Here is an 84,613-nt window from a genome sequence, read left to right as displayed (position 1 = left end):
GAAGGTTACATGATCAAGGGCGTTGAACTTCCGCCTTGTCCCACTCTCGGGGAAGCCCGACCCGTGACGACCGAGCCGGCCGTACGATGTCTCAGCACCCTCCCGAGGAGGACCGCCCCGTCTCCGGGGCAACCATTCCAACTTACATTCTCGGTCGCAAGATGTCAAAACCCTAGAGTTCGGACAGACCACGACCAACCGGATGAAGTGTGAACACCGCATCTGGATGTTTGTCTGAGTGGCTTTGCCTTCCGGAGTCCGGCCGCCTTGTCGGCGTCCCGCGTCTCCGGGGCGAAGGAAACATTAGGCAACTCTCACGCTCTCGTCAAATCAGAGCACCCTGCAAGAAACCGCAGGTCAGGGCACTGATCGCGACCTAATCGTGCCCATCGCCACAAGACTGTTACCCCGCTCACAAGGATTCTTGACCACAACGAAGCCGCCCCGGGTCCGAAGACACCGGGGCGGCTGCCGTACGGATCGGATCAGACCAGCTCCACGCCGCCGATGGTCTTCTTGCCGCGCCGCAGCACGAGGAACCGGTCACGCAGCAGGTCATCGACCGAGGGCACATACTCCTCGTCGGCGATCTTCACGTTGTTGAGGTATGCCCCGCCCTCCTTGATGGCCCGCCGAGCGGCCGATCTCGACTCGACCAGACCGCTGTCGACGAGCAGGTCCACGAAGGAGGCACCGAGCGAGGAGAGCGTGGCCTTGGGCACCTCGGCGAGGGCGGATTCGAGAGTCCTGGCGTCCAGGTCGGCGAGTGATCCCTGGCCGAACAACGCCCGTGACGCGGCGATCACCCGCGCGAGCTCATCGGCGCCGTGGACGAGCGTCGTCAGATCCTCCGCGAGCGCCCGCTGCGCCTCTCTCGCGGCCGGCCGTTCCTTCACCGACCGCTCCAGCTCGTCGATCTCCTCGCGGGTCTTGAACGTGAAGACCTTCAGGAAGCGCACGACATCGCGGTCGTCGGAGTTGAGCCAGTACTGGTAGAACGCGTACGGCGAGGTCAACGCGGGATCCAGCCAGACGGCGCCGCCCGCGGTCTTGCCGAACTTCGTGCCGTCGGCCTTGGTGATCAGCTTCCCGGTCAGTGCGTGCACGTGTGCGCCCTCGACCCGGCGGATCAGGTCGACACCCGCGGTGATGTTGCCCCATTGGTCGCTGCCGCCGATCTGGAGCGAGCAGCCGTGCCGGCGGTAGAGCTCCAGGTAGTCGTTGGCCTGGAGGATCTGGTAGCTGAACTCGGTGTAACTGAGCCCTTCTCCGCTGAGCCTCGCGGACACCGACTCCCTGGCCAGCATGCGGTTGACCGGGAAGTGCTTGCCGATGTCGCGGAGGAAGTCGATCGCCGACAGGTTCCCGGTCCAGTCGAGGTTGCTGACCAGCGTCGCCGCCGCCGGACCCTCGTCGAAGGACAGGAATTTCTCGACCTGCACCCTGATCCGCGCCAGCCACTCCTCGACGATCTCCTCGGAGTTCAGCGCGCGTTCGGTGCTGCGGCCACTCGGATCGCCGATGAGGCCGGTGGCCCCGCCGACCAGGCCGATCGGCCGGTGGCCCGCCCGCTGGAACCTCGTCAGGATCAGCAGCGTGGCGAGGTTTCCGACGTGGAGCGACGGAGCCGTCGGGTCGAAGCCCGCATAGACCGTGATCGGGCCCTCGGCCAGGGAGGCGCGCAGCGCGTCGGCGTCGGTGGTCTGCGCGAGGATGTCGCGCCATTCCAGATCGTCGAGGATGTCGGCGCCCTCAGATGTCGGGACGAGGTTGCCCGAAGAAGCGGTCACGGTCCTGGCTCTCACTCATCGATGGATGTGCGGCCTCCTGCCGCACATGCTGTTTTGTCATGTACGGCACTGCCTCCCGTACAAGCCTGCCCGAGGCCAAACCCTACCGCCACTCGATATCCGGCCCACGGGTCACTTCAGGCCTGTGCCCGCCTGCGCGGCGCGTGGGGACGGTAGGGCGAGACCGTGGGATCTCCGTCGATCCAGAACCGCCACGGAGTCTCGGCTCCGGTGGAGACTCCGGTCCGCGGGCCCGCCTTGACCAGGTCAAGATCCACCGGCTCCCCCACGAGCACCGTCAGCGCCCCTCCCGTGCAGCAGTCCAGCCCGTTGTGCTCCCGGCCCAGCCCGAGCGCGGTGGCGAGCCTCGCCGGCCCCCTGGCAAGATCACGGCTCGCGATGGTCTTCGACGATCCACTCGGGAGGCGCCGTGATCTCGCCACGTCCACCCCGGCGATCACCTCGCCTGCCCGTAAGAGCACGGCCGAGCCGGCGCCCTCCGGCATGCAGACGAGGTTCGCGCAGAAGTGCATGCCGTACGTGAAGTAGACGTAGACGTGCCCGGGCGGGCCGAACATGACGGAATTGCGCGGTGTGCGCCCCCGGTAGGTGTGCGACGGCGGGTCCTGCCCGGGCCCGCCGTACGCCTCGACCTCGGTCAGCCGCACGGCCACGGGGCCGTGCACGACCACCCGGCCGAGCAGGTCGGGCGCGACCTGCTCGGAAGGCCGGTCGAAGAAGTCGCGGCCGAGCGCGGGCCCCGCGGCGAGGTCGCGTGACCCCGTCAGTTGCCGCTCGCCCATGCCGCCTGGCCGTCCACGGTCTCGCGCAGCATGGCGAGTTGGTCGCGCACGCGGTCGGGCGCGGTGCCGCCGAAGGCGCTGCGGGCCGCCAGGGCGCCCTGCACGTTCAGGACGTCGCGCACGCCGGGTGTCCCGTCGGACGCGGCGGACGGCTCCGCGGCGAAGTGCGGGGAGACCTTCGCGAGCTCCTCATCGGTGAGATCGCCCAGATCCTTGTCGTTGACCTGGCACCACACCACCAGGTGGCCGACCGCCTCGTGCGCGTCCCGGAAGGGGACGCCGCGCCGTACGAGCAGCTCGGCGAGGTCGGTCGCGAGCGCGAAGCCCTCAGGGGCACTGGCCGCGAGCTTGGCCGTGTTCACCCGCATCGTGGACACCATGCCGGATACGGCGGGGAGCACGAGGAGCAGCGTATCGACGGCGTCGAAGACCGGCTCCTTGTCCTCCTGGAGGTCGCGGTTGTAGGTGAGCGGAAGGCCCTTCAGGGTCGTGAGCAGGGACATCAGCGACCCGATCAGACGGCCGCTCTTGCCCCTGGCCAGCTCGGCGACGTCGGGGTTCTTCTTCTGCGGCATGATCGACGAGCCGGTGGAATAGGCGTCGTCCACCTCGATCCACCGGAACTCCTGCGAGGCCCACAGCACGATCTCTTCGCCGAGCCTCGACAGGTGCACCCCGATCATCGCCGCGCAGAAGAGGAACTCGGCGGCGAAGTCGCGGTCGGCGACCGCGTCCATCGAGTTGGGCGCGGCGGCGTCGAAGCCGAGCTCGGCAGCGACCGCGGCCGGGTCGAGCGGCAGCGAGGAGCCGGCGAGCGCCCCGGAGCCGAGCGGCGAGACGGCCGCGCGCCGGTCCCAGTCCTTCAGCCGGTCCACGTCGCGGGTGATGGCGTGCACGTGGGCGAGCAGCTGGTGGCCGAACGACACCGGCTGGGCGTGCTGCAGGTGCGTCATGCCGGGCGCGGCGGTCGCCGCGTGTTCCTCGGCCTGGCTCATCAGCGCCGTCTCCAGCTCGACCAGCCGGGAGACGACGGTCCGTACGTGATCGCGGAGGTAGAGCCGCAAGTCGGTGGCGACCTGGTCGTTGCGGCTGCGGCCGGCGCGCAGCTTGCCGCCGAGCGAGCCGAGGCGCTCCAGCAGGCCCCGCTCCAGCGCGGTGTGCACGTCCTCGTCGGCCACGGTCGGGCGGAAGTCGCCCCTCTTGCAGGCGCTTTCCAGGTCGTCGAGCGCGCCCAGCATGCGCTCGAGCTCCTCCTGCGTCAGCAGCCCGGCACGGTGCAACACGCGGGCGTGCGCGCGCGAGGCCAGCAGATCGTACGGCGCGAGCCGCCAGTCGAACTGCACGCTCACCGACAGGCGTGTGAGCGCGTCCGCGGGTCCCCCCTCGAACCTGCCGCCCCAAAGCCGCATCGGCTTGTTGTCCGCCACCGTCTTTCCTCCTCCGATTCCAACTTTGCCGGCGAGGAGAGTCCCGCCTGCCCTGCCGCGGTCCTCGCCCTGGTTCTCTTCCGCCGCGTGCCCCGGCGGACGGAACGGCCCCGCGTGTCGCCGGCCTGTCGTGCCGGCGTGTTTTCCGTTCCTGACATGACACGTCGTACGGCATCGTGCCGCACCGGACTCATCCGCGACCTTAGCCGACCTGTGCCCCGGTCCCGTAGGAGAACCGGACGGCGGCCGGAAGTGTCAGCTCTGGCGTCCGCCCCGGGCGGACGGCGCCGGATCAGGCGTTCGGGCGGCGGGCGGTCAGGGTGAGCAGGCTGCTCGCCAGAGCCGCACCACCTAACGGATCCCGGCTGATCACGAGGATCGTGTCGTCGCCCGCCACCGTGCCGAGGATCGACTCCCAGCCCGCGTGGTCGATCGCCGAGGCCAGAAACTGGGCCGCCCCTGGAGGCGTACGGAGGATCACCAGGTTGGCCGACGCCTCCGCCGACACCAGGAGTTCCTCGGCGATCCTCCTCAGCCGGGCGTCCGGATTCTCCAGCGAGCCGTTGACGTTCCCCGCCCGATAGCGCGGAATGCGGCTGCCACCCTCCCCCGGCAAGGCGTAGACCAGCGTGCCGTCGTCGGCCCGCAGCTTCAGCGCCCCCAGCTCGTCGAGGTCGCGTGACAACGTCGCCTGGGTCACCTCCACCCCGCTTTCGCCCAGCAGCTTGGCCAGCTCGGGTTGCGAGCGGACCTTGTGCCGGGTGAGCAGGTCCACAATGCGAGCGTGGCGCGCGGCCTTGGTCAGCGGAATGGTCACGGGACTCCCTCACTTCGCGACACCAGCCACTGCAGCAGCGCCTTCTGCGCGTGCAGCCGGTTCTCGGCCTGGTCCCACACCACGCTACGCGGGCCGTCGATCACTTCCTCCGTGATCTCCAGCCCCCGGTAGGCCGGCAGGCAGTGCAGCACGATGGCGTCGGGGGCCGCCTTCGCAAGCAGCTCCGCGTTCACCTGGAAGGGACCGAACGCCGCGATCCGCTCCTCCTTTCCATCCTGGCCCATCGACACCCACGTGTCGGTGGCCACCACGTGCGCCCCGGAGACCGCCGCCGCCGGATCGCTCACGGCCGACACCGAGCCGCCCGTCGAGGCCGCGATCTCGGCCGCCTGGTCGAGGATCAGCGCGTCGGGCATGTATCCCGCGGGAGCCCCGATCCGCACGTGCATCCCGGCCGTCGCACCGCCGAGCAGGTAGGAGTGCGCCATGTTGTTGGCGCCGTCGCCCACGTAGGTCAGGGTCAGCCCGCGCAGCGCGCCCCTGTGCTCCCTGACGGTCTGCAGGTCGGCGAGGATCTGGCACGGATGGAACTCGTCGGTCAGCGCGTTGACCACCGGCACCGCCGAGGCCGAGGCCATCGCCTCGATGCGCTCCTGCCCTGAGGTGCGCCACACGATGGCCGCCGTCTGCCGCGACAACACGCGGGCGGTGTCCTCGATCGGCTCGCCCCTGCCCATCTGCGACGCGCCGCCGTCGATGATCAACGGGAGGCCGCCGAGCTCGCCGATGCCGACCGCGAAGGAAAGGCGGGTGCGGGTCGACGGCTTGTCGAACAGCACCGCCACGGTCGCCGGGCCCTCGAAGGGGCGGTATCCGTACCTGTCCTTCTTCATCGCCTCGGCGAGGTCGAGCACCTGGGCCTGTTCGGCCGGCGACAGGTCGTCATCCCGCAGGAAGTGTCTGATCTGCGCCGAGTCCGCGCGGTGTCCAATTCGCGCCGAGTCCGCGCGGGGCCTGATCTGCGCTGGATCGTGGTCATTCATTCGCGGCCTCCAGGATGCCGGGCAATGCGGCGAGGAAGGACTCGATCTCCGCATCGGTGATCACGAGGGGTGGGGCCAGCCGTACGGCGTCGGGCTGCAGGGCGTTGACCAGGAAGCCGGCCTCCTGGGCCGCGGCCTGCACCTGGGCCGAGCGTTCGGCGGTGAGCACGATCGCCAGCCACAACCCCCGCCCGCGCACTCCGGCGAGCAGCGGGTGGTCGACGGCGGCGATCCCGTCGCCGAGCATGCGCCCGGCGCGCTTCACGTGCTCCAGCAGCCCGTCGCGCTCGATCGTGCCGAGCACGGCCAGGGCGGCGGCGCACGAGACCGGGTTGCCGCCGAAGGTCGACCCGTGGTCTCCCTTCTCGAATACCGTTCCCGCTTCACCGAATCCGATGCAGGCACCGATCGGCAGGCCGCCCCCGAGTCCCTTGGCCAGGGTCAGGACGTCGGGCACGACCCCTTCCGCCTGGTGGGCGAACCAGTGGCCGGTGCGCCCGATCGCCGACTGGATCTCGTCGGCCACCAGCAGCGCGCCCGTCGCCGAGCAGATCTCGCGGGCGGCGCGGAAGTAGCCGTCGGGCGGCGGCACGACCCCCGCCTCGCCCTGCGTGGGCTCCAGGAACACGGCCGCGCAGTCCTGCGTCACCGCGTTCTTCAGCGCGTCGGCGTCGCCGTACGGGACGAACCTGACGTCGATCGGGAAGGGGCCGAACTGGTCGCGGATCGAGGGTTTGCCCGTCAGCGACAGCGCGCCGAGCGTGCGCCCGTGGAAGCCCATCTCGGCGGCGACGAAATAGGTCTTTCCGTGGGTCTTGCCGTACTTGATGGCGAGTTTGAGCGCCGCCTCGTTGGCCTCGGTGCCGGAGTTGGCCAGGAAGACCCGGGCCGGCTGCCCCAGCAGGCCGAGGAGCCGCTCGGCGAGCAATACCTCGGGCTCGTGTAGGAACAGGTTCGAGGTGTGGGCGAGCGTCGCCACCTGGTGGGACACGGCCTCGACGAGCGCGGGGTGGGCGTGGCCGAGCGAGCTCACCGCGATGCCGCCGATCAGGTCGAGATATCGCCTGCCGTCGGCGTCCCAGACCACGCAGCCGGCGCCCCGTGCGATCGCCACGGGAGGCACGCCGTAGTTGGGCATGAAGGCCGATTCGAAGCGTTCGCGCAGCGCAGCGGACTGGCTCATGGCGCGACCCCCGTTTCCTTGGCGAAGTCGTCGGTGTCGGGCAGGACCATGGTGCCGATGCCCTCGTCGGTGAAGATCTCCAACAGCAGTGCGTGGGGTGCCCGCCCGTCGAGCACGTGCGCCTGCGGGACGCCGCCCTCGACGGCCGTCAGGCACGCCTCCATCTTGGGCACCATGCCGCTGGACAGGCCGGGGAGGAGGCCCGCCAGCTCGGACGCCCTGATCCGGCTGATCACCTCCAGACCTGGGTCGTCGGGCCGCCAGTCGGCGTACAGGCCTTCGACGTCGGTGAGGACGATCAGCTTGGAGGCCCTGAGCGCGACGGCAAGGGCTGCGGCGGCCGTGTCGGCGTTCACGTTGTAGATCTCGCCGTCCGCACCGCGGGCGATCGACGACACCACAGGGATGCGCCCGTCGTCGAGCAGTGCCTGTACGGCTCCCGCCTCGACATTGACTATCTCCCCCACCTGGCCGATGTCGATCTTGACTCCGTCGACGACGGCGTATTTGCGCTCGGCGGTGAACAGGTGGGCGTCCTCGCCCGACATGCCGACCGCGAACGGCCCATGCCGGTTGATCAGCCCGACCACGTCGCGGTTGACCTGGCCGACGAGGACCATCCTGACCACCTGCATCGCCTCGGGCGTGGTGACCCGCAGCCCGGACACGAAGTGGCTGTCGATGCCCTGCAGGTCGAGCTGCGCCTGGATCTGCGGCCCGCCGCCGTGCACGATGACCGGCTTCAGCCCGGCGTACCTGAGGAACACCACGTCGTCGGCGAACTTCGCCCGAAGGTGCTCCTCGGTCATCGCGTTCCCGCCGTACTTGATGACGACGGTGGCGCCGTGGAAGCGCGCCAGCCAGGGCAGCGCCTCGATCAGCGTGTGGGCCTTGTCCATGGCTCCGTTCGCCCTGCTGCTCATGACGAGTACGCCGAGTTCTCGTGCACGTAGGCCGCGCTGAGGTCGGTGGTGTGGACGGTCGCCGAGTGTGGCCCCGCGGACAGGTCGATGGTCACGGTCACGTCGCGGGGGCGCAGGTCGACCTTGGACCGGTCGTCGCCGGCCGCGCCGCCGCGGCAGATCCAGATGCCGTTGATCGCCACGTTGAGCCGGTCGGGGTCGAACTCCGCGTCCGTGGTGCCGACCGCGCTGACCACCCGGCCCCAGTTGGGGTCTTCGCCGTAGATGGCGCACTTGAACAGGTTCGACCGGGAGACAGCGCGGCCGACGGTCACCGCGTCCTCCTCGGACGCGGCGCCCACCACCTCGATCGCGATGGCCTTGGTGGCCCCCTCGGCGTCGACCAGGAGCTGGCGGGCGAGGTCGGCGCACACGCCGGTGACGACCTTCTCGAACTCGGCCAGGTCGGGCCGCACGCCGGAGGCACCGCTGGCGAGCAGCAGCACGGTGTCGTTGGTGGACATGCAGCCGTCGGCGTCGAGGCGGTCGAACGTCACCGCGGTCGCGGCCCGCAGCACCTTGTCGAGGTCCTCGGGGGCGATCTCGGCGTCGGTCGTGAGCACGCACAACATGGTGGCGAGGGCCGGGGCGAGCATGCCAGCGCCCTTGGCCATGCCGCCGACCATGTATCCGCCCTCACCGCGCCGGAAGGAGATCTTGCTGACCGTGTCGGTCGTCCGGATGGCGTCGGCCGCGGCCAGCCCGCCGTCCCTGGACAGCTGGGCGGCGGCCACGTCGATCCCGGCGAGGAGCGGATCCATGGGCAGTCGCTCGCCTATCAGGCCGGTGGAGCACACGGCGACCTCGGCGGCGGAGTCACCCAGGACGCCGGCGACCTTCTCGGCGGTGGTGTGGGTGTCCTGGAAGCCTGCCGGGCCGGTGCACGCGTTGGCCCCGCCGGAGTTGAGCACGACCGCCCCGACCCGGCCGCCGCTCAGAACCTGGGCCGACCACAACACGGGCGCCGCCTTGACGCGGTTGGCAGTGAAGACGCCGGCCGCCGCACGGGACGGGCCGTCGTTGACCACGAGCGCGAGGTCGCGGTCGCCGCTGCTCTTGATGCCGGCGGCCACTCCCGCGGCGCGGAAGCCCAAAGGCGCGGTGACGCTCATGCGCTCGCACTCCCGTCATGGATGGGGCACTCCGCCAGCGGGCTTGTTGTGCGCTGTCTCATGGGGCGACTCCATTAAGAGGTAGGCCGGCTTCCTCCGGCAGGCCGAGAGCGAGGTTGGCGCTCTGGATCGCGCCTCCCGCCGTGCCCTTGGTGAGGTTGTCGATGGCGATGACGACGACGACGCGGCCGGCCCGCTCATCCAGCGCGACCTGCATGACCGCCGTGTTGGCGCCCAACGTCATCGCGGTGGCGGGCCAGGCGCCCTCGGGGAGCAGGTGGAGGAACGGCTCGTCCTTGACGGCCGTCTCGTACGTCTCCCGGAGCCCGGCGGCCGTCAGGCCGGGCGCGGCGGGAGCCGTACAGGTGGCGAGGATGCCGCGGCTCATGGGCGCGAGCGTGGGGGTGAAGGACACCCGGACCTCGCGGCCTGCGACGGCGGACAGGTTCTGCACCATCTCCGGGGTGTGCCGGTGCGCGCCGCCGGCCCCGTAGGCGCTGACCGAGCCCATCACCTCGCTGCCGAGCAGGTTCACCTTGGGCGACCTCCCCGCGCCCGACGTGCCGCTCGCCGCGACGACCACGACGTCGGGCTCCACCAGCCCCGCAGCGAACGCGGGGAACAGGGCGAGCGTCACCGCCGTGGGATAGCAGCCGGGCACCGCGATCCTGCGGGTTCCACGCAGCAGGTCGCGCTGGCCGGGCAACTCGGGCAGCCCGTACGGCCAGGTGCCCGCGTGGGCGCCGCCGTAGAAAAGTTCCCACTCCGCGGGGTCGGCGAGGCGGAAGTCGGCGCCGCAGTCGACGACGAGCACGCCGTCGCCGAGTTCGGTCGCGACGGCGGCCGACTGCCCGTGGGGCAGGGCCAGGAAGACCACGTCGTGGCCGCGCAGCACGTCGGCGGTGGTCGGCTCGATCACGCGATCGGCGAGCAACGGTAGGTGGGGCTGGTGCGCGCCGAGGAGGCTGCCGGCACTCGACGCCGCGGTCAGCGCTCCGATCTCCAGGGGATGCCCGAGCAGCAGACGCAGGAGCTCTCCTCCGGCGTATCCGCTCGCTCCGGCGATCGCCGCTCTCATCCGGACCCCCTTGCATGAGTATGCGAGCAAGCTCATGTTCTTGCTCAGTAGCGAGTATGCAATGCCGGGCATGGGCATGCAAGTCAGAGTGGGGACTCTGGCCCCCGTACCTACCGGTCGGTATTGTGACGATCCTGTTAACTACACCCCCCGGGAGCACGCCAGAATGACAGCGAACGATCAGGTGCAGGCACAGCTCACCGCGCCCGGCCAGCTCTTCGAGATGGAAGAGGTCGAGGTCGCCGGCAACACGATCCGGGCGTGGAAGCACGCGCCGGCCACCTTCCGCGCGCTGCTGGAAATGAGCCGCTTCCACGGGGAGAAGCTCTTCGTCGTCTACGAGGACGAGCGCCTGACCTTCGAGGAGCACTTCCGTCTCGCCGCCACACTGGCACATCGCCTCATCGGCGACTACGGCGTCCGCAAGGGCGACCGGGTCGCCGTCGCCATGCGCAACTACCCCGAGTGGGTCATCGCGATGTCCGCCGCGCTCGCCGCGGGAGCAGTCGCCGTCCCGCTGAACGCGTGGTGGACCCGGCAGGAGATGGAGTACGGCCTGGCCGACTCGGGTGCCAAGCTGGTCATCGCCGACGGCGAGCGCGCCGAGCGGCTGTCGGGCAGCGGCGTGCCGATGATCGTCACCCGGGCGGCCGACGCGAACTGGTCAGAGGTGATGGGCGAGGTCAGGTCCGACGTCACGCTCCCGGACGTCGAGATCGGCCCCGACGACCCAGCCACGATCTTCTACACCTCCGGGACGACCGGGCGGTCCAAGGGCGCGCTCGGCAGCCACAGGAACCTCGGCCAGGCGCCGATGACCGTGGCCTACGCGCTGATGAGCGCCGTCGCCCGGGCGGGCAAGGACCCGGCCGAGGCCGCCGCCGTCCGCCGCATCACGCTCCTGACCGTCCCGCTGTTCCACACGACCGGGTGTTTCGCCGTCCTCATGCCGACGTTCTTCACCGGCGGGCAACTGGTGCTCATGTACAAGTGGGACCCGCAGCGTGCGCTCGAGCTCATCGAACGCGAGAAGGTCACCACGATGAGCGGCGTGCCGACCAACGCCTGGCAGCTGCTCTCCCACCCCTCGTTCGGCGAGCACGACATCTCCTCGCTCACCTCGGTCTCGTACGGCGGGGCCCCCGCGCCGCCGAAGCTGCTTGAGCGCATCACCGAACTGCTGCCCAAGCGCACCCCCGGCAACGGGTACGGCATGACCGAGACCACCGCCCTGGCGGTCTACAACAGCGGCGCCGGCTACCTGGCCAAGCCGGACAGCATCGGCCTGCCCGCGGCGGTCCTCGACGTCAAGATCTGCGACCCGCACGGCGACGAGGTGCCGACGGGCGAGGTCGGGGAGCTGTGCATCCGCGGGCCCATCGTGATCCTGGGCTATTGGAACCGGCCCGACGCCACCGCCGAGACCTTCGTGAACGGCTGGCTGCACACGGGCGACCTCGCCCGCGTCGACGAGGAGGGGTTCGTCTACATCGTCGACCGCGCCAAGGACATGGTGATCAGAGGCGGGGAGAACGTCTACTGCGCCGAGGTCGAGGCCGCCCTGTTCGAGCACACCGCCATCGACGACGCCGCCGTAATCGGCATCCCCGACGACGAGATGGGCGAGCAGGTGGGCGCGGTCGTGCGGCTCAAGCCGGGCTCCGCGGCCACGGCCGAAGAGCTCCAGGCGTTCCTGCGCGACCGGATCGCCCCCTTCAAGGTGCCCATCCGATTCTGGTTCAGGGAAACCGAACTCCCCCGCAACCCCGGCGGCAAGGTGCTCAAGACCCACCTCCGCAAGGAGACGCTCGGGCTCTGAAACCGCGGTCTCCCGGTACGGCGGCGCCGTACCGGGCCCGGGGCTCCTTACCTGCGACGTCATCGACCGTCTTCCGGTGCCCATGACACCTTTCCTGTGTCGCACCGATCCCCACGGATGAAGGAGCAGGACATGACCGACTACACCGCGGTGGCCGAGCGTTACATCGCCGTCTGGAACGAGGCGGACGCCGACGCCAGGGCCAAGGCGATCGCCGATCTGCTGACCGAGGACGTCTCGTTCACCGACCCGCAGGCCTCCGTCACCGGCCACGACGCCTTCGGGGAGGTCATCGCCGGGGCAAGGGAGATGTTCCCCGGTCTGGCGATCACCCTGGGGCCCGTGGACGGCCACCACGACATCGCGAGGTTCACGTGGCATCTCACGCCGGAGGGCGCCGCCGAGCCCGTCGTGATCGGCTTCGACGTGGTCGCGCTCGCCGAGGACGGGCGCATCAGGACCGTGTACGGCTTCCTCGACAAGGTGCCCGCCTGACGGGGGACGCCTTCGGCACGGTCATCGTGACGGTGGCCGTGCCGGCCGCGGGGAAAGCCTCTAGATCTCCTGCAGGCCGGAAAAGCACAACGAACCGCCCAGCTGGGCGGCCACCTCGAACTGGTCGTAGAAGACGCGGTGGCTGGCGATCAGGCCGTCCTCCACGTACGACTGGCAGCAGACGCGCACGTTGATCGAGCGGAGGGTGGGCTCGACCGTCCCTCCCCCCGGCACCAGCCACGGCCCCTTGTGCCTGCCGGTGATGGTGTACTCCGCGACCAGGGTGTCCGCCGAGGTGATCACCGACTTGATCGTGCAGCGGGAGTCGGGAAACGCCTCCATGAATTGGCCGTAGTAGGAGGCGATCTCGTCTCTGTCCTCCCCGATGCCGTCCGGCGCGACGAGAACGGCTCTCTTCCCGAAGCAGAGCGCCAGTTCGCCGAGATCATGCCGGTTGAAGGCGTCTCTTAGCCGTTCGAGGCAACGCACAAGATCAGACATCGGAGGATGCTCCTTCCCGGGGCGCCGGTCAGTTGACACAAGATATGCCGCGAAATCACGTTTATCAGATTTATGCCAATCTGATCACTTTAGTGTGCATATGCACTAATCGGAGACATTGATCGTCCCCGGGGCGTGCACGCGCCGAGCGGACGCGTGACCCGATAAAACGGTTTGCTCCGCCTCCCGCGCGTCGATCAAAATGGACGATCGTGCCGGAAAGTCCTGATCGATCGCTCAGCTCTCTCGTCCGCCGTATGCGCCTGGACCTGAGTCCGCTCCGGGCCTCGCGGGACTTCCGTCTTCTCCTCGGGTCCGGCCTGATCACCATGCTCGGCACGATCCTCACGACCGTCGCCGTGCCGTTCCAGATGAAGGAGCTCACCGGGTCTCCGGTCGCGGTCGGTCTAGTCAGCCTCGCCGAATTCGTCCCCATGGTGGTGTGCGGCCTGTGGGGCGGGGCCATCGCCGACGCGCTGGACCGGCGCAAAATAGTCATCCTCTCGGAGGTCGGGCTCTGCCTGACCTCCGTTCTTTTGCTGGTCAACGCTCTGATGCCGTCCCCGCAGGCCTGGGTGCTCTATGTGGTGGGCGCACTGGCCGCCGGGTTCGGCAGCGTGCGCGGCCCCAGCGAACAGGCGATCATCAACCGGGTCGTGCCGCTCGACCAGATGACCGCCGCGTTCGCGATCCAGGGGCTGGTCAGGAACACCGCCATGATCGCCGGCCCCGCGGCGGGCGGGCTCATCGTCGCCAACTTCGGGCCCGCCATGGCGTACGGCGTCGACGTGGCGACCTTCCTGGTCTCCCTGGCGTTGCTGGTGAGGGTGCGCAGGGTGACCCGGTTGGACGAGGCCACCCCGGCGTCGCTGCGCTCGATGGTCGAAGGCGTCCGGTACGCGCTGCGGCGCCCGGATCTGATGGGCACCTATCTGGTCGACATCGCGGCCATGGCGTTCGCCTTCTCGAACGCGCTGTTCCCGTTCCTCGCCGACGACCTGAACGCGCCGAACGCGCTCGGCCTGCTGTACGCCGCGGGCGGGGTGGGCTCGGTCGTCGCCTCGCTGACCTCCGGATGGACCAACCACGTCCACCGGCACGGGCTCGCGGTGATCGTCTCCGCGACCGGATGGGGTGTCGCCGTGGCGATCGCGGCCCTCATGCCCGACATCTGGCTGACGTTCCTCTTCCTCGCGGTCGCCGGCGGCGCCGACATGGTCAGCGGCCTGTTCCGGGGGACGATCTGGAACCAGACGATCCCCGACGAATACCGCGGACGGCTGGCCGGCATCGAGTTGCTGTCCTACTCGGCCGGCCCGATGCTGGGCGACACCCGCGCGGGTTTCATGGCGCAACTGGGCGGCACCCGGTTCTCCCTGGGCGTGGGCGGGCTTCTGTGCGTCGGCGTCGTCGGGCTGATGTCGGTCGTGCTGCCCCGGTTCCGCACCTACGACGCGCGCACCGACGAGTACGCCCTGGCCGAGCGCGCCCGCCGGGCCACCGAACCCGCCACCGCCTAAGTCGCGGCGGCGTGCCCTTCGCGACGCACGGCGGGCTGTCGATCGTGGGAGTTCCTGCCCCAGGAGCCGGGCTTGCGCCCGGGGACGACCTTCACCGGTGCCCACTCCAGAAAGCGACCCACTCATCCCATTGAGGGGCGGGCGTGGCGTTCTCGCCGCGTCCTGGTCCGGCCGATGCCATCACACGAAGACCTGCCAGCAGCGGCTCCAGCAGCCTCTGGGTGTACTTGACCACCTCGGCCGGCTCGCCAGGAAGCGCCCCACGGAGATGAATGATGATCAGCAGAATGTCGGTGGGCCCGTAGTCCTCCGGGATCTGCTTGCAGCTTCGGGCGACGTCGACCACTCGCTGCAGGGAGTCGCGCATGCGGTCCGCGGCAGCGTGGACTTCGGGTGGGTCAGGTACGCGGCCGCCGAGGATGGAGACGAGAGGCCCGAAGGAGTCGGCCTGGTAGCGGTTGAGAAATGCCGCGAACGCGAGCTCCGCCGGGACGTGCTCGACGCAGTCATCCGCGATCTCGCGGATCTGGTCCATCGCCGCGATCTGCAGCGCCTGCGCCAGCGCCTCTTTGCTCGGATATCGCCGGTAGAGGCTGCCGATGCCCACTCCCGCGCGTTCGGCGATGGCCGACATCGGGGCCGACCAACCGCGCTCGGTGAAGACCTCTTTCGCAGCGACGAGGACGGCGAGGTCATTGGACCGGGCTTCGCGGATGCGGCCGGATGCCGGACGGCCGGGGTCGGTCTGACGTGCGGCGGGAGGCGGATTGACATCCATGCAGCGACGGTATCAGGATATCGCGGAACGGAACATCCGTTCCGATAGGAGGGAATCCATGTCCAGCCCGACCGCGGGGATGCCCGAGGCGGCCGTTCTCACACCCGCCCGCGAGGCTCCCGCCGCCGTGAAGAACGGCCGCATGGTGGTGGCCCTTGTCCTCGTCGTGCTCGTGTACGCACTGATGCAGACGATGCTCGTGCCGGCACTGCCGATCCTTGGCGCGGACCTCCATGCGGGACTTCGTACGAGCGGATGGGTGCTCACGTCCTACCTGCTCACGGGCGCGGTTCTCGCTCCGATAGCAGGATCCTTCGGAGACCGGTTCGGCCATAGGCGAGTGCTCATGGCGGTTCTCGTCGTCTTCGCGATCGCCACGTTCGCGGCGGCATTCTCCCCCACCATCGGTTTCCTGATCGTATGCCGCGCCGCGCAGGGAATCAGTACCGCGGCCTTCCCGCTCGCTTTGGCGATCGTCCGTCGCCATTCGACCGGCAAGGCGATGAGCACGGGGATCGGGTGGATCTCCGGAGTGCTCGGGCTTGGTGCGGGCGCCGCTCTCGTCATCGGCGGTGCCATCCTCAAGATCTCCAGCTGGCAGGGGATGTTCATCGTCGCGGGAGTGCTGATCGTCGTCAGTCTCGTGTTCGTGGCCGTCTGGGTGCCGCACACTCCCCGAACCGAGCAGGCGAGTAGGACCGACTACGCGGGCGCCGTGCTGCTGACCACAGCGCTCACCGGACTTTTGCTGGGCGTCACCCAGGGCCCGTCCTGGGGCTGGACCGCCGCGCCCACCCTGCTCCTCTTCGGTGGAGCGATCGTGGCCTTCGTCCTCCTCGTCATCGTCGAACACCGGGTGACGACACCGCTGGTCGACGTGAGATCACTGACGAGACCCTCGCTGGCCATCGCCAACGCGCTCGTTCTCGTGAACGGCTTCGCCTCCTACATCATTTACGTTTGTCTGCCGAGCATCCTCGAAGCCGATCCCGGCACCGGTTACGGGTACGGCTACGACGTCCTCCGCACCGGTCTCGTTCTTCTCCCGTCGGCGGTCTGCGTGTTCGTCGGCGGCCGCGCGGCTCCCGCTGTGCTCGGACGAATAGGTCATCGCCCGAGCATGGTCATCGCCATGGCGAGCATGGGTCTCGGCGCACTCGGCCTGACGTTCTGGCCGGCGGCGATGTGGTCGATATTGGCGTCGTTCTGCGTGCTGAGCCTGGGTATCGGCATGGGCTTCTCGGTGATCTCCCAGATCATCGCGCGCGTGGTACCCGTCGACGAAGTCGCCGCGGCCGGCGGATTGAACACGGTGATCCGGTCGGTGGGCTCTGCCGCCGGTTCCCCGGTGGCCGCCGCCATCCTGGCCTCAGGAGTCGGCGCCGCCACATCGGCCATCCCCCTTGCCAACTATCAGCACGCCTTCGCCCTCGCCGCGGTCCTCTCCGTCGCGGCAGCGGGCCTCGGGTTCGTCCTGCGAATGCCCGCGAACCGCTGAGACGTCCTCACAGAAGGTGTGCCAGGCGACGCTGGGTGGGTCTGACGGACCGTGGATAAACCGCAGGCCGTCGGGTTTGCTGGAAGTACGAGGCGACCGGCTGGAGGATGACGTGCAATACACGGAGATGTCCGACTTTCTGCGGAAGCGGCGCGAAGCGTTGCAGCCGGAGGACGTCGGCCTTCCCCGCGGCCGTCGCCGGAGAACCCGGGGGTTGCGGCGCGAAGAGGTCGCCGTGCTCGCCGTCATGTCACCCGACTACTACAGCCGGCTGGAGGGCGGCAGAGGGCCGCAACCGTCCGAGACCATGCTGGCCGCCATCGCGCGGGCCCTCCGTCTCACGCTCGATGAGCGCGATCATCTCTTCCTCCTCGCCGGACACGGCGCCCCCGCGCGGTCCAGCCGTATGGATCACATCAACCCCGGGCTGCTCCGGATCCTCGACCGGTTGCAGGACACTCCCGCCACCGTCATGAACCGCCTCGCGGAAACACTCGCGCAGACCCGGCCGCATGTGGCCTTCGACGGGGATCACAGCCTCTACACGGGCCAGGCGCGCAGCGCGATCTACCGGTGGTTCACGAGCGAGGACGACCGGGCCCTGTATCACCCCTGCGAGTGGGACCAGCATGGACGCACGCTGGTCGCGATGCTGCGGTCGGTGTACACCGCCGACGGGCCGGACTCACGCGCCGGAGCACTCGCGCGAGCCCTGTCCGGCGTCAGCCTGGAGTTCACCGCGATGTGGGACGGGCACGAGGTGGGTATCCGGCACACCAACGTGAAGCGGTTCCGGCACCCGGCCGTCGGCGACCTCGAGTTGCACTGCCAGGTGATGCATGACTCCGACCAGCAGCACAGGCTGCTCGTGTTCACCGCCACGCCCGGAAGCGAGAGCAGCGAGAAGCTGAAGCTGCTGTCGGTCATCGGCGGCCAGCGACTGGAGTCCCCCTCATCCCCTGGTCGATGACCGGGCGGATCAGGCGGGGGCCAGCCGCGTCACCTCACGGATGACCCGGTCGTCGACGTCCGCCTGGAGCAGCCCGCTGTCGACGGCGGGCCGGCAGTCCAGAAGGATCATGACGCCCACAGCGGGCCCGTCCGGGTAGCCGAACACGAGGCGGTAGGAGCCGCCTGCGGCGGGTTTGCCGCTCCCCTCGCAAAAGCCTTCGCTCGACCGGGCCTCCAAGGCGTTCAGCGCGGACGCGAGGGACGTCGCGACGTCGCTCCCGTAGTCGGCCCGGGGCGATCGGCCGCCGCGGGGGTCCTGGCGGCAGACCGTCACCGACGTCGCACCCTCGGGAACCATGCTGGTGTCCTGGCCGCGCCGGGCCTTCCACGTCGTGCACGGGTCCTTCGCCTTGGCGGCGGTCCACGTGCCGTTCCGGTAGGCGGCCGTGATCCGGTCGCCGACATAGGTGTTGCTGGCGGCGGTGCCGTTCGTCGTCACCGTGCATTTGTTGACCTCGTCGGCGCTGCCCACCCATGAGGACCTGCCGTCGGCGTAGGTGAACCGGATGAGGTAGTTCGTCATCGGCCCGCCCATCGCGGTGCAGGCGCCGGTGCCCGTCGCGCCGACCGGCAGGAACGCGAGGTCGCGGGCCATGCCGCCGGCGTGCTCGCCCTCCAGCGTCCTGGTCCCCGCGAGCCGTTCCCCGCCCGGGGCGCTGTTCTGACCGGGATATGCGCAGATCAGCGCCGTAACGGGGGCACCGGGGACGAGCGTGCCCTCCGCGCCGGGGATGTCGGAGACGGCCGGCACCCATTCGCCTATCCCCGTGCTGCCCCAGCGCTCCGGGCACGGCTGTGGGGACGCTGCCACGGCGGAGGGCGCAACCGACGCCGTCGCGGAAGGGATCGGGGTCTGCTCGGCGGCACGGATAGGAGGCTCGGCCGTACCGCATGCCGTGAGAGCGACGAGAACAATGCTGAGCGGAACGAAAAGTCTCACACCACTGACACGTTCACTCCACCCGGCCGGTTTCCGCCGTTGTGCTTTTGTATCCGGTTGGGAAGGCGCCTTCCGGCCGGGCGTCCCCGGCGGCCGCCTCATGCGTGCTCGTTGGATCCTGCTTCCCCATTGCTCGTCGTGTTACCAACGCGTATCGTCCCGAAGTGAGCACCACTCATGTTCGCGCGCGTGAGCATCACCCCCCTTCACCCCCCGATCTCGCGAAGGGCAGTTCCCCATGCACGCGCGCCTTCGACGGGCGATCACGGCCGCCGCGGCCTTCGCCCTGCTCGCCGTCGGGCTTCCGGCGGCCCCCGCCTCAGCGGCTCCGTACTATCCGGCGGACGACTACTGCCTCGGCCAGTGCGCCGACGTGCTGCCTCCTGGCCAGAACGGCAACGCCACCCTGATCGACGTCATCGGCAACCAGGGCTTCGGTACCTTCCCCGCCCACAGCACCGACCAGCTCAGCAAATACGCCAATCTGATCTCCGGCTACACCGGGCTGACCGACGACCAGATCACGAGCTTCTTCAACGACAGCGGCTTCGGCGTTCCGCCCGGCCAGGTCGAGAGCACGATCAGTCCCCGGTCCGACGTCACGATCGTCCGCGACAAGGCCACCGGCACCCCGCACATCACCGGAACCACCCGGTCGGGCACCATGTTCGGCGCCGGCTACGCGGGCGCGCAGGACCGTCTGTGGCTGATGGACCTGATGCGCCACGTCGGCCGGGGCGAGCTGACGCCCTTCGCCGGTGGCGCGATGGGCAACCGGGAGCTGGAGCAGAGCGTCTGGCGCAACTCCCCCTACACCGAGGCCGACCTGCAGGCGCAGGTCGACCGGCTGAGGAACTCCGGGCCCCGCGGCGCGCAGCTGTACGCCGACGTGCAGAGCTACGTCGCCGGCATCAACGCCTATATCGACTACTGCATGGCCAACCGCAACTGCCCCGGCGAGTACGTGCTGACCGGCCACCTCGACGCGATCACCAACGCGGGCGGCCCCGTCGACTTCCAGATGACCGACCTGATCGCCATCTCGGGCGTGATCGGCGGCCTGTTCGGCGGTGGCGGCGGCGCGGAGATGCAGTCGGCCCTCGTCCGGGTGGCCGCCCGCGCGAAGTACGGCACGGCCGCCGGAGACCAGGCGTGGCAGGCGCTGCGCGAGCAGAACGACCCGGAGACCGTGCTGACCCTGCATGACGGGCAGAGCTTCCCCTCGGGGGCCACGCCGTCCGGCGCGACGGGGGTCGTCCTGCCCGACGCCCCCACGACGAAGCCGGTCGACATCACCGAGAACGAGACCGGCACCGCCACCTCCTCCGCCACCGCGGCCAAGAGCGCGCTGACCGGGCTGACCGTCGACAGCTCCAAGCCGAGCATGTCGAATGCGATCGTCGTGTCGGCCGCCGAATCGTCCAACGGCCACCCGATCGCGGTCTTCGGCCCGCAGACCGGCTACTTCGCACCACAACTGCTCATGCTGGAGGAGCTGAACGGCCCCGGCATCCGCGCACGCGGAGCGGCGTTCTCCGGGCTGAGCCTGTATGTGCTGCTCGGCCGGGGCACCGACTACGCCTGGAGCGCCACTTCCAGCCTGCAGGACATCACCGACACCTACGCCGTCACGTTGTGCGACCCGAACGGCGCCACACCCACAACCTCGTCGAACTACTACCTCTACCGGGGATCCTGCACGGCCATGGAGACCCTGAAGAAGACCAACTCGTGGAAGCCGAACACGGCGGACTCGACGGCCGCGGGCTCCTACGACCTCGTGGTCAAACGCACCAAATACGGCCTGGTGACCTGGCGCGGCACCGTCGGCGGGGTCCCCACGGCCTTCACGACGCTGCGCTCGACCTACCAGCACGAGGCCGACTCGGCCGTCGGCTTCCAGATGTTCAACGACCCCGCCGAAATGGGTTCCCCCGCCGCGTTCATGAACTCCGCGTCCTCGATCGCGTTCGCGTTCAACTGGTTCTATGTGAACTCGGCCGACACGGCGTACTTCATGTCCGGCAGCAACCCGGTCCGCTCGGCCGTGTCCGACCCGAACCTGCCCATGACGGCCGACGCCGCCCACGAGTGGGCCGGGTTCGACCCCGCGACGAACACCGCCACCTACGCGGCGCCGAGCACCCATCCGCAGGCGGTCAACCAGGACTACTTCGTCAGCTGGAACAACAAGCAGGCCAAGGACTACGGCTCGGCCGACGGCAACTTCAGCTTCGGGCCGGTGCACCGCGGCGACCTGCTCGACGCCCCGGTCAAGGCCGCGCTCGCATCGGGCACCCTCGACCGGGCCGGCGCCGCCAAGATCATGGCATCGGCCGCGACCACCGACCTGCGCGGCTGGAAGGTGCTGCCCAACCTGCTCCGGGTCGTCAACAACTCCGCCGTGACCGACCCGGCCCTGTCGTCGGCGGTGTCCAAGTTGTCGGCATGGGCCGCGTCCGGGACAAAACGGGTGGAGACGTCCCCGGGCAGCAAGACGTACGCGAACGCCGACGCCATCCGCATCTTCGACGCGTGGTGGCCGAAACTCGTGCGCGCCGAGTTCCGGCCGGGCATGGGCGACGACCTCTACCAGTCTCTGGTCAACGCGCTGCAGGTCAACGAGTCGCCCTCGGGACAGCAGCAGGGTGACCTCTCGTCCTTCCCCACCTCGGCCAACGAGGCGCAGACGCACAAGGGCTCCTCGTTCCAGTACGGCTGGTGGGGTTACGTCGACAAGGACGTGCGCAACGTGCTCGGCGACCAGGTCGGCTCGGCCCTGCCGTCCAAATACTGCGGAGACACCGTGGCGGCCTGCCGTACGGTGTTGCTGAACAGTCTGTCCGCCGCCCTGGCCGAGCCCGCGTCGACCACCTACCCGGGAGACGACGTGTGCTCGGCGGGCGACCAGTGGTGTGCCGACGCCATCCGGCAGTCGCCGCTGGGCGGCGTCAAGCACCCGCTGATCTCCTGGCAGAACCGGCCGACCTACCAGCAGGTGGTCTCCTTCCCGGCCCACCGGGGTGACACGATCAGCAACCTGGCCACGGGGGCGACGGCGAGCGCGAACGGCACGCAGAGCCCCAACACCCCGGCCAAGGCGATCGACGGCGACCCCTCCACGCGGTGGGCGAGTGACTGGACCAACAACCAGTACATCCAGGTGGATCTCGGCTCGAGCAAGAGCGTGGGCAGGGTGATCCTTCGCTGGGAGACGGCCTACGGCTCGTCGTACAACATCCAGACGTCCACCGACGGCACCACCTGGACGACCGTGTCCGCCATCACCACAGGCAACGGCGGCGTGGACAACGTGTCCTTCACCCCGGTCAACGCCCGATACGTCCGGATGCAAGGCGTAGCGAGAGGCACCTCCTACGGCTACTCCCTCTACGAATTCGAGATTTACAGCAAATAACCCTCCCCACCCCCCAAACCCCCCCTTAGGCGTGATCATGCAGAAGTTCGCCGGCAGCCCCGCTGACCAGCGCATACTCAAATCATGATCATGCAGAAGTTCGGGGAAATCGCGTCTACCTGGCAATACGCGTGTGGTGATCATGCAGTTTCCACGTCCGCACCGATCACCACACGCCCATATGACAACAGGCGAGACGCATCTCGTGCATGATCACGAAATGCGTCTCGCCTGCTCAGAGGGCATCCGCCCGAACTTCTGCATGATCACGCATCGCGTCCTGCCTGGTCACAGGCCAAGATCACGAACTTCTGCATGATCACCCCCATGAGCGCCGGCAAGGCGCCGGGGGAGTCTCAGGAGCGGAGCTGGGCTCCCGTCCGGGTGGCGGCGACGGCGACGGCGGCGTCACGGGCCGCGGTCGTCTCCTCCACCGTCAGGGTTCGGTCGAGGGCGCGGAACCGCAGGCTGTAGGCCAGCGACTTGTTGCCCTCACCCGCCTGCTCACCCGTGTACACGTCGAACAGCCGGATCGACTCCAGCAGCTCTCCCGCGCCTTCCCGCAGAGCCTCCTCCACGAGAGCCACCGGCGTCTGTGCCGGAACGATGAGCGCCACGTCCTGGGTGGCCACGGGATACGTGGACACGGCAGGCGTCTGCACGGGCCCGGGCGACTTCAGCCGGGAGAGCTCCACCTCCATGGCGGCCGTCCGCGGGGGCAGGCCGTACGCCTCGATCACGCGAGGGTGCAGCTCGCCCGCGTGCCCGACGAGCACCCTCTCCCCCGTGGCGGGGTCCACCACGCTCAGCTCGGCGCACCGGCCGGGATGCCATGGCTCGTGCTGGTCGGCCCGGACCGTGAGCTCGACTCCGGCCTCACGGGCGATGGCACGAGCGGCCTCGACTGCGTCGGCCCAGGAGGCCTGGCGTCCCTTGCCCCACCAACCGGACCGCTCGAACTCGCCGGCCAGAACGGCCGCCACCCTGAGCGGCTGCCGCGGCAGAGCGACCTCGATGCTAGCGAGTTCCTCGCCGGTCGGCCGCCGGTCGACCGGAAGGACGGGCGCCGTGGCCGGGGCGTCCGCCTCCGGGCGGTACACCAGGCCGATCTCGAACAACGCAACGTCGGTCGTGCCACGGCCCACGTTGCGCACGAGCGTCTTCAGCAGCCCGGGCAGCAAGGTGGTCCGCATGAACGGCTCATCCTCGCTGAGCGGATTGACCAGCCGGGTCGCCCTCCTGCGCGGATCGTCCTCCGGCAGCTGAAGGACGTCCAAGTCCCGCGCACCGATGAACGGATACGACAAAATCTCGACATATCCGGAACCGGACAGCGCCCTGCCCACCCGGCGGCGCAGCCGCTGCCCCTCGGTCAGGCCCGCCCCGGCCGGAGCCGCGGGCAGCACGGAGGGCAGCCGCTCATAGCCTTCGAGGCGGATGACCTCTTCGGCCAGGTCGTTGGGGTCGGTGAGGTCCGGCCGCCAGGTCGGCGGCGTGACCGTGATCAGGTCGTCGCCGTGCACGGCCAGCTTGTCGGCCAGTTCCCCGCTCGACACCACACCCGTCGCCGCGACGCCCTGCCCGCCGCGCGCGGACTCGACGGCCCCGTCGACCACGACGCACCCCACCTGCTCCAGGCGCCGCACGACGGTCTCCCGCTCGTACGGCAGGCCCGCGACGCGCGCAGGATGCCCGGACGGGATGGTGATCGTGACGGGCGCCGCCTCGCCCTCGACCTGGGTGACGCCCGGATCGGCGGTGGCCCCGCCCAGTTCGACCAGGAGCTGTACGGCACGCCACGACGCGACCAGCGGAAGCTCGCGGTCGACGCCGCGCTCGAAGCGCTTGGACGCCTCGCTCACCAGGTTGTGCCGGCGCGACTGCCGGGCGATGCCGGTGGCGGAGAAGTGCGCCGCCTCGATCACGATGTCGGTGGAGGCGTCGGAGATCTCGGTGTGCAGGCCGCCCATCGTGCCCGCGATCGAGATGGCCCCCGAGTCGTCGGTGATGAGGATGTCGTCCTCGTGGAGCTTGCGCACGACGTGGTCGAGCGTCTCCAGGGTCTCCGCCGACCGCGCCCTGCGGACCACGATCTCACCGGCCAGCCGGGACCGGTCGAACGCGTGCAGCGGCTGCCCGAGCTCCAGCATCACGTAGTTGGTGACATCGACCGCCAGCGAGACCGGCCGCATGCCGGCGCGGGCCAGCCGTACCCGCATCCACAGCGGGCTCTCGGCGGCGGGGTCGAACCCGGAGACCGTGCGCAGCACGAACCTGTCGCAGGCGGTGAGGTCGCCGATGGCCGCCGGCCATGACGGTCCCTCGGTCTCGGGCACGGGAGCCAGGCCCGGGTCGTGGAAGGGCACGCCGAACGCGATGCCCGCCTCACGTGCGACGCCGCGAATCGACAGCGCGTAGCCGCGGTCAGGCGTGATCTCCAGCTCCAGCACGTCGTCGCGCAGACCGAGCAGCTCCACCACGTCGGCGCCGATCGGCGTGTCCTGCGGAAGCAGGAGGATGCCCGGGGAGCTGTCGGCGATGCCGAGCTCGGCCTCCGAGCAGATCATCCCGTCCGACAGCCTGCCGTACGTCTTGCGGGAGGCGATCTCGAACCCGCCGGGCAGCACTGCGCCCGGCAGCGCCACCGGGACCACGTCGCCCTCGGCGAAGTTGACGGCGCCGCACACGATCTCTCGCGGCGCGGCCTCCCCGACCTCGACCCGGCAGTGCCGGATGGGCTTCTTGAACCCGGTGAGCTCCTCAATAGCGAGGACCCGGCCGACGACCACGTTCTTGATGTCGTAGCCGTGCGACGTGATCGACTCGAGCTTGAGACCGGCGGCGGTGAGCTTGTCGGCCACCTCCTGCGCCGTGACGGCGGGGAGATCGACATACTCCCGCAGCCATGAAAGCGGGACCTTCATCAGACCTCCATCCCGAACGGCAGGGTGAAACGGACGTCGCCTTCGACCATGTCACGCATGTCTTCGGCGTTGTGGCGGAACATCAACGTGCGCTCGATGCCCATCCCGAACGCGAACCCGGAGTAGACCGCGGGGTCGACCCCGCAGGAGACCAGGACGCGCGGGTTGACCATCCCGCAGCCGCCCCACTCGATCCATCCCTCCGACTTGCACGTACGGCACGGCGGGCTCCCCGGCACGGCGGACGAGCCGCGGCAGACGAAGCACAGCAGGTCCATCTCGGCCGACGGCTCGGTGAACGGGAAGTAGTTGGGCCGGAAGCGGGTCCGGATGCCCTCGCCGAACATCACCTCGGCGAACCGGTCGAGGGTGCCCTTGAGGTGGGCCATGGTCAGGCCCTTGTCGACGGCGAGGCCCTCCACCTGGTGGAACACCGGAGTGTGGGTGGCGTCGAGCTCGTCGGTCCTGAAGGTCTTGCCCGGCGAGACCACGTACACCGGCAGCGGCCGCGACAGCAGCGCGCGGACCTGCACCGGAGAGGTCTGGGTGCGCAGCACCTTCCCGCTGTCGGTGCTCTCAACGAAGAACGTGTCGTGGTCGGAGCGGGCGGGGTGGTCGGGGGCGATGTTCAACGCGTCGAAGTTGAACCACTCGCCCTCCAGCTCGGGCCCTTCGGCGACCTCGTATCCCATCGCGACGAACGCGTCGGCGACGCGCTCCTGAAGGGTGGTGAGAGGGTGCCGGGCGCCACGGGGCGCGCGGTCCCAGGGCAGCGTGACGTCGACGGTCTCCTCGACGAGGACGCGTGCGTCGCGGTCGGCCTCCAGCTCGGCCTGGCGCGCGGCCAGCGCCTGGCCGATTGCCTTGCGGGCGGCGCCGATGCGCTTGCCGGCCTCCGCGCGGGCGGCCGGCGGCAGGGCGCCGATCTCCCGGTTGGCGAGCGCGATCGGCGATCGGTCACCGGCATGCGCGAGGCGTGCCTGCTTCAGGTCCTCGAGGTCACCCGCCGCGGCGATCGCGGCGAGGGCGTCCGCCTGTGCCCGCTCGATTTCGTCGGCGTGCAACGGCGTCACCTCGACCGGGTCATAGGTGTTCGACAAGAGAAAGCTCCGTATCCAGGGCATGCGGGCGCCGGGCGCTCAGCAAGGTCGAGTTTAGTGGGGTCGGCCCACCGGGCCGTCATCCGCGCTGCGCGAGCCGTGCGGAAGAGCGCAGCTCAGGCGAATTCAGGGGCCCCGGTGGGCAAGGTAAATCGAAACTCGGCGCCGCCGCCGGGCGCCCGCTGAACGGTGATCGTGCCGCCGTGGGCCTCGACCAGTCCCTTCACGATGAAGAGCCCGAGCCCGGTGCCGCCCCTGCGGCGGCCGTTGCCCCGCCAGAACTGGCGGAAGACGCGCGTGACGAGCTCAGGCGCGACGCCCTCACCCTGATCACGCACGGACACGGCGATTCCCCATTCGACCGGCTCGACTACTACGGACACGGTACCGCGTCCGTGCCTGACGCCATTCTCCACCAGATTGGACAGGATTTGGTCGATCTTGTCCTGATCCAGCCAGGTTTCTGGCAATTCCCCGTGTACCTCGAGGCGAAAACGGTCTTCCGGCTCTCCCGCGGCGACCCGGCCCGCGATGATCCGCCGGGCCCGTGCCGGGACGTCCACGATCTGCCGGTGCACCTGTAAACGGCCGGACTCGATCCGGGACACGTCGAGAAGCTCGGTGATCAGCCGGGTGACGCGGTCGGCGTCGGCGTTGACCGTCTCCAGCATGACCAGCTTCTGGGCGTCGGTGAACCGCTCCCACTTGGCCAGCAGCGTGGCCGTGAAGCCTTTCACGCTGGTCAGCGGAGACCTGAGCTCGTGAGCGACCGTGGAGACGAGGTCGGCTCTGCTCCGCTCCACCCGGGCTCTGGCGGAGGCGTCCCTGATGGTGATCACGACGCGGGTGACCGGGCCGCCCCGCTCGGGTGCGCGCACGAAACGCGCGGCCACGAGCACCTCCTGCCGCCCCGGCAGAGTCAACGGGCGTTCCGGCTGGCGAGACCGCGTTCGCAGGCCACCGTGCGGATCAAGCCACTTCCACCAGTCGCGGCCTTCGAGGTCGCGGAACGGCAGGGCCTCGGTGATGTGCCTGCCGACCGCCGCTTCACGGCTCACTCCGGTCAGTCGTTCGGCGGCCCGGTTGACGATCAGGACGATGCCCTCGTGGTCGGCCGCCACGACCCCGTCGGGCAGCTCGTCGACGCAGATGTACGCACTCCCGTCGGCAGGCCCGTGAAGGGAACCGCCGGGGGTGCCGCCACCTCGCACGAGACCGCCTCCTCAACCCTCGGGAGCCCCGCGGAACGGAACCGCGCCGCACGACTTCCGCGACTCCACCGCCGACAATAGCGGGTTTCCGGGGATCTTCAGCAGCCTCAGCGGGGCGAGGTGGTGGGATCTTCCACGGAAGATAAGTTCTCCCGCTGAACGCGGGCGGATGAGTACAAGCACACTGCGGCGGCGGTGGCGAGGTTGAGGCTTTCCGCCCGCCCGTAGATCGGCACGCGCACGACCTCGTCGGCCAGTTCGAGGAGCTCGGGCGGCAGACCCCACGCCTCGTTGCCGAACAGCCACGCGGTGGGCCGGGCCAGGTCGACCTCGTCGAGGGTCACGGTGCCCGCCCCGTCGGCCGCGAGCACCCGCAGGCCCGCCTCCTTGGCCTGCCGTACGGCATGGGCCACCGATGCGCCCGTCGCCACCGGGAGATGGAAGAGGCTGCCGGCGCTGGCCCGCACGCATTTGCCGTTGTAGGGGTCCACCGACGCGTCGGTGAACACGACCGCGTCGGCGCCCGCCGCGTCCGCCGTACGCAGGACGGTGCCGGCGTTCCCGGGGTCGCGGACGTGGGCGAGCAGCGCCACCAGCCGGGTGCCGGGCCGTATGGCCTCGGCCAGGGGAACGTGCACGAACCGGCAGACCGCGAGGATGCCCTGCGGGGTGATCGTCTGGGTCAGGTCGGCCATGACCTCGCCGCTGGCCCTGTGGACGGGGACCCCGGCGGCGAGGGCGGCGCCGACGATGTCGGGATGCCGCGTCTCCGCCTCGGCCGTGGCGAAGAGCTCGACCGTGACGTCGTCGAGCGTCAGGGCCTCGCGAACCGCCTGGGGTCCTTCGGCCAGGAATGCCCGGTCGCGGTCACGGAAGGCCCGCTTGGTCAGCCGGCGCGCGGCCTTGACCCGCGGCGACCTGGTGCTGGTGAGCTCCGCCATGCCTTGCTCGATCCCCCCTTGACGTGAATGAGGGCCCACCGGCGTCGGCGGGCCCTCAGTGGTGCGGTCTTACGCGACCGGCGCGTTCACGTCGGCCGGGAGCGCCTTCTTGGCGGACTCGACGAGCGTGGCGAAGGTCTGGGTGTCGGTCACCGCGAGGTCGGCGAGGATCTTCCGGTCGACCTCGATGCCCGCGAGGCGCAGGCCCTGGATGAACCGGTTGTAGGTGATGCCGTTCGCCCGGGCGGCGGCGTTGATGCGCTGGATCCAAAGACGGCGGAAGGTGCCCTTCTTGTCCTTGCGATCCCGGTACGCATAGGTCATGGAGTGGAGCATCTGCTCCTTGGCCTTGCGGTAAAGGCGCGACCGCTGCCCCCGGTAACCGCTCGCCCGCTCGAGGACGACCCTGCGCTTCTTCTTGGCGTTGAGCGCCCGCTTCACGCGTGCCATGTTGTTCTATCTCCCCGGGTCGTTACTTGGCGAGCAGCTTCTTGATCTTCTTGGTGTCGGCGTCGGACATGACGACGAGACCTTCGAGACGGCGCGTACGGGTGGACGGCTTGTACTCGAACAGGTGCTGCCGGTTGGCACGGCGGCGAACGACCTTGCCGGAACCGGTGAGCCGGAACCGCTTCTTCGCACCGCTGTGCGTCTTCATCTTCGGCATGTCAGCCGTCTCTCCCTCGTTGTCCGTACCGCCGGTCCAGGGCCGAAACCCCGGCCGACGGCATGCTCACTCCGCGAGACCGTCCCGGTCTCCGCCTTGTCGATGCTCCATCTGATGGTTCAGAGGGGCTCGTCACTCCGCTCACGCGGCGTGGCCGTTGCCTCCGGCTCACTCCGCCGATGCGGGTGCCTCCGCCTGCGCCGTCGCCTCTGCCGCCTCTGTCGCGTCTTCGTCCGCTCCGCGCTGCGCCCGCGCCGCCGCCTTCTCGGCCTTGGCCTCGGCCTTCTTCTTGTGCGGACCGATCACCATGATCATATTGCGGCCGTCCTGCTTCGGCTGCGACTCCACGAAGCCGAGCTCGGTGACGTCCTCCGCGAGGCGCTGCAGGAGCCGGAAACCGAGTTCCGGACGGGACTGCTCGCGGCCCCTGAACATGATCGTGACCTTGACCTTGTCCCCCGCCTTGAGGAAGCGCACGACGTGACCCTTCTTGGTCTCGTAGTCGTGCGGATCGATCTTCGGCCGGAGCTTGATCTCCTTGATGATCGTATGCGCCTGGTTGCGGCGGGCCTCGCGTGCCTTCATGGCCGACTCGTACTTGAACTTGCCGTAGTCCATGAGCTTGCACACGGGCGGGCGGGCCGTCGCGGCGACTTCGACGAGATCGAGGTCGGCTTCCTGAGCCAGTTTCAGTGCGTCCCCGATGGAGACGATGCCGACCTGCTCGCCGTTCGGGCCGACGAGGCGGACCTCCGGCACACGAATACGATCGTTGATGCGGGGCTCGGTGCTGATGGGACCTCCAAAAGGCTTCCGCTTACTGCTCGACCGTGCGGGAAAAGCCAAAAACCCCGCACGTCACGCATGCGGGGTCACTGAGCTCTCCTGCCGAAAACTCCGGTGTGATCCTGGACCCGTCTGCCTTTCGGCGGATCAGGTGGGAGGAGACCTCCGCTTGCGCGTCCAGCTGGCATGCCGGACCGATCGATGGCAACGATACCACAAACACGCTGCCCCGCCGAACCATTCCCGCGCGGGCCCAGGCCCGATGCCGCCGGTTCAGGCGGACCTTCGGGCGATCTCCGCCTCCCCCGCCGCACGCATGGCCTCCACCGGCACGTCGTCGCGGCCGGTCATGAGCTCGACCTGCCTCACCGCCTGATGCAGCAGCATCGGGAACCCGCCGACGACGGTGCCGCCTCGTTTCTGTACGGCTCTCGCCAACGCGGTCGGCCAGGGCGAGTAGACCACGTCGAGCAGCGCGCCTTTCTCCGGAAGCGCGCGGGCCACGTGAGTGGCGAGGGCGTCGGCCGCCCCGGAAGGCAGGGTGGAGACGATCAGATCGGCGTCGAGGGCGTCGTCGAAGGATCGCACGGTCACCTCGACGCCCAGGCGGGCCGCGACGTCGAGGGTCTCGCCCGCGCGGGCGGCGTCCCGCACGGCCAGCGTCACCTCGGTCAGGCCCATCTCGCGCAGGGCGGCGACGGCGGACGCCGCGGTCGCTCCCCCGCCCAGGATCGCGGCCGCCGACGGCGAATCCGCGCCCGCCTCGGCCAGCGCCTGGACGATCCCGTACACGTCGGTGTTCTCCCCGTGCCGGGCGCCGTCCTTGAAGATCACGGTGTTGGCGGCGCCCACCTGGACGGCCGGCTCGGAGACCGTGTCCAGAAGCGGCAGCACGGCACGCTTGAGCGGCATGGTCAGCGACAAGCCGGCCCACTCGGCGCCCATCGTCTCGACGAGCGCCGCGAGCCCGTCCTCGGTGCATTCGAACGCGTCGTACCGCCAGTCGCTCAGGCTCATGGCGGCGTACGCCGTACGGTGCAGGATCGGGGACAGGGAGTGCCCGATCGGGGAGCCGAGGACCGCGGCCCGGTGACGCACGGTCATCCGTAGTTCCGGTTGAACTCGTCACGGAGCTTGATGAACTGCTCCTCCGTCTCGGCGAACTTCGTGATCCCTCGCTTGGGGTCGGTCGTCACGAAGAACAGCCAGTTGCCGTCCGCCGGATGCAAGGCGGCCTCGATGGCGTGGTCACCGGGGTTGGCGATCGGCCCCGGCGGCAGGCCGTAACGCCTGTAGGTGTTGTACGGCGACGTGCTCTGCAGGTCGGCGTTGGAGGCGGAGATGCCGTACTTGTTGAGCCCGTACATGACGGTGCTGTCCATCGAGAGCTTCATCGGCGGGTTGCGCTCGAGCCGGTTGTAGATGACCCGCGAGATCTTGGGCATGTCACTGACCTTGCCCGCCTCAGCCTGGATGATGCTCGCGATCGTCATGATGTCGTGGGGGCTGTACCCGAGCTGCTGGGCCTCCTGCTCGAGGTTGAGCTTCTCGGCCGTCTGCGTGTACCGGTCGACCATGGCGGTCAGGACCTCCGCCGGGCTCATCTTCGGGTCGATCTCGTAGGTGGCGGGGAAGGCGTAGCCCTCCAGCCGCCCCTTGGCGTAGCTCGGCAGGCCGATGTCGCCCTTCGCCGCCTGCTTGAAGGCGCTGATCGGTCGTCCCGTCGCCTTGGCGAGCTGCTCGTAGATCTTGCTGAGCCGCAGGCCCTCCTGGAAGGTGACGTTGTCGGTGATGCGATTCTTCGGGTCGAGCATCGCGAGGGCGGCCTCCGCCGACATGCCCTTGCGCAGTTTGTAGGTGCCGGGCTGCAGGGACGCCGTCTTGCCCGCGGCGCCGATGGCGTTGATGAACGCGCGGGCGCTGGCCACGACGCCCTGCTGTTCCAGCGTCTGGGCGACGTCGGAGGCGATCGCACCCTGCTTGATCTCGATCGAGACCTCGCCCGTCCCCTGTCCGGTGTAGTCCGCGGGGATCATGACGTTGCGGACCCAGTTGTACCCGTAGTAGCCGACCCCGCCGAGCACTAAGACGACCACCACGACGGCGAACACGGTCGCGGCATGCCCCTTGCGGCGTTGCCTCTTCCTGCGCTTGCGGCTGCGGCGCTGCTGACTACGGCTGCCGCGAGCACGACGCCGGGACGAGGGTTCCTCGTCCTCGTCGCCTAGCAGGAAGTCCATGCCCAAGTCATTCATAGTGCGCTGGCCAATCTCTCGGTACGGCCGGCTCCGCGCCCAGGCAGAGCGTGCCGGACCAAGGGGGTTTCCGGCGTGGGACGGAGGGGTCGCCCGTCCCCGTGTCCTGCTAGATGTTACGCGGGCGGAGACTCCCGTCAGGTGAAACCCTATGAGAGCAACCGACCGAATGGTCCCCGATCAGCTAGTTCGTCCTGAGATTTCGATTCAGCTCATCCCGATACTTCAGGAACTCGGACTCCTTGTCCGTAAATTTCGTGATCCGCTTGCGCGGATCTGTGGTGACGAACCAGTACCAGTCGCCATCGGCGGGATGAAGCGCCGCGTAGAGCGCCTTCTCCCCCGGATTGCTGATCGGCCCCGGCGGCAACCCCTCATGCGCATAGGTGTTGTACGGCGAGGCGACCTTGGTGTCCTTTTCCGACACCTTGAGCGTGTGCCGCCTGAGGACGTAGTTGACCGTGCTGTCCATTTCGAGCTTGCCGCCCCGGAGCAGCCGGTTGTACATGACTCTGGCGATCTTCGGATACTCGGCGTCCTGGCCGCCCTCCGCCTGGATGATGCTCGCCATCGTGACGATCTCCAGAGGCGTCCGGTTCCGCTCCTTGGCGAGCCGCTCCAGATCCACCGAACGGGCGGCCTCCCGGAATCGATCGACCATGTTCGTGAGCAGGTCGCGTGCGGTCGCGGCGGGATCGACCTCATAGGTGGCGGGGAACAGGAATCCTTCGACCTGGCCCTTGGCGTAGCCGGGCAGATGCAGCGCGCCGGGATCTTCCGCCGCCTTCTTGAACTCGGCCAGCGGAATGCCGGAGCCGGCCGCGAGCGTGGCCAGCACGTCGTCGAGACGCATGCCCTCGGGCACGGTGACCTTCCGGATCACCCGCGACTTCGGGTTCAGGAGCAGGTCGAGGGCCGAGGAGGCCGCCATGCGGTGCTTCAGGCGATATTGACCCGGCCGCAGGCTGGACTCCTTCGACCTCGCCACCACCTCGCCGACGAACGACTCGGTGCTGGCGACCACGTCGGCGCGCTTGAGCGTCTCGGCGATCTCGCCGGCGCTGGAGCCGGGGGTGATCTCCACCGTCACCGACCCCGTACCGGTCCCTTCGTAGTCACCCGGGCCGGAGACGGTCCCCACGACGGAACGCACTCCGAGCACGACCGCGATCGTGACCAGGGCGGCGCCGCCGATCACGACGAAAGCCGCCCGGCTCACCGCGCGTCCCAGTCGCTCGCTTCCTCGCCGGGCCCCCGGCCCGGCGGTTCGAGTGCCGTGCCCGGAGGCCGTCCGCTTGCCCGTTCGGAGTCGATCGCCGCCTGGAGCAGCACGACGGCCGCCGCCTGGTCGATGACGGCCCGCTGGTTCTTCGCCTTGACCCCGCTCGACCGCAGGCCCTGCTGGGCGGTGACCGTCGTCAACCGCTCGTCGAACAACCGGATCGGTGTGGGCGCCAGCCGGGCCGCCAACTGGGCGGCGAAAGCCCGGGCCTCCGCCGCCGCATGGCTCTCCTTGCCGGAAAGCGACCGCGGCAGCCCGACGACGATCTCGATCGCCTCGTGCTCCGCCGCGATCTCGGCGATCCTGTCGACGTCGCCCCGGCCTCGCCGTACGGTCTCGACAGGCGTGGCCAGCAGCCCGGAAGGGTCACTGCGGGCCACGCCGATCCGGACCGACCCGGCGTCGACGCCGATCCGGACGCCGTGCCTCATGATCTGCTCTTCACGCGGGTGCGCCCCGTCAGGAGAGAGCAGAGGAGATCGACTCCTCGACGGCGCGCAACGCGTCGCCGATGGCCTCAGGCCGCGTTCCTCCGCCCTGCGCCACATCGTCCTTGCCGCCACCGCCACCCCCAAGCGTCTTGGCGGCGACGCTGACCAGTCGGCCGGCCTTCAGGCCCCGGTCGCGTCCCGCCTCGTTGACCACGGCGACGACGACCGGACGGTCTGAGGGGACACCGGCGACGACGACGACCGTGGCGCGGTCGCTCGGGAATCGGCCGCGCACATCAAGGGCGAGCTTACGCAAGTCGTCGGCGGAGGTGCCATCAGGCGCGCGGTGGGTCACGACGGACACACCGTCGAGGTCGCCGGCCTGCCCCGCCAGCTCGCCCGCGACGGCGAGGACCTGGGCCGACTTGAGCCGCTCCAGCTCCTTCTCCGCGGTGCGCAGGCGGGTGACGATGCCGTCGATCCGCTCGGGCAGCTCCTCCTTGGGCGTCTTGAGCTGCTCGCTCAGCTGGCTGACCAGCACGCTCTCCCTGGCGAGGAAGCGGAAGGCGTCGATGCCGACGAGCGCCTCGACGCGGCGCACACCCGCGCCGATCGAGCCCTCCCCCAGCACCTTGACCAGGCCGAGCTGGCCCGAGCTCGCGACGTGCGTGCCGCCGCACAGCTCGCGGGAGTAGTCGCCGACCTCGACGACCCGCACCTCGTTGCCGTACTTCTCGCCGAACAGCGCGAGCGCGCCCATGGCGCGCGCCTCGTCCTGCGAGGTGTAGAACGCGTTGACCTTGAGGTCGTTGATCAGGACCGCGTTGACCTCGTCCTCGACGTCGCGCAGCACGGTCGGGGAGACCGCTCCGGCCGCGGTGAAGTCGAAGCGGAAGCGTCCGGGCGAGTTCTCCGAACCCGCCTGGGCCGCGGACTCGCCGAGCGCGTTGCGGAAGCCCCGGTGGACCAGGTGGGTCGCGGTGTGGCTGCGGGAGATCGCACGCCGGCGCTCCACGTCGACCTCGGCGTGCGCGTGGTCTCCGATGCGGATCTCTCCGTGCTTGACCTTGCCGCGGTGGACGATGAGCCCGGCCACCGGCGTCTGGACGTCGACGATCTCGACTTCCGCGCCGTCGGTGCGGATGACGCCCTGGTCGGAGAGCTGGCCGCCGCCCTCGGCGTAGAACGGGGTGCGGTCGAGCACGACCTCGACCGTGGAGCCCGCCCCCACTGCGGGCACGTTGGCACCCTCGACGAGCAGGCCGACGACGGTCGCCTCAGCCGACGTGTGGTCGTAGGCCAGGAAGTCGACCTTGCCGGACTTCTCCAGGATGTCGCCGAACACGGAGATGTCGGCGTTGCCGGTCTTCTTCGCCGCCGCGTCCGCCTTGGCCATGGCCCGCTGCTCCGCCATGAGGCGCCGGAAACCGTCCTCGTCGACCTGGAGACCCTGCTCGGACGCCATCTCCAGCGTGAGGTCGATGGGGAAGCCGAAGGTGTCGTGCAGCTGGAACGCCTGAGCCCCGCTGAGCGTGGTCGACCCCTTGCGCTTGTTCTCCTCCACCGCGACATCGAAGATCGCCGTGCCGGTGCGGAGGGTGCCGAGGAACGACGCCTCCTCCGCGTCGATGACCGTGTGGATGTTGGCCGCGTCCACCGTCAGGTTGGCGTACTGCCGGCCCATCACGGAGATCGTCACGTCGGTCAGCTCATGCATGTACCGCTCCTCGCCCGCGCCGAGCAGGCGGAGGTTGCGGATCGCGCGGCGGAGCATGCGGCGCAGTACGTAGCCGCGGCCCTCGTTGCTCGGGATCACGCCGTCGCCCACCAGCATCACGCCGGCGCGCATGTGGTCCGCGATCACCCGGAGCGAGACGTCGGAGCGGTGGTTGCGGCCGTAGCGCGTGCGGGTGAGCTCGGCCGCCCTGTTGAGGATCTTGTAGGTGGTGTCGATCTCGTAGATGTTGTCGACGCCCTGCAGGATCGCCGCCATGCGCTCCAGGCCCATGCCGGTGTCGACGCTCTTGGCGGGAAGCTCGCCGACGATGTCGAAGTCTTCCTTGCCGCGGACCGCGCCGAGCTGGAACTGCATGAAGACGTTGTTCCAGACCTCGAGATAGCGGGTCTCGTCGGCGACCGGGCCGCCTTCCCTGCCGTACTCGGGGCCGCGGTCGTAGTAGATCTCGGTGCACGGCCCGCCGGGGCCGGGCACGCCCATGTGCCAGTAGTTGTCAGCGAGCCCGCGCCGCTGGATGCGCTCGAGCGGTACGCCGGCCTTCTTGTGCCAGATGTCCAGCGCCTCGTCGTCGTCAAGGTAGACGGTCGCCCACAGCCGGTCTTCGGCGAAGCCGAAGCCGCCCTCGGACTGGGGCTTGGTCAGCAACTCCCACGCGAACGGGATCGCGTCTTCCTTGAAGTAGTCGCCGAACGAGAAGTTGCCCAGCATCTGGAAGAAGCTCGCGTGCCGGGTCGTCTTGCCGACCTCGTCGATGTCGTTCGTCCGGATGACCTTCTGCGCGCTGGTGGCACGCGGGTACGGCGGCTTGCGCTGGCCGAGGAAGTAGGGCTTGAACGGGACCATGCCCGCGTTCACGAGAAGCAGCGTCGGGTCTTCGGCGACCAGGCTGGCCGAGGGAACGACGGTGTGTCCGCGCTCCTCGAAGAAGCGCAGGAAGCGGCGTACGATCTCTGCCGACTCCATTTCAGCGGCCATCCTTTACGTCGTCGTATCTGGTGGGTCTTGTTTCAACACTGTCGAGTCGCAGCTGTGCCCGCAACTCGGTTTCCCTGCTCGCCGACTGGCGGCGAACGTCGACCGCGAAGTCCTTGAACTGGTCCGCGAGCCCCGCCACCCGGCCGGCCGTACGCCTGGCCACGTGGTCGGGGCGCAATGCCTGAAGCTTACGCATAGTCCAGAGGGCGACAAACGCGCCCAGTGCCATGTAGAAGAGCCGGCGGATCATCCCTGGCGCCTCCCCGTCAGGCCGCGCGCCCCGGCGTCGTCCCTGCCCTGCTCGTCGAGCGCCGGACGCGGGCGGGGAAGCCGCTCACCCGCCACGCGGCCCCGGCGCCTGGCCAGGGCCTCCCGCACCCCGTGGCTCAGGGCCGACAGCTTGACGACCGGACCGGCGAACAGCGTGGAGGCGGCGCCGGTGATCTTCACCATGTTGCCGCTCACGTCCCGCACGTTGTCGGTGATGGCCTCCACCGAGGCGAGTTGCCGGTTGGTCTCGGCGACCGTCTGGCTCACGTCCTCAAGGAGAGGCACCACGCGCTCGCTGAGATCGGCCACGAGGCTCGTGGTCTTGACCAGCAGGCGAGCCAGCCTGACCAGCACGACGGCCATGAAGCAGACCAGGATCGCCCAGAAGATGGCGACGATCAGGCCGGCGAGCTCTCCCGCGGTAAGCACTGCCGATCTCCTTTAGATCACCGGAGCTGGAATGGCAAGACCCTATCGTGAACGGCCTGCCTCCTGATGCGCTCCACACGCCCCGCCGGTACGGCTCAGCCCGCCTTGGGATCGCCCTCGCCCCGGAGGAAGGCCCGGATCTTGGCCCATCGCTCGGCGAAGCGCCCCTCGGCGCCGTGCCGCGTCGGCTCGTAGTAGCGCCGCTCCAGCAGTTCCTTCGGTACGTAGTCCTGCCTGACCAGGCCGTGTTCGAAGTCGTGGGGGTACTGGTAGCCCTTGCCGTGGCCGAGCTTGGCCGCGCCCTGGTAGTGGGCGTCGCGCAGATGGCCGGGGACCTGGCCGATCAGGCCGCGCCGTACGTCGTCGGAGGCGGCCCCGATCGCCTTGACGACGGCGTTGGACTTGGGCGCCAGCGCGCAGTGAATCACGGCCTGGGCGAGGTTGATGCGGCCCTCGGGCAGTCCGATGAACTCAACCGCCTGGGCCGCCGCCACGGCGACCTGCAGGCAGGACGGGTCGGCCATGCCCACGTCCTCGGAGGCGAAGATCACGATTCGCCTGGCGATGAACCTCGGGTCCTCCCCCGCCTCGACCATCCGGGCCAGGTAGTGCAGCGCGGCGTCGGCGTCCGAGCCGCGCATGCTCTTGATGAACGCGCTGATCACGTCGTAGTGCTGGTCGCCCTGGCGGTCGTAGCGCACCGCGGCTTTGTCGACCGCCTTCTCCACCACCTCGATGGTGACGTCGCCGGTCTCGTCCGCGAGCAGCGCCGCGGCCTCCAGGTAGGTCAGGGACCTGCGGGCGTCGCCCCCCGCCAGCCGTACGAGCTGGTCCAGGGCGTCGGGCCGCAGGGTGACGCGCCCGCCGAGCCCGCGCGGGTCGGCCACGGCGCGCTCCAGGACGGCCCGGACGTCGTCTTCGGAGAGCGGTTCGAGGGTGAGCAGCAGTGACCGCGACAGCAGCGGGGAGATGACCGAGAAGAACGGGTTCTCCGTGGTGGCCCCGATGAACGTGACCCAGCGGTTCTCGACGGCGGGCAGCAGTGCGTCCTGCTGGGCCTTGTTGAACCGGTGGACCTCGTCGACGAACAGCACGGTCTGCCTGCCGGTCATGCCGAGATCGCGGCGCGCCTGGTCGATCGCGGCCCGGACGTCCTTGACTCCGGCGGAGACCGCCGACACCTCGACGAACCTCCGCTTGGTGACGTTGGAGACGACGTAGGCGAGCGTCGTCTTGCCGGTGCCGGGAGGCCCCCACAAAAACAGCGACATGGGAGCCTCGCTCTCGACCAGTCGCCGCAGCGGCGTGCCCGGCCCGAGGAGGTGCCGCTGGCCGATCACCTCGTCGAGGCCGCGCGGTCGCATGCGGACGGCCAGAGGCTCCTGACTTCTGTGGGCCTCCTCGGCCGCCGAATCGAACAGACTCTCCACAACGCAGAGGTTACCGTCAGCTGCCCCAGACCGCCCTGGCGCCGCTGTCCCCCGCCCGGAACACGTAGTAGGCCACCACGAGCGCAAGCACCACCGCCAGCACGGACAGCACGAGGCTGACGGCCCTGGCGGAGCCGGTCGCGGCCGTACCCGGCTCCCGCACCGGACGGGTCAGGTAGACCAGCACCAGCGCGACGACGCCCAGCCCGAGAGTGCTGAAGAACAGCGGGTTGGCGAAGCTCGAGTGGTCGAGGACGGGCTGCGGGATCTGCCCCTTGAACAGGCGAGCCTCCAGCTCCTCACCGCTCTCCTTGGCGCCGAACACCGCGGCGGGGGCGGCGATGGCGGTCAGCACGACCGCCCAGTCGAGCCTGCGGCGGAAAGCGGGGAGGACGGCGTAGGCGATGCTCAGCACGACGAGCAGCGGTGTGAGGACCACGGCCGCGTGAATTATCAGGGGGTGTGCGGGGAGACCGAGGATCTGGTCGAACATTCGTATCGCTCCTGGGCTGAGGTGCGAGAGGGGGTTATAACTCTCGCTGCACTCTCATACGAATTTCATCAGCAAGCGGTTCTCGCCTCAACGCCAAATGTGGAAGAGATCACCCACCTTGGTGCTGATCACCGCCCCTTGGTGGTGATCACCGCCCCTTGGTGGTGATCATGCAGAAGTTCGCGAGAACCTCGCCCCACCAGCCCGTTCCCTGGTGGTGATCATGCAGAACTTCGGCGGCACGGCGTATGACCTGGGCTTACACGATTCGTGATCATGCAGTAAATCGCCGAACCAGTCTTTGAGCTGCGGCTCAGCCGCACGTGATCATGCAATGCGTACGGCACTGCATGATCACGTACGGCATAAGCCCAGGCCGGCCGCCATGCGCACGAACTTCTGCATGATCACGGACAGGGTTTCCGCTGGCCAGGATGCTCGCCCGCGAACTTCTGCATGATCACGCGCGGCGTCTCCGCTGGCCAACCCCATAACGGCCGAACTTCTGCATGATCACGCCCAGGTTGACTCTCGCGAGATTGTCACGCCGAGGGCTGCGGGGCGGGGGCGGCCGCCTTGGACTTGGCGTCCACACCGGCCTCCCTGCGCTGCTCAACCGTGATCGGGGTCGGCGCCCCGGTCAGCGGGTCGAAGCCGGATGCGGTCTTCGGGAAGGCGATGACGTCCCGGATCGACTCGCCGCCCGCGAGCAGCATGCAGATCCGGTCCCAGCCGTAGGCGATGCCTCCGTGCGGCGGCGGGCCGTACTTGAACGCCTCCAGCAGGAAGCCGAACTTGCTCTCCGCCTCCTCCTTGGAGATGCCCAGCACGTCGAAGACCCGCTGCTGCATCTCGGCGCGGTGGATTCGGATCGAGCCGCCGCCGATCTCCATGCCGTTGCAGACCATGTCGTAGGCGTAGGCGAGCGCCTCGCCGGGGTGGTCCTGGAAGTTGTCGGCCCATTCGGGCTTCGGCCCGGTGAAGGGGTGGTGGACCGCGGTCCAGCCGATCTCGCGGCCGACCTCGTCGACGACGGGCTCGAACATCGGGGCGTCGACGACCCAGAGGAACGACCACTGGGATTCGTCGATCAGGTCGCACCGGCGGCCGATCTCCAAGCGGGCCGCGCCGAGCAGGTCACGCGAGGGGCCGAGCGCACCCGCGGCGAAGAAGATCGCGTCGCCCGGCTTGGCTCCGGTCGCCTCCGTCAGGCCGGCGAGCTCCTTCTCGGACAGGTTCTTGGCGACGGGCCCGCCCAGGCCGTCCTCCTGGACCAGGACGTAGGCCAGGCCGCGTGCGCCGCGCGCCTTGGCCCAGTCCTGCCAGCCGTCGAGCTCCTTGCGGGTCTGCGACGCACCGCCCGGCATGACGACGGCACCGACGTACGGCGCCTGGAACACCCGGAACGTCGTGTCCGCGAAGTACTTCGTCAGGTCGACGAGCTCGACGCCGAAGCGGAGGTCCGGCTTGTCCGAGCCGTACCTCGCCATGGCGTCGGCGTAGGTCATCCGCGGCAGCGGGGTCGGCAGCTCGTAGCCGAGGGTCTCCTTCCAGATGCGCCCGATCAGCGCCTCACCGAGCTCGATCACGTCGTCCTGGTCGACGAACGACATCTCGATGTCGATCTGGGTGAACTCGGGCTGCCGGTCGGCGCGCAGGTCCTCGTCACGGAAGCACCGGGCGAGCTGGTAGTACCGCTCGAGTCCGGACACCATGAGCAGCTGCTTGAACAGCTGGGGCGACTGCGGCAGCGCGTACCAGTTGCCCGGCTGGAGCCGCACGGGCACGAGGAAGTCGCGGGCGCCCTCGGGCGTCGAACGGGTGAGGTTCGGCGTCTCGACGTAGACGAAGCCACGCTCGCGCATGACCTCGTTGGCCAGGTAGGTCGCCTGGGAGCGGATCCGCAGCGACTGGGCGATCTGCTGGCGGCGGATGTCGAGGTAGCGGTACTTGAGCCGCGCCTCCTCCGACACATCCGCGCCGCCCTCGATCGGGAACGGCAGCGGCGCCGACTCGCTGAGCACCTCGACCTCGGAGGCGACGACCTCGATCTCACCGGTGGGCAGCTCGGGGTTCGCGTTGCCCTCGGGCCGTACGCGCACCTCCCCCGTGACCTTGACGCAGTACTCCGAGCGCAGGTCGTGGGCGTGATCCTCCTCGCGGAAGACCACCTGGGCCGACCCCGAGGAGTCGCGCACGTCGATGAAGACCACGCCACCGTGGTCGCGGCGGCGCGCCACCCAGCCCGCCAGCGTCACCCGCTGGCCTTCATGCTCCTTACGAAGCGTCCCTGCTTCGTGAGTGCGGATCACGAGAGTTTCCCTTTCAGAACGTCGACGACCTCGGCGAGCGGCACCGCGGTCTGGTCACCTGTGGTCAGGTCTTTCACTTGTACGGCTCCCGCCTCGATGTCCCGGTCGCCGAGGATCAGGGCGTACCGGGCGCCGCTGCGGTCGGCGGCCTTCATGGCGCCCTTGACGCCCCGGCCGCCGAAGGCCATGTCCACCGCCACGCCGTTCCGGCGCAATTCGGCCACCAGCGGGAAGATCCGGCGCCTGGCCTCCTCGCCCAGAGGGACGGCGAAGACCTCGACGTGCCCCGGACGCTCGGTGAGCAGCCCTTCAGCCTCCATCGCGAGGACCGTACGGTCGACTCCGAGGGCCCATCCGACGCTCGGCAGGGCGGGCCCGCCGATCATCTCGCTCAGGCCGTCGTAGCGTCCGCCGCCGCCGACCGCGGACTGCGCGCCCAGGCCGTCGTGGATGAACTCGAAGGTCGTACGCGTGTAGTAGTCGAGCCCGCGGACCAGCCTCGGATCGTCGGTGTAGGTCAGCCCCGCGCTGGTCAGCAGGCCGCGGACCTCCTCGTGGTAGGCCTTGCAGGCCCCGCACAGGTGGTCGGTCATCAGAGGCGCGTTCACCAGCTGCGCCTGGACCTCGGGCCGCTTGTCGTCGAGGACCCGCAGCGGGTTGATCTCGATGCGCTTCCTGGTGTCCTCGTCGAGGTCGAGCCCCCGCAGGAACTCCTGCAGGGCGGCGCGGTAGGCGGGGCGGCACTCCTTGCAGCCCAGCGAGTTGAGCAGCAGCCGCACATTTTTGAGGCCGAGCGAGGCGTAACCGTCGGCGGCCAGCACGATCAGCTCGGCGTCGAGCGCTGGGTCCTCCGCGCCCAGCGCCTCGGCGCCGACCTGCGAGAAGTGGCGGTACCGGCCCGCCTGTGCCTTCTCATAGCGGAAGTAGCTGCCCGAATACCAGAGCTTGATCGGGAGTGCCCCGCCGTACAGGCCGTGCTCGAGGACGGCGCGCATGACGCTCGCGGTGCCTTCGGGGCGAAGGGTGAGCGACTGGCCGCCCTTGCTCTCGAAGGTGTACATCTCTTTGGTCACGATGTCGGTCGACTCGCCGACGCCGCGCGAGAACAGGCCGGTGTCCTCGAAGGCCGGCGTCTCGATGTATCCGTAGCCGGCGCGGCGGGCGGGCGCCGACAACGCGTCGCGCACGATGAGCGCCCACTCGGAGCGCGGCGGCATCCAGTCGAAGGTGCCCTTGGGCGCCTGAAAGGTCATTACAGTCCCCTGCTAGGGCCGCTGTGCGGCGCCATTTCCCTGAGGTAGGGGTTGGTGGCGCGCTCGCGGCCGATCGTCGTCTGTGGTCCGTGACCGGGCAGGACCAGCGTCTCGTCCGGCAGCGTCAGCGTTTTCGCGAGACTGCGCAGGATCTCCGCATAGTCGCCGCCCGGAAGATCGGTGCGGCCGATGGAGCCGGCGAACAGCAGGTCGCCCGAGAACATGACCTCCGCGTCCTGCGTATCGTCTCGCAGGGGCGTCCTGAACGTCACCGACCCCCTGGTATGGCCGGGGGTGTGGTCGACCGTGATGTCGAGTCCGGCGAGATTCAGCGTGGCGCCGTCGGACAATTCCCGCACGTCGTCGGGCTCGCTGAACTCCAGACCGCCGAACAGCTGTCCCGCCTGCGCCGAGAACCCCTTGCCGGGGTCGGACAGCAGTTCGCGGTCGTCGGGGTGGATCCACGCCGGAATGTCACGCGCGCCGCAGACCGGCGCGACCGACCAGACATGGTCGATGTGCCCGTGGGTCAGCAGCACGGCCACCGGCTTCAGCCGGTGTTCCCTCAGCAGATCGTCGAGCCCTCCGGCGGCGTCCTGACCAGGATCCACGACAACGCACTCCTCGCCTGGGGCGGGAGCGACGACATAGCAGTTGGCCTGGAACGACCCTGCTGGAAACCCGGCGACGAGCACGGAAGCGCCTCTACGTCTCGTGACGATGTATCAAGGATTACGCGAGCGAATGTAACCGAAGGGTACCGGTGCGGGTCGGCGGGCTGCGAACCAATACCCGTGTGCCGATACGATTCGCCCACCTCAATAGTCATTCTTGGAGCAGTCGAGCCGGACGCTATAGAGGGGCCCCCCGTTGGGGAGATCATCTGGTCTCTCCGTACGGAGGACCTCCGTGGCCGACCGGCATCCGGCCGCGCGACCATCGGAAACAGACAGTCAGGAGGACGCAGTGGTCACCGGCAAGGACCGCCAGAAGCAGCTGGCCCGCGAGCACTACGAGCGGCAGCGGCAGGCACGGGTCGACCGCGAGCAGAAGGCGCGCCGTACCGCGATCATCGGCACCACCACGGCTGTCGTGGTCGTGATCGGCGGCATCGTGGCGGCGACGGCTCTTCTAGGCGGCAACGACGACGATGTGGCCACCGCGTCGGCATCGGCCTCTGCTGCTCCGTCGGCCACCGCCGCGGCGGCCGAGGAGCCCAAGCCGTACGACCCGGCGACCGGAACCTGCGGCTACGTCGCCGACACCGCCAGCGGTCAGGTCAAGAACGTCGGCATGCCTCCGGCGAAGGTCAGCACCGCCCCGGAGACGATGACCATCAAGACCACCCTCGGCGACATCGTCGCCACGCTGGACACGGCTAAGGCGCCGTGCACGGCGAACTCGTTCCGTTTCCTGGCGTCCAAGAACTATTTCGACAACACCAAGTGCCACCGGCTGGGGACGGACTTCCCGATCCTCCAGTGTGGAGACCCGCTCGCGAAGGCCGACGGCAAGAACCCCACGGACGGCCAGGGCGGCCCTGGGTACCGGTTCGTCGATGAGAACCTCGAGGGTGCGAAGTACGACCGAGGCGTGCTGGCCATGGCCAACAGCGGCCCCAACACGAACGGCAGCCAGTTCTTCATCGTGTTCGGCGACACCGGCCTCAACCCCGCCTACACACCCTTCGGTACCGTAACAAAAGGACTTGGAATCATCGATAAGGTCGCCAAGCAGGGCGTCCTTCCCGGTGGTACTGGCGATGGGACGGGCGCTCCCAAGGAGCCCGTGGAAATCAAACACGTGACAATCACCGGCAAGAGCTGACGTAATACAACCAAGGGCATTTCGGGCCCTGGAGGGCTGATTCAAGTGCGGGAGGACGCGGTGACCACCGACCCGTGGGGCCGGGTAGACGCTGACGGCACCGTCTACGTGCGTACGGCTGAGGGCGAAAGGGCCGTCGGCTCCTGGCAGGCCGGTGAGCCTGAAGAGGCGCTGGCTTACTTCCGTCGCAAATTCGACGAGCTGGCCGGCCAGGTGCAGCTCCTGGAGCAGCGGGTGCGCGGCACCGACCTGGCGCCGGCCCAGGCCGAGTCGAACATCGCCAAGTTGCGCGAGGCGGTCGCCGAGGCACACGCCATCGGCGACCTCGGCTCGCTCATGGACCGGCTGGGCGCGCTCAGCGAGCTCGTCGGCAAGCGGCGTGAAGAGGTCAAGGCCGCTCGCGACCAGGCCCGCGTCCAGGCTCGCGAGACCAAGGAGCGGATCGTCGCGGAGGCCGAGCGGATCGCCGAGGACGCCACCCACTGGAAGTCGGGCGGCGAGCGGCTCCGCCAGCTGATCGACGAATGGAAGGCCGCCGAGCGCATCGACCGCGCCACCGAGGCCGTCCTGTGGAAGCGGCTTTCGACCGCCCGTACGGCTTTCGCCAAGCGCCGCAAGGCGTACTTCTCCTCGCTCGACGAGCAGCGGGACGCGATCCGCAACGCCAAGGAGCGGATCGTCCAGGAGGCCGAGGAACTGTCGTCCTCGACCGACTGGAACGCCACGGCCGCGGCCTATCGCGAGCTCATGCACCAGTGGAAGGCCGCCGGTCGCGCCTCCCGCGAGGCCGAGGACGAGCTGTGGGGCCGCTTCAAGGCCGCCCAGGACCAGTTCTTCCAGGCCAGGTCGGCGGTCTACGCCGAGCGTGACGCCTCCTTCGCCGCCAACGCGGAGGTCAAGGAGACTCTGCTCGTCGAGGCCGAGCGGCTCCTGCCCGTCACCGACGCCCGGTCGGCCAGGAGCGCCTTCCGCGGCATCCTGGAGCGCTGGGAGGCCGCCGGGCCGGTGCCTCGCGAGATGCGGGACAAGCTCGAGGGCGGTCTGCGGCGGGTCGAGGACGCCGTCCGTAAGGCCGAGGAGAACGAGTGGAAGCGCTCGAACCCCGAGGCCCGTGCCCGCGCCCAGGACACGGTCAACCAGCTGCGCCGTTCGATCGAGCAGTTGGAGGCCCGCCTGGCCAAGGCGCAGGCCGGCGGCCGGGACAAGGACGTCAAGGAGACCGAGGAGGCTCTGGCCGCGCGCCGTTCGTGGCTGGAGGAAGCCGAGCGCACCCTCGCCGAGTTCTCCTGACCTTCCCGCCTCCTCTGTGCGTGATCACGCCGACCACCAGCGGGCGGCGTGATCACGTACAAAGGCGCCAACCCACACCCCCCCAGGCGTGATCATGCAGAACCTCGCCGACACGCCCGCCCACCTGCGGCAACCCGAAGCGTGATCATGCAGAAGTTCGCGGAAACGGCCGTTGACCTGCGGTGATCCAGCCCGTGATCATGCAGAAGTTCGCGAGAGTGGGCGCTGACCTGCAGTGATCCGTTTCGTGATCATGCAGAAGTTCGTGTGCCGTCCATTGACCTGCGGCGATACGTTCGACGATCATGCAACCGGCGCCGAAATCTCCACGATCGCCGACCATGCCTCACTCCATGCCTGACCGGCCGTACGGGAAGGCGACCCAGCGTACAGCCGGGCGAACTGCATGATCACGGGATACGTTTCCGCTGGTCAAGAGGTACATCTTCGAACTTCTGCATGATCACGAACCCGTATCGGCGCAGGTCAACGGCCGTTTCCGCGAACTTCTGCATGATCACGGCTTGGATCGCTGCAGGTCGACGGCCGTTTCCGCGAACTTCTGCATGATCACCACACAACTCGGCACAGGCCGCGGGCCCTCTCCCCGAACCTCTGCATGATCACCACACAACTCGGCGCAGGCCGCGGGCCCTCTCCCCGAACTTCTGCATGATCACCATCAAGGATGTCAGTTGGTCACGCGGTACACGTCGTAGACGCCTTGGACGCTTCTTACGGCCTTCAGAACATGGCCCAGGTGCTTGGGATCGCCCATTTCGAAGGTGAACTTGCTGACGGCCACCCGATCACGCGAGGTGGCGACCGACGCCGACAGGATGTTCACGTGGTGATCGGAGAGCGTGCGCGTCACATCCGACAGCAGCCGGGGCCTGTCCAGGGCCTCCACCTGGATCGCCACGAGGAAGACCGAGTCGTCCCCGGGCGACCACGACACCTGCACAAGCCGGTCCGCCTGCGCACTCAACTGCTCAACATTCGGACAATTCGTCCTATGTACGGAAACTCCGTGGCCTCGCGTGACAAATCCGACGATGTCGTCACCAGGTACCGGCATACAACATCGTGACAACCTCACCCACACGTCGGGATCGCCGGCCACGATGACCCCGGCATTCGAATTGGCCCTGGGGCGCCCCTTGAGCCTCGTGGGGACCGCGGCCTCCGCAAGGTCCTCCTCGGCCCCGTCGACCCCTCCCAGCGCCTGTACGAGCTTCTGAACGACGGACTGGGCGGCCACATGGCCCTCGCCGACGGCCGCGTACAGCGCGGAGACATCCGGATAGCGCAGATCGCGGGCCAGAGCCAGCAGCGCCTCCCCCGACATCAGGCGCTGGAGCGGGAGGCCCTGCTTGCGCATGGCCCGCCCGATGGCCTCCTTGCCGGCCTCGATGGCGGTCTCCCTGCGCTCCTTGGAGAACCACTGCCGGATCTTGTTGCGGGCCCGGCCGCTCTTGACGAACTTGAGCCAGTCACGGGACGGCCCCGCGTCCGGCGACTTCGACGTGAAGATCTCGACCGTGTCGCCGTTGCCCAGCCGGGACTCCAGCGGAACCAGCCGGCCGTTCACGCGGGCGCCGATGCACCGGTGCCCCACCTCGGTGTGCACGGCGTAGGCGAAGTCGACGGGCGTCGCGCCCTCGGGCAGGGCGATCACCTGGCCGCGCGGGGTGAACACGAACACCTCGGACACCGACAGGTCGAAGCGCAGCGACTCCAGGAACTCGCCCGGGTCGGAGGTCTCCTTCTGCCAGTCGAGCAGCTGCCGCAGCCAGGCCATGTCGTTGACCTGCTTGACCTTGGCGGCGGCGCCCGAGCTGTTCATCTCCTCCTTGTACTTCCAGTGGGCCGCCACGCCGTACTCGGCACGGTTGTGCATCGCCCGCGTGCGGATCTGCAGCTCGATCGTCTTGCCCTCGGGACCGATCACCGTCGTGTGCAGCGACTGGTACATGTTGAACTTGGGCATGGCGATGTAGTCCTTGAACCGGCCCGGTACCGGCCGCCACTGCGCGTGGATCGTTCCGAGCCCGGCGTAGCAGTCGCGCACGGTGTCGACGAGGACGCGGATGCCCACCAGGTCGTAGATGTCGTCGAAGGCGACGTCCTTGGCGATCATCTTCTGGTAGATCGAGTAGTAGTGCTTCGGCCTGCCGCGCACGGTCGCCTTGATCTTGGCGTCGCGCAGCTCGGCGGAGACCTTCTCGATGACCTCCTGCAGGAACAGGTCACGCCGCGGCGCCCGCTCCGACACCATCCTGGCGATCTCGTCGTACCGCTTCGGGTAGAGCATGGCGAACGCGAGGTCCTCCAGCTCCCACTTGATGGTGTTCATGCCGAGGCGGTGAGCCAGCGGCGCGAAGATCTCCAGGGTCTCCCGGGACTTCTGCTGCCGCTTGTGCTCCGGCATGTACCGCATCGTGCGCATGTTGTGGAGCCGGTCGGCGAGCTTGATCACCAGCACGCGGATGTCGCGGGACATCGCCACGACCATCTTGCGCACGGTCTCCGCCTGCGCCGCGTCGCCGAACTTGACCTTGTCCAGCTTGGTCACGCCGTCGACGAGCAGCGCGATGTTGTCGCCGAAGTCGGCTCGTAACTCGTCGAGGCTGTAAGCCGTGTCCTCCACCGTGTCGTGCAGCAGCGCGGCGCACAGGGTCTCGTCGTCTGTTCCCAGCTCGGCCAGGATGCTCGCCACCGCCAGCGGGTGGGTGATGTACGGGTCGCCGCTCTTACGCTTCTGGTCGCGGTGGTGGTAGGCGGCCATGTCGTAGGCACGCTCGATCACACGCAGGTCGGCCTTGGGATGCGTCGCCCGAACCGTCTTGAATAGCGGCTCCAGCACCGGATTCATAGCACCCCACTGCCCCCCGAACCGGGTCAGCCGTCTTCGCGCGGCCGGCGCCGGTCTGTCCTCGGTGCCCTCCGACGGATCGAGGGCCGCGTCCGCGGGCACATCGACGGGCTCGGGGGCCTCGCGCGGATCCGTTCCGCGTCCGTCCCTCGCGCTGTCAGGCACGACCACATCACGGGGCACACAGACTCCTTACGTCGAGTCCAGATCCCTCAGTGTATCCGTGCCGCCACAGCACTCTCCTCCGAGACGTCGTGCCCGCGGAACCGCCGCCCCCGCAAGCCTCATCGTCCCCGTACGGTCAGACGGTGAGAAGGGTCCGGATCTCCAGGCCCTGCAGCCTGTCCCTGCCCGACAGGAAGGACAGTTCCATGAGGAACGAGACGGCGGCGATCTCCGCCCCGGCTCGCCTGATCAGTGCCACGGTGGCCTCAGCCGTCCCGCCGGTGGCCAGTACGTCGTCCACAATCAGCACCCGGTCGCCCGGCGTGAATGCGTCGGCGTGCACCTCGATGGTGGCCGAGCCGTACTCGAGCTCGTAGGACTCCTCCAGCGTCGCGGCGGGCAGCTTGCCCTTCTTGCGCACCGGCACGAACCCCGCGCCGCTGTGGTAGGCGACGGGCGCGGCCAGGATGAACCCGCGTGCCTCGATGCCGACCACCTTGTCGAACACCAGGCCATCAGCCAGCTCGTCGACCACCTGCGTGAACGCCGCATGATCGGCGAGGAGGGGCGTGATGTCCTTGAACAGGATCCCCGGCTTCGGGTAGTCCGGGACGTCTCTGATCAGCGTGCTCCAGTCAGTCACGACGCCAACCCTAGAGCACCGCGGGCGAAACCCTTTCGTACGGCCGAGCGCTCTCGTGCGCCATCACGGCCGAGGGAGAGATCACGAAGCCCCCGCGACCCTTGCGGGTGGCGGGGGCTTCGTGGACGGACGAACCCGGGACGGCTAGCGCTTCTTGCGCTTGCCGTCCGCCTGGGCGGTGTTCTGCGTTCCGGCCGTGACCGGCTCCTTGGCCGAGGCGCCGTCGCCCGCGGCAACCGCCTCTGCGGCCGCCGCCTTGGCCACCGAGGCCTGCCGCGCGGCCACCCGCTTGGCCAGGGCCTGCCACTTCGGCTCCCGCTCCTTCAGCGTCACCAGGATCGGCGTGGCGACGCACAGGGAGGAGTAGGTGCCGACGATCATGCCGACGAACAACGCCAGCGACAGGTCCTTCAGCGTGCCCGCTCCGAGCAGCGTGGTGCCGATGAACAGGATCGCCGCCACCGGCAGGATCGCGACGAGCGAGGTGTTCAGCGACCGGATCAGGGTGTGGCTGAGCGCGTTGTTCGCGGCCTCGGTGTAGGTCATCCTCGCCGACGAGCCCAGCTTGCCGGTGACTTCCTTGATCATGTCGAAGACGACCACGGCGTCGTACAGCGAATAACCGAGGATCGTCAGGAAGCCGAGCATCGTCGCCGGCGTGACCTCGAACCCGGACCACGCGTAGATGCCTGCGGTAATCACCAGGTCGTGTACCAGCGCGACGACGGCGGCCAGCGCCATCCGCCACTCGAAGGCGACCGAGAGGTACAACATGATCAAGATCATGAAGACCACGAGGCCGATCCAGGCCTTCTGGGAGACCTCACCGCCCCACGTCGCTCCGATGACCTGCGAGCTGACCTGGTTCTCCTGCACGCCGAACTGCTTGGACAGCGCCTGCTGGACCTTCGTCACTTCGGCGCCGTCGAGGCTCTCCGTGGTGACCCGCCAGTTCTTGTCCCCGGCCTCTTGCACGATCACCTGGTGCGGGCCGGCTCCCGTAACGGTGTCCCGGACCTGCTCCACGCTCGACCCGGGCGTCCGGGCGAAGTCGAAGACCGACCCGCCCTTGAACTCCACGCCGAGGTTGAGGCCGTGAATGATGAGCCCGATGATCGAGAAGATCAGCAGGAAGGCCGACAGCGCATACCAGATCTTGCGCTTGCCGACGAAGTCGATGTTGATGTCGCCGCGGTACAGGCGGCTGATAACACCAGGCATCATGCCTCCTGCAGGGTCTGCTCGGCAGGGCGCGTACGGCCCATGCGCTCCGCGTCGAGTCCGGACAACTTATGGCCCTTGGAGAAGAACCGCATCCGGGCCGCCAGCGACATCAGCGGCTTGGTGAAGAGGAAGACGACCACAATGTCGATCACCGTCGTCAGGCCCATCGCGAACGCGAATCCGGCGACGTCGCCGACCGCGAGGGCGTAGAGCACGATCGCGGCGATGAACATGACCGCGTCAGCCACCAGGATCGTCCGGCGGGCACGCTGCCAGGCGACCTCGACGGCCGACCGCAGCGTGCGGTGGCCTTCCTTGATCTCGTCACGTATTCGTTCGAAGTACACGATGAACGAGTCGGCCGTGATGCCGATCGACACCACGAGGCCGATGATGTGCGGCAGCGACAACCGGAATCCCGCGTTGTGGCTGAGGAGCACCACCGTGGAGTAGGTGACGACCGTGGCCACCCCGAGGCTCGCCACACCGATCAGGCCGAGGCCGCGGTAGTAGAGCAGCAGGTAGATCACGACCACCAGCAGGCCGATGCCGCCCGAGATCAGGCCGCCACGCAGCTGGTCCTGTCCCAGCGTCGAGGAGACCGACGTGACCTGGCTCTGCTTGAACTTCAGCGGCAGCGCGCCGTATTTGAGCTGGTCGGCGAGGGCGGTGGCGGTCACCTGGGTGAAGTTGCCGGAGATTCGGGCGCTTCCACCGGGGATGGCCTCTTCGATCGTCGGGGCGACGATCACAAGGCCGTCGAGCACGTTCGCCAGCTGGTTGCGCGGCGCCGGAAGGGTCGTGATCCGCCGGGTGATGTCGGCGAACTGCGTCGCGCCCTTGGACTTGAACGTGATGTTGACGATCCACTCGCCGGTCGTGGAGTCGGTGCCGGACTGGGCGCCGCTGATCTCGGTGCCCTGGACGGCCGCCTTGTCCAAGATGTAGCGAGCCGAGCCGTCGTCGCTGCAGGCGACGATCTGCTTGTTCGGGTCGTCCGGGAGGCCCTGGCCCCTGTTCTTGGCGGTGCAGTCGATGTCGCGGAACTGGGTCAGCAGTGCCGGGTCGATGCCGCTCGTGTCCTGGCCGGCCAGCGGGTCGTTGTCGACGGGAGCGCTGGGCTCGGCCGTCGGGGCCGGGCTGGCCTTCGCGTCCGCGTTCGCCGCGTCCTTCTTGCCGCCCTTGGCGTTCTTGCCGTCCGCCGACCCGGTGGGCGTCGGCGTCGGAGCCGTCAGCGCCGAGGACAGCGCCCTGCCCGCGGGCGTGGCGGTCGCGCTCGGAGACGAGGTCGACCCGGTCGAGCTGCCCGGCGTGGCGCTTGGAGCACCCGAACCGGTGGGCGTCGGAGCCGTCGTCGGCATCTGAACCGGCTGGTTGGTCGACGCGGCCACCGCGAGCACCTGGCGCATCCGCAGCTCGGCGGTGGTGGAGACGAGCCCGAGCGCCTCTTGCTGGCCGACTCCCGGGATCTGGATCACGATGTTGTCGTTCGCCCGCGCGACCTGGGCGTCGGCGATACCGTTGCCGTTCACGCGCGCCCGGATGATGTTGACGGCCTGATCGATGCTTTCCGATGGTGGCGGCTTGCCGTCGAGGAGAACCGGCGACAGCGTCACCGTGGTCCCGCCGGCCAGGTCAAGGCCGAACTTAGGAACGAACGCCTTCTGCAGGGCGATCGTCGCGCCCATGGCGAGGATGATCGCCAGGAGCACCAGGAGTGTGCGTCCCGGCTTTATCTGGCTGTTTGTCGGTGGGGCCACTGGTGGTCTGTTCTTTCGTCAAAGGGTGTGCGATCAGCCTACTCAGGACTGCTTGGTACTTGAGTCATCACCGTTCGCCGTGTCGGCCGTGTCGGTCTTCTCCGTCGTGTCGGTCACGGGCTGGTCCGCCTCAGCATCAGAGGTTCCCTCGACGGGAGTGACCACACGGCCGATCGCCGCCTTGAGCCATGTGGTCTCGACTCCGGGGGCGATCTCCAGGATGACGTCGTCGTCCTCGATGCGCGCGACGGTCGCGAACAGGCCGGTCGTCGTCATGATCCGAGCACCGGGGGCCAGCGTGTTCTGCATCTGGACCTGCTCCTGCTGCCGCTTGCGCTGCGGCCGGATCAGGAGGAAGTAGAACACTCCCACGAGCAAGATCAGCAGCACGAACGTGGAAAGCGGGCTGTTACCCACGGGTCCACCCTTCCGTTACATGGTGAACCGGCCTTACGCCGGAAATTTGATGCGCGTTGGCACGCGGCCGCCGTCACGACGAACAAGTCAGCGTAAGCGGCCAGTCAAGCCACGCAGTGTATGCGAGCCCATAGAAGCCCGGCAACGAAGCCACGTTCTAGCTCGCGGGAAAGTTCCTAGTTCATAGTCTTCGAAACCGATTTGTGATCCCACGAGCATCATCAGCCACCGTTTGATGGGATTTCGTCTCGTCTTTACCGTCTCGTTCTTCTCGCCCACAATGCTGCCGCCGGCCATTCGTGGTCACAGCCCGTCATGCCTCGTCGAACAGGCTCGGCAGCACCGATGCGCCGAACGCGTCAGGAGGCGGTGTCAGGCCCAGATGCGCCCAGGCCGACGCCGTCGCCACCCGTCCCCGCGGAGTCCGGGCGATCAGCCCCTGCCGTACGAGGAAGGGCTCGGCCACGACCTCGACGGTCTCGGGCTCCTCCCCCACGGCGACGGCGAGGGTGGAAAGACCGACGGGGCCTCCGCCGAACTTGCGCAGCAGAACGCCGAGGACCGCCCGGTCGAGCCGGTCGAGCCCTTCGCCGTCGACCTCGTACAGGTTCAGCGCGGCAGAGGCGATCTCCCTGGTGACCAGACCGTCCGCTCGCACCTCGGAGAAGTCGCGGACCCTCCTGAGCAGGCGGTTGGCGATTCGCGGCGTGCCACGGGAGCGCCGCGCGATCTCGTGGGCGCCCTCAGGGGGCAGGTCGACCGACAGCAGGCGGGCCGACCGGGTGAGCACCTGCTCCAGCTCGGCCGCCTCGTAGAAGTCCATGTGGGCGGTGAAGCCGAACCTGTCGCGAAGCGGCGCGGGCAGGAGCCCCGCCCTGGTCGTCGCCCCCACCAGGGTGAACGGCGCGATGTCCAGGGGGATCGAGGTCGCACCCGGGCCCTTGCCGACCACGATGTCGACCCGGAAGTCCTCCATCGCGAGATAGAGCATCTCCTCCGCCGGACGGGCCATGCGGTGGATCTCGTCGATGAACAGCACCTCCCCCTCGGAGAGGGTCGACAGGATCGCGGCCAGATCGCCGGCGCGCTCCAGCGCGGGGCCGGACGTGACCCGCAGCGGCATCCCCAGCTCCGCCGCGATGATCATCGCGAGCGTGGTCTTGCCGAGGCCGGGGCCGCCGCTCATCAGCACGTGGTCGGGCGGCCGGTTGCGCCGCATCGCGCTCTCCAGCACGAGTGACAGCTGCTCGCGCACCCGGGCCTGCCCGATGAACTCGTCGAGCCGCTTGGGCCGCAGCGCGGCCTCGATCGCGTACTCGTCGTTGTCCGGCTCGGGGGACACGAGGTCGCGGCCGCCGCTCATGCGCCCTCCCCCGCGTCACGGCTCGGGCCATGCAGGTGAACGTCCATCGCGCCACCGGCTCTCATCGCACACTCAGCGCGCGCAGTGCCGACTTGAGCAGCGCGGCGACCTGGAGGGACCGGCCGGCGGCGAGCTCCGCATCGGCCTCGGAGGCCACCGCGGCCACCGCCTCGTCGGCGTCCTTCGCGGAATAGCCGAGGCCGACCAGGCCGGTGTGGACCTGCTCACGCCATGCCGGAGCGCGCCCGCCGCCGTTCAGGGCCGCGTTGACGGCTTCATCGGGGGTGCCGAGCTTGTCCTTGAGCTCGAGCACGATGCGCTGGGCGCCCTTCTGCCCGATGCCGGGCACCATGGTCAGCGCCTTCAGATCGGCGGCCGCCACGGCCACCCGCAACGCGTTGGGCGTGTGCACGGCCAGCATGGCCAGGGCGATGCGCGGACCCACTCCGCTCGCCGTCTGCAGCAGCTCGAAGACGGCGCGCTCGTCGTCGGTGGCGAAGCCGTACAGGGTGAGGGACTCCTCGCGCACGACGAGGGCGGTCGCGAGCCTGGCCGGCTCACCCACCCTGAGGGTGGCGAGCGTGCCGGGGGTGCAGTGCACCAGCACCCCGACTCCGCCGACCTCGATCACGGCGGCGTCCGGCCCGATGGCGGTCACCTCTCCCGCCACGGATGCGATCACTGCCCCGCCCCCATCCCTGACCTCTCCCGGCCTGCCGTCCAGCGTTCCTGTGCAGCGAGCCCGGCCTCCACGCCGACCCCAGTAGTACCAGAGGCCGCCGACAACGTCCGCCCGACGGCGAAGCGGGTCACGTGGCCGGCCGGTCGTCTGTACGGCGCCCGCTGGGCGTATGCCGGTAGCCGGAGGCGAGCGTGACCGCGGGTGAGGCGCCTCCCCGTGACCGGGCCGCCAGCGCCTCGGCCAGCCGGTTCTGCACGCCGCCCCGCCAGACGTGGCAGATCGCCAGCGCCAGCGCGTCGGCGGCGTCGGCGGGTTTCGGCATGGCGTCCAGCCGCAGCAGCCGCGTGACCATGGTGCCCACCTGCTTCTTGTCGGCGTTGCCGTTCCCCGTGATGGAGGCTTTGACCTCGCTGGGGGTGTGCAGGGCGACGGGCAGCCCCCGGCGTGCGGCGCACACGATGGCGACGGCCGACGCCTGGGCCGTGCCCATGACCGTGCGGACGTTGTGCTGGGCGAAGACACGCTCGACGGCGACGGCGTCCGGCTTGATTTCGTCGAGCCATCGCTCGATCTCGGCCTCGATCACCACCAGGCGGGCGCCGATGTCGTCGTCGGGAGGCGTGCGGACCACGCCGACGGCCACCAGGTCGAGGGGAGCTCCGGGGCGTCCCTTCACGGCCCCGAGGCCGCATCGCGTCAGCCCGGGATCGACGCCCAGCACGCGCAACTCGGGCATCCGCACCGGCAGGCCTCCCCTGGTCCGCTGGCGGCCCGTTCCTGCCGCCGAACACCTGTTCGGTCCTGAACTCTACCGTGATCCGGCGGCCCTGCCACCGCTACGGCGAGGTTCGGGTGCGATCAGAAGTAGTCGACCATGTAGGCGTCGCAGCCGAACGCCGCGTCGAGGGCGTCGTCGGCCTCCGGCGAGCCTTCCGTGAGCAGTCCCGCGCGGCGCAGCGTGGCCGTGGGAACCCCGGCGTACAACGCCGACAGGCCGCCGATCTTGAGGCGCGACACGGACCCGGTCTCCGCATGTGCGGCGGTGGCCGTACCCGACCCCGAGGAGACCTGGATGCGCCAGGTGCCCGTGTTGGACGGCCGCTGCGGGTCGTCGACCTCGACGGCCACGTCGATCGACACACCGGCGGGGTAGCCGCGTCGCCCGACGGCGGCGGGCAGGTCGATCACGCGGAACATCCAGCGGTTCTGCTTGATCTGGTCGCGCGACCGCTCCCGCAGCATCCACAAAACCGGGTCGCGGGGCTCCAGACAGGCCTTGACGGACGTCGCGATGGACGAGGCGGTGCCGACGAGCGACCACAGGGCGCGGGCCGTGGCCTCGGACCCGGCGATCAGGTTGTCCACCTCGATGTCGCCGTCGTCCCAGCGGTAGATCACGAATCCGTCGTCCGCCAGGTAGCAGAAGTCGTCGTCGTCATCGAGCCACAGCCGCCAGAGCCGCTCGTCCCAGCCGATCGGGCCCGAGGCGCGGCTGGACGCGTGGACGCGCTCGATCACCTTCATGAGGTCCGGGGCGTCGTCCGGGCCCATGCGCCGCAGCTTCACGCTCCTGGCGGGGCCGTCACCCAGACCGCGGAGCGCCTCGGTGGGCAGCGTCGCCGTCGTCTGCGCCCCGGCGTGCTCCCAGCCCATGCTGCGGTAGAGCGGCGTGGTGGCCGGGTAGAGCGCCGAGACGGCCTCTCCCAGATCGGCGCACCGGTCGATCGCCGCCGCCATGAGTGCGCGGCCCGCGCCGCGGCCCCGGTCCTCCGGAGCCACGGTCACGCTGGCCACGCCGCCCATCGGAACCGGCCGCCCGTGCCACCACTGGGTGTACGGATTGATCCGGGCCGTCCCGACCAGCCGCGTGCCGTCGAACAGGCCGAGAAAGCGGCCCTCGGGCAGCATGGGGAGGACCATCTTCCGCCACGTCTCAACGTTCGCGGCGGAGATCGGGCCGAAGGCGCGCTTGCGGTTGTCGAGCACGGCGTCGAGGTCGTCGGCCGTCAGATCACGAATGTCCACGGGCGACAAAATAGGCGAACCGTGGCAACCGATGCGAGCCGTTTTGCCTGGCCCCTTGCCTGGCCCCGCCGCGGGCCTCAGAGGTCGAGCTTCTCCATGACCTCGTCGCTGACGTCGAAGTTGCCCCAGACGTTCTGGACATCGTCGCTGTCCTCGAGCGCGTCGATGAGGCGGAAGACCTTGCGGGCGCCCTCCTCGTCGAGCGGGACGTTCATCGTGGCCATGAAGCTCGCCTCGGCCGACTCGTAGTCGATACCCGCGTCCTGCAGCGCCTTGCGCACCGGGATCAGGTCGGAGGCCTCGGAGACGACCTCGAAGTTGTCGCCGAGGTCGTTGACCTCCTCGGCACCGGCGTCGAGGACGGCCATGAGCACGTCGTCCTCACTCAGCTCGGCCTTGGGCACGATGACGACGCCCTTGCGGTTGAACATGTACGACACCGACCCGGGGTCGGCGAGGGAGCCGCCGTTGCGCGTGAGCGCGACGCGCACCTCCGAGGCCGCCCGGTTGCGGTTGTCGGTCAGGCACTCGATCAGGATGGCGACGCCACCCGGGGCGTAGCCCTCGTACATGATGGTCTGCCAGTCGGCGCCGCCGGCCTCAAGGCCGCCACCCCGCTTGCGCGCCCGCTCGATGTTGTCGATGGGGACGGAGTTCTTCCGCGCCTTGGTGATGGCGTCGTACAGCGTCGGGTTGCCGTCCGGATCGGGGCCGCCGGTCCTGGCCGCGACCTCGATGTTCTTGATGAGCTTGGCGAAGAGCTTGCCGCGCTTGGAGTCGAGCGCCGCCTTCTTGTGCTTCGTCGTCGCCCATTTGGAGTGGCCGGACATCGCCTAGAGCTCCCTCACCATTTCGACAAAATACGAATGAACCCGCGCGTCCCCGGTCAGCTCCGGGTGGAAGGACGTCGCGAGCAGAGGTCCCTGACGGACCGCGACGATCCTATCCCCAGGTTGGCCGTGGGTGCGGCCCAGCACCTCGACGTCTGGGCCGACGGACTCGACCCAGGGCGCCCGGATGAAGACTGCGCGCATCCGCCCGCGCCCGGCGAAGTCGAGGTCCTCCTCGAAGGAGTCGACCTGCCGGCCGAACGCGTTGCGGCGCACCACCATGTCGATGCCGCCGATCGTCTGCTGCCCCTCGATGCCGTCCTCGATGCGGTCGGCCAGCATGATCATGCCGGCGCAGGAGCCGTAGGCGGGCATGCCGTCCTTGATCCGCAGCCGGAGCGGTTCCAGCAGCTCGAAGGTGGTGGCGAGCTTCCACATGGTGGTGGACTCCCCGCCGGGGATGACCAGCGCGTCGACCGCGTCGAGCTCCCGCTGGCGACGTACGGGCGTCGCGCCCGCACCCGCGAGCTCCAGCGCGCGGATGTGCTCGCGCACGTCGCCCTGCAGGGCGAGCACGCCGATCGTCGGCGCAGCGGTCACGGTGTTCCCTTCGTGTGGCGGCCCTCGCGGGGCCTTCCGGCGGCCGTTTCGCCGCCTGAGCCTTTCATGGTGGCCGATTCAGCGTATGACCATCGCGGCCGACGCCCCAAACCGGCGTCATCCGGTCAGCCCCGGCCGAGCTTGGCCAGAGCCGGCAGCGCCGCCGCGATCGCCTCGCGCTCCTCGGGCGTGAGCCGGTCGAGCCGGTCGGACAGATAGGCGACCCTGGCCTGCCGTACGGCATGCAACCGGGACCTCCCCTCGCTGGTCAGCTCGACCGTGCGGACGCGAGCGTCGGAGGCGTCGAAGCCGCGCGCGACGAGCCCCGCGTCCTCCAGGCGGTTGATCTGGACACTCATCGTGGGCAGTTGCACGCCGTGCTCCTCCGCCAGCTCCGACATCCGGCGCGGAAGAGCCTCAAGGGAGCCGAGAACGGAGTACTGCTGGGCGGTCACAGGCTGCCCGGCTGTGGTGCGGCGGAGCAGCATCACGATGTGGCGCAGTTCTGTCGAGAGGCTCTCGGCCAGCCGCGGGGTGTCGTCCGTGCTCACAACCGCGACCCTACCCGCCCCTCACGATCATGCAGGCCATGTGATGGTGATCATGCAGAACTTCACGGACAAGGCTCTGACCTGCGGAAGCATTTGCCGTGATCATGCAGAACCTCGCCAGAAACGCCCTGGCCTGCGCCGATACGGACCGTGATCGTGCAGAGGTTCGCCGGAAACAGCCCGGCCTGCACCGCAGCCCAACGTGATCATGCAGCTCCGGCCGTACGGCCAGGCGATCGAACTGCATGATCACGAAAGGCGTCGGCGCAGGCCAGAGCACATCTTCCCGAACTTCTGCATGATCACGAACGGAGTTTGGGCACGTCAACCCATACGCGCACGAACTTCTGCATGATCACGCCTCATTACCCCATGACCATGACCCATGACTCGTTACCCATGGCCCATGGCTCATGACGCAGGAGCCGTTACCGCTACCTGCTACCAGCCGCGTTCGGCGAGGCGGTGCGGGGCGGGGATGTCGTCCACGTTGATGCCGACCATGGCCTCGCCCAAGCCGCGGGAGACCTTGGCGATGACGTCGGGGTCGTCGTAGAACGTGGTGGCCTTCACGATCGCCGACGCCCGCTTGGCGGGGTCGCCCGACTTGAAGATGCCCGACCCGACGAACACGCCCTCCGCGCCCAGCTGCATCATCATCGCGGCATCCGCCGGCGTGGCGATGCCTCCCGCGGTGAACAGCACGACGGGCAGCTTCCCGGCCTTGGCCACCTCGGCGACCAGCTCGTACGGCGCCTGCAGCTCCTTGGCCGCGACATAGAGCTCGTCCTCGGGCAGCGACGTGAGCCGCTTGATCTCCGCGCGGATCTGCCGCATGTGGGTGGTGGCGTTGGAGACGTCGCCCGTGCCGGCCTCGCCCTTGGAGCGGATCATCGCGGCGCCCTCGGTGATGCGGCGCAGCGCCTCTCCGAGGTTGGTGGCGCCGCACACGAAGGGCACGGTGAACTGCCACTTGTCGATGTGGTTGGCGTAGTCGGCCGGGGTCAGGACCTCGGACTCGTCGACGTAGTCGACGCCCAGCGCCTGCAACACCTGGGCCTCGACGAAGTGGCCGATCCTGGCCTTGGCCATCACGGGGATCGAGACCGCGCCGATGATGCCCTCGATCATGTCGGGGTCGCTCATCCGGGACACGCCGCCCTGGGCGCGGATGTCGGCGGGCACCCGCTCGAGCGCCATGACCGCGACCGCTCCGGCGTCCTCAGCGATCTTGGCCTGCTCCGGGGTGACGACATCCATGATGACCCCGCCTTTGAGCATCTCCGCCATACCGCGCTTAACGCGGGCGGTTCCGACGGCGGACTCGTTCACTTCGGGGGTGCTGCTGGACACGGTGCTACCTCACGTCGGCGGGCCGATGATTTCTCTTCCATCGTAGGTCCTGGGCAGTCCATCCCCTTACGTTCCACTCTGTCAGGATTCGGGGCTCTCGTTTATACAAAGTGCATGATTCACGGGGCGACGGGCTTCTTCGACGCCAGCACGACCCAGACCTGTCCCCTGGCGAACGGCATGGGCTGACCGTCGGCCGTCGTGTACGTGGTGCCCTCCGCCTCCGAGGAGCGCGACCACACCATGTTGTAGGCCTTGCCGTCCCTGAGCACGACGCCGGTCCCCTTGCCCACCGTCTGGACCAGAGGGGTGTAGCTGCCGTTGACGTCATGGAACTGTGATCGCGTGGTCTTGACCCACTGGATCACAACCGTGGGCGCCCCCTGCTGCCCTCCCTCGGCCGCCACGTCCTTGGCGCCGTCCTGGGTCACCAGCCACCGCTTCTGCGCACCCGACCACGTGAAGGTGAACCTGGCAGCGGGGTACCGCACGGTGTAGGCCTTCTTGGGGACTCCCCCGGCAGGCGCCTCGTCGGCGAAGACAAAGCCGATGTCACGGGCCTTGCTCGCGTCCGGCGCCTTGGCCAGCAGTTTCTTCGGGCTGGCGAACAGGTTGTACGGTGCGACCCGCCCCGGCACCCGCGCGTACGCCGAGGGCGCGGCGCTGTCGGAGACGTCGAACAGCGGAGCCCTCTTGACGTAGGGGATCATCTTCGGCTGCACGCCGGAATAGCCGAGGGCGGGCTTGCCGAACTGCGGAATGATGTGCAGGTCCGAGATGCGGGCGCTGCGCACCGGCCCCACCTGGCTCGGGAGCTTGGAGGAGAAGACGGCCATCAGCCGCGTGAGCCCGCCCTCCACCTGCTCGACGTACACGATGTCGGCGCTGCGCAGGCCCATCTGGGGCTTGCCGGCGTGGGTGTTCTCGATCTTGACGACCAGCACCGGCTTGAGCGCGGAGACCGTGCGGCCCGTGAAGGGCTGCAGGGGAGGCGGGGTGGGCGTCGGGGACACGAACGGCGAGGCCCCCATCGTCGCCGCCTGTGGTTGCCTGACCGGCTGGTCGCCGGAGGAGCATGCCGCTCCCGCGATCGCGACCCCCACGGCAAGCGTGAAGCCCGTCACTGCCCGCATCCCTCAGCACCTCCCGATGAAGGGTGCGCGACGTTCGGATCGCCCCCGGTCGCACGCCCTCATGCCATGAAACGGCATGAGCTTACCGGCGGCCACTCCAATGTCCCCATGCATTCAGTCAAATCAGACTATTCAGTGGCAAAGGACTTGGGGGGTGCGTCGTCGATCTCGAAGAACTGCGGATATTCGGTATGCCCGGCGAGTCTGAGGGTGCGGGCCAGCCAGCGACGCTGTGCCGTACGGGTGACCGCGACCGCATTGTTGAAGAACCGCCGCGAATAGACGACTTTGGTCACCGCCGTGTCGAGTTCCTTGATCAATTCGGGGCCCGCGGGGTGCTCGGCGAGCTTCTCCTTGAACCTCTCCTGGTCGACGACCGCCCTGAGCGTCTTGGACAGGTCGCTCTCCGCGTGCTCACGCTCGTCGGGGCCGGCCGTACGGGCCTCGTGGGCTGCGGCGGCGAGCACGAGGGACGTCGCCGGGTCGAGCACGCGTGACCCCGCGAGCTCCAGGCTGACCCCGGCGCGGCGCAGCAGCGCCGCGTCGAGGGCGGCCTGAGCGGTCTCCAGCCTGATGTGGAGGCGGTCGAGTCGCCCGGCGCGCCAGGAGACGTAGACGCTGGCCAGCGCCAGCAGCGCCAGCAGCGCCAGCACGACGCCCAGGATGGATATCGCCGTCACGCGATCTCCTCCACGACTCCGGTCTCGGCGTGGGCCACGGTCTCGTAGACCCGCACGACGTCGCGGGCGACGGTCGACCAGTCGTACTTGCGCACGGCCAGGCGCGCCTCGTCGGAGAGCTTGGCCCGGCGCGACGGGTCGTCGAGCAGCCGCGCGGCCTCCGCGGCCAGCGCGCCCGCGTCGCCGGTGGTGAACAGCGCGCCCGCCTGCCCTCCGCCGAGCACCCGGCGGAAGGCCGGGATGTCGCTGGCAAGGATCGGCGCCCCGGCCGACATGGCCTCGGTCAGCACGATGCCGAAGCTTTCTCCGCCCAGGTTGGGGGCGCAGAAGACGTCCACGGAGTGGTAGGCGCGCACCTTGTCGGCCTCGCTCACCATGCCGAGAAGCCCGATCCGGTCCCGGTACGGCTTGGGCACCCGGTCGAGCACGTCGTCGTGGTCGCCCGGCCCGGCGACGAGCAGCCGGAGGCCGGGCCGTTCCGGGACGAGTTTGGTGAACGCCTCCAGGAGCACCGGCAGCCCCTTGCGCGGCTCGTCCATCCGCCCGAGGAAGCCGATGACGTTGCCGTCGGGCCCCCATCCGGGCAGGGGGGCGGCCTCGGCATATCTGGCGACGGTGACGCCGTTCGGGATCAACACCGCGTCGCCGCCGAGATGCTCGACAAGGGTCTTACGGGCGGCGTCGGACACCGCGATCCTGGCGTTGATCTTCTCCAGGGCGCTTTGCAGCATCGGCGCGGCCACCGACATGGCCCGCGAGCGCTCATAGGACGCGTGGAAGGTGGCCACCGTCGGCCCGCGCGCCACCCAGCACGCCAGGACGCCGAGGGACGGCACGGCGGGCTCGTGGACGTGCAGCACGTCGAACCGGCCCTCCCTGATCCATTTGCGCACCCGGTTGGCCGACAGGAATCCGAAGGCCAGGCGGGCCACCGACCCGTTGTACGGCACGGGCACGGCGCGGCCCGCCGAGGTCACGTAGGACGGCAGCGGAGTGTCGTCGGCGGCCGGAGTGATGACGGACACCTCGTGCCCGTCGGCGAGAAGCGCCTCGGCGAGGTCCCGGATGTGCGCCTGGACGCCTCCAGGGACGTCCCAGGTGTAGGGGCAGACGATGCCGATCTTCACGGCGTTCCCGTGTGGCGCGGCTGCAGGTCCTCCAGCCACAGGCGTTGCAGCATGTGCCAGTCCTCCGGATGCTCGGAGATGCCCTTCTCGAAGGCCTCCGCGAGGCTCTGCGTCATCGCGGCGACCTTCTCCTGCCGGGTGCCCTCGGCGGGCACGGGGATCTCCTCATGGATGCGGATGCCCCATCCGTCGCCTTCGAACCACAAGATCGCCGGCAGCAGGGCGGCGCCCGTCTGGACCGCCAGGAGGGCCGGTCCGGGGGCCATCCTGGTCCTCGCCCCGAAGAAGTCGACCTCGACGCCCGAGTCGGTCAGGTCGCGCTCGGCGGGCAGGCACACGGCCCGGCCCGCACGCAGCCGCTTGGCCAGCGTGCCGAACGCCATCGCGCTGCCGCCGCCCCTGGCGGTGAGGGGCAGGACCTCCATGCCGAGGTTCTCCCGGTAGGCCATGAACCGCTCGTACAGCGACTCCGGCTTCAACCGTTCCATGACGGTGGTGAACGGGTAGCCCTTGTGGACGAGCCAGGCGCCCGCCATGTCCCAGTTCCCCATGTGGGGCAGCGCCATCACCGCGCCGCGCCCGCTGTCGACGTTGTCGAAGATGGCCTGCCCGCCGGGGGCCACGGTGCCGGACAGGATGCGCTCACGGCTCATCGACGGCAGCCGGAACGCCTCCATCCAGTAGCGGAAGTAGGACCGCATGCCGGCGCGGCTCAACTCCCTGACGGCGGCGTCGGACGGGTCGGCCCCGATCACCCTGGCCAGATTGGACTCCAGTCGCAGGACGGACTTGCCCCGCCGCGACCACAGCAGGTCGGCGAGCACGCGGAAGACCCACGCGGCGAGCCGTTCCGGCGCCCGGCCCGCCACCACCCAGCCCACCGAGTAGGCCGCCGCCACGAGGCGGTCCCCGAGGGACATCGGGGCCTCCCGGCTCGTACGGCCTCGCGAGCCGGGGGAAGGCTCGTCCGCGCCTTTCATCTCTCCACCGCCTGTCGGTACACGTGGACCATGCGCTGCACGACCGTCACCGCGCTGGCGGCCGCGAGCAGCCACAGCCCGATCGCCAGCACGTACGGCACGCCGAGGCCGGACAACCCGGCCGCGACCAGCGCGACCACGAGGCGCTCCCCCCGTTCGGCGATGCCCACGTTGGCGGTCATCCCCAAGCCCTCGGCCCGAGCCTTGGCGTAGGACACCAATGATCCCGCGACGAGGCAGAAGAGGGCGACACCCGCGAGGACGATCTCCGGATCATCCTTGAGGACGAAGTGGAGGATGAGGCCGGAGAAGATCGAGGCGTCGGCGAGTCGGTCGAGCGTGGAGTCGAGGAACGCTCCCCACCTGCTCCCCGTCCCGGTCATGCGGGCGAGCACGCCGTCCAGCATGTCGGCGAGCACGAAGACGGTGATGACGACCGTCCCCAGGAACAGGTGACCGAGGGGATAGAAAACGAGGGCGGAGACCGCCACTCCGAGTGTTCCGATGACCGTGATGGTGTCGGGCGAGATCCCCAGCCGGGCAAGGACTCGCCCCAGCGGGGTCATGACTCGGGTGACGCCGGGGCGCAGGATGTTCAACATCGCCGTCCGATCGTAGGCCATGAACAGCACGCCCAGCTCACAAGCACATTCCGGCGGAAGTCTTGTGATAGTCGCCACATGGGTAAAAGGTGAAGAATACGCGCCTGATAGGCCGCGAGGAGATGACGTACAGGCGAACGCCGTCCTCCCCGCGCGCTCCGCGAAGGCGGTGCCACAGGCGCAGAAAGCGACGGCACGAGCGGCCGGCGCGGGGAACGCGCGACGTTGCCGTCCCGACCGCTCCGAGATGCGGGAGGCGACGTGGCCGAAAGATCTACCGGCGCTACAACGGGAGCCGCGGGCAGAGCACCCGCGGCCGATCGGCCGGACATGGTGCGCAATGTCGTGCTGGTCGGCCATTCAGGAGCGGGGAAGACCACTCTGGTCGAGAACCTGCTCACGGCGACCGGAACCGTCCAGCGCACCGGCAGGGTCGAGGACGGCACCACGGTGAGCGACTTCGACGAGGTCGAGGTGCGCCAGCAGCGGTCCGTCAACCTGGCGGTCGCGCCTGTCATGCACAACGGCATCAAGATCAATTTTCTCGACACCCCCGGTTACGCGGACTACGTCGGCGACCTGCGCGCGGGACTGCGCGCGGCGGACGCGGCCCTGTTCGTCATATCGGCCGCCGAGGGCGTCGACGGCCTGACCCGGATGCTCTGGGAGGAGTGCGGTCTGGTCGGCATGCCCCGCGCCGTGGTCATCACCAAGATCGACCACCCGCGTGCCGACTTCGACGAGGTCCTCACGAGGTGTCAGGACGCCTTCGGCGGCGGCGTCGCACCTCTCTATCTTCCCGTGGACGGCGTGGGCCTGCTCGGCCTGCTCTCCCAGAGGTTCCTCGACTACGGCGACGGGAGTCGTACGGAGAGGGATCCGGACCCCGGGCAGCTGGGTCTCATCGAGCAGTATCGCGGCGACCTGATCGAAGGGATCATCCAGGAGAGCGAGGACGAGTCCCTGATGGACCGTTACCTCTCCGGCGAGGAGATCGACACCAAGGTCCTCATCGACGACCTGGAGAAGGCGGTCGCGCGGGGCAGCTTCCATCCGGTTCTCGCGGCGGCGCCCGGCGTCGGCATGGAGGAGATCCTGGAGATCGTGACCCAGGGCTTCCCCTCGCCGCTCGAGCATCCGATGCCGGAGATCATGACGGTGGACGGCAAGCCGGTGGCGAACCTCACGGCCGACCCGTCCGGGCCCCTGGTCGCCGAGGTCGTCAAGACGACGAGCGACCCCTATGTCGGGCGGATCAGTCTGGTGCGGGTCTTCTCCGGAACCCTGCTGCCCGACATGGTCGTGCACGTCTCCGGGCACGGCCTGGCCGACCGCGGGCACGAGGACCACGACGTGGACGAGCGCGTGGGCAGCCTGTCCTCGCCGCTCGGCAAGGCCCAGCGGCCCCTGGCCAAGTGCGTGGCCGGGGACATCTGCGCGATCGCGAAGCTGACGCGCGCGGAGACCGGCGACACGCTGTCGGACAAGGACACCCCGATGCTCGTGCGGGCGTGGGAGATGCCGGATCCGCTGCTGCCGGTGGCGATCAGGGCCAGGTCGAAGGCCGACGAGGACAAGCTGAGCCAGGCGCTGGCCCGGCTGGTGGCGGAGGACCCGACGCTGCGGCTGGAGAACAACGCCGAGACCCGGCAGCTCGTGTTGTGGTGCATGGGCGAGGCGCACGCGGACGTGCTGCTCGACCGGCTGTCCAAACGGCACGGCGTCGAGGTCGAAAAGGTCGTCCTGCGCGTGCCGCTGCGGGAAACGTTCAGCGGCAAGTGCCAGGTGACCGGCCGCAACGTCAAGCAGACCGGCGGCCACGGGCAGTACGCCATCTGCCATCTCGAGATCGAGCCCCTGCCGTCCGGCGGCGGCCTGGAGTTCGTCGACAAGATCGTGGGCGGCGTGGTGCCGCGCCAGTTCATCCCGTCGGTGGAGAAGGGGGTGCGGGCGCAGATGGAGCGCGGCGTCGCCGCCGGCTACCCGGTCGTCGACATCCGGGTCACGCTGTACGACGGCAAGGCGCACTCGGTCGACTCCTCCGACATGGCCTTCCAGATCGCGGGGCAGCTCGCTCTCAAGGAGGCGGCGGCGAAGGTCCCGACGCTCCTGCTCGAGCCGGTCGACGACGTCTCGATCCTCGTGTCGGACGAGTACGTCGGGGCGATCATGTCGGACCTGTCCTCCCGCAGAGGCAGGGTGCTCGGCACCGAGCCCGTCGGCACCGGCCGCACGCTGGTCAAGGCGGAGGTGCCCGAGCTGGAGATCACGCGGTACGCCATCGACCTGCGCTCGATGTCCCACGGCACCGGGATGTTCCACCGGTCCTTCCTGCGGTATGAGCCGCTGCCCTCCCACCTGGCCGAGAAAGTGGTCTCCGCGTCCACTTGACGATTGCCTCTGGGGCAAACCGGGCGCCTGCGTTTCATGGACGCGGCGTCCGGGGAGCCCCAGGGAGTGCTTTTGTCACTTCAGCATCGTGAACTCATTTTCTTTTCTTTGGCGATATCACCCGTTTGCCGATGTCAGACTGATGGCGTCATACGTCGGGAAATCGGGAGGTCCGCCACGTGACCGAGCGCAGCCACCGGCGCGTCACCCGGCCGCTGATCGGCGGCGTACTGGCGGCCGCTGCGGTGATGACCGGCGTGTACGCCTTCGGGCCGCGGGCCCAGGCCGAACAGTCCTCGGCGGCACGGGCCCCGCTGTCGTCACGCCCGGGAACAGGGCAGGCGGAGGGATCGGGCGTGGCGGGCTCTGCGGTGACCACGGCGTGCGCCACCTCCTCGCGGCATTCCAAGCGGCAACTCCGCGGCATATGGATCGCCACGGTGCACAACCTCGACTGGCCCTCCCGTCCGGGCTTGTCCCCCACCCAGCAGCGGGCCGAATACGTCAAGCTCCTCGACCTCGCGGCGGAGCGGCGGTTCAACGCGGTCTTCGTGCAGGTACGGCCGGCCTCCGACGCCGTCTATCGCTCGCCGCTTGAGCCGTGGTCGAAGTACCTCACCGGGACGGCGGGCAAGGATCCCGGCTGGGACCCGATGCCGTTCCTCATCGAGGAGGCGCACAAGCGGGGCATGGAGTTCCATGCGTGGTTCAACCCCTTCAGAGCGGCCGACACCGCAGACCTCCGCAAGCTCCCCGCGAACCATCCCGCCCGCTTGCACCCCTCATGGGTGGTGAAGCACGAGGGCCAGCTGTACTACAACCCCGGGCTCCCCCAGGTGCGCGACTGGGTCACCAAGGTCGTGACGGACGTCACCCGCCGCTACGACGTGGACGGCATCCACTTCGACGACTACTTCTATCCCTATCCAGGGCAGACCACGTATTTCGCCGACTCGGCGGCCTTCACCAAATACGGCAAGGGCATGAAGCTGGCCGACTGGCGGCGCGCCAACGTCAACAAGCTCATCGCCCAGGTTTCCGAGGCCGTGCACACGGCGAAGCCGTACGTGAAATTCGGCGTCAGCCCATTTGGCATCTGGCGCAACAAATCCGAAGATCCGAGCGGCTCGAATACAAAAGGCATGTCCGCTTATAGCGCGATTTATGCGGACGCGAAGGCGTGGATCAAGGCGCGGAGCGTCGACTACCTGATCCCGCAGCTCTACTGGCCGCGCGGCTACGCCGCCGCCGACTACGACACCCTGGTGTCCTGGTGGGCGAACGCGGTGAAGGGCAGCGGCGTCGACCTCTACATCGGGCAGGCCCTCTACCAGGTGGGCACGAAGAGCATCCCGGCCTGGGGAAAGGCCGGCGAGCTCCCGTCTCATCTGGCGGTCAACCGTAAATATCCCGAGGTGCGCGGTGACGTCTTCTTCAACGCCGCCAAGCTGCGCTCCAATCCGCTGACGGTCCTGGACCGCATCGCCGACCAGTACTACACCCAGCCGGCGCTGCTCCCGCTGATCAAGGGGTTCAACACGAAGGCGCCGCAGGCGCCCCGCGACGTCCAGTACTCCGAGGGCAGATTGTCGTGGAAGCCCGAGCCTGGGGTGCGGGCGTACGGGATCTACCGGGCGGAGGACGGAGCCGGTGACTGCGCCACCACCGACGGCCGCAACCTCATCGCGATCGTCCCGGCAGGCTCGGCGCACTCCTATGCGACCCCGGCCAAGGGCACCTATTTCGTCACAGCCCTCGACCGCCTCAACAACGAGAGCCTCCCCGTCCGCCTCACCCCCCGCTGACGGAATTCCACAGCAACCGGAATTTTCAATTCCCCCCAGACCCACATAAATGGGCATTTGCATCGCATATGCCGCGTTTGGCATGCCGTCACAGGCACGCTGCCAAGGATGTGCCGCATTGAGCCGCCGCATTGGGCACGCCACCACGGGCACACCACCATGGTCGTGATCATGCAGAAGTTCGCCAGCACCCCCACCTACCTGGGCAAACCCCGTTCGTGATCATGCAGAAACTCGGAGAACACATCGCCGACCTGCGCGAACACCGCTCGTGATCATGCACAAAGTTGGAGACGCGGCCCCGACCTGCACGAACCTTGTCCGTGATCATGCACGCGGGCCACAAGTCCAACGCACGCGAAGAGCCCGCCACCCGCCCACACGACAACGCCGATTGCATGATCACGGAACATGTCCACCCAGCTCAGCAGCACTTCCGGCGAACTTCTGCATGATCACGGTATGCATCTCCGCAGGCCACGGCCTCGTTCTCGAACTTCTGCATGATCACCACAAACAAGGGGGCGTGGGTGCCTCGGCTCCTTAACACGACCACCATTGCTCGTTAAGGGAGATCAACCCCTGGGCGGCATAACCCTTAAGCAGCGGGGAGTGGTGGACGTGGTCGGGGCGTTGGCCCTACGGTTCCCTTGCTCTCTTGTAGCGGCTCGTTCGTATCGGCTCGGCCGCTCTCATCCCGAATACAGGTTCCTGGAGGTCTTCCGTGAGGCGTCGGCTGGTCGCGATGGCGGCGGGCGCACTTCTTTGTGCGCTCCTGCCCACAAGTGCGGCGATGGCCCACACCCAGGCGCCCGCGGCGGCGCACCAGGCGACACCGCCGGCGACCTCCGCCCAGGGGGAAAAGGCGGTCCTGGTCGGTGTCCCGGGGCTGATGTGGAGCGACATCAACCAGGCCGACACCCCGAATCTGTGGAAGCTGGCCTCCACGAGCGCGGTCGGCTCCCTGTCGGTGCGAACCGTCGGCAACGTCACCTGCCCCTATGACGGCTGGCTGACGATCTCGGCCGGAGTCCGCTCCGCGGTGGGCGCACGATGCGGCATGCCGCCGACCCCCGAGAAGCAGGGTCAGGGCGCGGTGATCCCCGAGTTCAGCTGGCTGTGGGACGTCCGTGACCAACAGAACGCGGGAACTCTCGGCCAGGCGGTCCACGACGCCCACGCGTGCACGATGGCGGTCGGCCCCGGAGCCGCGCTCGCCCTTGCCGACCGCTCGGGCAAGGTCGACGTCTACGCCGACTCCCCCGACCAGGTGACGGACTGGGCCCGGTGCGACGTGGTGGCGGTCGACGTCGACGACCTGGTCAAGCCTTACATCGACGGCGACAAGATCCCCACGGTGGCCGAGAAGTTGAGCCCGGAGGCGCGGCGCGCCGCCGTGCAGGCCGCGGACGCGAAGCTTGGGCCGGTCATCACGAATCTCGGCGACAGGTCGATCCTCGTCGCCGGGCTCTCCGACCACGGCTCGGTCCCCCACCTTCGGGTGGCCATGCAGTACACGCCCGGCCTGAAGAGCGCGCAGTCCGACCTCAGCGGCTCGCTGACGTTGGGCAGCCGCTCGACGCACCGCGACGACATGACGATCCTCCCGGACTTCACGGCCACCATGCTCGCCCATGTGGTCGACGTCCCCCCGGCGACCGTCGTCGGCTCGCCGCTGGAGTCCCACGCCGCTGGGCAGGCCATCGGCGACCACGTCGAGTCGCTGAAGGTCGCCGACGTCGCGGGGCAGACGATCAGGAACATGACGGGGGTCTTCTTCACCTCTCTGGCCGTGCTGCAGGTCGCCTTCTACCTCACGGCCTTCCTGTTGCTGCGCCGCCGCGACGGCCTGCGCGGCGTCCGGGTGTCGGCGATCGCCCTCGCCTCGATCCCCGTCTCGACGTACATCGCCAACCTGCTCCCCTGGGCCCGCTCATCGCTGCCGACGCTCACACTGGTCGGCGCCATCGTGGCCACGGCCCTCGTGCTCAGCGCGGTGGCGCTGGCCGGGCCCTGGCGCAGAAGCATCCTCGGCCCGCCCACCGTGATCGCGGGCCTGACCGCCGCGGTGCTGCTGGCCGACCTGCTGACGGGCACGTCGCTTCAGCTCAACAGCGTCATGGGGTACACAGGCGTGGTCGGCGCCCGCTACTACGGCCTCGGCAACATCCCGTTCGCGCTGCTGGCCACGGCCGTGCTGCTCGTGACGACGGCGGTCGCCGACAAGCTCGTCCGCTCCGGCCGCAAGAAGCTCGCCGTGGGCCTGGTCGCCGGTCTCGGCGGCTTCGCGATGCTCCTGGACGGCTGGCCCGGCGTGGGCAGCGACTTCGGCGGCGTGATCGCCTTCGTTCCCGGCATCGCCGTCGCCGCCATGCTGGTCGCCGGCAAGCGGGTCTCGATCCTGAAGCTGGGTGCCTTCTGCGTCGCCGGCGGCGTCCTCGTCATGGGCATCGCCTACCTCGACTACCTCCGGCCGCCGGCCGACCAGACCCATCTCGGCCGGTTCGTCGGCCAGGTCATCGACGGCACCTTCCTGCCGGTGATCGGGCGCAAGCTCGGGGCGATGCTGCACACGCTGATCAGCCCCAACCTGATGCCGGTGGTGCTGGCGGCCTTCGCGTTCCTCATCTTCGCCCTGTTCCGTCCGGGCGCGGCCAGCGCGGGCGTGCTGCCGCTGGCGTTCGAACGGGCCCCCATGCTGAAGGCGGGCCTGCTCGGCGCGCTGGTCAGCGGCGTGATCGGCATGCTGGTCAACGACTCGGGCGCCGCGGTCCTCTCGATGGCCCTGGCCCTCGCGGTGCCTCTCGTCCTCAGCGCCGGCATCCGCGCCCTGGAGACCGGTGATCCGGTCCCCGCCGTCACCGGGCCGCCCCTCCAGCCGAGGGCCGCGGCGCCCAGCGTCTGACGCGCCCAGTGTTTGACGCGCCCTGTGCAAAGGCGTCGCCGTACGGCCAGGCAAGGCCTGCCGTACGGCGAGGCGGACGTCAGGACGCGGGCCAGGCGTCGGCGAGCAGGGCGCGGGTCTCGCGGAGCAGCTGCGGCAGGACCTTGGTGTGCCCGACGACGGGCATGAAGTTGGTGTCGCCGCCCCACCGGGGCACCACGTGCTGGTGGAGGTGGGCGGCGATGCCCGCGCCCGCCACCTCGCCGAGGTTCATGCCGATGTTGAAGCCCTGGGCGCCGCTGGCCTTGCGCAGGGCCAGGGTGGAGCGCTTGGTGAACTCGGCGAGTTCGGCAGTCTCCGGCTCGTCCAGGTCGGCGTAGTCGGCCACGTGGCGGTAGGGGACGACCATGAGGTGGCCGGAGTTGTACGGGTACAGGTTGAGCACGGCGAACACGGCGGAGCCGCGGGCCACGATCAGGCCGTCCTCGTCCGGCATCTTGGGGATCTCGCAGAACGGGCATCCGTCGCCCTCACCGGAGCCGCTCGGCTTGTTCTCGCCTTTGATGTAGGCCATGCGATGCGGCGTCCAGAGGCGCTGGAAGTTGTCCGGCACACCTACGCCGGCCTGCTCGATGGGCTCCGAACTCACAGCCGCCCGCTCCTTCCGATCCGCCGTCCCTGCCGCATGTGAAGCAGCATATGACTCACGGATCTCTCCCATGCGAGCCGGGCGTTATTCAGGACAAACCAATCGATCTTCGGGCAGAATTCACGCGGCACAACGCTTGGCATTCGAACCTCTGAGGAGTGGCATATGACCGACGTCGCCGCAGTCGACGCGATCGAGGACGAGCTGGACAAGCAGGACGGCGAGCACGGGGACGACGCGCCCGAGGCCATCCCCGGCCCCGGCGTCTTCACCTTGCCCGAGACGGGGTTCACCGGAGCCGACGGCATCGCCGAGGCCGTCCTGGGGCGGATCAAGGTGGCCGACGAGGTCGTGGAGAAGGTGGCCGCACTCGCCGCCCTGGAGATCGCGGGTGTCGCCGACCTCGGTGGCGACCTGGAGCGTGCGTTCGAGACCGTGCGTGACCGCATCGGGATCGGGAGCAAGCGGGCCAACCAGGGTGTGCGCGCTCAGATCATCAACGAGCAGGTCATCATCGACATCACCATCGTGATCGAGTACGGCTACGTGGTGATGGAGGTGGCCACCGACGTCCGCGCCAACGTGGCCCGCTCGGTCAGCCACATGCTCGGCATGCGGGTCAGCGAGGTGAACGTGACCGTGGACGACGTGCGCCTGCCCGGCGAGGGTCCCGCGGACGAGGCCGAGGAAGCCGGCCGCTAGAGGCCCGCTGTAACGCGAAACGGCCTGCGGCCCCCATGGTTGGGGCCGCAGGCCGTCCCGTGTCTCAGACCTGGATGCGCCGCTCGACGGCGTCGACGATCTCGGAGATGGCCTCCTCGATCGGCACCCCGTTCTTCTGCTCGCCGTTGCGGTACCGGAAGGACACCGCTCCCGCGGCGACGTCGTCGTCACCCGCGAGCAGCATGAAGGGCACCTTGGCCTTCTGCGCGTTGCGGATCTTCTTCTGCATGCGGTCGTCGGCCACGTCCACCTCGACCCTGATGCCGTGCTCCCGCAGCCGCTTGGCGACGTCCTGCAGGTACGGCGCGTGCGCGTCGGCGATCGGGATGCCGACGACCTGCACCGGGGCGAGCCAGGGAGGGAAGGCGCCCGCGTAGTGCTCGACCAGCACGCCGAAGAACCGCTCGACCGACCCGAACAACGCCCGGTGGATCATGACCGGCCGCTGGCGGGTCCCGTCGTCCGACTGGTACTCGAGTTCGAAGCGCTCCGGCAGGTTGAAGTCGAGCTGGATGGTCGACATCTGCCAGGACCTGCCGATGGCGTCGCGGGCCTGAACCGAGATCTTGGGCCCGTAGAAGGCGGCTCCGCCGGGATCGAGCACCAGTTCGAGATTCTCCGACTCGGCGACCTCGCGCAGGGTCTCGGTGGCCTCCTCCCACGTCTCGTCGCTGCCGACGTACTTCACCGGGTCCTTGGTGGACAGCTCCAGGTAGAAGTCGTCGAGCCCGTAGTCGCGCAGCAGGTCGAGCACGAACCGCAGCAGCGACTTGAGCTCGTCGCGCATCTGGTCGCGCGTGCAGTAGATGTGCGCGTCGTCCTGGGTGAGGCCGCGCACCCGGGTGAGTCCGTGGATCACGCCGGACTTCTCATAGCGGTACACGGTGCCGAACTCGAACAGCCGGAGCGGAAGCTCACGGTAGGAGCGGCCGCGCGCCCGGAAGATCAGGTTGTGCATCGGGCAGTTCATCGGCTTGAGGTAGTACCGCGCACCCTCGAGCTCCATGGGCGGGAACATGCCGTCGGAGTACCAGTCCAGGTGGCCGGAGACCTGGTAAAGGTGCTCCTTGGTGATGTGCGGGGTGTTCACGAAGGAGTAGCCGGCCTCCTCGTGCTTGCGCCGCGAGTAGTCCTCCATGACCCGGCGGATGACGCCGCCCCTGGGGTGGAAGACCGGCAGGCCCGAACCCAGCTCGTCGGGGAAGGAGAACAGGTCGAGCTCGGCGCCCAGCTTGCGGTGGTCGCGCTTCTCGGCCTCCTCCAGCATGTGGAGGTATTCGTCCTGCTTGTCGCGGGACTCCCACGCGGTGCCGTAGATGCGCTGGAGCTGCGGGTTCTTCTCGCTGCCCCGCCAGTAGGCGCCGCCGCTGCGCATGAGCTTGAACGCCGGGATGACCCGGGTGGTGGGGAGGTGCGGCCCCCGGCACAGATCCTTCCAGCACAGGTCGCCCGACTTCGGGTCGAGGTTGTCGTAGATGGTCAGCTGGCCGCCGCCCACCTCGACGTCGGCGCCGTCGTCGGAGCCGACCGCGCCGCCCTTGAGCCCGATGAGCTCCAGCTTGTACGGCTCGGCTGCCAGTTCCTCGCGGGCGTCGTCGTCGGAGACCGGCCGGCGGCGGAAGGTCTGGCCCTGCTTGACGATCTCGCGCATACGCTTCTCGATGCGCTTGAGATCGTCGGGGGTGAACGGGTTCTGGACGTCGAAGTCGTAGTAGAAGCCGTTCTCCACGGGCGGGCCGATGCCGAGCTTGGCCTCGGGGAAGATCTCCTGTACGGCCTGGGCCATCACGTGGGCGGTGGAGTGACGCAGGATCGCCCGGCCTTCGGGGCTGCCGATCTCGACCGGATCGACGACGTCGCCCTCCGACACTTCGGCGGCGAGGTCGCGGAGCTCACCGTTGACCTTGGCGGCGATGACCGACCTGCCGTCGGCCTCCAGCGCCTGGCCCGCCGTCGTCCCCTCCGCCACCACGCGCTCGGCTCCAGCGAGGGTGATGCGTATTTCAAGGGCGGCTGACACGGTGGCTCCTTGCGTACGGATGCTGCGGGATCGATATGTCGAAGGCCCCGCGATCAGGTCCAGGCCGCTGTAGCCCGGGCGGCGCCTTCCGCATCCGATGCTACCGGTGTCACCATCCCGATTTCGCGCGGTTACTCCCGCGTGGCGAGAGCGGCGAGTTCCTCCTGTGACGCGTGAATTCGTCGCGGCGGTTCCACCTTCCCGCGCGATCGTGCAGCATGGCAGTGATCAAGCATGGTGCACCCCCGAAGGACGACATGAAAACCCAGACAGCCACCGTATTTCTGGCCGCGGGGCTCCTCAGCGCCTGCTCCGCCCCGGTGCCCCCTCAGACCCCCACCGCGCCGTCCGCGAGCGCCTCGGCCGTACAGGCGATCGACGCGGATTGCCCCTCGGGGACGGTCGAATGGGGGAAGGTCTCCTCCCGGCCCGTGATCGTGGCGATCTCCGAGAAATACCGGGCGCCGGCGGGCAACTTCATGAGGATCCCCCTGAAGACGGTCGCGGAGGTCCGCACGAGCTTCACCGCCGACCGGGTCGTCGGTCGCATGGCCCCCGATCTCCTCCGCTCGTTTTCGCGGAAGACGGGAGACGAACTCGGGGCGATGGAGACCGCCTACACGGACTTCGACACCGTCGACGAATTCTCCCCGAACGGTGAAGTCACCGGGGTCTCCTACGAGGGGGTCCGGGTCTACACGGGCGATTTCACGTATCGCTGTGCGGGAGGTTCGCCCGTCGCGCATGGGAGGCTTTCCGCCTGGGGCACCGGCCTGAGGGGCTCGGTCAGTTGCAACCCCAAGCTCAAGCAGCCGCTCTCGGCGGCCCTGGCCAGGCGGATGCGATGCGGATAGACCTCACTCCCGCATGGCGACTGCGGCCAGTTCCTCCCGGGAGCCGGTGAACACGTCGCGGTTGACCGGGCTGTTGGCGTACTGGTGCAGCGTCCACGACTCCCACGGCAGGGGCACGAGCGGCCGCCCCATCGGCCGGTCCGGGGCGACGATCCACAGCGGCCACTCCCCCAGGCCCTCGCAGTTGCCCTCGGCGGCGAAGTGGCGCAGCGTACGGATGATCGGCCGAGTGCCCGACCGCCGGAGCACCTCCTTGCACCAGAGCCGGGCGAAGACGGCGACCTCGCCCGGTGGAAGGCCGTCGGAGACACGCAGGTCGATCGCGAGCAGCCCCGCACCGGCGTGGTCGAGGAAGAGGCCGGCCTGGGCCGCGGGGTCGCCCCCCGGCCTGGCCACGTGGTAGCCGCCCGCCAGCACGCCCGCCTCGGCCATGGCGGCCCGGTGGCCCGCGTACGCCGCGTCGGCCACCGTGCCGCCCTCGGTGGCCCTGGCGAAGCCGAACGTCACGCCCGTCCAGTCGGCGGACGGATGCCAGTCGGACACGTCGATGCCCTGGATCACCGTATGACCTTATTGAGGCGCTGATCGAACCGCGAACGCTTCCCTGGAAGCACCCGCTCAGTACGGCCAGGCCCAGTCGCGGATCTCCACCGGGTCCTCGCCGTACTCGCGGGTGTGGATCCTGCACCTGAGGCGGGCGTCGGCCATGTGCTGGCGCAGGTGCGCCTGCGTGGCGCCGAGGCCGGGGACGCGGTCGACGACGTCCATCACCAGGTGGTAGCGGTCGATGTCGTTCATCATCGCCATGTCGAAGGGCGTCGTGGTGGTGCCCTCCTCCCGGTAGCCCCGGACGTGGAGGTTGTCGTGGCCGTTGCGCCGGTAGGTCAGCCGGTGGATCAGCCAGGGGTAGCCGTGGAAGTTGAAGATGACCGGCTTGTCGGCGGTGAAGACCGTGTCGAACTCGGCGTCGCTCATGCCGTGCGGGTGCTCCGAGGAGGGCTGGAGGCGCATCAGGTCGACCACGTTGACGACCCGGACCTTCAGTTCGGGCAGATGCCCGCGCAGCAGGGCCGCCGCGGCGAGCGTCTCCAGGGTCGGCACGTCGCCGGCGCAGGCCAGCACGACGTCGGGCTCGGCGCCCTCGTCGTTGCTCGCCCAGTCGAACACCCCGACGCCGCGGGTGCAGTGGGCGACGGCCTCGTCCATGCTCATGAGGTCGAGCACGGGGTGCTTGCCCGCCACGATCACGTTGACGTAGTCACGCGAGCGCAGGCAGTGGTCGGCGACCGAGAGCAGGGTGTTGGCGTCCGGCGGCAGGTAGACCCGCACGACGGAGGACTTCTTGTTCATCACGACGTCGAGGAAGCCCGGGTCCTGATGGCTGAAGCCGTTGTGGTCCTGCCGCCACACATGGGACGACAGCAGGTAGTTGAAGGACGCGATCGGACGCCGCCAGCCGATCTTCTGGCTCGACTCCAGCCACTTGGCGTGCTGGTTGAACATGGCGTCGACGATGTGGATGAACGCCTCGTAGCAGTTGAACAGGCCGTGACGGCCGGTCAGCAGGTATCCCTCCAGCCACCCCTGGCACAAATGCTCGCTGAGCACCTCCATCACCCGGCCGTCCGGCGACAGGTGCTCGTCGGTGGGGAGCGTCGCGGCGTACCACGCCTTGTCCGTGACCTCGAAGACCGCCGAGAGCCGGTTGGACGCGGTCTCGTCCGGACCCATCAGGCGGAAGGCGGAGGAGTTGGCGGCGATCACGTCGCGCAGAAGACGGCCGAGGACCTTCGTCGGCTCGGTGGGCGACGTCGCGTGCGACTTCACCTCGACGGCGTAGTCGCGGAAGTCGGGCAGCACCAGCGGGCGCAACAGCTCGCCGCCGTTGGTGTGCGGGTTGGCGCTCATCCTGCGCGGGCCGTCCGGCACCGTCGACAGGATCTCGGGCGCAGGCCTGCCGTCCTCGCCGAACAGCTCGTGCGGACGATAGGAGCGCATCCACTCCTCCAGCATCGCGAGCCGGTCCGGCCGCCGCCTGACGTCGTCGATGGGCACCTGGTGTGCGCGCCAGGTGCCTTCAACGGGCAGCCCGTCGACCTCGTGCGGCCCGGTCCACCCCTTCGGCGTACGCAATATGATCATCGGCGGCCTGCCGCCGTCGCCCATCTCGTCGAAGACGGTGTCCAGCGTCGCCGCCATCGCCTCGTGAACGGCGGCCGGGTCGCTCCCCGCCACCACGTGAGGGCGGTGGCCGTACCCCTCCATGAGCTTCAGCAGCTCGTCTTCGGGGATGCGGGCGAGCACGGTGGGGTTCGCGATCTTGTATCCGTTCAAGTGGAGGATCGGCAGCACCCGGCCGTCCCTGCGTGGGTTCAGGAACTTGTTGGAGTGCCAGCTGGTGGCCAGCGGGCCGGTCTCCGCCTCGCCGTCGCCGATCACGCACGCGACGACGAGGCCGGGGTTGTCGAACGCGGCGCCGTACGCGTGGGCGAGCGAGTAGCCAAGCTCGCCCCCCTCATGGATCGAGCCCGGGGTCTCCGGCGCGGCGTGGCTGGGGACGCCTCCGGGGAAGGAGAACTGCCGGAACAGGCGGCGCATGCCGTCCGCGTCCTGCGACACCTCGGGGTAGCGCTCGGTGTAGGTGCCCTCCAGCCAGGCGTGGGCGAGCACGGCCGGTCCTCCGTGGCCAGGGCCGCAGATGTAGATCATGTCCTGGTCGCGCTCCTTGATCACCCGGTTGAGGTGCGCGAAACAGAAGTTCAGGCCCGGCGTGGTGCCCCAGTGGCCGAGCAGGCGCGGTTTGACGTGCTCGGGCCGCAGGGGTTCGGCGAGCAGCGGGTTGTCCATGAGGTAGATCTGGCCGACGGAAAGGTAGTTGGCGGCTCGCCAGTAGGCGTCAGCCGTCGCGAGTACATCCATGACTCGAAGGTTCCTCGTGGGACGGCTTCAAACCCCCCATGGCGCCTCCCCTTGGGGCCACGCTTGGCGTGATCATGCAAAAGTTCGGGGACAGGCAGCGCGACCCGCCAACCCCCTCTCCATGGTCGTGATCATGCAGAAGTTCGTAAACCTCTGCCGTGACCTGGCCGCACGCCAGTCGTGATCATGCAGAACTTCGGAAACAGCTGCCGTGACCTGCGCGGACACAATTCGTGATCATGCAGCGCGGACGTCATTGCATGATCACGATCGACATCGCCCCAGGTCGGCACCCATATCGGCGAACTTCTGCATGATCACACCACCCGTCTTCGCACGTCACGGCCACCACCCACGAACTTCTGCATGATCACGACCAGGGGGGTTCGCAGGTCGCGGGCACCTCGCGCGAACTTCTGCATGATCACGGCCAAGGTCGGCCGCATGATCACGACCAGGGGTCGTCTCGCAAGATCGGCTGATCGTAGTTGAATGCTCAAGCGCATCGGTACGCTTGGCCCCATGCCGGAGACGCGATGGCTCGACGAGGAGGAGCAGCAGACCTGGCGCGCCTACATCTGGACCAACCACCTGCTGTGGGAGGCGCTCGAACGGCAACTGCAGCGCGACTGGGGCATCCCGCACGCGTACTACATCATGCTGGTCTGCCTGTCGGAGTCGCCCGAGCGCATGATGAGCATGACGCAGCTCGCCTCGGTGACGCAGTTCTCCGCCAGCCGGCTCTCCCACGCCATGTCACGGCTGGAGGAGAAGGGCTGGGTACGGCGGGTCAAACACGACGAGGACCGGCGCACCACCATGGCGCAGCTGACCGACGCCGGGTTCGAGGCGCTGGAGAAGGCGGCCCCCGGCCACGTCGAGGAGGTCAGACGCCTGCTGTTCGACCGGCTGTCGCGCACGCAGATGCGGCAGCTCCACGACGTCCTGGTGACCGTCCTGTCGGCTCTGGAGGCGGCCGAGCAGCAGGACGGCGATCAGGCCGCGACGTGGTTGCGCAACCCCAGCTCGTCCGGGTAGGGCCGCAGATAGGTCTGTTCGCGGAGGTAGGCGACGCCCTCTCCGCGGGCATGGTGGCGGACCAGGGTGACGGGCACGCTCAGCGCCACCCGCCCGGCCCGGTAGGAGCCGATCACCTCGAGCAGGTCGGCGCTGCGGACGCGGCCGAGGCGGTCGCCGACCATGCCGAGGCAGTGTTCCAGCACGTTGGCGTTGCGGCCGATCGACGCCTTGGCGGCCAGCGCCGTGCGGAACCCGCGATCGTATGCGGCGGCCAGCTCCTCACGCGGACCCGAGCCCGCCGTGGCGACCAGCCGGCCCAGCTCGCGATAGGCCGCGGGCGCGTGCGCGAGCAGCTGCATCTTGTGGGCGGCGTGGAAGGCCACCAGGTCCCGCGGACGCCAGTCGCCCGCCAGCAGGCGCCCCAGGCGGGCCACGGCGAAGACACGCTCGACGAAGGCCTCCCGGAGCACGGCGTCGTGCAGCCGCCCTTCGTCCTCGACGGCGAGCAGGGGGTGGGCACCGATGACGATCCCCGCGAAGAGGCCGCGGTTCCGCCGATCGGCGCCCACCCCCGTCCGCGCCGGCGGAGTGCCGGCTCCGCCGGCGTGGATCGGTATGCCATGGATGCCGCAGCTCGGGCTCTTGCTTTTGAACACGTATCCGTCCACGTCGAGGCCGGCGGCGCGTGAGCGGGCCAGGGCCGTCATCGGGGCGGTGAGGTCCACCCGGGACGACCGCGTCACCAGGCGCGGGCCGCCGGGCGAACGTTCGAGCCGGAGCGTCTCACGCGGCGCCCCGAGCCCGATCTCCATCTCCGGGCAGATCGGCACCCAGTCGACATGTCGCGACAACACGTCGGTGAGGAAACGGTCCCTGCTGTGACCCCCGTTGAATCGCACGGGGTCGCCGAGCAGACAGCTCGACACCGCTATCCGCGGCCGCACCTGGTCCATGACTCCACCTCCCCGATCATGCGACGGCCCTCGGCAGCAGGGCGGCCAGCCTGTGGAGCCCGCGCGCGGTGCGCGCCTTGACGGTTCCCAGCGGCACGCGGAGCCTGTCCGCGACCTCCCGCTGGGTCAGGTCGCCGTAGTAGGCCAGCTCGATGGCCTGGCGCTGGACGACGGGCAGTTCGTCGAGCGCCCTGCGGACGCGATCGCGGTCGGCCAGCTCGTCGACGTCGACCCGGCCGTCCCGGCCCGCCGGGTCTCCCACGGCGTCGAGAGACAGCGTCGGCGGCCTGCGGGTGCGCAGGTGGTCGACCGCCCGCTTGCGTGCGATGCCCAGCAACCAGGCCGGAAGGCTCCTGGCGGGGTCGAACCGGTGCCGCGACCGCCACACCTCGGTGAAGACGACCTGGAGCACGTCGTCCACGTCCTCGTACGGCACGAGCCGCCGCAGGTAGGCGCGCACCGCCGCCGCGTGCGCGTGGTAGCACTCTCCGACGGCTGTGGCGTCTCCTGAGGCGAGGCGGGACTCGAGCCTGTCGTCCATACGATGCCCCTTGCCCGAGAAACTTCGTCAAAACCTATTCATAACCACCCGGGCGTAAGAGACACAACCACGGTTTCCCCAAGGTCAGTGCAGGACAGACATGACCGTCGAGATCGCATCGGACAGTGTGGAGACCCGCGTCACCGGTGCGGGCAGCCCTTCCCGCCAGCCGGGCCCGCCCACCACGATCCGGCTGGCGGGGCGCAGTCGCGGCAGCCGGCCCAGCGGCGCCGGGTCGCCGGTCTCCGCCTGCTGGGACCAGACGAAGACGACCCCGGGCCCGACCCTGCGCATCGCGTCGGCCAGGGCGGTGTACGGCGTGCGCGCCCCGAGCACCCGGCTTTCCACGCCGCGCTCGGCGAGGGCGGCGGCCAGGGCGTGCACGGGCAGGCTGTGCAACTCGTCCTCGGCGCAGGCGAGCAGGGCGGGGCGGGGGTGCACGGGGTGCCCGAGCCGCCGCGTGACGGTGTCCAGGGCGACCATCAGACGCTCGGAGAACAGATGCTCGATCTCCACGCCCAGGCCGGTCTCCTCCTGCCTGCGGGAGATGAGGTCGAAGACGGGCAGCACCAGCCGCTCCCACGTCCTGACCACGCCCTGCCCGGCCAGGGCCGACTCCAGCGCGTCGCCGACCGTCCTGCCGTCCAGGGCGATGGCGGTCCGCGCCAGCACCGCCGGGGAGGCCATGCCGCCCGCCCGTACGGCTCCCGACGCCGGCTCGCTCTCTCGCTCGGGCCCGGCCTCCGGCGTGCCGCGGCGCCGGAGCCGGAGGGCCCTTCTGGCCGCGTCCGCAGGGGCGACTCCGGCGTGGATGAGCTGGTTCATCTCCTCCAGGCAGCGCAGATCGGCGGCGTCGTAGCGCCGGTGGCCGCCGGGGCTCCTGCGGCTGGGGCCGATGCCGTACCGGAGGTTCCAGGTCCGCAACGTCGGCGCGGGCACGCCGAGCCTGCGGGCGACGGCTCCGATGCCGTATCCCGGTTCCTCGCCGGAGTCCTGCGTGCCGTCCGGCCCCGGATCGGCCTCACTCATCGGGCTCCCTCATGACGGTGCGGGCGGCCTCCCACGCGCGCCCGCGGGCCGGGCCGCCCGGCCCTCAGCCGGTCGTCACCGGTCTCGCGAGCACGCTCCACACCCGGTCATTCGCACCGTCCCCGCCCGGCAGATGCATCGGCCCCGGTCTCGCCCTACCAGCGGTGGTGAACCTGCGGGCGGATCAGGGTGTCGTAGACGTCACGCACGGCGGCGTGGACCTCCTCCGACAGGGGCGGCAGGCTCGCGGCAGCGGCGTTCGCCCTGGCCTGCTCGGGGTTGCGCGCACCGGGGATGACCACGCTGACGCCGGGCTGGTCGATGATCCACCGCAGGGCGAACTGCGCCAGCGTCACGCCGTCGGGCACCAGTTCCCTGAGCTTCTCGACGGCCTGGAGGCCGACGCCGTACTCCACGCCGGAGAAGGTCTCGCCGACGTCGAACGCCTGGCCCTGCCGGTTGTAGTTGCGGTGGTCGTCCTCGGCGAAGACGGTGCCCGGGCCGTACTTGCCCGACAGCAGTCCGCTGGCCAGCGGGACGCGGGCGATGATGCCGACGCCTGCCCGCTCGGCCGCGGGCAGCACCTCGTCGAGCGGCTTGAGCCGGAACGCGTTGAGGATGATCTGCACGCTGGCCACGCCGGGCCGCGCGATCGCGGTGAGCGCCTCGCCGACCGTCTCGACGCTGACGCCGTAGGCCCCGATCTTGCCCTCGTCCACCAGCGTGTCCAGGGCGTCGAAGACCGCGTCGCTGGAGTAGACGGGGGTGGGCGGGCAGTGCAGCTGCACCAGGTCGATCCGGTCGACGCCCAGGTTGGCCCGGGAACGGTCGTTCCAGGCGCGGAAGTTCTCCAGCGTGTACGCCTCGGGGGTCTGGGCCACCCGGCGGCCCATCTTGGTGGCGACGGTGAGACCGGGCCTCTCCTTGATCAGGCGGCTGATGACGGTCTCGCTGCGGCCGTCGCCGTACACGTCGGCCGTGTCGATGAAGTCGACCCCTGCGTCGACCGCGGCGTTCAGCGTGTCGAGCGCGTCCGCCTCGCTCACCTCGCCCCAGTCGGCTCCGAGCTGCCACGCCCCGAGCCCGACGACGCCCACCTGCCGGCCCAACCTGCCCATAACGCGCTGTTCCATGACGTCAGATCGTAGTCATGTCGCCGAGTCGGCATCGGCGGCGGGCAGGTGACGGGTGAACCAGTCACGGGCGGTCTGGGCCACGGCCTCCAGCGCGCCGGACTCCGCGAACAGGTGCGAGGCCCCGGGCACGATCTCCAGGCGGGTCTCCCCCACCATCTTGTCCATCGCCTCGCGGTTGAGCTCGATGACGATCGGGTCGCGCTCCCCCACGATCAGCAGGACCGGCTGGCAGACCCCGCGCAGGTGCTCTCCCGCGAGGTCGGGCCTGCCTCCCCGGGAGACGACGGTCCGTACGAGGTCGGGGCGCATCGCGGCGGCGACCAGCGCGGCGGCGGCGCCCGTGCTCGCCCCGAACAGCCCGATCTCCAGGCCACGGGTCGGCTCGTCGCCCGCCAGCCGGTCCACGAGGGCCGTCACCCGCCCGGACAGCAACCCGATGTCGAATCGCAGGCGGCCGGTCGCGGCGTCCGTCCTGTCCTCTTCCGGGGTGAGCAGATCGGCCAGAACGGTGGCCAGGCCCGCCCGCTGGAGTTCGGACGCGACGAAACGGTTGCGCGAGCTGTGGCGGCTGCTCCCGCTGCCGTGGGCGAACAGGACGACGGCGCGCGCTCCACGCGGGATCACGACGTCGGCCTCCAGCACGACGCCCGCGGCGGGGAACGCGACGCTCATCTCGAGGTCGGCCCGGTGGGCCGAAAACAGGCCATCGTTCATGGCTCCCGCCTCCCACAATTGGGCAAAAGTGCCATACCCGGGAGCAAACAGCACAAAACGAGTCTCTCTGGCTAGTACGGCAGGCCCGGCAAAGACCCCAGGGCAGATCCTTTTGCCCCCGTTAAGCAAGCCTTGGCGCCTGCGAGGGTAGCCCCGACCGGGCGCGGGCAGGCCCCCCCAAAAGGGGCAAAAGTC

General features: G+C 69.1%; 73 protein-coding genes. 14 read left to right on the top strand and 59 right to left on the bottom strand.

All coding sequences use genetic code 11. The features are described from left to right. Positions 1–485 precede the first annotated feature (485 nt). From tyrS to argC, 9 genes are all read right to left on the bottom strand, one after another. Positions 486–1,790, bottom strand: a complete 1,305-nt coding sequence (tyrS, locus tag Pth03_RS32855) for a tyrosine--tRNA ligase (RefSeq protein WP_239119544.1) — start codon at positions 1,788–1,790, stop codon at positions 486–488. 137 nt (positions 1,791–1,927) lie between these two features. After that, positions 1,928–2,593, bottom strand: coding sequence for a DNA-3-methyladenine glycosylase (locus tag Pth03_RS32850; protein WP_203948331.1), 666 nt, complete (start codon positions 2,591–2,593; stop codon positions 1,928–1,930). Further along, positions 2,575–4,002, bottom strand: a complete 1,428-nt coding sequence (gene argH, locus Pth03_RS32845) for an argininosuccinate lyase (protein WP_203948345.1) — start codon at positions 4,000–4,002, stop codon at positions 2,575–2,577. Before argH ends, Pth03_RS32850 begins: the two co-directional genes overlap by 19 nt. Before the next feature lie 310 nt (positions 4,003–4,312). Next, positions 4,313–4,837, bottom strand: a complete 525-nt coding sequence (locus tag Pth03_RS32840) for an arginine repressor (protein WP_203948330.1) — start codon at positions 4,835–4,837, stop codon at positions 4,313–4,315. Beyond that, positions 4,834–5,841, bottom strand: a complete 1,008-nt coding sequence (gene argF / locus Pth03_RS32835) for an ornithine carbamoyltransferase (protein ID WP_203948329.1) — start codon at positions 5,839–5,841, stop codon at positions 4,834–4,836. The genes Pth03_RS32840 and argF overlap by 4 nt, the downstream gene beginning before the upstream one ends. Continuing rightward, positions 5,834–7,024: an acetylornithine transaminase gene (locus Pth03_RS32830; protein ID WP_203948328.1), complete on the bottom strand. Its 1,191-nt coding sequence runs from the start codon at positions 7,022–7,024 to the stop codon at positions 5,834–5,836. The genes argF and Pth03_RS32830 overlap by 8 nt, the downstream gene beginning before the upstream one ends. Beyond that, positions 7,021–7,947: an acetylglutamate kinase gene (argB, locus tag Pth03_RS32825; protein ID WP_203948327.1), complete on the bottom strand. Its 927-nt coding sequence runs from the start codon at positions 7,945–7,947 to the stop codon at positions 7,021–7,023. The genes Pth03_RS32830 and argB overlap by 4 nt, the downstream gene beginning before the upstream one ends. Continuing rightward, positions 7,944–9,098 carry a bifunctional glutamate N-acetyltransferase/amino-acid acetyltransferase ArgJ gene (gene argJ, locus Pth03_RS32820; RefSeq protein ID WP_203948326.1) on the bottom strand — a complete coding sequence of 385 codons (1,155 nt, stop codon included), beginning with the start codon at positions 9,096–9,098 and terminating at the stop codon, positions 7,944–7,946. The genes argB and argJ overlap by 4 nt, the downstream gene beginning before the upstream one ends. 58 nt (positions 9,099–9,156) lie before the next feature. Next, positions 9,157–10,176 (bottom strand): N-acetyl-gamma-glutamyl-phosphate reductase, encoded by a 1,020-nt coding sequence (gene argC, locus Pth03_RS32815; RefSeq protein ID WP_203948325.1) that lies wholly within the window; start codon positions 10,174–10,176, stop codon positions 9,157–9,159. Positions 10,177–10,342: 166 nt separating this feature from the next. Between argC and Pth03_RS32810 the strand changes: the two genes are divergently transcribed. Together Pth03_RS32810 and Pth03_RS32805 are read left to right on the top strand one after the other, a co-directional pair. Then, positions 10,343–11,995 carry a class I adenylate-forming enzyme family protein gene (locus tag Pth03_RS32810; protein ID WP_203948324.1) on the top strand — a complete coding sequence of 551 codons (1,653 nt, stop codon included), beginning with the start codon at positions 10,343–10,345 and terminating at the stop codon, positions 11,993–11,995. A 132-nt stretch (positions 11,996–12,127) separates the two neighbouring features. Next, on the top strand, positions 12,128–12,490 hold the full coding sequence (locus Pth03_RS32805) for a nuclear transport factor 2 family protein (RefSeq protein ID WP_203948323.1): 363 nt from the start codon (positions 12,128–12,130) through the stop codon (positions 12,488–12,490). A gap of 60 nt (positions 12,491–12,550) precedes the next feature. On the opposite strand, the gene Pth03_RS32800 is transcribed toward Pth03_RS32805, so the two are convergent. After that, entirely contained in the window at positions 12,551–12,991 is a 441-nt protein-coding gene (locus Pth03_RS32800) for an ester cyclase (protein ID WP_203948322.1), read from the bottom strand. 257 nt (positions 12,992–13,248) lie between these two features. Here Pth03_RS32800 and Pth03_RS32795 point away from each other — a divergent pair, with 257 nt between their 5' ends. Next, on the top strand, positions 13,249–14,511 hold the full coding sequence (locus tag Pth03_RS32795) for an MFS transporter (protein ID WP_239119543.1): 1,263 nt from the start codon (positions 13,249–13,251) through the stop codon (positions 14,509–14,511). A gap of 91 nt (positions 14,512–14,602) precedes the next feature. On the opposite strand, the gene Pth03_RS32790 is transcribed toward Pth03_RS32795, so the two are convergent. Beyond that, complete coding sequence (locus Pth03_RS32790; protein WP_203948321.1) at positions 14,603–15,289, bottom strand: TetR/AcrR family transcriptional regulator; 687 nt, start codon at positions 15,287–15,289, stop codon at positions 14,603–14,605. Positions 15,290–15,347: 58 nt separating this feature from the next. Between Pth03_RS32790 and Pth03_RS32785 the strand changes: the two genes are divergently transcribed. Continuing rightward, positions 15,348–16,787, top strand: coding sequence for an MFS transporter (locus Pth03_RS32785; RefSeq protein ID WP_203948320.1), 1,440 nt, complete (start codon positions 15,348–15,350; stop codon positions 16,785–16,787). A 112-nt stretch (positions 16,788–16,899) separates the two neighbouring features. Then, entirely contained in the window at positions 16,900–17,757 is an 858-nt protein-coding gene (locus Pth03_RS32780; RefSeq protein WP_239119542.1) for a helix-turn-helix transcriptional regulator, read from the top strand. A 9-nt stretch (positions 17,758–17,766) separates the two neighbouring features. Here Pth03_RS32780 and Pth03_RS32775 read toward each other — a convergent pair whose 3' ends face one another. Continuing rightward, positions 17,767–18,549, bottom strand: coding sequence for a hypothetical protein (locus tag Pth03_RS32775; RefSeq protein ID WP_203948319.1), 783 nt, complete (start codon positions 18,547–18,549; stop codon positions 17,767–17,769). A 427-nt stretch (positions 18,550–18,976) separates the two neighbouring features. On the opposite strand from Pth03_RS32775, the gene Pth03_RS32770 reads away from it, so the two are divergent. Beyond that, complete coding sequence (locus Pth03_RS32770; RefSeq protein ID WP_203948318.1) at positions 18,977–22,156, top strand: penicillin acylase family protein; 3,180 nt, start codon at positions 18,977–18,979, stop codon at positions 22,154–22,156. A 356-nt stretch (positions 22,157–22,512) separates the two neighbouring features. Here the strand turns inward: Pth03_RS32770 and Pth03_RS32765 are convergent, their stop codons facing one another. The 19 genes from Pth03_RS32765 to Pth03_RS32675 all read right to left on the bottom strand — a co-directional run bounded on the left by Pth03_RS32765 (position 22,513) and on the right by Pth03_RS32675 (position 43,348). Continuing rightward, entirely contained in the window at positions 22,513–25,080 is a 2,568-nt protein-coding gene (locus Pth03_RS32765; RefSeq protein WP_203948317.1) for a phenylalanine--tRNA ligase subunit beta, read from the bottom strand. Beyond that, positions 25,080–26,204 carry a phenylalanine--tRNA ligase subunit alpha gene (gene pheS, locus Pth03_RS32760; RefSeq protein ID WP_203948316.1) on the bottom strand — a complete coding sequence of 375 codons (1,125 nt, stop codon included), beginning with the start codon at positions 26,202–26,204 and terminating at the stop codon, positions 25,080–25,082. Before pheS ends, Pth03_RS32765 begins: the two co-directional genes overlap by 1 nt. Positions 26,205–26,296: 92 nt before the next feature. Next, a complete protein-coding gene (locus Pth03_RS32755) occupies positions 26,297–27,391 on the bottom strand; it encodes a sensor histidine kinase (RefSeq protein ID WP_203948315.1) in 1,095 nt (364 codons plus the stop codon). A 107-nt stretch (positions 27,392–27,498) separates the two neighbouring features. Then, positions 27,499–28,332 (bottom strand): TrmH family RNA methyltransferase, encoded by an 834-nt coding sequence (locus Pth03_RS32750; RefSeq protein WP_203948314.1) that lies wholly within the window; start codon positions 28,330–28,332, stop codon positions 27,499–27,501. Positions 28,333–28,401: 69 nt separating this feature from the next. After that, complete coding sequence (gene rplT / locus Pth03_RS32745) at positions 28,402–28,782, bottom strand: 50S ribosomal protein L20 (RefSeq protein ID WP_203948313.1); 381 nt, start codon at positions 28,780–28,782, stop codon at positions 28,402–28,404. Between the two features lie 22 nt (positions 28,783–28,804). Beyond that, the gene (rpmI, locus tag Pth03_RS32740) at positions 28,805–28,999 is read right to left on the bottom strand and encodes a 50S ribosomal protein L35 (RefSeq protein ID WP_203948312.1); all 195 of its coding nucleotides are present in this window, start codon (positions 28,997–28,999) and stop codon (positions 28,805–28,807) included. Positions 29,000–29,167: 168 nt separating this feature from the next. Next, entirely contained in the window at positions 29,168–29,845 is a 678-nt protein-coding gene (gene infC, locus Pth03_RS32735; protein ID WP_275413260.1) for a translation initiation factor IF-3, read from the bottom strand. Positions 29,846–30,058: 213 nt separating this feature from the next. Next, on the bottom strand, positions 30,059–30,889 hold the full coding sequence (locus Pth03_RS32730) for a shikimate dehydrogenase (RefSeq protein WP_203948311.1): 831 nt from the start codon (positions 30,887–30,889) through the stop codon (positions 30,059–30,061). Continuing rightward, complete coding sequence (mltG, locus tag Pth03_RS32725) at positions 30,886–32,025, bottom strand: endolytic transglycosylase MltG (protein ID WP_239119540.1); 1,140 nt, start codon at positions 32,023–32,025, stop codon at positions 30,886–30,888. Before mltG (Pth03_RS32725) ends, Pth03_RS32730 begins: the two co-directional genes overlap by 4 nt. A gap of 199 nt (positions 32,026–32,224) precedes the next feature. After that, the gene (gene mltG / locus Pth03_RS32720) at positions 32,225–33,259 is read right to left on the bottom strand and encodes an endolytic transglycosylase MltG (RefSeq protein ID WP_203948309.1); all 1,035 of its coding nucleotides are present in this window, start codon (positions 33,257–33,259) and stop codon (positions 32,225–32,227) included. Next, complete coding sequence (ruvX, locus tag Pth03_RS32715) at positions 33,256–33,753, bottom strand: Holliday junction resolvase RuvX (RefSeq protein WP_239119539.1); 498 nt, start codon at positions 33,751–33,753, stop codon at positions 33,256–33,258. Before ruvX ends, mltG (Pth03_RS32720) begins: the two co-directional genes overlap by 4 nt. A 28-nt stretch (positions 33,754–33,781) precedes the next feature. Further along, the gene (gene alaS / locus Pth03_RS32710; protein ID WP_203948307.1) at positions 33,782–36,454 is read right to left on the bottom strand and encodes an alanine--tRNA ligase; all 2,673 of its coding nucleotides are present in this window, start codon (positions 36,452–36,454) and stop codon (positions 33,782–33,784) included. 1 nt (position 36,455) lies between these two features. Further along, positions 36,456–36,662 (bottom strand): hypothetical protein, encoded by a 207-nt coding sequence (locus Pth03_RS32705; RefSeq protein WP_239119538.1) that lies wholly within the window; start codon positions 36,660–36,662, stop codon positions 36,456–36,458. Positions 36,663–36,712: 50 nt separating this feature from the next. Beyond that, positions 36,713–37,165, bottom strand: coding sequence for a DUF948 domain-containing protein (locus Pth03_RS32700; RefSeq protein ID WP_203948305.1), 453 nt, complete (start codon positions 37,163–37,165; stop codon positions 36,713–36,715). A 95-nt stretch (positions 37,166–37,260) separates the two neighbouring features. Continuing rightward, positions 37,261–38,595 carry a replication-associated recombination protein A gene (locus Pth03_RS32695; protein ID WP_239119537.1) on the bottom strand — a complete coding sequence of 445 codons (1,335 nt, stop codon included), beginning with the start codon at positions 38,593–38,595 and terminating at the stop codon, positions 37,261–37,263. A gap of 16 nt (positions 38,596–38,611) precedes the next feature. Beyond that, a complete protein-coding gene (locus Pth03_RS32690) occupies positions 38,612–39,088 on the bottom strand; it encodes a DUF2231 domain-containing protein (RefSeq protein ID WP_203948304.1) in 477 nt (158 codons plus the stop codon). 542 nt (positions 39,089–39,630) lie between these two features. Then, complete coding sequence (gene aspS / locus Pth03_RS32685) at positions 39,631–41,400, bottom strand: aspartate--tRNA ligase (RefSeq protein WP_203948303.1); 1,770 nt, start codon at positions 41,398–41,400, stop codon at positions 39,631–39,633. Then, positions 41,397–42,653 carry a histidine--tRNA ligase gene (gene hisS, locus Pth03_RS32680; RefSeq protein WP_203948302.1) on the bottom strand — a complete coding sequence of 419 codons (1,257 nt, stop codon included), beginning with the start codon at positions 42,651–42,653 and terminating at the stop codon, positions 41,397–41,399. Before hisS ends, aspS begins: the two co-directional genes overlap by 4 nt. After that, complete coding sequence (locus tag Pth03_RS32675) at positions 42,653–43,348, bottom strand: MBL fold metallo-hydrolase (RefSeq protein ID WP_203948301.1); 696 nt, start codon at positions 43,346–43,348, stop codon at positions 42,653–42,655. The genes hisS and Pth03_RS32675 overlap by 1 nt, the downstream gene beginning before the upstream one ends. A gap of 271 nt (positions 43,349–43,619) precedes the next feature. Here Pth03_RS32675 and Pth03_RS32670 point away from each other — a divergent pair, with 271 nt between their 5' ends. After that, on the top strand, positions 43,620–44,480 hold the full coding sequence (locus Pth03_RS32670) for a peptidylprolyl isomerase (RefSeq protein WP_203948300.1): 861 nt from the start codon (positions 43,620–43,622) through the stop codon (positions 44,478–44,480). A gap of 60 nt (positions 44,481–44,540) precedes the next feature. Beyond that, entirely contained in the window at positions 44,541–45,770 is a 1,230-nt protein-coding gene (locus Pth03_RS32665) for a DUF349 domain-containing protein (RefSeq protein WP_203948299.1), read from the top strand. A gap of 691 nt (positions 45,771–46,461) precedes the next feature. On the opposite strand, the gene Pth03_RS32660 is transcribed toward Pth03_RS32665, so the two are convergent. The 18 genes from Pth03_RS32660 to pgsA form a co-directional block, all read right to left on the bottom strand. After that, complete coding sequence (locus Pth03_RS32660) at positions 46,462–48,645, bottom strand: RelA/SpoT family protein (protein WP_203948340.1); 2,184 nt, start codon at positions 48,643–48,645, stop codon at positions 46,462–46,464. A gap of 301 nt (positions 48,646–48,946) precedes the next feature. Then, a complete protein-coding gene (locus Pth03_RS32655; RefSeq protein WP_203948298.1) occupies positions 48,947–49,453 on the bottom strand; it encodes an adenine phosphoribosyltransferase in 507 nt (168 codons plus the stop codon). Positions 49,454–49,597: 144 nt separating this feature from the next. Beyond that, positions 49,598–50,677 (bottom strand): protein translocase subunit SecF, encoded by a 1,080-nt coding sequence (gene secF, locus Pth03_RS32650; protein WP_308442401.1) that lies wholly within the window; start codon positions 50,675–50,677, stop codon positions 49,598–49,600. Beyond that, complete coding sequence (gene secD / locus Pth03_RS32645) at positions 50,674–52,389, bottom strand: protein translocase subunit SecD (RefSeq protein ID WP_239119536.1); 1,716 nt, start codon at positions 52,387–52,389, stop codon at positions 50,674–50,676. The genes secF and secD overlap by 4 nt, the downstream gene beginning before the upstream one ends. Positions 52,390–52,479: 90 nt before the next feature. Beyond that, entirely contained in the window at positions 52,480–52,854 is a 375-nt protein-coding gene (gene yajC, locus Pth03_RS32640) for a preprotein translocase subunit YajC (protein ID WP_203948297.1), read from the bottom strand. 313 nt (positions 52,855–53,167) lie between these two features. Continuing rightward, the gene (gene ruvB, locus Pth03_RS32635) at positions 53,168–54,217 is read right to left on the bottom strand and encodes a Holliday junction branch migration DNA helicase RuvB (protein WP_203948296.1); all 1,050 of its coding nucleotides are present in this window, start codon (positions 54,215–54,217) and stop codon (positions 53,168–53,170) included. A gap of 61 nt (positions 54,218–54,278) precedes the next feature. Next, positions 54,279–54,899: a Holliday junction branch migration protein RuvA gene (ruvA, locus tag Pth03_RS32630; protein WP_203948295.1), complete on the bottom strand. Its 621-nt coding sequence runs from the start codon at positions 54,897–54,899 to the stop codon at positions 54,279–54,281. A 127-nt stretch (positions 54,900–55,026) separates the two neighbouring features. Further along, positions 55,027–55,626, bottom strand: a complete 600-nt coding sequence (ruvC, locus tag Pth03_RS32625) for a crossover junction endodeoxyribonuclease RuvC (RefSeq protein WP_203948337.1) — start codon at positions 55,624–55,626, stop codon at positions 55,027–55,029. A gap of 131 nt (positions 55,627–55,757) precedes the next feature. Next, positions 55,758–56,924, bottom strand: a complete 1,167-nt coding sequence (locus Pth03_RS32620; RefSeq protein WP_239119535.1) for a GNAT family N-acetyltransferase — start codon at positions 56,922–56,924, stop codon at positions 55,758–55,760. Between the two features lie 77 nt (positions 56,925–57,001). After that, complete coding sequence (locus Pth03_RS32615) at positions 57,002–57,754, bottom strand: YebC/PmpR family DNA-binding transcriptional regulator (RefSeq protein ID WP_203948294.1); 753 nt, start codon at positions 57,752–57,754, stop codon at positions 57,002–57,004. Between the two features lie 3 nt (positions 57,755–57,757). Further along, complete coding sequence (gene pdxT, locus Pth03_RS32610; protein WP_203948293.1) at positions 57,758–58,354, bottom strand: pyridoxal 5'-phosphate synthase glutaminase subunit PdxT; 597 nt, start codon at positions 58,352–58,354, stop codon at positions 57,758–57,760. Positions 58,355–58,479: 125 nt separating this feature from the next. Continuing rightward, positions 58,480–58,905 (bottom strand): MarR family winged helix-turn-helix transcriptional regulator, encoded by a 426-nt coding sequence (locus tag Pth03_RS32605; protein ID WP_239119534.1) that lies wholly within the window; start codon positions 58,903–58,905, stop codon positions 58,480–58,482. Positions 58,906–59,346: 441 nt separating this feature from the next. Beyond that, positions 59,347–60,258: a pyridoxal 5'-phosphate synthase lyase subunit PdxS gene (pdxS, locus tag Pth03_RS32600; protein ID WP_203948292.1), complete on the bottom strand. Its 912-nt coding sequence runs from the start codon at positions 60,256–60,258 to the stop codon at positions 59,347–59,349. 119 nt (positions 60,259–60,377) lie between these two features. After that, positions 60,378–61,391, bottom strand: a complete 1,014-nt coding sequence (locus Pth03_RS32595) for a DUF3048 domain-containing protein (protein ID WP_203948291.1) — start codon at positions 61,389–61,391, stop codon at positions 60,378–60,380. 128 nt (positions 61,392–61,519) lie between these two features. Next, positions 61,520–62,071, bottom strand: a complete 552-nt coding sequence (locus tag Pth03_RS32590) for a hypothetical protein (protein WP_239119533.1) — start codon at positions 62,069–62,071, stop codon at positions 61,520–61,522. Further along, complete coding sequence (locus tag Pth03_RS32585; protein ID WP_203948290.1) at positions 62,068–63,198, bottom strand: glycosyltransferase family 4 protein; 1,131 nt, start codon at positions 63,196–63,198, stop codon at positions 62,068–62,070. The genes Pth03_RS32590 and Pth03_RS32585 overlap by 4 nt, the downstream gene beginning before the upstream one ends. Beyond that, complete coding sequence (locus tag Pth03_RS32580; protein WP_203948289.1) at positions 63,195–64,118, bottom strand: phosphatidylinositol mannoside acyltransferase; 924 nt, start codon at positions 64,116–64,118, stop codon at positions 63,195–63,197. Before Pth03_RS32580 ends, Pth03_RS32585 begins: the two co-directional genes overlap by 4 nt. Before the next feature lie 56 nt (positions 64,119–64,174). After that, the gene (gene pgsA / locus Pth03_RS32575; protein WP_203948333.1) at positions 64,175–64,780 is read right to left on the bottom strand and encodes a phosphatidylinositol phosphate synthase; all 606 of its coding nucleotides are present in this window, start codon (positions 64,778–64,780) and stop codon (positions 64,175–64,177) included. Positions 64,781–65,041: 261 nt separating this feature from the next. Between pgsA and Pth03_RS32570 the strand changes: the two genes are divergently transcribed. From Pth03_RS32570 to Pth03_RS32560, 3 genes are all read left to right on the top strand, one after another. Further along, the gene (locus tag Pth03_RS32570; protein WP_203948288.1) at positions 65,042–67,171 is read left to right on the top strand and encodes an elongation factor G-like protein EF-G2; all 2,130 of its coding nucleotides are present in this window, start codon (positions 65,042–65,044) and stop codon (positions 67,169–67,171) included. Positions 67,172–67,350: 179 nt separating this feature from the next. Then, a complete protein-coding gene (locus Pth03_RS32565) occupies positions 67,351–68,976 on the top strand; it encodes a glycoside hydrolase family 10-like protein (protein ID WP_239119532.1) in 1,626 nt (541 codons plus the stop codon). 724 nt (positions 68,977–69,700) lie between these two features. After that, positions 69,701–71,881, top strand: a complete 2,181-nt coding sequence (locus Pth03_RS32560; protein ID WP_203948287.1) for a hypothetical protein — start codon at positions 69,701–69,703, stop codon at positions 71,879–71,881. 79 nt (positions 71,882–71,960) lie between these two features. On the opposite strand, the gene Pth03_RS32555 is transcribed toward Pth03_RS32560, so the two are convergent. Then, positions 71,961–72,509: an HIT family protein gene (locus Pth03_RS32555; RefSeq protein WP_239119531.1), complete on the bottom strand. Its 549-nt coding sequence runs from the start codon at positions 72,507–72,509 to the stop codon at positions 71,961–71,963. 165 nt (positions 72,510–72,674) lie between these two features. Between Pth03_RS32555 and Pth03_RS32550 the strand changes: the two genes are divergently transcribed. Further along, positions 72,675–73,211, top strand: coding sequence for an Asp23/Gls24 family envelope stress response protein (locus Pth03_RS32550; protein WP_203948285.1), 537 nt, complete (start codon positions 72,675–72,677; stop codon positions 73,209–73,211). 64 nt (positions 73,212–73,275) lie between these two features. Here the strand turns inward: Pth03_RS32550 and thrS are convergent, their stop codons facing one another. Next, positions 73,276–75,252, bottom strand: a complete 1,977-nt coding sequence (thrS, locus tag Pth03_RS32545) for a threonine--tRNA ligase (protein WP_203948284.1) — start codon at positions 75,250–75,252, stop codon at positions 73,276–73,278. A 257-nt stretch (positions 75,253–75,509) separates the two neighbouring features. Here thrS and Pth03_RS32540 point away from each other — a divergent pair, with 257 nt between their 5' ends. Then, a complete protein-coding gene (locus tag Pth03_RS32540) occupies positions 75,510–76,106 on the top strand; it encodes a hypothetical protein (RefSeq protein WP_203948283.1) in 597 nt (198 codons plus the stop codon). Positions 76,107–76,109: 3 nt separating this feature from the next. Here the strand turns inward: Pth03_RS32540 and Pth03_RS32535 are convergent, their stop codons facing one another. The 3 genes from Pth03_RS32535 to Pth03_RS42245 form a co-directional block, all read right to left on the bottom strand. After that, entirely contained in the window at positions 76,110–76,667 is a 558-nt protein-coding gene (locus tag Pth03_RS32535) for a glycoside hydrolase family 25 protein (protein ID WP_203948282.1), read from the bottom strand. 57 nt (positions 76,668–76,724) lie between these two features. Next, complete coding sequence (locus Pth03_RS32530; protein WP_203948281.1) at positions 76,725–79,025, bottom strand: phosphoketolase family protein; 2,301 nt, start codon at positions 79,023–79,025, stop codon at positions 76,725–76,727. A 317-nt stretch (positions 79,026–79,342) separates the two neighbouring features. Beyond that, a complete protein-coding gene (locus tag Pth03_RS42245) occupies positions 79,343–79,471 on the bottom strand; it encodes a hypothetical protein (protein ID WP_275413258.1) in 129 nt (42 codons plus the stop codon). A 76-nt stretch (positions 79,472–79,547) separates the two neighbouring features. Here Pth03_RS42245 and Pth03_RS32525 point away from each other — a divergent pair, with 76 nt between their 5' ends. Further along, positions 79,548–80,063: a MarR family winged helix-turn-helix transcriptional regulator gene (locus Pth03_RS32525; RefSeq protein ID WP_203948280.1), complete on the top strand. Its 516-nt coding sequence runs from the start codon at positions 79,548–79,550 to the stop codon at positions 80,061–80,063. On the opposite strand, the gene Pth03_RS32520 is transcribed toward Pth03_RS32525, so the two are convergent. The 5 genes from Pth03_RS32520 to Pth03_RS32500 all read right to left on the bottom strand — a co-directional run bounded on the left by Pth03_RS32520 (position 80,021) and on the right by Pth03_RS32500 (position 84,418). After that, positions 80,021–80,998 (bottom strand): YbgA family protein, encoded by a 978-nt coding sequence (locus Pth03_RS32520; RefSeq protein WP_203948279.1) that lies wholly within the window; start codon positions 80,996–80,998, stop codon positions 80,021–80,023. The two genes, Pth03_RS32525 and Pth03_RS32520, sit on opposite strands and share 43 nt — an antisense overlap. A gap of 16 nt (positions 80,999–81,014) precedes the next feature. Continuing rightward, positions 81,015–81,539, bottom strand: a complete 525-nt coding sequence (locus Pth03_RS32515; protein WP_203948278.1) for an RNA polymerase sigma factor — start codon at positions 81,537–81,539, stop codon at positions 81,015–81,017. Positions 81,540–81,623: 84 nt separating this feature from the next. Next, positions 81,624–82,568 (bottom strand): MerR family transcriptional regulator, encoded by a 945-nt coding sequence (locus tag Pth03_RS32510; protein WP_203948277.1) that lies wholly within the window; start codon positions 82,566–82,568, stop codon positions 81,624–81,626. A gap of 155 nt (positions 82,569–82,723) precedes the next feature. Further along, positions 82,724–83,701, bottom strand: a complete 978-nt coding sequence (locus Pth03_RS32505) for an aldo/keto reductase (protein ID WP_203948276.1) — start codon at positions 83,699–83,701, stop codon at positions 82,724–82,726. Between the two features lie 15 nt (positions 83,702–83,716). Further along, on the bottom strand, positions 83,717–84,418 hold the full coding sequence (locus Pth03_RS32500; protein ID WP_203948275.1) for a dienelactone hydrolase family protein: 702 nt from the start codon (positions 84,416–84,418) through the stop codon (positions 83,717–83,719). Between the last annotated feature and the right edge of the window lie 195 nt (positions 84,419–84,613).

Source organism: Planotetraspora thailandica (assembly GCF_016863335.1).
In the GTDB taxonomy this organism is placed as follows: Bacteria; Actinomycetota; Actinomycetes; order Streptosporangiales; family Streptosporangiaceae; genus Planotetraspora; species Planotetraspora thailandica.
Note: the sequence above shows the minus strand (reverse complement) of the source record. Positions and strands in the feature narration are given on the sequence as shown.

Excerpts from the sequence above, each read along its gene's own strand:
- Pth03_RS32850 (WP_203948331.1), bottom strand. The coding sequence starts at position 2,593 with ATGGGCGAGCGGCAACTGACGGGGTCACGCGACCTCGCCGCGGGGCCC.
- argH (WP_203948345.1), bottom strand. The coding sequence starts at position 4,002 with ATGCGGCTTTGGGGCGGCAGGTTCGAGGGGGGACCCGCGGACGCGCTC.
- argF (WP_203948329.1), bottom strand. The coding sequence starts at position 5,841 with ATGAATGACCACGATCCAGCGCAGATCAGGCCCCGCGCGGACTCGGCG.
- Pth03_RS32830 (WP_203948328.1), bottom strand. The coding sequence starts at position 7,024 with ATGAGCCAGTCCGCTGCGCTGCGCGAACGCTTCGAATCGGCCTTCATG.
- argB (WP_203948327.1), bottom strand. The coding sequence starts at position 7,947 with ATGAGCAGCAGGGCGAACGGAGCCATGGACAAGGCCCACACGCTGATC.
- argJ (WP_203948326.1), bottom strand. The coding sequence starts at position 9,098 with ATGAGCGTCACCGCGCCTTTGGGCTTCCGCGCCGCGGGAGTGGCCGCC.
- argC (WP_203948325.1), bottom strand. The coding sequence starts at position 10,176 with ATGAGAGCGGCGATCGCCGGAGCGAGCGGATACGCCGGAGGAGAGCTC.
- Pth03_RS32810 (WP_203948324.1), top strand. The coding sequence starts at position 10,343 with ATGACAGCGAACGATCAGGTGCAGGCACAGCTCACCGCGCCCGGCCAG.
- Pth03_RS32805 (WP_203948323.1), top strand. The coding sequence starts at position 12,128 with ATGACCGACTACACCGCGGTGGCCGAGCGTTACATCGCCGTCTGGAAC.
- Pth03_RS32800 (WP_203948322.1), bottom strand. The coding sequence starts at position 12,991 with ATGTCTGATCTTGTGCGTTGCCTCGAACGGCTAAGAGACGCCTTCAAC.
- Pth03_RS32795 (WP_239119543.1), top strand. The coding sequence starts at position 13,249 with ATGCGCCTGGACCTGAGTCCGCTCCGGGCCTCGCGGGACTTCCGTCTT.
- Pth03_RS32790 (WP_203948321.1), bottom strand. The coding sequence starts at position 15,289 with ATGGATGTCAATCCGCCTCCCGCCGCACGTCAGACCGACCCCGGCCGT.
- Pth03_RS32785 (WP_203948320.1), top strand. The coding sequence starts at position 15,348 with ATGTCCAGCCCGACCGCGGGGATGCCCGAGGCGGCCGTTCTCACACCC.
- Pth03_RS32770 (WP_203948318.1), top strand. The coding sequence starts at position 18,977 with ATGCACGCGCGCCTTCGACGGGCGATCACGGCCGCCGCGGCCTTCGCC.
- Pth03_RS32765 (WP_203948317.1), bottom strand. The coding sequence starts at position 25,080 with ATGAAGGTCCCGCTTTCATGGCTGCGGGAGTATGTCGATCTCCCCGCC.
- pheS (WP_203948316.1), bottom strand. The coding sequence starts at position 26,204 with ATGCCCTGGATACGGAGCTTTCTCTTGTCGAACACCTATGACCCGGTC.
- Pth03_RS32750 (WP_203948314.1), bottom strand. The coding sequence starts at position 28,332 with ATGGCGGAGCTCACCAGCACCAGGTCGCCGCGGGTCAAGGCCGCGCGC.
- rplT (WP_203948313.1), bottom strand. The coding sequence starts at position 28,782 with ATGGCACGCGTGAAGCGGGCGCTCAACGCCAAGAAGAAGCGCAGGGTC.
- rpmI (WP_203948312.1), bottom strand. The coding sequence starts at position 28,999 with ATGCCGAAGATGAAGACGCACAGCGGTGCGAAGAAGCGGTTCCGGCTC.
- Pth03_RS32730 (WP_203948311.1), bottom strand. The coding sequence starts at position 30,889 with ATGACCGTGCGTCACCGGGCCGCGGTCCTCGGCTCCCCGATCGGGCAC.
- mltG (WP_239119540.1), bottom strand. The coding sequence starts at position 32,025 with ATGGACTTCCTGCTAGGCGACGAGGACGAGGAACCCTCGTCCCGGCGT.
- ruvX (WP_239119539.1), bottom strand. The coding sequence starts at position 33,753 with ATGAGGCACGGCGTCCGGATCGGCGTCGACGCCGGGTCGGTCCGGATC.
- alaS (WP_203948307.1), bottom strand. The coding sequence starts at position 36,454 with ATGGAGTCGGCAGAGATCGTACGCCGCTTCCTGCGCTTCTTCGAGGAG.
- Pth03_RS32705 (WP_239119538.1), bottom strand. The coding sequence starts at position 36,662 with ATGCGTAAGCTTCAGGCATTGCGCCCCGACCACGTGGCCAGGCGTACG.
- Pth03_RS32690 (WP_203948304.1), bottom strand. The coding sequence starts at position 39,088 with ATGTTCGACCAGATCCTCGGTCTCCCCGCACACCCCCTGATAATTCAC.
- hisS (WP_203948302.1), bottom strand. The coding sequence starts at position 42,653 with ATGACCTTTCAGGCGCCCAAGGGCACCTTCGACTGGATGCCGCCGCGC.
- Pth03_RS32660 (WP_203948340.1), bottom strand. The coding sequence starts at position 48,645 with ATGAATCCGGTGCTGGAGCCGCTATTCAAGACGGTTCGGGCGACGCAT.
- secF (WP_308442401.1), bottom strand. The coding sequence starts at position 50,677 with ATGATGCCTGGTGTTATCAGCCGCCTGTACCGCGGCGACATCAACATC.
- ruvB (WP_203948296.1), bottom strand. The coding sequence starts at position 54,217 with ATGAGCGGCGGCCGCGACCTCGTGTCCCCCGAGCCGGACAACGACGAG.
- Pth03_RS32615 (WP_203948294.1), bottom strand. The coding sequence starts at position 57,754 with ATGTCCGGCCACTCCAAATGGGCGACGACGAAGCACAAGAAGGCGGCG.
- Pth03_RS32595 (WP_203948291.1), bottom strand. The coding sequence starts at position 61,391 with ATGCGGGCAGTGACGGGCTTCACGCTTGCCGTGGGGGTCGCGATCGCG.
- Pth03_RS32580 (WP_203948289.1), bottom strand. The coding sequence starts at position 64,118 with ATGTCCCTCGGGGACCGCCTCGTGGCGGCGGCCTACTCGGTGGGCTGG.
- pgsA (WP_203948333.1), bottom strand. The coding sequence starts at position 64,780 with ATGTTGAACATCCTGCGCCCCGGCGTCACCCGAGTCATGACCCCGCTG.
- Pth03_RS32550 (WP_203948285.1), top strand. The coding sequence starts at position 72,675 with ATGACCGACGTCGCCGCAGTCGACGCGATCGAGGACGAGCTGGACAAG.
- Pth03_RS32540 (WP_203948283.1), top strand. The coding sequence starts at position 75,510 with ATGAAAACCCAGACAGCCACCGTATTTCTGGCCGCGGGGCTCCTCAGC.
- Pth03_RS32530 (WP_203948281.1), bottom strand. The coding sequence starts at position 79,025 with ATGGATGTACTCGCGACGGCTGACGCCTACTGGCGAGCCGCCAACTAC.
- Pth03_RS42245 (WP_275413258.1), bottom strand. The coding sequence starts at position 79,471 with ATGCGGCCGACCTTGGCCGTGATCATGCAGAAGTTCGCGCGAGGTGCC.
- Pth03_RS32525 (WP_203948280.1), top strand. The coding sequence starts at position 79,548 with ATGCCGGAGACGCGATGGCTCGACGAGGAGGAGCAGCAGACCTGGCGC.
- Pth03_RS32520 (WP_203948279.1), bottom strand. The coding sequence starts at position 80,998 with ATGGACCAGGTGCGGCCGCGGATAGCGGTGTCGAGCTGTCTGCTCGGC.
- Pth03_RS32515 (WP_203948278.1), bottom strand. The coding sequence starts at position 81,539 with ATGGACGACAGGCTCGAGTCCCGCCTCGCCTCAGGAGACGCCACAGCC.
- Pth03_RS32510 (WP_203948277.1), bottom strand. The coding sequence starts at position 82,568 with ATGAGTGAGGCCGATCCGGGGCCGGACGGCACGCAGGACTCCGGCGAG.
- Pth03_RS32505 (WP_203948276.1), bottom strand. The coding sequence starts at position 83,701 with ATGGAACAGCGCGTTATGGGCAGGTTGGGCCGGCAGGTGGGCGTCGTC.
- Pth03_RS32500 (WP_203948275.1), bottom strand. The coding sequence starts at position 84,418 with ATGAACGATGGCCTGTTTTCGGCCCACCGGGCCGACCTCGAGATGAGC.